This window comes from Streptomyces sp. TLI_185 (genome assembly GCF_003814765.1).
Classification (GTDB): domain Bacteria; phylum Actinomycetota; class Actinomycetes; order Streptomycetales; family Streptomycetaceae; genus Streptomyces.
In genome coordinates this window covers 3089091-3203120 of sequence record NZ_RKRB01000001.1, presented here as the reverse complement: position 1 = coordinate 3203120, position 114030 = coordinate 3089091, and the positions used below count along the sequence as shown (strand labels likewise).

The following is a 114030-nucleotide window of genomic DNA, read 5'->3' as shown; positions in this document are numbered from 1 at the left end:
GCTAGTGCTGGTTCACTCCGCCGGGGCTCTGGCAGGAGGGCGGACGTTCGGAGGCCGGTCCGGTGCACTGCCCGCTCTGTCCCGCGCCGTTCCCGCCGTTGGTCGGAGGCGACGGGGTGGCGAAGGCCTGCGCGGAGGCGCCGAGGAGACCGGCTGCTACGAGGGCCGCGGCCGCGACGACCCGTCTCACACGTTGCATCATCGCGGCTACCACCTTTCTTCTGTTATGTCCATTTCGCCCTAGCCCTTTGGGGCGTCGTCGACACCCCGGCCCGTCAGGCCCTACTGCCGCTGGGCGGCCAGGTCGGCCAGCACCTTGTGCAGGGGCTCCGTCTCCCGGCGCCGGTACTCCTGGATGGCCCAGCCGTTGCCGTCCGGGTCCTTGAAGTACATGAAGGTGGCGCCGTCCTGCGGGGCGAACTGCTGCGGCTCGGTGACCTCCAGCCCGCGCGCCGTCAGCTCGTCGTACGCCGCCTTCGCGTCCGTCACACACAGCTGCATCCCGTGGTACGTCCCCGGCTGCGGCGTGCCGGTCGGCACCTGCAGCCCGTCGACCAGCGCGATCGAACACCCCGACCCGGGCGGGGTGAGCTGCACGATCCGCACCCCCTCCATCACCTCGCCGTCGAGGTCCACATGGAAACCGACCTTGTCCCGGTAGAACTCCTTGGCCCGGTCCACGTCCGAGACCGGCAGCAGGATCACTTCGAGGCTCATCTCCATGGAGCGACTCCCTTGTCGTTGTGTCGGTCGTACGTCACTCGAATCGCCACCGCGTCTGGCTGAACGGCTCCCCCTTACCGAAGCCGAAAACGGTGCGGGGCGCCACAGAGAATACGAACGCAGGCCCGCCACCGTGGTGGAACGCCCCGTCCCGTACCTCGAAGTGCCAGAAGCTGCCGTACTTGGCCTCCCACGCGGCGGCCAGCTCGCGCAGCCGGTCCTCGTCGGCCACGCGCACCGCCTCGCCCTCCACGACCAGGTCGTACCCCTTGTTCCAGCTGTTGCTGCCGGTCGTCAGCACGACCTGCGGATTGCCCGCGAGGTTCTTCGCCTTGCGCTCCTCGGGCCCCGTGCAGAAGTGCAGCGCGCCGTCCGCCCAGACCCCGGGCAGCGGTGTCACATGCGGCCGTCCGTCCGGCCGCACGGTCGAGATCCAGAACAGCTCGGCCTCCGCGAGCAGCGCCTCGGCCTCGGACCAGGCGGTCGCGGTGGCCTGCGGGTCGCTGTACAGGGGGTCGAGACGGGTGTGCGGGTCGTTGTCCGTCATGGGCTGCCACTCCTCGTACCGGAGAATCCGTGCAGGAATCCCTGCGAAGTCCCTGCGAAGTCCTTGCGAAGAGAAGACCGCGTCAGCCGGGGGAACTCATCGGTCGTCCCGCCCCGGCGCTTGTGTCAGTGTCTGCGGTTAGGCTCGGGCCAGTACGACCTTGATCCGACAGGAGGACGGGGATGACGGTGCCCGGGCGCAGGAGCAGTACCTTCACGCGGCTGCTGCGGCACGGTTTCACCGATCCCTCCGCCGCCGAGCGGCTGCTGGACAGCGTCGAGCTCATGCCCGTGCGGGACGACCCGGTGCTGCTCGACGCGCTGGGTGCGACCGCCGACCCGGACCTGGCGCTGCTCGGTCTGGTACGGCTCCTCGAGGCCCAGCCGGGGCCCACCGCGCGCCGCGAGCTGCTCGACACGCTGATAGCGGCCAAGCCGCTGCGCGACCGGCTGCTCGGCGTGCTCGGTGCGTCCGCCGCGCTCGCCGACCATCTGGCCCGGCACCCGCGCGACTGGGAGGCGCTGGTCACCTACGAGCCGCGGGACCTGCACCCGGGGGTGGAGGAGTTCGAGCGGGGCCTCGCGGAGGCCACCGACCCCGTCTTGCTGCGTGTCGCCTACCGCCGCTGTCTGCTGTCCATCGCCGCCCGCGACGTGTGCGGCACCATCGACCTCGCCGAGACCGCCGCCGAACTCGCCGACCTCGCCACCGCCACCCTGCGCGCCGCCCTCGCCATCGCCCGCGCCGCCGCGCCCGAGGACGCCGCGCTGTGCCGGCTCGCGGTCATCGCGATGGGCAAGTGCGGCGGCCATGAGCTCAACTACGTCTCCGACGTCGATGTGATCTTCGTGGGCGAAGCCGTCGACGGGGCCGACGAGGGCAAGGCCCTGCGCTCCGCCACCAAGCTCGCCTCGCACATGATGCGGATCTGTTCCGAGACGACGGTGGAGGGGTCCATCTGGCCGGTCGACGCCAATCTGCGCCCCGAGGGCAGAAACGGCCCGCTGGTGCGCACCCTCTCCAGCCACCTCGCCTACTACCAGCGCTGGGCCAAGACCTGGGAGTTCCAGGCGCTGCTCAAGGCCCGCCCGGTGGCCGGCGACATCGAGCTCGGCGAGGAGTACGTCGCCGCCCTCGAACCCCTCGTCTGGAAGGCCGCCGAGCGGGAGAACTTCGTCGTCGACGTCCAGAAGATGCGCCGCCGGGTCGTCGAGAACATCCCCGCCGCCGAGGTCGACCGCGAACTGAAACTCGGCCCCGGAGGCCTCAGGGACGTCGAATTCGCCGTGCAGTTGCTGCAGTTGGTGCACGGGCGGGCGGACGCGGCGCTGCGCAGCGGCACCACCCTGGACGCGCTGCAGGCGCTGGCGGCCGGCGGGTACGTGGGGCGGGCCGACGCCGTGCAGCTCGACGACGCCTACCGCTTCCTGCGCTCCATGGAGCACCGCATCCAGCTCTACCGCCTGCGCCGCACCCATCTCGTCCCCGAGGACGAGGCGGACCAGCGCCGCATCGGGCGGTCCCTGGGCCTGCGCGTCGACCCGGTCGCTGAGCTCAACCGTGAATGGCGGCGGCACGCGGCCGTCGTACGGCGTCTGCACGAGAAGCTCTTCTACCGCCCCTTGCTCGACGCGGTCGCCCAACTCGCCCCCGGCGAGGCCCGGTTGAGCCCGGAGGCCGCCAGGGAGCGGCTGGTCGCGCTCGGGTACGGCGACCCGGCCGCCGCCCTGCGCCACCTGGAGGCGCTGGCCTCCGGGGTGACGAGAAAGGCCGCCATCCAGCGGACCCTGCTGCCCGTGCTGCTGGGCTGGTTCGCGGACTCCGCCGACCCGGACGCGGGCCTGCTCAACTTCCGCAAGGTCTCCGACGCGCTCGGCAAGACCCCCTGGTATCTGCGGCTGCTGCGGGACGAGGGCGCCGCGGCCGAGAACCTCGCACGCGTGCTGTCCGCCGGGCGCCTCGCCCCCGACCTGCTGATGCGCGCCCCGGAGGCGGTGGCCCTGCTCGGCGACGGCGACGGCGGGGGGCTGGAGCCGCGCGAGCGCGCCCAGCTGGAGCAGGAGATCCTCGCCGCCGTCGGCCGCGCGGAGAACGCGCAGCAGGCGGTCACCGCGGCCCGCGGCGTCCGCCGCCGCGAACTGTTCCGTACGGCCGCGGTCGACATCGTCGGCTCCTACGGCACCGAGACCCAGCCGGCCGAGGCCGACCAGGGCGCGCTGGTGGACCTGGTCGGCGGCGCGGTGTCCGACCTGACGGCGGCGACGCTCGCCGGGACGCTGCGTGCGGTGGTGCGGGAGGGCTGGGGCGACACGCTGCCGACCCGGTTCGCAGTCATCGGCATGGGCCGCTTCGGGGGGCACGAGCTGGGCTACGGCTCCGACGCCGACGTGATCTTCGTGCACGAGCCGTGGGAGGGCGTGGCCGAGCAGGAGGCCTCCGAGGCGGCGAACAAGGTCGTCTCCGAGATGCGGCGGCTGCTGCAGATCCCGAGCGCGGACCCGCCGCTGCTGATCGACGCGGACCTGCGGCCCGAGGGCAAGTCCGGGCCGCTGGTACGGACACTGAAGTCGTACGAGGCCTACTACCGCCGCTGGTCCCTGGTCTGGGAGTCGCAGGCGTTGCTGCGGGCCGAGCCGGTCGCCGGGGACGAGGAGCTGGGGCGGTCCTTCATCGAGCTGATCGATCCGCTGCGGTATCCGGCGGAGGGGCTCGGGGACGACGCCATACGGGAGATCCGCCGCCTGAAGGCCCGCATGGAGTCCGAGCGGATGCCCCGCGGCGCCGACCCCAAGCTGCACACCAAGCTCGGGCCCGGCGGCCTGTCCGACGTCGAATGGACCGTGCAGTTGCTGCAGCTGCAGCACGGCTGGGCCGAGCCGGGCCTGCGCACGACCCGTACCCGGGAGGCGCTCGCGGCGGCCGCCGCGGCCGAGCTGATCTCGGTCGAGGACGCGTCCATCCTGGACGAGGCGTGGGTCCTGGCCACGCGCGTGCGCAACGCGGTGATGCTGGTGCGCGGCCGCGCGGGGGACACCTTCCCGTCGGACGGGCGTGAACTGGCCGCCGTGGGGCGGTACCTGGGGTATGGGGACGGGCATGTGGGGGACATGCTGGACGGTTATCGCCGTACGGCCCGTCGGGCTCGGGCGGTGGTGGAGGCGCTGTTCTACGGTGCCTAATCGGCTGCGGGTTGTCTGTGGCGGGACGCGCCCCGCGGCGGAGCCGATGCGCACAACCCCGCGCCCCTGAAGACAAGGCCCGGCTAGCCGCCCGCCGCCAGTGTGCTCCTTGCATGGGCGAGGAACCCCGCCAGCCCCACCTCGAACGCCCGGTCCGTCCGCCCCTCGCCGGCCGCCGCCAGCGCCTCTGCCAGCCGTGGCGTCGGAGTCGTCTCCGTCAGCACCCACATCGTCTCGGGCGCCGCAAGGTCGAGGGCCGACCCCAGCACCAGGTTCTCCAGGGCGATGATCAGCGGCATCACGTCACCCGGCGCGAAGCCCGCGTCGAGCAGAAGTGTCACGGCCCGTTCGTACTGCTCCAGCACCCGGGGCGCTCGTACGGGTGACGTCATCAGCAGCGGGATCGCCTTCGGATGAGCGGCGAACGCCGCCCGGTAGGAGCGCGCCCACGCCTCCATTGCCGCGTCCCACGGCGTGCCATCCAGCGTGCCGGGATCGATCGCGGCCGCGACCCGCTCCCGCAGCAGTTCCACGATGCCGTCCCGGCCGTCCACATGGTGATACACGGAACCGGTCTGCGCTCCGAGCCGCTTCGCGATCTGCGGCACGCTGAAGTCGCCCTGCTCGTCGACGAGTTGCAGTGCCGTGGTGGTGATGCGCTCACGGTCGAGGAGCGGTGTGCGCGGCCGTCCCATGCGTGTGATCCCCCTGAAGGTGCGAGTGAAGGTGCGGGACAGGTCTTCCCGGATGCCCAGGAGGAGGCTACATTGCCGAAACCGAAAGCCTTTAGATTTACGGGCCCGGACACCACCGCGTGTTCCGGGAACGCCGGCCACCCCGCACGCCCGGAACCCTCCCCGTCCGCCGCGCTCGAAGGGCTTCGCCCATGTCCGTCACCACCCCCGATGCCTCCGCGGAGAGCACGCCACCCGGCACCGCGACCCTCCGCTCCGGCTCCCTCGGCACCGCCGACATCGCCTTCTTCGTGGTGTCCGCCGCCGCCCCGCTCACCGTCATGGCCGGCGTCGCGCCGCTCGCGATCCTGCTCGGCGGCATCGGCGCCCCCGCCGGCTACCTCATCGCCGGCATCACCCTCGCCGTCTTCGCCGTCGGCTTCACCACCATGAGCCGCCATGTGAAGAGCGGCGGCGCGTTCTACGCGTACATCACCCGCGGCCTCGGCCGGCCCGTCGGCATCGGCGCCGCGCTGCTCGCCCTGATCGGCTACAACGGCATGGAGATCGGCGTCTACGGCCTCCTCGCCTCCGCCACCAGGGACACCCTGCACGCCGTTCTCGGCGCCGACGTCCCCTGGCTGCCGATCTCCCTCGCCGGCCTCCTCCTCATCGGCTACGGCGGCTACCGCTCCATCGACTTCGGCGCCAAGCTCCTCGGCGTCCTGCTCGTCGCCGAGACCGGCATCCTGGCGCTCCTCGCGGGCGGTGTGCTCGTCAAGGGCGGCGCACACGGCCTGTCCGGCGCCTCCTTCGCCCCGGGCCACGTCCTGGTCTCCGGCACGGCCGTCGTCCTGGCCTTCGCCTTCGCCGCGTTCACCGGCTTCGAGTCGACCGTCATCTACCGCCGCGAAGCCCGCAACCCGGAACGCACGGTCCCGCGCGCGACCTACGTGGCCATCGGCTTCCTCGGCCTCTTCTACGCGTTCATGGTCTGGATCGTCATTCAGGCCTTCGGCAACCAGGAAGTGATCGCGGCCGCGGCCAAGGACCCCGGCGGGCTCTTCTTCTCCGCCATCACCACCTACGCCGGCGGCTGGGCGGCCGACCTGATGCACATCTTCATCGTCACCAGCGTCATCGCCTCCCTCCTCGCCTTCCACAACGCGATCAACCGCTACGCCCTCGCGCTCGCCGAGGAGGGCGTCCTGCCGAAACGGCTGGGCCGCATCCACCCCCGCCACCGCTCCCCGTACGTCGCCGGAGTCGCCCAGACCGCCCTCGGCGCGGTCGTCGTCCTCGCCTTCTGGGCAGCCGGCGCGGACCCGTACCAACAGCTGCTTCTGTGGGTCAACACCCCCGGAATGATCGGCCTGTTCACCCTCCAGCTGCTCGCCGCCATCGCCGTGCCCTGCTACTTCCGGCGCGTACGACACCAGGAGGGCACCCTGCGCACGGTCGTCGCGCCGGTCACCGCCGCCGTGCTCCTCGCCACGGCGATAGGGCTGGTCATCACCCACATCGACCTGTTCACCGGCGCCTCGCCCACCGTCAACACCATCCTGATCGTGACCGCGCCCGCCGTCTTCGTCGTAGGCCTGGGCCTTGCCTGGTGGCTGCGCCGCGAACGGCCGCAGGTGTACGCGGACTTCGCCGCCGAGCCCGCCGAATAGCCGAACCGCCTCACCCGACAAGGGAGTTCACCTCACCATGCCCACCCCCGGCCTGATCCTCACCGGCGCCAAGGTCCGTACCCTCGACCCCGCCCGGCCGTACGCCACCGCCGTCGCCGTGCGCGACGGAGTGATCGCCGCGGTCGGCGACGAGAGCGACGTCCGCGACTGGCGCGGGCCGGGCACCGAGGTCGTAGCCCTGGAGGGGGCGCACCTCGTGCCCGGGCTCGTGGACGCGCACAGCCACCCCGTGTGGGGGCTGGACATGGCGACCGGCGTCGATCTGTCGGGGGTGACGGACCTTGCTGGGCTGCGGGCGGCCCTCGCCGCCGCCGAGCGGATCGACGGCTGGGTGATCGGACACGCCCTCGACCACAACGCCTTCGAGGGCCGGCCCGTCGACCGCACCCTCATCGAGGACGTACTCGCCGGAGCGCCCGCCTTCCTGCGCCTCTACGACGGCCACTCCGCCCTTGCGACCGGCGCGGCGCTCGCCGCGGCGGGCGTGACCGGGCCGCGGTCCTTCGCCCAGCGCTCGGAGGTGGTCTGCGACGCCGAGGGGCGGCCGACGGGACACCTCGTCGAGCACGCGGCGATGGACCTGCTGGCTCCGGTCCTGCCCCGCCCGTCCTACGCCGCCCGCCGCGCCCGCCTGGTGGAGCTGCTGTCGGCGATGGCCGCGACCGGTCTGACCGGGGCGCACGTCATGGACGCCGGGGATGCGGAGCTGGTCGGCTCCGTGGCCGGCGAGACGGTGCTGCCGGTGCGGCTGCGGTTCGCGCCGTGGTGCATGCCGGGGGTCGACGAGACGGGCCTGGCGGAGCTGATCGCCCTCCAGGGGAGCGGTGGCCGGCACTGGCAGGTCGGCGGGGTGAAGTTCTTCATGGACGGCACGGTGGAGGGCGGCACGGCCTGGCTGGAGCACGCCGACTGCCACGGCCAGGGCACCGAGGCGTTCTGGCCGGACCCCGAGGCGTACGCGGCGGCCGTACGACACCTGCACACGGCCGGCGTCCGCACAGCCACTCACGCCATCGGCGACGCCGCGGTACGGCACGCCCTGGACGTGGTGGCCGCCCTCGGCCCGACCGGCAGGGACCGCCACCGCATCGAGCACATCGAGACGGCCCCGGACGACCTCCTGCCGCGCTTCGCCGAGCTGGGCGTGGCGGCATCGATGCAGCCTCCGCACACCGCATACACCCGCGCCGACGGCACCGACCAGTGGTCCCGCCGCCTGGGCACCACCCGCGCCGCCCACGCCTGGCGCCTGCGCGATCTGCGCGACGCCGGCGCCATCGTCGCCCTGGGCTCGGACTGGCCGATCGCCCACTACGACGCCCGCGCCGTCCTGGCGACGGCGCGGGCGCCGAGGGGCGCGGCTTCGGCGCGGGGAGCGGGTCTGACGGGCCTGGAGGCCCTGGAGGGCTGCACGAGCCATGCGGCACGGGCAGCGGGAGAGGCAGAGGTGGCCGGCCGTATCGCCGTCGGTTACCGGGCCGACCTCACGGCCCTGGCCCTGGACCCGGTGGAGGCCCCCGCGGACGAGCTGCTGGAGACACCGGTGAGCCTGACGGTGACAGGGGGCCACGTGGTACACCGCGGTGACTGAGAGCGCCCCTTCAGGGGCGCGGGGAACTGCGCGACCAGCTACGACGGCGCCGCAGCAGACCAACGACCTAATCAGGCACTTCCCATCGCGGCTCTTCCAACGGAGCGCTTCGCGGAGCCCGCGGCAGCGCATAGGGCAGGGTCCCGTACCAGACCCGCGCCACGGCGAAGCCGAACGCCAGGCAGAGCAATCCGCCCACCGCATCGAGCCAGAAGTGGTTGGCGGTAGCAACAATCACCGTCAGCGTCACCACCGGATAGGCGAGCCCCAGCACCCGCACCCACGGCACCCTGGCCAGCGCAAAGATCGTCAGCCCGCACCACACGGACCACCCGATGTGCATGGACGGCATCGCCGCGTACTGGTTCGACATGTGCTTCAGGTCGCCGGAGGCCATCGACCCCCAGGTCTGATGGACCATGACCGTGTCGATGAAGGTGCTGCCGTTCATGAGCCGCGGCGGCGCCAGCGGATACAGGTAGTAACCGACCAGTGCCACGCCCGTCGTCGCGAACAGCACCAGACGTGTCGCCGCATAGCGCCCCGGATGACTACGGTAGAGCCACACCAGCACACCCAGTGTGACCACGAAGTGCAGCGTCGCGTAGTAGTAGTTCATCCCGACGATCAGCCAAGTCACCGAGTTCGCGGCGTGGTTGACCGACTCCTCGACGGCGATGCCGAGATGGTGCTCCATCCGCCACAGCCAGTCGGCATTGCGCAGCGCCTGGCCGCGCTGTTCCGGAACCGCGTTGCGGATCAGTGAGTACGTCCAGTAACTCACCGCGATCAGAACGATCTCGAACCAGAGGCGGGGGCGGCGCGGGGTGCGCAGCCGGCGCAGGAAGCCCGGGCTGTTCGCGGCCGTGAGGGAGTCGGGAACGGCCGTTTGCTCACGGTCGTCCAGACTGGTCACGGTCGAGTCACCCATGGGCACAAAGTCTGCCAGAAACGCCTTCTGCGACCGATCATCCCGCGGTCGGGTTCGGGCCGCATGTTCTACAACAGACGGACGTGCGCGCCTACTCCCGACGCACTGCAGGAATTCGAGGATTCTCCGCCTTAGGGACGATTCCGGTCCCCAGGCGCCGAAGCAGTCGAACCACGCACCACCAGCTCCGGCATGAACACGAACTCACTGTGGGGCGCAGGCGTCCCGCCGATCTCCTCCAGCAACGTACGCACCGCCGCCTGACCCATCGCGGGGACGGGCTTGCGGACCGTGGTCAGCGGCGGGTCCGTGAAGGCGATCAAGGGGGAGTCGTCGAAGCCCACCACCGAGACGTCCCGCGGGACTTCGAGTCCGAGCTGCCGCGCCGCGCGTATCGCGCCGAGCGCCATCATGTCGCTCGCGCACACCACCGCCGTGCAGTCACGGCCGATCAGCGCGGTGGCGGCGGCCTGGCCGCCCTCCAGTGTGTACAGCGAGTGCTGGACGAGCTCCGTCTCGATCGTCTGCGCGCTCAGACCGGTCTGGTCCTGCATCGACCGCACAAAGCCCTCGATCTTGCGCTGCACCGGCACAAACCGCTTGGGGCCGAGGGCGAGACCGATCCGCACATGTCCCAGCGACACCAGGTGCGTGACCGCCAGCGTCATCGCCGCGCGGTCGTCGGGGGAGATGAACGGCGCCTGCACCTTCGGCGAGAAGCCGTCCACCAGCACGTACGGCACGCCCTGCGCGCGCAGCCGCTCGTAGCGCTCCATGTCGGCGGTGGTGTCGGCGTGCAGTCCGGAGACGTAGATGATGCCGGCGACCCCGCGGTCGACGAGCATCTCCGTCAGCTCGTCCTCGGTGGATCCGCCCGGGGTCTGGGTGGCGAGCACCGGGGTGTAGCCCTGCCGGGTCAGGGCCTGGCCGATCACCTGGGCCAGCGCCGGGAAGATCGGGTTCTCCAGCTCCGGGGTTATCAGGCCCACCAGGCCCTCGCTGCGCTGCCGCAGCCGCACCGGGCGCTCGTACCCCAGGACGTCGAGGGCGGCGAGCACGGACTGGCGGGTGGTGGCGGCGACGCCCGGCTTGCCGTTGAGGACGCGGCTGACGGTCGCTTCGCTCACCCCCGCCTGAGCAGCGATGTCGGCAAGCCGTGTGGTCACAGGGGTGGACTGTACCGGCCGACCGTCACTTTGCACACCAATCGGGCGCCGGGCACGAGCGGTTGCACGGCCCCGAGCGGGTTGCTGCGTCATCGCGGTCCCTCGTGTTCTGGTGGGCGCCTGGTTCGGCAAGAGCTTGCAGAGTCTTGCACAAGACTCCCATGCCCCGCTCAGCGGCTTCAATACTCGGTTGCGCGGGGGTCGAGGAGAGGTCACGGGCACGTAACTCTCGCGCCGCCTTGCAATTTTTTGCTGCAAGACCTTTCGCGCAGCTTTCAACGCTGTTACGTTCACGTCGCCCGGCGGCCGCAACGGCGCAGTCGGCAAGACAGCGGGAGCGGCAGACGGGGTCGCCCCTGCATCACACGGGCTTTCACCCTCAAGGAGAACTCATGCGGCGTGGCATAGCGGCCACCGCGCTGGTGGCGTCCTTCGCCCTCGCGGCGACGGCCTGCGGCGGAAGTGACAGCGGCAGCAAGTCCGACGGTCCGGTCACCATCACCTGGTGGGACACCTCCAACGCCACCAATGAGGCGCCGACGTACAAGGCCCTGGTCAAGGAGTTCGAGGCCGCCAACAAGGGCATCAAGGTCAAGTACGTCAACGTCCCCTTCGACCAGGCGCAGAACAAGTTCGACACCGCCGCCGGCTCCAAGGGTGCCCCGGACGTGCTGCGTTCCGAGGTCGGCTGGACCCCCGCCTTCGCCAAGAAGGGCTACTTCCTGCCGCTGGACGGCACCGAGGCCCTGAAGGACCAGAGCAAGTTCCGCTCGAACCTGATCGAGCAGGCCAAGTACGACGGCAAGGCCTACGGCGTCCCGCTGGTCACCGACACCCTCGCCCTCGTCTACAACAAGGCGCTCTTCAAGAAGGCCGGCATCACCGAGGCCCCCAAGACCTGGGACGAGCTGAAGGCCGACGCCGCCAAGATCGACTCCAAGGCCAAGGTATACGGCTACTGGGGCTCCACCCAGTCCTACTACGCGCAGACCTTCCTCTACGGCGAGGGCACCGACACCGTCGACGCCACCGCCAAGAAGATCACCGTGAACTCGGCGCCCGCGAAGAAGGCCTACGGCACCTGGCTGAGCCTCTTCAAGGGACAGGGCCTGCACAAGGCCGACACCACCGCCGACGCCTACGCCCACATCCAGGACGCCTTCGTCAACGGCAAGGTCGCCTCGATCATCCAGGGCCCCTGGGAGATCACGAACTTCTACAAGGGCTCGGCCTTCAAGGACAAGTCCAACCTCGGCATCGCCACCGTCCCGGCCGGCTCCACCGGCAAGGCGGGCGCCCCGACCGGCGGCCACAACCTGTCCGTCTACGCCGGCTCGGACTCCGCCCACCAGAAGGCGGCCCTCAAGTTCGTCAACTTCATGACCTCCGCGAAGTCCCAGACGGAGATCGCCCTGAAGAACTCCACGCTGCCGACCCGCGACGACGCCTACACCGCCGAGGTCAAGGCCGACCCGGGCATCGCCGGATTCCAGACGGTGCTGCCCGCCGCCCAGCCGCGCCCTGCGCTGCCCGAGTACAGCTCCCTGTGGACCCCGCTGGACACCGAGCTGACCTCCATCGCCGGCGGCAAGGAGTCCCTCGACAAGGGCCTGAGCAACGCCGAGCTCGCCATGGCCAAGCTGGTGCCGGACTTCAGCAAGTGATCCCCGAGTGACCGTCGGGTCCGCCATTACATGGGGGGACGGACCCGGCGGTCACCGGCCTGTGCCCAGCCCGCCCAGCAAATTCGCACTGCCGTAGAACTTCCCAGGCCGTAGAACTCCCCAGAAGGTGTCGAACATGACAGTCGCCATCGACCGCGCCACCGGCAAACGCCACGGTGACCGCGCGCCACGGCCCGGGTTGGGCGGGCGCCTCAAGCGCAGCTACCAGAAGTACTGGTATGCGTACGCCATGATCGCCCCGGTGATCGTCGTGCTCGGCGCCCTCGTGCTGTACCCGTTGGTGTACGGCCTGTACCTGACGCTCACGGACGCCAACAGCCTCAACACCGCGCGCACGATCGGCGTCAACCACATCGACGCCACCTACAAGTTCATCGGGCTCGACAACTACAAGGACATCCTGTTCGGCCCGACGGCCTACGACCGCTTCTGGTCGCACTTCATCTGGACGATCGTCTGGACGGCCCTCTGCGTCGCCCTGCACTACACGATCGGACTCGGCCTCGCGCTGCTGCTCAACCAGAAGCTGCGCGGCCGCACCTTCTACCGGCTGATCCTCATCCTGCCGTGGGCCGTGCCGACCTTCGTCACCGTCTTCGGCTGGCGGTTCATGCTCGCCGACGGTGGCATCGTCAACCTGGCGCTCGACGCACTGCACCTGCCGACACCGGACTGGCTCGAGGACACCTTCTGGCAGCGGTTCGCCGCGATCATGGTCAACACCTGGTGCGGTGTGCCGTTCATGATGGTCTCCCTGCTCGGCGGACTGCAGTCCATCGACGCCTCCCTGTACGAGGCCGCCGAGATGGACGGCGCCACCGCCTGGCAGCGGTTCCGCTACGTCACCCTTCCGGGCCTCAGGTCCGTCAGCTCCACCGTCGTCCTGCTCGGCATCATCTGGACCTTCAACCAGTTCGCCGTGATCTTCCTGCTGTTCGGCAACACCGCCCCGGACGCCCAGATCCTCGTCACCTGGGCCTACTACCTCGGCTTCGGACAGCAACCGCGTGACTTCGCACAGTCCGCCGCCTACGGCATCCTGCTGCTGGCCATCCTGATCGTCTTCACCTCCTTCTACCGCCGCTGGCTGAACCGCAATGAGCAGCAGCTCGCGATCTGAGGCAGGAGTCCCCATGAGCACCACCACCGCCCCGACCTCCACCGCGGCGACCGGACAGAGCGCCGCGGAAGCCGGACCGCGCAAGGTGCGCGGCCGCAGCCAGCGCGGCCGTGCAGCGTCTCTGGCCTCGCACGGCATCCTCACCGTCGCGAGCCTGATCGCCTTCTTCCCGGTCGCCTGGCTGGTCTATCTGTCCCTCGGCCCGGACAAGGACGACTACCTCCACCCGGGTGGCATCTGGTCGAAGATGACGTTCTCGAACTACTCCTTCGTGCTGCAGCACACGGAGTTCTTCGACTGGCTGAAGAGCTCGCTGATCGTCTCGCTGGGCACCACGGTCATCGGCGTGCTGATCGCCGCCACCACCGGCTATGCCGTCTCCCGCATGCGCTTCCCCGGCTACAAGAAGTTCATGTGGGTGCTCCTGGTCACCCAGATGTTCCCGGTGGCCGTCCTCATGGTGCCGATGTACCAGATCCTGTCGGACCTCCAGCTCATCGACAGCTACCTTGGACTGATCCTCGTCTACTGCTCGACCGCGGTGCCGTACTGTGCGTGGTTGCTGAAGGGCTACTTCGACACGATCCCGTTCGAGATCGACGAGGCCGGACGCGTCGACGGGCTGACCCCCTTCGGCACGTTCGCGCGACTGATCCTGCCGCTCGCCAAGCCGGGCCTGGCCGTCGCCGCCTTCTACAGCTTCCTCACCGCCTTCGGCGAGGTCGCGTTCGCGTCGACGTTCATGCTGTCCGACACGAAGTACACCTTCGCCGTCGGCCTGCAGACCTTCGTCAGCGAGCACGACGCCCAGCGCAACCTCATGGCCGCCACCGCGGTGCTGATCGCGATACCGGTGTCCGCGTTCTTCTATCTCGTGCAGAAGAACCTGGTGACCGGGCTTACGGCCGGCGGTACGAAGGGCTAGAACGCCGGGTTCGGCAGCGCCCCGAAAGGGGCGCGGGGCTGTATCGATTTGCGGCTCCGCCGCCTGGGCGCGACCAGCCACGACGGCGCCGCACCCAATACTCGAGGCGGTCGCGGTGTCCATCCGACCCCGCTGTCACCGCGACCGTCTCGTCATCACCGCTGTATGCACACCTGACCCCATGACCCCGTTACGTACCAAGGACGCCATGAGCCAGCAGCACTCCGCCATCGCCCCGGCCCCACTTTCCGCCGAAGCCAAGCGCAGCGACTGGTGGCGGGACGCGGTGATCTACCAGGTCTATCCGCGCAGCTTCGCCGACAGCAACGGCGACGGAATGGGCGATCTGGAAGGCGTACGCTCCCGACTCCCGTATCTGCGCGACCTCGGCGTGGACGCCGTGTGGCTCAGCCCCTTCTACGCCTCCCCGCAGGCCGACGCCGGCTACGACGTCGCCGACTACCGGGCCGTGGACGCCATGTTCGGCAACCTCCTCGACGCCGACGCGCTGATCCGCGACGCCCATGAGCTGAGCCTGAGGATCATCGTCGACCTCGTCCCCAACCACTCCTCCGACCAGCACGAGTGGTTCAAGCGAGCGCTGCGGGAGGGCCCCGGATCCCCGCTGAGGGACCGCTACCACTTCCGCCCCGGCAAGGGGGAGAACGGCGAACTCCCGCCCAACGACTGGGAGTCCATCTTCGGCGGCCCCGCCTGGACGCGCGTCGCCGAGCCGGACGGCACGCCGGGGGAGTGGTACCTCCACCTGTTCGCGCCCGAGCAGCCCGACTTCAACTGGGAGCACCCGGCGGTCGGCGACGAGTTCCGCTCGATCCTGCGCTTCTGGCTCGACATGGGCGTCGACGGCTTCCGCATCGACGTGGCGCACGGCCTGGTCAAGGCGGAGGGCCTGCCCGACCTCGGCTCCCACGAACAGCTGAAGCTGCTGGGCAACGATGTCATGCCGTTCTTCGACCAGGACGGCGTGCACGAGATCTACCGCCAGTGGCGCACCATCCTGGACGAGTACTCCGGCGAGCGCATCTTCGTGGCGGAGGCCTGGACGCCGACCGTCGAGCGCACCGCCAACTACGTTCGCCCGGACGAGCTCCACCAGGCCTTCAACTTCCAGTACCTGTCGACCGATTGGGACGCGGACGAACTCCGCAAGGTCGTCGACCGCACCCTGGAAGCCATGCGCCCGGTGGGCGCCCCCGCCACCTGGGTCCTGTCCAACCACGACGTCACCCGCCACGCCACCCGCTTCGCCAACCCGCCCGGCCTCGGCACCCAGATCCGCCTGGCCGGCGACCGCGCGCTGGGGCTCAGGCGCGCCAGGGCCGCCACCCTGCTGATGCTCGCGCTGCCCGGATCGGCGTACGTCTACCAGGGCGAGGAGCTCGGCCTCCCGGACGTCGTCGACCTCCCGGACGAGGTGCGCCAGGACCCGGCGTACTTCCGCGGCGCCGGCCAGGACGGCTTCCGCGACGGCTGCCGGGTGCCGATCCCGTGGACGCGCACGGGATCCTCGTACGGCTTCGGCGACGGCGGCAGCTGGCTCCCGCAGCCCGAGGGCTGGGGCGAGCTGAGCATCGAGGCGCAGACCGGCGTGCCCGGCTCGACCCTGGAGCTGTACCGCTCCGCCCTCGCCGTCCGCCGCGAGCAGCCCGACCTGGGCGCGGGCGACGCGGTGGAGTGGCTGCGCGCCCCCGAGGGCGTACTCGCCTTCCGGCGCGGGGAGTTCGTGTGCGTCGCCAACACCAGCGGCGAGTCGGTGACGACTCCGGCGTACGGCCGGGTCCTGCTCACCAGCGGCGAGGTCACCGAGGCGGACGGCGAGACGAAGGTGCCGGCGGACACGACGGTGTGGTTCACGACGGCCTGACCCGAACGCCCAGGCCCCCGGCTGCCGGGACCTGACGGCCCCTCTGAAAGTTCTTGCATCAACTTCACACGGCCCGCTGCCTTTTCAGGCAGCGGGCCTTTAACATCTCCGTCACCGCAAGTTTGCGGGAAAGTTTCTGCAAGAGCCTTCAACGGTGAAGGAGACCCCCACATGGCACGCGGAACCCTCGCGGCGACCGTCGCCCTCACGGCGGCCGCCATTGTCATGACCCCGACTTCCGCGGACGCAACCCCGCCCGGCACCAAGGACGTCACCGCCGTCCTCTTCGAGTGGAACTTCGCCTCCGTCGCCAAGGAGTGCACCAACACCCTCGGCCCCGCCGGCTACGGCTACGTCCAGGTCAGCCCACCCGCCGAGCACATACAGGGCTCGCAGTGGTGGACCTCGTACCAGCCGGTGAGCTACAAGATCGCGGGTCGGCTCGGAGACGCGACGGCCTTCAAGAACATGATCGACACCTGTCACGCGGCAGGAGTGAAGGTCGTCGTCGACACCGTCATCAACCACATGGCGGCGGGCAGCGGCACCGGCACCGGCGGCTCTTCGTACACGAAGTACAACTACCCCGGCCTGTACTCCTCCGCCGACATGGACGACTGCACCTCCACGATCAGCGACTACACCAACCGCGCCAACGTCCAGAACTGCGAACTCGTCGGCCTCGCCGACCTGGACACGGGTGAGGAGTACGTCCGCGCCACCATCGCCGGCTACATGAACAGCCTCCTCGGCTACGGCGCCGACGGCTTCCGCATCGACGCGGCCAAGCACATCCCGGCGACCGACCTCGCGAACATCAAGTCCCGGCTGAGCAACCCCTCGGTGTACTGGAAGCAGGAGGTCATCTACGGCGCCGGAGAGGCCGTCCAGCCCACCGAGTACACCGGAAACGGCGACGTCCAGGAGTTCCGCTACGCCTACGACCTCAAGCGGGTCTTCAACAACGAGAAGCTCGCCTACCTCACCAACTACGGCGAGGGCTGGGGCTACATGAACAGTGCCGCGGCGGGCGTCTTCGTGGACAACCACGACACCGAGCGCAACGGCTCGACCCTGAACTACAAGGACGGCGCCAACTACACGCTGGCCAACGTCTTCATGCTGGCCTACCCGTACGGCGCCCCCGACATCAACTCCGGCTACGAATGGTCCGACAAGGACGCCGGCCCGCCCAGCAACGGCCAGGTCAGCGCCTGCTGGCAGGACGGCTGGAAGTGCCAGCACGCCTGGCCCGAGATCATCCGCATGGTCGCCTTCCGCAACGCCACCCGCGGCCAGTCGGTGACCAACTGGTGGGACAACGGCAACAACGCCATCGCCTTCGGCCGCGGCAGCAAGGGCTTCGTCGCCATCAACCACGAGTCGAGCAGCCTGACCCGCACCTACCAGACGTCGCTGCCTGCGGGGGCGTACTGCAACGTGCAGAACAACACCAGCGTGACGGTCGGCTCCAACGGCCAGTTCAGCGCCACTCTCGGCTCCAACACCGCCCTCGCGATCTACGCGGGCAAGACGAGCTGCTGAGCGACACAGGACAGCGGACCCGCAACAGCCGAAGGGGAACGTGGGATTGACGCTCATCGAGTGTCGTCCTACGTTCCCTGATGTCTGTGGGAGCGCTCCCAGGTGGCGTTCCCGTGAAGGGAGCATCATGCAGCGCAGGCTCAGAAACTGGGCGTTGACCTCCTTTGCGGCTCTGCTGACGGCCGCCGCCACCACCGCGGCCGCCCTGCCGGAGCCGGCCGCCGCCACCTCGGCGACCATCAACGGCTCGACCACCTACCAGCCGATCGACGGCTTCGGCTTCTCCGAACACTTCGGACGGGCCGCCATCATGAACGGCTCGCAGGGGTTACCCGCGGCCAGGCAGCGCGAGATCCTCGACCTCCTCCTCAACCGCACGACCGGCGCCGGCCTCAGCATCCTGCGTCTCGGTATCGACTCCGGCATCCAGCCCACCGACCCGGGCGGCCCGAACGCGACCCCCACCTACACCTGGGACGGCATCGACAAGGGCCAGGTGTGGCTGGCCAAGCAGGCCAAGGCGTACGGCGTGAACCGCTTCTACGCCGACGCCTGGACCGCCCCCGGCTATATGAAGACCAACGGCACGGACGCCAACGGCGGCACGCTGTGCGGCCTGTCCGGCGCGACGTGCCCGAGCGGCGACTGGCGGAAGGCGTATGCGAACTTCCTGGTCCAGTACGCCAGGTTCTACGGCCAGGAGGGCATCGGCGTCACCGACCTCGGGTTCACCAACGAGCCCGACTGGACGGCGACGTACGACTCCATGCGCCTGACCCCCGCCCAGGCCGTGGAGTTCACGAAGGTCTTCGGCCCGATCGCACGCCGGGCCGGATACAAGGTCACGTGCTGCGACTCCTTCGGCTGGGACCAGGAGAAGGCCTACAGCAGCGCGATCGAGGCGGACGCGACAGCGCGGGGCCTGGTCACCACCCACACCGGCCACACCTACGCCAGCAAGGTCGACGGCCCCCTGCCGACGAAGAAGCGGACCTGGATGTCGGAGTGGTCCCCCGACGGCACCACCTGGAACGAGAACTGGGACGACGGCAGCGGCTACGACGGCTTCACCGTCGCCTCCGCCATCCACGACGCCCTCACCAAGGGCAACACCAGCGGCTACGTGTACTGGTACGGCGCTTCCGTCGGCGCCACCCGAGGCCTGATCCAGATGGACGGCGACAGCTACCACGTCTCCAAGCGCCTGTGGGCGATGGCCAACTACAGCCGCTTCATCCGTCCGGGGGCCACCCGCATCGGCGCCACGACCTCCGACTCCGACCTCAACCTGTCGGCGTTCCGCAACACCGACGGGACGGTGACCGTCGTAGCGCTGAACGCCTCGACCAGCGCCACTCCGGTCACCTTCGGCCTGAAGAACACGGGAATCGGCAAAGGCACGGCGACCCCGTACCTGACCGACGCCACGCACAGCACGGCACAACAGCAGACCGTGGCGGTCAGCGGGAGTGCACTGACCGCCACGGTTCCGGCCCGGTCTCTGGTCACCTACACCATCAGGCGATAGAGCCCGCTCACTTCCATGTGTCACTCGTGGTGTATCCGGACGAACTGCCCGTCGTGTACAAGCGGTTCGTTCCGGACTCCCAGGTCACGTTTCCGGATCTGTCCTTCTTGGGGAACGTCCCGGAAGCTACGAACCGAGGCGCCCGGGAGCGGTCACCGGCGCCAGGTGTCTTCCGGCGACGATTCGCCGCGGCCGTGGGCGTCCTGGCCATCGCGGGCTCCGTAGCGCTCCCCGCCGCCGCAGCTCCCGCGCACACCACCGCAAAGGGTGAGGCGATCGCCAACCTGTGGGATTGGTGAGAGTGGGGCCGTTGGGAGGTGCGTCAAGGTTGCTCGTGAAAGTTCTTGCTATGAGTTTCAAGTCTATTGCTGTAAACCTTGCGTTAGCGATACGGTCGCGCGGGGTCGGACCCAGAGAGCCGTAATCGCTAGGAGTTCACGCCTGTGATACCGAGATGGCCGGCGCCCCGGACGCGCCGTACCGCCCATGCCAGACGGGTCGCGGCCGTCACCGTCGCCGCGCTCGCCGCAGCTCTGATCCAGCCACTCGCGGCGCACGCGGACTCCCCGCCCCCGCCGCCCTCCGACGCGAAGCTCGCCGCCGCGCCCGCCCGGCACGACGACACCCGCGAGCAGTTCTACTTCGTCATGCCGGACCGTTTCGCCAACGGCGACACCTCCAACGACAGGGGCGGCCTCACGGGGTCACGCCTGTCCACCGGCTACGACCCCACCGACAAGGGCTTCTACCAGGGCGGCGACCTCAAGGGCCTGACCAGGAAGCTCGACTACATCAAGGGCCTCGGCACCACCGCCATCTGGATGGCCCCGATCTTCAAGAACCGTCCCGTCCAGGGAACGGGGAGCAACGCCTCCGCCGGCTATCACGGCTACTGGATCACCGACTTCACCCAGGTCGATCCGCACTTCGGGACCAACAAGGACCTGGAGACCCTCATCGCCAAGGCGCACGCCAAGGGCATGAAGGTCTTCTTCGACGTCATCACCAACCACACCGCCGACGTCGTCGACTACAAGGAGAAGTCCTACGACTACCTCTCCAAGGGCGCCTTCCCGTACCTGACCAAGGACGGCCGGCCCTTCGACGACGCCGACTACGCGGACGGCAGCAGGAAGTTCCCCGCCGTCGACACCGATTCCTTCCCGCGCACGCCGACCGTCGCCGCCGCGGACAAGAACGCCAAGGTCCCCGCCTGGCTCAACGACCCGACGATGTACCACAACCGCGGTGACTCCACCTTCGCCGGTGAGAGCGCCACGTACGGGGACTTCGGCGGCCTCGACGACCTGTGGACCGAGCGTCCCGAGGTCGTGCAGGGGATGGAGAAGATCTACGAGCGCTGGGTGCGCGACTTCGGCATCGACGGCTTCCGGATCGACACGGTCAAGCACGTCGACATGGACTTCTGGACCCAGTGGGCGACCGCCCTCGACGCCTATGCGGCCAAGCAGGGGCGCAAGAACTTCTTCATGTTCGGCGAGGTCTACTCCGCCGACACCTCGATCACTTCGCCGTACGTCACCCAGGGCCGCCTCGACGCCACCCTCGACTTCCCCTTCCAGGACGCGGCCCGCAGCTACGCCTCCCAGGGCGGCAGCGCCCAGAAGCTCGCCTCCCTCTTTGGCGACGACTACAAGTACACGACCGACAAGGCCAACGCGTACGAGCAGGTCACCTTCCTCGGCAACCACGACATGGGACGCATCGGGTACTTCCTGAACCAGGACAACCCCAAGGCCACGGACGCCGAACTGCTGGCCAAGGACAAGCTCGCCAACGAGCTCATGTTCCTCAGCCGCGGCAACCCCGTCGTCTACTACGGCGACGAGCAGGGCTTCACCGGCTCCGGCGGCGACAAGGACGCCCGCCAGACGATGTTCGCCTCCAAGGTCGCCGACTACCTCGACGACAAGGAGATCGGCACCGACCGCACCCACGCGAGCGACTCGTACGACCCGAGGGCGCCCCTCTACAAGCAGATCGCCGCGCTCAGCAGGCTCCGCAAGGACAACCCCGCCCTCACCGACGGCGTGCAGACGCAGCGGTACGCGGCCGACGGCTCCGGTGTCTACGCCTTCTCCCGTACGGACGCCAGGACCGGCCAGGAGTACGTCGTCGCCCTCAACAACGCGGGCGAGGCGAAGACGGCCACCTTCGCGACCGGCTCGGCGAACATGAAGTTCCCTGGGATCTACGGGACTTCGGACCGGGTGACCTCCGACGGGGACAAGAAGATCACTGTCACCGTTCCGGCCGGTACGGCGATCGTCCTCAAGGCGGCGGGCAGGCTCGCCGAGCCCACGGTCGAGCCGGCCCTCACCCTCAAGGCCCCCGCCACCGGCGCCACCGGCACCGTGGAACTCTCGGCCGACGTCGACGGCGGACAGCTCAACCGCGTCGTCTTCGCCGCCCAGGTCGGCAACGGCAAGTGGCGCACGCTCGGCTCCGCCGACCACTCCCCGTACAAGGTCACGCAGGCCATCGGCAAGGACGTACCGGCCGGAACCACCCTGCGCTACAAGGCAGTTGTCATCGACTCCGCCGGACACACGGCGAGCGCCACCGCCGCCTCCACCACCGGCACCCCGCCCGCCGAGGAGACCCCCACCGCCTCCTCCCGCGACTACGCGGTCGTCCACTACAAGCGCACCGACGGCGACTACGACAAGTGGGGTCTGTACGCCTGGGGCGACCTCGCCGACGGCGAGTCGACCACCTGGCCGACCGGGCACCCGTTCGTCGGGCGTGACGCGTACGGCGCCTTCGCCTACGTCAAGCTGAAGCCGGGCGCATCGAGTGTCGGGTTCCTGGTGGTCGACAAGGACGGCAACAAGGACGTCTCCATCGACCGCACGATCGACGTCACCAAGACCGGCGAGGTCTGGATCGAGCAGGGCAAGGAGGCCGTACAGACCACACGGCCGGACTACCCGGCGCAGGACAGGACCAAGGCGGTCGTCCACTACCACCGCGCCGACGGGAACTACGACGGCTGGGGTCTGCACGTCTGGACCGGTGCCGCGAACCCCACGGACTGGTCGAGCCCGCTGAAGCCGGTGAAGACCGACGCCTACGGAGCGGTCTTCGAGGTGCCGCTCAGCGACGGTGCCACCAGCCTCAGCTACATCATCCACAAGGGCGACGAGAAGGACCTCCCGGCCGACCAGTCGCTCGATCTCAAGACCAACGGCCACGAGGTGTGGCTGTTGAACGGCCAGGAGAAGTACCTGCTGCCGCAGCCCGCGGGGTCGGCCGCCGCGCTCGACCTGAGCACCTCCAAGGCGATCTGGCTCGACCGGAACACGGTCGCCTGGAACGGCTCCGACGCCGCCGCCTCCACCCAGCTGCTCTACTCCCACGACGGCTCGATCGCCGTGAAGGACTCCGCGCTGACCAGCGACGACGAGCGCTGGCTGCGCCTTGCGAAGACCACCCTCACCGACGCCCAGAAGGCCAAGTTCCCGCACCTGAAGGACTACACGGCCTGGTCCGTCGACCCGCGTGACCGGGACCGGGTGCGCGAGGCCCTCGACGGCCAGGTCGTCGCCTCCCAGCGGGCCGCCAACGGTGCCGTGCTCGCGGCGACGGGAGTCCAGATCGCCGGCGTGCTGGACGACGTGTACGCGGGCGCGACCAAGGTCGAGCTGGGGCCGACGTTCCACAAGGGTCGCCCCACGCTTGCCGTGTGGGCGCCGACCGCACAGAGCGTGGCACTGGAGCTCGACGGCACGGTCAAGAAGATGAAGCGCGACGACTCCACCGGCGTCTGGTCCGTCACCGGCCCGGCCTCCTGGAAGAACAAGCCCTACCGGTACGTCGTGAAGGTGTGGGCGCCGAGCGTCCGCAAGGTCGTCGCCAACAAGGTCACCGACCCCTACTCGGTCGCCCTCACTGCCGACTCCGGGCGCAGTCTCGTCGTCGACCTGGACGACAAGTCCCTTGCCCCCAGCGGCTGGTCGAGCCTCGCCAAGCCCAGGGCCGTACCGCTGAAGGACGCCCAGATCCAGGAGCTGCACATCCGGGACTTCTCCGTCGCGGACAAGACCGTGCCGGCCAAGGACCAGGGCACCTACCTCGCCTTCACCGACAGGAACAGCGACGGCTCGAAGCACCTGAGGCAGCTGGCGAAGTCGGGCACGTCGTACGTCCATCTGCTGCCCGCCTTCGATTTCGCGACCGTGCCGGAGAAGAAGGCGGATCAGGCGACGACGGACTGCGATCTCGCCTCCTACGCCGCCGACTCCGACAAACAGCAGGCGTGCGTCGCGAAGATCGCCGCGAAGGACGCCTACAACTGGGGCTACGACCCGTTCCACTACACGGTCCCCGAGGGCTCGTACGCGGCCGACCCGGACGGGACCGGCCGTACCGTCGAGTTCCGCAGGATGGTGAAGGGGCTCAACCAGGACGGGCTTCGGGTCGTCATGGACGTCGTCTACAACCACACGGCGGCCGCCGGTCAGGCCGACACCAGCGTCCTCGACAAGGTGGTGCCCGGCTACTACCAGCGGCTCCTCGCGGACGGCTCGGTCGCCAACAGCACCTGCTGCGCGAACACCGCCACCGAGAACTCCATGATGGGCAAGCTGGTCGTCGACTCGGTCGTCACCTGGGCCAAGGAGTACAAGGTCGACGGCTTCCGCTTCGACCTGATGGGACACCAGCCGAAGGCCAACATCCTCGCGGTCAGGAAGGCGCTCGACGCGCTGACCCCCGCGAAGGACGGCGTCGACGGCAAGAAGATCATCATGTACGGCGAGGGCTGGAACTTCGGAGAGGTCGCCGACGACGCCCGCTTCGTGCAGGCCACGCAGAAGAACATGGCGGGGACGGGGATCGCCACCTTCTCCGACCGCGCCCGTGACGCCGTGCGCGGCGGCAGCCCCTTCGACTCCGACCCCGGAATCCAGGGCTTCGCCTCCGGCCTGTACACCGACCCCAACTCGTCCACGGCGAACGGCCCTTCGGCCGAGCAGAAGGCCCGCCTCCTGCACTACCAGGACCTGATCAAGGTCGGTCTGTCCGGAAACCTCGCCGAGTACCGCTTCACCGCCACCGACGGCAAGGAGGTCACCGGCACCGAGGTGGACTACAACGGTCAGCCGGCCGGTTACGCGGACGCGCCCGGTGACGCCGTCGCCTACGCCGACGCGCACGACAACGAGTCCCTCTTCGACGCCCTCACCTACAAGCTGCCTGCCTCGACGAGTGCGGCCGACCGGGCCCGGATGCAGGTCCTCGCGATGGCGACGGCCACCCTCTCGCAGGGGCCGTCCCTCTCGCAGGCGGGCTCCGACCTGCTGCGTTCCAAGTCCCTGGACCGCAACTCGTTCGACAGCGGTGACTGGTTCAACGCCGTCCACTGGAACTGCACGGACGGCAACGGCTTCGGGCGGGGGCTGCCGATGGCGGCCGACAACGAGTCCAAGTGGCCGTACGCGAAGCCGCTGCTGAGCTCGGTGCGGGTCGGCTGCCCGCAGATCGAGGGGGCCTCGGCCGCGTACCAGGATCTCTTGAAGATCCGTTCGACGGACGGCGTCTTCTCGCTCGACACGTCCGCGCAGGTGCAGTCGAAGCTGTCCTTCCCGCTGTCCGGGAAGGACGAGACGCCCGGCGTGATCACCATGAAGCTGGGTGATCTGGTCGTCGTCTTCAACGCGACTCCGAGCACGCAGGAGCAGCGGGTGGAGTCCCTGACCGGTACCGGCTACCGCCTGCACCCGGTGCAGGCGGCCGGCGCCGACCCTATCGTCAAGTCCTCTTCCTATGAGCGGGAATCGGGCACGTTCGCCGTTCCGGGGCGCAGTGTCGCAATATTCTCCCGGATCTCCTGAAAGGGGCATTACTTTGGTGGGGCAGGCCGACCGCGGTCTGCCCCATCGGCGTTGTCCCAGGGCTGGAAGATGGACCTCAACGGCAAGCTGACAGACACGACCGTGCTGGTCGTGGACGACGTCGCGGCCAGCCGGTACGCGATGGGCACCGTGCTGCGCCGGGCCGGACACCAGGTCGTACCGGTCGCCACCGGCCAGCAGGCGCTCGTCGAACTCGACGTACGGCTGCGCAAGGGCATCCTGCCCGACGTGGCCCTCGTCGACATCGACCTGCCGGACATGAGTGGCTTCGAACTGTGCCGGCGGCTCAAGGAACGGCCGCACATGGCGGGCCTGCCCGTGGTGCACTTCTCGGCCGCCGCCGTGGCACCGGTCGAGCGCTGCCAGGGGCTGGACGCGGGCGCCGAGACCTATCTGACGGTGCCCGCCGAGCCCGAGGAGATCGAGGCGGTGGTCCGGTCCGCGGTGCGCACCGCCCGGCTTCGGGCCGACGACCAGGCGCTGGTACGGCGGCTGACGCTGCTGTCCCAGGCGATCGTCACCATCCAGTCCGCGCGCTCCCTGCAGGAACTGGCCGACGCCGCCGCCGACGGCACCGCGCGGCTCATCGGCGGTCCCGCCGCCGTCTTCGTCCTCGGTCCGGACGACGAGCTGTACCGCGGCATCTCCCGGGACCGTACCTCCCTCGCCCTGCCGGACGCGGGCGCCCACCGGACCGTGGCCGGTCTGCTGCGGCGGCTGACCCGCGGACAGGCCGGGGTGCAGATCACCACGGTGCCCGCGCCGCTGTGGCCCGCCGGGTTCTTCCGGCCCGGCATGCAGCACGACGCCCGGCTCGCGCTGGTCCTCACCCAGGACGGCCAGGCCCCCGTGTGCCTGGCCACGCCCACCCGCGGGGTGCGCAGGGTGAACCCCGAGGAGGAGGCCCTGGTCGCCCAGCTGGCGCAGGCCGCCGCGCTCGCCGCCGAGCCGCTGCTCATGTACCAGGTCGAGCGGCATGTCGCCCTCACCCTCCAGCACAGCTTCCTGCCCCAGCCGCACCGGCTGCCCGAACTGCCCGGCATCGACGTCGAGGTCCGCTACGTACCCGCGTCCCGGGAGACCGAGATCGGCGGCGACTTCTACGCGGCCCTGCGCACCGACGAGGGTGTGCTCACCGCGGTCGGCGACGTCGTCGGCCACTCGCTGGAGGCGGCCACCGTCATGGTCGAGATCCGGCATGCGCTGCGCGCCTACTGCGTCGAGGAGAGCGACCCGGCCGTGCTCGCCGAGCGGCTCGACCGGATGCTGCAGCACTACCACCCGGACGTCACCGCCACCGTCTGCCTGGCGCTGATCGACCCCGAGACCGGACGCACCCGGATCGCCAACGCGGGGCACATCCCACCGCTGATCCTGCGAACCACCGGCGACGCCGAGTACGCCAAGGCCGACGGCCCGCTGCTCGGTCTGGGGCTGCCCCACCCGCCGCCCACCGAGCTGTTCCTGGAGCCCGCGGACCGGCTCCTCATGGTCACCGACGGTCTGATCGAGACCCGGGGCACGGACCTGAGCCTCTCGATGGAGCAGCTCCGCTCGGCGGCCGTCGGCGCCCTGCCCGGACTGGACGCCCTGTGCGACACCCTCCTGGCCTGCTTCGGTCACGACCGCGAGGACGACATCGCGATGCTGGCACTGCAGCTGAGGAGCGCGGACAACTAGGGTGAGCCTGTCGCTGTCGTAGAACAGGAGTGCCCATGCCGCAGATCACCGTCGACCACTCGAAGACGATCAGCTTCGACCGGGAAGGCTTCGCGCGGGACCTCCACGAGGCGGTCGTCGAGATCGCGGCCGCCAAGCCGGAGGCCTGCAAGACGCAGTTCCGCCCCTCCGAGGTCACCGCGTTCGGATTCGAGGACCCCGAGGAGCAGGGCCACGCGATCGTCCACGTCACCCTCGGGCTGCTCGCAGGCCGCACCGAGGAGACGAAGGCGCGGCTCACCGAGGCGGTGCTGGAGCTGTTGAAGAAGCACATCGAGGACGACGGCCACATCACGCTGCACGCCTCCGCCGAGGTCCGCGACCTCGACCCGTCGTACCGCAAGTTCGAGCGCTAGGAATCCCCCTACGAGGCGAGGGTGATCAACCGGGTCACCAGGTCCGCGAAAGGACCGTCCGGTGGCTCGTCCTTGATCATCTTGCGCAGCAGTGCGCCCATCTCGTCGTCGTATGCGGCGCTCACCGCCGCCAGGGCGGCGAAGTCGTGCACGAGCTGGGCCTCCAGCTCCGCGCGGGGGATGCGGCGGCCGTCCAGCCAGATCAGGGCGGTCGACTCCGCGAGGGAGATCCAGGAGCGTACGACCAGTTCCAGTCGGGCGGGCGGGTCCTGGACGTCCAGGTGCGACAGGATCTGTTCGTACGCGGCCTGGCGTACGGAGTCGATGAGTGCGTTGGTTGCCGATGAACCAACCGCCGGGCCGCCGCGCATCAGTGCCGAGAAACCGGGGCCGTGGTCGTCCACGAAGTCGAAGAAGCGGCGCATCGCCCGCAGCAGCCGGGCGCCCAGCGGTCCCTCCTGCGGCTCCTTGAACCGGCCCGCAAGGTCCTCCGCCGCACGCCTCAACGCGGCCTCGTACAGGCTGAGTTTGCCGGGGAAGTAGTGGTACACCAGCGGGCGCGAGATGCCCGCAGCGGCGGCTATCTCGTCGATGGAGACGTCGTCGGGAGAGCGTTGGCTGAACAGTTCGAGGGCGACGCCGATCAACTGCTGCCGCCGCTCCTCGACTCCCATCCTGCGGCGTACCCCGGTAGTCATGCGAACACCTTACCGATCGGATCCGGCCCGGAACGGTCCGGTCCGGCCAACGGTGTTCACATATCCAGCACGAGACGCTCACTTCGTGCCCGCGAAACGCAGATCAACATCGAGTCGGCGCGCTCGGCGTCCGTCAGCAGTTCGTCCCGGTGCTCCACCTCGCCCTCCAGGACCCGCTGTTGACAGGTTCCGCAGAAGCCCTGCTCACAGGAGTAGGCGGTGTCCGGCAGTACGGCGCGCACGGCGGCCAGCACGGTCGAGTCGGCGGGCACGGTCAACGTCCGTCCACTGCACCGGAGTTCGACCTCGAAGGCGCCGTTGCCGTCGGCCGACGTACGGGGCGTGAACCGTTCGAGGCGGACCCGCGGGAAGCGCTCCTCCGCCGCGGCGATGAGCCCCTCCGGGCCGCAGCAGTACACGGCGGCATCCCCGTCCGTGGCCGCCAACAGGCCGTCGAGATCGGGCAGTCCGTCCTCGTCCTCGGCGACCACGGTCACCCGGTCGCCGCCCAGCTTCTCGAGCTCCTCCAGGAACGGCATCGACGCCCGCGTCCGCCCGCCGTACACCAGCCGCCACTCCGTGTCCTGGCCGAGGGCCCGCAGCATCGGCAGCACGGGAGTGATCCCGATGCCGCCGACGACGAAGACGTACGAAGGGGCCTCGATGAGCGGGAAGCGGTTCCGCGGACCGCGCACCTCCAGTTCCATCCCCTCGGTGACCTGCTCGTGCACCTCGCGCGAGCCGCCCCGCCCGTCCTCGATCAGCCGGGCGGCGACGGTGTACGACGAGGTGTCCTCCGGGTCGCCGCACAGCGAGTACTGCCGCACCAGCCCCGAAGGCAGGACGAGGTCGAGATGCGCGCCGGGCTCCCAGCGCGGCAAGTCCCTTCCTTCCAGGCGCAGTTGTACGACGCCGTCGGCCACCGTCTGGTGCGAGGCGACCAGCAGTCTGAGCGCCCGTGACCGCGGCCGCCCGGAGGTCGGGTTCTCCAGGGCGGGCATCGGCCACAGCGGCGAGATCCGGATGCGGCGCCGCATCGCCCGCCTGGCCAGCATCGCGGCACCCCCGACGAGCACGACCGCGCGCAGCTTCGGCATCACAGGGCTCCCTTCTCCGCCGCGAGGGCCGCGACCGCCGCGGGGGAGGAGGCGAGATAGGCGACGGCCTGCTCGGTGGAGCCCTCCTGGGAGGGGTGGTAGGCGCGGCTGAGATACCGCGGGATGGACCTGATCATGTCGCCGGTCGCGGGCAGGGTGCCGCGTCGGCCGCGCACGTAGAAGTCCTTGAAGCTCGCGTGGCCGTCGATCAGCGTCGGGTCGTTCTCCATGAAGAAGCGCGCCCCGCGCTGCCACAGGAACACGATCGCCGCGAACGCGGTGGCCCAGGTGCGCACGCGCCGCCGGTAGCCGCCGTCGACGTGCATGAACAGGTCGAAGGCGACGGACCGGTGCTCGACCTCCTCCGCGCCGTGCCAGCGCAGCAGATCCAGCATGGTCGGGTCGGCGCCCCGCCGGTCCAGCTCCTTGGCGTTGAGGACCCAGTTGCCGAGGAACGCGGTGTAGTGCTCGATCGCCGCGATGATCGCGACCCGCTCCATCAGCCACCACTTGCGGGCCCTGCCCGGCGGCAGCGTCCGGTCGCCGAGCAGCTTCTCGAAGAACCAGTCGACCTGCGCGGTGTACGGCGTCGGATCGAGCCCGAGCTCCTTCAGGTGCGGCAGGACCTCGTCATGGGCCTGCGAGTGCATCGCCTCCTGCCCGATGAACCCGATGACGTCCTCGCGCAGCCGCTCGTCCCGGATGTACGGCAGCACCTGCTTGTAGACGTGCACGAACCACCGCTCACCGGCGGGCAGCAGCAGATGCAGCACGTTGATGGTGTGCGTGGTGAACGGGTCCCCAGGCACCCAGTGCAGCGGGGTCTCCTCCCATGAGAAGGACACCTTCCGCGCCTTGAGGGCGACCCGCTCCGAGGCCTGCGTGTTAGACATGGCGTCAATGTACTGACGGGTAGGTCCGAGGGGAACCCTCCCGCCGGGACTTGTTGACGCTGGCGTCAGCAAGAGGGTGGGGGCGGAGATCCAGGCGCTAGTGCAGCCCGCTGATCGGCCGGCCGTCCTCCAGGGTCCCCTCCAGCTCGGCCCGCACCCCCTGCTTGGCCCGTACGACCAGCAGGCTGCCAGGGGCGGAGGCACTGACCCCTCCCGTCGTACGGATCGACGAGGTCCCCTGGCTGCCGGCCGCGAGGAGGTACCAGTTCTTCGCCTCCGACTTCCACAGCACCCCGGCGAGGACATGCGGGTCCTTCGCCCCGCACGCCGGTACGTTCTCCGCCTTCGCCGCGACCGCCCCGTACGCCCCGCCCGGCGTGTGGAACTGCGCCAGCACCCGCGTCCCGCCGCCCCGCCAGGTGTCGGCCCGTGTGCACACCCAGTCCGCCGCGCCGCTCGCGTCGGGCAGCGGCTGCCGGCCGTACGCCCAGGCGTTGACCGTGCGCACGCCCGCCGAGCGCATGGAGGCCAGCGAGCAGGCGTACGGCGCCCAGGTGTGCAGGGCCTGGGCGCCGGTGACCTCGTGGGCGGCGCCGGGCCGTCCGGCGGTGAGGTGGGCGGGGAGGAGCTCGCCGAGGTCGCTGCTCAGGCGGGTGCCGGTGGCGTCGGTGAGCTGGAGCACCTTCCACGACGTGCAGTCGCCGTTCTCGGCGGCGGGGCTGGCCAGCGGTGCCGTGACGCCGTCGGTCAGGGCGAGGGCCGTCGTGCCGGCGCCGGGCTTGAGCAGGTCCCGCTCGGCGGCCTGCTTCACCCAGGGGGCCGTCAGATAGCGGACATTGCCGTCAGCCCGGTCCAGGACCAGCGCGTTCGCCTCGGAGCGGTCGGCGCCGTCGACCCGTGCGAAGTCGAGGGCAGCGCCCTTCGTGCCGCTCTTCGGCTCGGCGTACCGGGTGATGCGCAGACCGTCGTAGAGCATCACCACGCGTGCGCTGTCGACGGTCCCGGCGTACAGGAGCTGGGGCGGGCCTGACGGGCCGCCGGACGGGGTGCCGGGGGTCGCGGAGACCTGGACGCTCTCGCCGGGGCGGGCCCAGACGGCGAGGGCGCGGCGCAGCAGGGCCTTGTCGCCGGTGAGGTCGCCTCGGGCCGGCCAGACGGAGAAGTCGGTGCGCGCGGAGGTCGTCCAGGCGGTGGGGGCGACCCGCAGCAGCTTGCCCGGGTCCAGGGCGGCTTCGGCGGCCGGGTTCTGCGCGTACACGGGGGCGGCGGCACCGTCGGGGGCCCAGCCGTCCCCGGGCAGACCGAGCAGCGCGCCGCACACGGCGACGGCCGCGGCGGCGGCGAGCGCGGCCTTGGTGTGCTGTCTGCGGCGCATCAGATCGGTGGGCCGGGCGTGCAGTGAGCAGGGGTCGAACTCGGGGGAGTCGAGCAGGGCGTACTGCTCCGGGACGTCGTCGGCCTCCCGGAGCGCGTCCTGCGGCGCCTCGCAGCCGGCGGCGGTCAGCACCTCGACCACGTCACCGTCGGGGAGCTTCTCCAGGCCGCGCAGGACGTAGGCGGCGCGGGCGGGTCCGGACAGGGCGGACAGACGCTGGTCCAGCGCGAGTTCGTCGGCACCGCCCGAGCGCGGGAAGAGACGCAGGCCCCACACCTGCGGAAGCAGCGGCGGCAGCTGGGACCGCTTGGGGAGCGCCGTGCGCTTCAGCGGCAGGCCCGCCTCCAGTGCCGTACGCAGCACCTGGAGGCGGACGAAGGCGTACCCGGGGTCGCCGTTGCGGCCGGTCGAGCGGGCCGGGATCGCGGGCGCCTGCGCCCGGCCCCGGGGCAGGGCACGCTGAGTGAGGGCGTGTGCGGTCACCACGCGCCGATTGCGGCCGAGGCTCGGCGGCAGCACCAGGTAGGCGAGCCGGACCAGCCGCGGGTAGTGCTCGACGAGCGCGGCCTCGGCCTGTTCGACGTCGACGGCCAGGTCGGAAGGGGACGGTGCGGGGCGCGGGGCGACATCCTGTGACTGCACGTTCAGCAAAACGAGCGAATCGTGGGATAGTCACCGCCGCCTGGGTTGCTTACGCCTCGGGCTCGACGAGCGCCCGCGCGTAGTTCGCCATGGACCGCTGGTAGCGGGGGAGATGGGGCGCCAGGGCCCCGAGCACCAGGGAGAGCCCCTCGCGGTCCCGGCCGAGACTGGACAGGCACAGCGCCAGACACGCCCGTACCGCGTCGTCCAACTCGTCGGAGGGTGCGTCCAGTTCGGGCGTCAGCAGCTTGACGCCCTCCTCGGGCTGCCCGGTGTTCCTGAGCGAACTGGACAACTGGATCTTGGCCCTGCGGCCCTTGTACGGGCTGACCTCGCTCAGCCCGCGCTCCAGCGCCTCCCGGTACAGCGGTACGGCCTTGTCCGAATGCCCGGTCGAGTCCCAGGCGGAGGCCTGCTCGAAGAGACCGAGGGGGCTGCCGTCCGGCAGTTCGGCGGCGAGGGCGTCGATGACGGCCCGGAAAACGGCCGCCTTCTCCTCGGGATAGTCGTCGAGGGTGGCCCAGGCGGCGGTCACGCGATCTTCCCAGTCTTGGTTCACCGGAGCACCTTCGCACACATGTGCACGGCAGACAGTCGTATTTTGAGTGCGTCAGCTGTCACGTCCGTATCGAAGGGGACGGGCCCAAGGGCCAGCAAAAGCGACCCGGAGGAACAGATGAGGTTGACCCGACCGATGCTCGCCGTGGCCGGAGCCGCGGCAGTCCTGGCGCTGGCGGGCTGTGGAACCGGAAACAGCGACGCGGCCGCCAAGGTGCCGACCGCCGCCACCGGCAGTCTGGAGAGCCTGGCCGCCAAGGTGAAGTGCAAGCCGGACATGCAGATCGACTCCGACGAGGTCCGCCAGGCCATCTGCAAGACCTCCGACGGCAAGTTCGTCTTCGCCACCTTCGCCACCGACCGCGGCCAGCGCGAGTGGATCAACGACGCCAAGGACTACGGCGGTTTCTACCTCGTAGGCCGCAAGTGGGTCGCCGTAGGCGAGGACAAGGTGGTCAAGGCGCTGCAGCACACGCTCGGCGGCGACGAGGAGATCGGCACCAACCACAGCGCGCACTCCGGCCACCACGGCTGAGCTTCGCGGGCCAAACGAAAAGCGGGCGGTGGGAGATTCCCACCGCCCGCTTACCTAGGTGTTCGTCACTGGCACTTCTGCCCGCTGTTGATGCAGTTGGCGATCTTGTTCGCCAGGTTGTTCTTGAAGACCGCGATGAAGTCGTCGTGGTCGGTGGCCGACTTGTGCAGCTGCTCAGGGAAGCCGTCCACCGCGTAGGCGTTCTTCACCTGGCCGTTCTGCAGGACCGGCGGGTTGATCTTGTACACCAGGCGCATCGTCAGCTGCGGGATCGCCTTGAAGCCGTTCTGGCAGTTGCCCTGGGCGTCGGCGAAGGCGACGTGCGTGCGGTGGTTGGCGCTGTCGATGTTCTTGCCGTCCCAGCAGGACTGGAAGGCGAACGTGCGCACCACGTTGCTGCCCTGCGGGCAGATCGGGTACTGCGTCGTCAGCTGGACCTTGTTCTCGAAGCCGGTGCAGCTCCAGTGCGCGTTGGCGTTCGCCAGACCGTTGGTGGTGGTCTTGGCGTCACCGGTGATGATGCGCAGGAAGTTCGGCATCGCGGTGACCTTGCTGGTGGGCGAGCCGACGTACTTGATCTGCGCCTGGACCGGCGTCAGGATCTTGCCGACGTTGCCCTCCTTGCCGCCGCCGTCCCGGTTCTGGTCGAAGTCCTGCGAGCCGTCCTGGATACGCACCACCGGCCAGTAGTAGGCCGACAGGTCGCTCTGGTTCTGGCAGCTGGACTGGCCCGCGATCAGAGAGTTGTTGTTCGCGAACGCGTCGACCTTCTGGTTGCCGACGTAGTCGTGCAGGTGGTGCGCGCCGTTGGTCACGCCGGGAGCCACGATCACGTTGTCCGTGTTGTGGTTCTTGTTGGCGTTCACACCGCACTTGGTGATGAAGACGCCCTTCGAGGCGTTGCCGTTGGCCTGCGGCTTCGCGGCGACGTTCGGCTGGACCTTGGTGATGTCCACGAAGTCGGCCGCGACCGGGCCGTTGCCGGCCTGACCGCCGATGTTCTGACCGGCCCCGGCCTGCCCGTTGCCCTGCTGCTGACCGCCGTTCTGCTGCTGGCCGCCATTTTGCTGCTGGCCACCGTTCTGCTGCTGGCCACCGTTCTGCTGCTGACCGCCGTTCTGCTGCTGACCGCCGGCGGTGGTCTGGTTGGCGGTCTGCGTCGTGCAGGCGGCGAGCGCGCTCAGCCCGGCCGCGTCGACCTGGCCGCCCACTCGCTGGATGTCGATCCGGATCCGGTCGAGGGTCGCGGACCGCTTCTCCTTGAGGGGGCCGACGATCGCGTTCTGCACGAAGCCGGCGTCCTGCGTCTGCGCCTGGCGCGTGGAGGCGAGCCGGGCGTAGGCCTCGGTGATCTGCTTGTCGAGGTTCGCCAGCTCCGTGGCCACGCCCTGCTGGGCCTTGGCCGGCACGTTCGTCAGCTTCTGCTGGACGTCGGGGCAGGCGATCGTGGCGACCTGACCGGCGGCGGCCTTGGTCTGGTTCTGCCCGGAGTTGTTCGACTCGTGCGCCGAGGCGTAGAAGTTCGCCCAGATCAGCCCGCCCCCACCGAGCGCTAGTGCCGCCGATGCGGCTATGGCCTTGGTGGCCAGCGGCGTACGGCGTTTCCGATTGTTGCGTCCCATGGAACTCCTCTGACTTCCTTGCGGGCTTGGCGGGGCATCGAGGCGCCCGACAGGAGTGAAGCGGCTCCCACTCATACGGGTGCGGTCCCAGAGGTGTTCAGCAGCCCCACAAACAAATCAGAGGTTTGCCCGGCCTTTGCATCCCAACAGCAGCTTGAGCAGCGGAAGTTACGGAGAATCAGCAACCGCTTACCGCCCCTGGTCCAGATAGGCGAGAACCGCCAGGACGCGGCGATTGTCGTCGTCCGAGACCTCAAGGTCCAGTTTGGTGAAGATGTTGGAGGTGTGCTTGGCAATGGCCCGTTCTGTGACCACCAGCTGTCCGGCGATCGCCGCGTTGGAACGGCCCTGCGCCATCAGCTCCAGCACCTCCCGCTCACGAGGCGTCAGCCGTCCGAGCGGCCGGTCGTCGGCGGCCCGCCGGGACAGCAGCTGCTGGATCACCTGCGGATCCATGGCCGTACCGCCGGCCGCGACCCGCCGTACGGCGTCCACGAACTGCTCCGCGTCGAACACCCGGTCCTTGAGCAGATACCCGACCCCGCCGCTGCCGTCGGCGAGCAGCTCACGCGCGTACAGCTGCTCCACGTGCTGCGACAGCACCAGCACCGGAAGCCCGGGCCTGTCCCGGCGGGCCTGCAGCGCGCACTGCAGCCCCTCGTCGGTGTGCGTCGGCGGCAGCCGTACGTCGACCACGGCGACGTCCGGCTCCATCTCGGCCAGTGCCTGGGCGAGCTCGGGGCCGGACTCGACGGCCGCGGCGATCTCGAAGTCGTAGGCCTCCAGAAGCCGGACCAGACCGTCGCGCAGCAGGAAGAGGTCTTCGGCTAGGACAACGCGCAAGGGATCTCCATGGTGACCATGGTGGGACCGCCCGCGGGACTGCTGACGGCCAGGACTCCGTCGAATGTACCCAGGCGCCGCTCGACTCCGGCCAGGCCCGAACCGGCCGCGATCACCGCACCGCCCTTGCCGTTGTCCGTGACGGTGATCCGCAGCACGCCCGCCCCCTCCCGCACGTGATGCAGATCGATCCAGATGCGGTCCGCGCCGGAGTGCTTGACCGCGTTGGTGAGCACCTCGCTGACCGCGAAGTACGCGGCCGACTCGACCGGCGCGTCCGCACGGCCCTCCAGCTCGACGTTCACCTCGGTGGGCAGCGGCAGCCGCAGCGCCAACGCCCTGACGGCGTCGCCGAGTCCGCGTTCGGCCAGCACCGGCGGGTGGATGCCGCGCACCAGGTCGCGCAGCTCGGCGAGCGCGTCCACGGAGGACTGCCGGGTCTGGGCGAGGAGCTGCTTGGCCTTCGCCGGGTCCTTGTCGAGGAGCATCTCGATGGTGCCCAGGTCCATGCCCATGGCGACCAGCCGGGCCTGTGCCCCGTCGTGCAGGTCCCGCTCGATACGGCGCAGTTCGGCGGCGGAGGTGTCGACGGCGTCCCGCCGGGTCTCGGTCAACACCTGCACCCGCTCCGCCAGTTCGGCCTGACTCGCGCCGAGCACGGACCGGGTGAGCCGGAAGTGGGCGGTCAGCAGGTCCGGTGCGTAGCGGTAGGCGAGGGGGAGGAGTACGAGGGCCAGGGCGCCGGCGCCGAGCGCGGAGGCCTGGTCGGTGACGTGTACGAAGCCGTACCAGTACCCGCCGCTCTCGGAGAGCGGCCGCCACAGCCCGACCGCCACCGCGAGGCCCTCCAGGGGGTAGAAGACGAGCAGCGCAGGCAACAGCGCGGTGACGAACCCCGCCGTCATGTCCACCTGCAGCCAGCGCACGTCCCGCCAGACCGCCGGGTCGCGCAGCAGGGCGTACGTGCGCGCCCAGGGGTTGGCCCGCTCGGGGACCGGCCGGTAAGCCGACGGTATCCGCACCCCGCACCACTCCGCCGCGAGCTCCCGCCGCTTCTCCGCGAGGGTCCGCACCGCGGTCAGGATGGGCGGGGTCGTGAAGACACCGACGCCGATCGGTATGAGCGCGACGGAGACGAGGGTCAGGACGAACAACAGCACCGAGAAGGGCAGCACGGCCACGGCCAGTGCAAGTCCCCGTACGGCAGCCAGCAGTACCTCTCGGGCCCGCGCCCGGGCACGGTTCGTGTCGGTGTTCATGGCAGAAGTCTGGCCGAGCGGGGTCGGGGGGTCACGGGGTCAAGCCCCCCGGCGGGGGTGGCGCCAAGTACACCCGGGGAGGGGCAGCCGCCCGGCTTTCAGGGGCACGGGGCTGTATCGATATGCGGCTCCGCCGCGCGGGCGCGATCAACCCCCACCGGCCCGCGGGCCGATCACTACTTCCCCAACACCTTCGCCTCGATCTCCGGATCAAGCCCCTTCACAGTCCGATCCGCCCGCATCGGCGCCGTGCCCCCGATCTCCTGCAACCAGTCCCAGGTATCGGCCACGGTCTCCTCGACAGGACGGCACGTCAAACCCGTGGCCACGGCCCGTGAGACGTCCGAGGAGTGCAGGAAGTCATGCATGTCGCTACCCGCCGGCACCCACACCGGCAGCTGAGTCCACGGCTCGATCCCGGCATCGAGGATCACCTTCGGGTCCGTCCAGCTGAGCCGGCCCGCAGCCCCAGTGACCCGCACACACGCGTCCAGCAACGAACCCATTGTGGCGTGCCCCTGGGGGCTGGTCATGTTGTACGGCCCGCTCAACTCCTGCTCCACCGCACCGAGAATCCACTCGGCCATGTCCCGCACGTCGATGTACTGGAGCGGCAGCTCCCGCGGCCCCGGGGCGAGCACCGGCCCGCCACGCGCCATCCGGCCCAGCCACCACGGCAGCCGCCCCACGTTCTCGTACGGACCGAGGATCAGCCCGGCCCGCACCAGAACGGAGTCATCCGCCCCGAACGCCTCGACCGCAGCGATCTCCGCACCGCGCTTGTCGCGCGCGTAGTCCGTCATCGCAGCGTCGGGCTCGGCACCTTCGACCACCGGCGCACTCTCGTCGTACCCGGCCGGAGCGGGCCACGCGTACACCGAGCGGCTCGACACGTAGACGTACCGAGCGGCGCGCCCCCGTAGCAGCCGCGCCGCCTCGTACACGGCCCGGGGTGCCGCGGACCAGGTGTCGACGACGGCGTCCCACTCGCCCTCCGCGAGCGCGGCGAGCCCGTCGGGCGCGGTGCGGTCGCCCCGCAACGCCCTTACACCGTCCGGCAGTTGGTGCCGCCCACGGTTGAGGACGGTGACCTCCCAGCCGCGCCCCAGGGCCGCCTCCACGACGGCCCGTCCCACGAACTCCGTACCACCCAGCACCAGAAGTCTCATGCAGGTGAGCCTGCCCGGTCGGCCCGCGGGACGGAACGGCAATCTGCCGTCAGCAGAGGATCAGCCGTCGGTGCACGGTCAACGGCCGGTCGGGGGCGTGTACTTGTACCCGACCCGCCGCACCGTCTGGATCGTCCCGCGGTGCTCGGCGCCCAGCTTGCGGCGCAGCCGGGCGATGTGGACGTCGACGGTGCGGCCGTCGCCCACATGGCCGTATCCCCACACCGTGGTGACCAGCTGGTCGCGGGTGTGCACCCGGTGCGGATGCGCGACGAGATGCGCGAGCAGCTCGAACTCCAGGTAGGTGAGGTCGAGTTCGCGCCCGTCCACCTCGGCGGTGCGCTGTACGGAGTCGATCCGGACGAGTGCGTCGTCGGTGGCGGCATGAACGCCGGTCTCGGCGATGTGGGGTCGGTCGGCCGGGATGAGGACGAGGTACCCGACCATCGGCGGCTGCCCTGGCAGCGTGGGCAGGGTGTGCTGGGGTGCGGGCAACCAGGTGGCGCCCGGCGGCAGGAACTCCGCGACGTCGATCACCTCGTCGGGGTCGACGGCCCGCAGCCGGTGCCGGGCAGGGGAGGTGACGGGGACAGAGGACAGAGAACGAGTGGTCGCCATGAGAGGTCAGCTCTTTCGCGCGAGAGATTCGTCTGGGGACGTACGTCGTGCGCGCTGGCCGAAGGCCGGGTGTACGGCTTTAGAGGGCCGGCGCGTTCATCGCGCGGCAACACACCCGGTCGAAGTCGTGATGCTGACGGGAAGGCCAGAAGGGCTCCAGGTCATGGCGACCCGTAGCGAGGGACTTCCGGAAGCTGGCCATGGACCCATTGAAGCAGATGAGCCGCCTGTGCAGGAGCCTGCTCTCACTCCTCGGACGACGGTGAACGCACAAGGGGCGCCCGCCAAGACGGCGGACGCCCCTCATGGAAGCCACTGGTCGGATCAGACCTGGCCGGCCTTCTCCAGCGCGGAGCAGCACGTGTCGACGAGCAGCCGCGTCACGACGTACGGGTCGACGTTGGCGTTGGGACGGCGGTCCTCGATGTAGCCCTTGCCGTCCTTCTCGACCTGCCACGGGATACGGACCGAGGCGCCGCGGTTGGAGACGCCGTAGGAGTACTCGTTCCACGGGGCGGTCTCGTGCAGACCGGTCAGGCGGTCGTCGATGCCGGCGCCGTAGTTCTTGACGTGGTCGAGCGGCTTGGAGCCCTCGCCCAGCGACTCGGCGGCGGTGATGATCGCGTCGTAGCTCTCGCGCATCGCCTTGGTGGAGAAGTTGGTGTGCGCGCCGGCGCCGTTCCAGTCGCCCTTCACCGGCTTCGGGTCCAGCGTCGCGGCGACGCCGAAGTCCTCGGCGGTGCGGTAGAGCAGCCAGCGGGCGACCCACAGGTGGTCGGAGACCTCCAGCGGGGAGACCGGGCCGACCTGGAACTCCCACTGGCCGGGCATGACCTCGGCGTTGATGCCGGAGATGGCGAGACCGGCCGCGAGGCAGTTCTCCAGGTGGGCCTCGACGATGTCACGGCCGAAGATCTCGTCGGCGCCGACACCGCAGTAGTAGCCGCCCTGCGGGGCCGGGAAGCCGCCCTTGGGGAAGCCGAGCGGGTAGCCGTCCTGGAAGAAGGTGTACTCCTGCTCGATGCCGAAGATCGGCTCCTGAGCGGCGAACTTCTCGGCGACCTCGGTCAGCGCGGCACGGGTGTTGGACTCGTGCGGCGTCATGTCGATGTTGAGGACCTCGCACAGGACGAGGACGTCGTCGCCGCCGCGGATCGGGTCCGGGCAGGTGAAGACCGGCTTGAGGACACGGTCCGAGGAGTGGCCCTCGGCCTGGTTCGTGGAGGACCCGTCGAAGCCCCAGATCGGCAGCGCGTCCAGACCGGCGGGCTCACCCGTCATGATCTTCGTCTTGGAACGGAGCTTGGCGGTCGGCTGGGTGCCGTCGATCCAGATGTACTCAGCCTTGAAGGTCACGGGCCACTTCCTTCGGGGATGTGTCTACGCACTTGCGGGTGCTGCGGCGCTGCGGCACTGGGGCGCCGCGGTGGATGCCCGCGAGCCTGTCAACAGGCGATTTCCCGGCCATTGCTCGAGTGTGAACCCCGTGTTACCTGGCGGTGGTGTGGCGCGATTCACGGTGTGAGGGCGGGCGGGGCACAGCAAGTCGACAGGTCGACGCGGTCCGCGCGCGTGGACGGCCCGTCCTACGGCGGCTCGTATGCGATGGGGTTTGCGCAGGAGGCCGGACGGTCAGCCTTCGGCCGCGGCCGCGTCCCGTACTCCGGCCAGGAACCCCTTGATCGCGGCCACCTCCCGCTCGTCGTACCCCTGCAGCAGCTCCACCGTCTGCTCGATCAGCGGCCCGAAGAAGGACCACCCGAGCTCCACGGCCCGTTCGGCCACCTCGATCACGACCTTGCGCCGGTCCCGTGGGTCGCGGACCCGCCGCGCATGCCCGGCCCGCTCCAGCCGGTCGACCAGAGCGGTGGTCCCCGCCGAGTTCAGTCCGAGCGCGGTCCCGAGCCGCCCGGCCGTCATCTCCTCACCCGCGCGGGAGGCGTCCATGAGGGCGATCAGGGCGCGTACGTCCGTGGGGTGCATGCCGTTGCGGGACGCGAACCGGGCGCTGTGCAGGGCGAGTTCGACGGTCGCCGCACGCAGCAGGTGGACGACCTCCATCCCGGGGCCCTGGGGGTTCGGCACGGGCTGCCTCCGACTAGTATCTCGTTCACCGAGTATCTCGCTGAACGAGATAATAAGGGAGGTTCGGGTGCCTGCTCGCAGCGCCTACGACATGGACGGCTTCCTCGCCGCGTACGACAAGGTCATGGCCAAGTGGCCCGCCGAGCGCGAGGCGGTGACCGTCCCCACGCCCTTCGGGACGACGTACGTCAACATGTGCGGCCCAGTGCACGCGCCCGCGGTCGTCCTGCTCCCGGGCGGCGGGGGAGCCACCTCCGCCGGCTGGTACGCCCAGGCCGCCGATCTGGCCCGTACCCACCGCGTGTTCGCCGTCGACCTCCCCGGCTGCGCGGGCCGCGGCACCGAGGCCGGCGACCGTCACCCCCGTACGGTCGCCGACCTGGTGGTCTGGCTGGACGCGGTCCTGGGCGACCTCGGCCTGGAGGAGACGGACCTGGGCGGGCATTCGTACGGCGGCTGGATCGCCCTGCACTACGCGCTGCACGCACGCGCACGCATACGCCGCCTCTTCCTCATGGACCCCACCCAGTGCTTCGCCGGATACCGGCCCGCGTACCTCCTGCACGCCCTGCCGCTGCTGCTGCGGCCCACGCCCGGCCGGGTCCGTGCCTTGCTGGAGTGGGAGACCGGGGGAGCACCCCTCGACCCTGACTGGCTCCGCCTCCAGGAGGCGGCCACCGGCTTCCCCTCCGTCGCGAAGCCGGTGGCCGGTCCGCGCCCGGCGCCGCAAGCGCTGCGCGGGCTGGACATGCCGGTCCTGCTGCTCCTGGCCGGGAACAGCAGGACACATGACACGTACGAGGTGGCGGCGAAGGCGAGTGGGCTACTGCCGCGCGCGGAGACAGTCGTGGTCCCCGACGTCTCCCACCACGCGCTGCCGCAGTCCGCACCCGCCGGACTCGGCCGCCGCCTCACCGAGTTCTTGAGCCCCTGAGCCTCACCCCACCTTCTCGATCAGTGCACGGCGGATCAGGAACTTGCCGGGCTCCCGTACCTGTTCGAAGGCCGCGTTGTTGAGCAGGGCGCAACTGCCGGAGACCGAGGTGACCTTCACCGTCGTGGACTTGTTGTTGTCCAGGTTGGTGACCTTCAGCGTCGTCCCCACCGGGAACTGGTTGCTGGAGGCGGCAGGCGCGCCGCCCTCGCCGGAGAGGGTGACGGTGGAGCCGTTGCACACCTGCTGACCCGAGGCGGCAGCGCCACCACCCGCGTTCCCGTTCGCGTTTCCCGCGGGTGCCGAGGCCGCCTGCGAGGGCTGCGCGCCCCCCGCCTGCCGGCCGCCCGCCTGCTGTCCCGCACCGTTCTGCGCCGGCTGCGTCGCCTGGGAGTCCTGAGCCGACTCCCCAACGGTGCAACCTGACGCCTTCTGCTGGACCTTGATCTGTGCGATGACCGCCTCGCGGTTGGCGATCCGGGCCGCGGACTGGGCGTCGGGAGCGGCCTTCTGCCCGTCGATGAACTTCTGGTTGTTGCCGAGGGCGGTGGCGAGCCCCTGGCACACGTTCGAGTCCGCGGCCGACAGGGTCTTGGCCTGGGGACTCTGCGCGGCGTTCGAGGTGCTCGCCATGACGAAGGCCCCGCCTCCCGCCACCGCCGCCGCGCTCACCAGCAGCGCGATCTTCTTCTTCGTACCGAGACTTCTCCTACGCGACATGCGCGCCTCCTGCGAGGTAGGGGAGCGTACGCCGCTATGTACGAGATACCGAACGAAGTTACTCAGCGGTTACAGGAGTCACTGAAGTAACGTACGTCACAGGGAAGTTGAAGCCGGCTCACAGCGCCAACCCCGCTCCCTCCTGCCGGGCCTAGCGCGACAGGGCGTCCCGCACGGCCTCGTCGGTGCGGCCGACCACCGCGGTGCCGTCGTCGGCGGTGATGATCGGGCGCTGGATCAGCTTGGGGTGCTCGGCGAGCGCCTTGATCCAGCGTGCGCGCGAGGAGTCGTCCCGCGGCCACTCCTTCAGCCCGAGCTCCTTGGCGTCGGCCTCCTGAGTGCGGGTGATGTCCCACGGTTCGAGGCCGAGACGGTCGAGTGCGTCCCTGATCTCGTCCTCGGTCGGTACGTCCTCCAGGTAGCGACGGACGGTGTAGTCGGCGCCCTCGGCGTCGAGCAGGCTGATGGCGCTGCGGCACTTCGAACATGCGGGGTTGATCCAGATCTCCATGGGGTCAAAGGTACCCCTGAGGTCCCCTCAAAGCGCCTGTGGCCAGGGCCTTTTGTCAGTGCCGGGCGGTACACTAGAAGAAGTGTTCGAGGGTGTTGGGGGGTGCCGAAACCCCCGTTCATTCCCACACCCTCACCGCGACAGGAGGATGCCTGTGCCCGCTGCCGCACTGAAGCCGAAGCCGACCCAGTCCACCGCCAAGCACCCCGTCCTGCTCGACCTGCCCTACGCCCCCGTGGAGAAGCGCCCGCTGCCGCCGGGCCGTCCGCGCGAGTGGTACGTCACGCACAACCGCCGCCTGAAGGCGATGCGGCTCGCCATCGCCCTGCTCGACAGGGGGGTGTACGTACCGAACCAGGCCCGCAACGAGACGATTCGGAGCACGGCCGAACTGATCGGCGTCCACCCGCCGTCGGACACGACGTGCCACATGGTGCGGGCGCTGATGCGGTATTCGCGGTGAGTGTGGTGCCGGGCGCCCCTGCTTGCGGGGGTGCCCGGCACGTGTGTTGCCCGCTGCTGGGGGGCGCCGCCCCCAGACCCCCGCTTCGGCCCTGAAGGGGCCTCGTCCTCAAACTCCGGACGGGCTGGGGGGTGCCGCCAACTCCTTCTCCAGCGGCGTCCGGAACCGGGGCGTCACCTTCGTGGCGACCACCCACCCCTGCAGCCGCGCCGCCTCGGCCGCGATCGCCGCCTCGGCCTCGCGGCCCACACCGTCCGTGTCGAGCAGCCGCCAGACGATCTCACCGTCGGGATGCTGAGCCCATCCGCCCACCACCCGACCGTTCCACCACACCGTCGGCCCCACATTGCCGCTGTAGTCGAACAGTGACGGCCGCAGCTCCGGCGCCAGGTACCAGTCCCGCTCCCGCCACCCCATCGCCGTCGGATCCAGCGCGGGCAGCAGCGCCGCCCACGGCCGGTCCGGGCCCGCCACCGGCTCGACGTCGCCGTCGACGACGTAGCCCGTGCCCTCGTCCAGCGACACCGCCTGTGCGCCGATCGCCGTCAGCGCGCGCCGGACGTCCGTGACCTTCCAGCCCGTCCACCACTTCAGATCCGCCTCCGTGGCGGGCCCGCATGCCGCGAGCCAGCGGCCGAGCAGCACCGACTGCGCCTCGGCCACGTCGAGTTCGGGGTGCGGCGGGGCCACGGCCCAGCGGAACTGGCTGGACGTCCACGAGCCGAGCGGCCGCCCCCGTACGACCTTCCCCTCCACGCCCAGCACCCTCAGCAGCCGGGTCGAAACGGTGTGCACGCCCTCGTAGCTCTTCCCGGCCGCGTACACGAACTGCTCTCTCAAACGCGGTTCGTCCTCGGCGAGTTCGGCCGCGGTCGCCTGTCCGCGCCGCGCCAGGGCCGCCAACGCCGACTCCTCGACGTCCTTCAGCCAGGCCGCATCCGGCGCCCCGGCCTTCGCCATGTCCTTGAGCAGCGAGGCCCGCTCCCGCCCGGCGACCGTGAGCCCGGTCGAGGCGTGCACGACGGCGGTGAGGTCCGCCGGGAACACGAACACCGTGTGCCGCATGCCGTGCATCCGCACCAGTGACCGGTCCGTGTACAGCGCCCGCTCGGTCTCCGGCACCGTCCGCGCCGCGTCCGTGAGCCGCGCGCCCACGGCCAGATGCACCGTCGCCGGGTCCGACCCGTGCAGCGCCACCAGCGTGGCGGCGACCTCCTCCGGACTGTCCGCCCACGCCTCCGGAGCCAGCCGCTGCCGCAACGCAAGCCGCGCCCGCCGCTCCGCCGCCCCGATGTACCGCCCACCGCCACCCATCCCGGCCTCCCCGTCACACCATCCGTGCCCTCATCCTGCAACAGAGCACTGACAACCGACGGCTCCCCACCCCCGGGGCACCCCCCTCGCAACAACCCGCCCCCAACCCCTGACCCACGACCCGGCCCAGGTCTTCGCTCCCTTCCCCGCACCGCCCACGGGCCTGCTCTCCCACCGGCCGGGGCTTGCTCTTCCAGCCCGTCCGGCGTTTGAGGACGAGGCCGTTCAGGCCGATAGCTGGGGTCTGGGGGCGCAGCCCCCAGGGTCGGGACGGGAAGGGGCGGCGGGGGCGAGAAAGCCTGTAGCGCGTGCGTCCGATCCCGTGGCTGTGCCGAGCGCCGCCGGCCCCGCGGCCGAGCCGGGAGCCCCGGCGACGAGCTCGCGCCGCCGGTCTCGAAGCTGTGCCGCGGGTCCTGCGCGTGACCCGCGGGGCGCCTGCTCCGCACCCCCCCGTCACCCGATCGCCTCCCCCCGCATGCGCACGCCCCCGCCCCCGCCTTCACTGCGATCAGGAGGCGATGGAAGGCGACCGCACCGGAGGCGTGATGGGCAGGCGCGGCGTGGGGCGAGGGATGTCACGCGGCATACGGCGGTGGCAGCAATGAGCACGCCAGTCGCCCGCGCCGAACGGGGGAAGGCTGCCCGTCGGCGGGTGGCGCGTTCCGCGCATGCCGGGTGGGTTCCGCCCGTCGACCGGGCCGACCCCGTTGCCGTACTGGAGCGGCAGGGACGTGACCGGCTGCCGGAGCTGCTGCCGATCCGGTACGGCAGGATGGCCGCGTCGCCGTTCGCGTTTCTGCGGGGGTCGGCCGCCGTGATGGCCGCCGACCTCGCGTCCCGGCCGCACACCGGGCTGACCGTGCAACTGTGCGGCGACGCCCACCTGCTGAACTTCGGTCTGTACGCCTCCCCGGAGCGGGCACTTCTCTTCGATCTGAATGACTTCGACGAGACGTTCCCCGGGCCCTTCGAGTGGGATGTCGAGCGGCTGGCCGCCTCCGTCGCCGTGGCCGGGCGGGCGAACGGGCACGCCGAGGCCAAGGTGCGGCGCGCGGCGCTGGAGGCGGTGGCCGCGTATCGGACTGCCATGCGGCGGCTGGCCCGGCGGGGCGAGCTCGCCGTCTGGTACGAGCGCATCGACGCCGACAGCCTGCTGCCCCTCGTCCGCTCCGCGAGCCGCCGCAGACATGTCGCCTCCAGCCTCACCCGGGCCCGCCGCCGCACCAGCCTGCAGGCCCTCGGCAGGCTCACCGAGGTGGTCGACGGGCGCCGCCGGATCATCCACGACCCGCCGCTCCTCGAACCCGCCGGCGCCTCCGACATGGCCTCCCTGCGCAAGATCTTCAGCGACTACCGTTCCACCCTCCCCGAGGAGCGCCGCCTGCTCCTGGACCGCTACCGCTTCGTGGACGCCGCCCGCAAGGTCGTCGGCGTGGGCAGCGTCGGCCTGCGCTGCTTCGTCGTACTGCTGACGGGACGGGATCAGAGCGATTCCCTGTTCCTGCAGATCAAGGAGGCCCGGAAGTCCATTTGGGAGGAACATCTGCCGCACGGCCCGTACGTCCATCCAGGGCATCGCGTCGTCGCAGGTCAGCGGCTGCTGCAGGAGGCGAGCGACATCTTCCTGGGGTGGATGAGCGGGCCGCAGGGCCGCGCCTTCTACTGGCGGCAGCTGCGCGACATGAAGGGCTCCGCGGACGTGGCCGGCATGAGGCCGGCGGATCTGCTCGGATACGCCCGCCTCTGCGGCACCGCCCTGGCCCGCGCGCACGCCCGCTCCGGCGACCGCATCGCCATCGCCGCCTACCTCGGCGGCGCCGACACCTTCGAGCAGGCCGTCGCCGACTTCGCCCTCGCCTACGCCGACCAGACCGCCGCGGACCACGCAGCCCTGGGCGCGGCGGTCGCCGCAGGCGTGGTCGCAGCGGCCCCCGAGGCGTGACCACACCCCGGCATCAACGGCGGTCCTGGTCGCCGGTCGAACTGCGCTCGCTGATCGAACAGGCCACCCACGAGCGGCGCGCCCTGCGGGTCGACGGCCCCCTTCACCGACGTCACGGTCGCCACGCAGCTCAAGGCCGAGAACTCCCGTCCCCCAACGAGGAGTTGGAGGCCACCAATGAGGAGCGAGAAGCTGCGCGACACCGTCCAGCACTGCGTCGGAACCGGCAGGCGGGGAGCGCCGCTGCCCGTGCCGGCCGCCAACCGCCCGGCCGGCAGCGTACGCTTCCGGTATGGCCACCGGAGGTGCGGCTGCGGACCTCATGGCTTCCGCCGAGCGGAAGGCCGTCGTGGCGCGCGCCCGCCACGAGTCCGAGTCCGATGCCGCCGAGCAGCATGAACTGCTCGCCGGTCAGGCTCCCACCGAGTACCGGGCTGGGTACCGGCGGATGGCCGAGGTCCACCGGTCGACTGCGGCCCGCCACTTGACCGCGGCCCGGCTGCAGGACGACTACGTGGCACGGCTCAGCAGCTGGTCGCGTGAGCGGGGTGCTCCGGAGCCGCTGTTCAGGTCGGGAGTCGCGGCGGCCTGCGGTACCACCAGCGCCGCCGTCACCCTGGTCGGAGCGACCCTCGACCAGCTCGCTCTGGCCGCCTCCGACGAACCGGCCCGCGCCGCCCAGGAGCTGGAATTCCTGCTAGGAGAGGGCCCGGCCCGGGATGCCGCCTGCCTGGTCCGCCCGGTGACGGCGGCCGGCTCGGCGCTGCTCGACCGCCGGCCCGGGTACGGGCCCGCGGTGGCCGGCCTGGGCATCGGCACGGTGGCCGCCGTACCGCTCAGCCTGTCCGGCACCTGCGTCGGCGCCCTCGCGGTCTTCGATCCCGTACGGGGCGTCACCGACCCGGACACCTTCGCCGAGGTTGCCGAGGCACTGACCCGCTCGATGATCCTCGGCGTGGACGGCGATCCCGGTATGTACGGCACCACCGACCTGCGCGCCAAGGTGCACCAGGCCTCGCGCATGGTCTGCGTGCACCTCGGCTGCCCGGTGACCGACGCACTGGAACTGGTCAAGGCCCACGCGTTTGCCGAGGGCGTCTCCGCGCACTCCGTGGCGGAGCGCATCCTCCGCGGCGAGCTGCGTCTCTGCTGAGGCGGGGAAGACGCCGGGGGCGGACAGGGAAGACTGCGGACACGGTTCGCGACCGGTGATCCTGGAAGCGAATCGATGCGAGGCGAAGGGAAAGGCGAGCTGATGAGCACGGTGTCCCCGTCGCAGCAGCGGCTGGCAGAGGCGTTCGTAGACCTGGCGGCCTGCCCGGTCACGGAGGCCTCCGATCCGACCGGGCTCCTCGCGGCCCTCGCCGCGCATGGAACCGAACTGCTCGGCGGCTGCGCCGCGGTCGTGCTGTACGCCCCCGACGACCCTGCCCGTGCCGAGGTGGCCGGCACCGGAGAGGAGCGGCTGCGCCTGGTGCGCGACGCCGTCACCTGGGGCGAGGGGCCGGGGCCGGAAGCCCGCCGCACCGGCCGCCCGGTGCCGGAGACCGCCCTCGACGGCGACCGGGCCCGCCGGGACTGGCCGCGATACGCACGCCGGGCCCGGGCGCTGGGCTACGGCAGGGTCGCCGCGCTGCCCCTGCGCGCCGGCGAGGACACCATGGGCGCCCTGGTGTTGCTGGGCCCCGGCAGCACCCCGCTGCCTCACGAGCTCCTGGCGCTGGGCCAGGCCCTCGCCGACGCCGCCGGCTGGAGCCTGGAGCGGGAGCGCCGGCTGCGCGAGACCCGGGCCCTGGCCGACCAGCTGGGCCAGGCGCTGACCAGCCGTATCGTCATCGAACAGGCGAAGGGCACCCTCGCGGCCCGGCACTCCATCACGGTCGACGAGGCCTTCCGCGTCCTGCGCTCCCACGCCCGCTCCCACCGCCGCCGTCTGACGGAGGTGGCCCGCGAGGTGGTGGAACGGAAGCTGGACCTGTCGGCGGACTGAGAGCCGGTGCAGCCGGAAAACAGGATGCACGCCCGGTGACCGTCTCCCTACGCTGGACATGCGTTGCGGAGCTGCCCACCACCGCTTTCCGCAGGACAGGCATCACCCTGCGGACTCGGGGCTACTCTCTACGCACCGACGGACGGACGCCCATCCCCCAGCGCCCCGTCGGGACGACAAACGATCACCGCTCACTCATCCACGCCCACACGGAGGCCCGTCATGGGCACCATCGTCATAGCCGGGACCGCCGTCCTGGTGCTCTTAGGATTCGGAAACCACGTCTGGTGGCTGGCCGCGGTCGCCGTGCTCTTCCTGTACACGCAGTACGGGCGGAGCGGCACCAAGGGCGGCTCCGCCTCGCAGTCCTCGCAGTCGTCGGGGGGATCCTCGTCGGGGTCGATGCCCGCCACGTACCAGGCCTACCGCAAGCGCCGTGACATGCAGGCCAAGTGGGAGCGCCGCTACGCTCGCGAGCGTCCCCTGGAGTCGCGCCGCCAGGAGCGCCAGAAGAGCAAGTGAGGCGACGTGAACCGCTGGTAGGCGCCGGTCACAGTCCCGGCGCGCCCCACACCGGGAACCAGCGGCTCAGGTCCTGCTCCATCCGCAGGTCGTCGGCGAGCGCCGCCTTCACCTGCAGTTCCAGCGCGTTGTCGCGCCGCTGCCCACCGCCGGGCAGCGGCGCGAACGGGTAGAACGTGCCGCGCTTGTAGAGATAGACCAGCGCGATCCGCCGGCCGCCCTCGCCCTGGAAACCGGCCAGGGAGCACAGCAGTTGCGGCCCGAAGCCGTTGACCTCCATCGAGCTGTTCACCGCGTGCAGATCGTTGACCAGCTCGGACAGCCCGCCGGGGGAGCGGCGGGAGACCAGCCAGGAGTAGCCGTACTCGTCCTGGCTGAGCTCCACCGGCGGACCGTCCCGGTCGGCGTCCGCGTCCAGCAGGGCCTGGACCTCCCGGTGCGTCTGCTCGAAGGCCCCGCCCTCGACCGTCGCGAAGCACACCGCACCCGTGCCGGTCGGTGTGAAACCGGCCGCGGCCTCGAGGGTCACGGCCGCAGATGGCAGCGCGAAGAGCTGGTCGAGATCGGGCAGGACCGGTTTCGTCCGGCCGAGCAGGATGTCCAGGAGCCCCATGTCACCCCTTTCCGGGTGTTGCCGCCTCACCCAACTCGGCGGAGATCCGCCCCAGTTGGTCGAGCCGCTGCTCCAGGCTCGGGTGGGTGGAGAAGAACCGCTCGATGCCGGGCTCCTTGCCGGTGGCGGGGGTGAAGTAGAAGGCGTTGAAGGCCTGCGCAGTACGCAGATCCTTGGTCGGGATCCGCGCGATGTCGCCGGAGACCTTGGTCAGCGCGGAGGCCAGCGCCGAGGGCCGCCCGGTGAGCAGCGCCGCCGCCCGGTCCGCGGCCAGCTCCCGGTACCTCGACAGTGCCCTGATCAGCAGGAAGCTGATCGCGTACACGGCCGCCGACACGCCCATCACGGCGGCGAAGACGGCAGCGGTGTTCTGGTCCCGGCGCCCGCCGCCGAACAGCTGCGAGTAGAAGGCGAACCGTACGATCAGGCCCGCGATCACGCCGAGGAACGACGCGATGGTGATCACGGCGACATCCTTGTGCGCCACGTGCGACAGCTCGTGTGCGAGCACGCCCTCCAGCTCCGCGGGCTCCAGCCGCCGCAGCAGCCCGGTCGTCACACACACCACCGCATGGTCGGGATTGCGCCCGGTCGCGAACGCGTTCGGCATGTCCATCTCGGAGACGGCCACCACCGGCTTGGGCATGTCGGCGATGGCGCACAGCCGGTCGACCACCGCGTGCAGCTCGGGATACTCCTCGCGCTCCACGACCCGCCCGCGCATGGCGAACATCGCGATCCGGTCGGAGAACCAGAACTGGGCGACGAACATCGCCCCCACCAGCACCACGACCAGCAGCCACGACTTCAGCAACACGATCAACGCGGCCACGAAGGCCACGTACAGCAACCCGAGCAGGAACATCGTGACCGTCATCCGCACGGTCAACCGCCGGTCGCTCCGGAAGCGGCTCTGCATCTGCCTCACCCCGCAGTCAGGCACTCGTCCCGCTGTCCAGTGTGCACCCGGCCAGACCCATGAAGTGGTTCCGATCGGCCCTAGGAGCTGCAAAAGGTCCCTGTGTGTCCCTGTGAGGAGCCGCAGCTCAGCCTGTCCGTCCTAGTACGGCGCCCGGAACTGCGCGTACCCCAGCAGCAGGATGATCGCGGCGACGCTGCCCAGCACGATGGCCGTCGACACCCACGAGGACCGGCGCGGCGCCACCGGCTCGGGATCCGCACGGAACGGCTGCGGCTCCGGAGGGTTCTCCTTCCACCGCGCGGCCAGCATCCGAGCCCGCGCCGAGGGCTCCTTGTGCTCCGCGTCGTCCGCCCACCTCAGGTCGAACTCGCGCTCCTGGTCGCCGTGTTCGCGCTCCGGCATCCTGCCCACCCCCGTGTCGTGTCACCGGCAGAATAGAACATACGCCCGCGCCCCCGCTGTCGGTACGACAACGGGGGCGCGGGCGCTGTGCCTGGGACAGGCGTCGATCACACGTCGAAGTACAGCTCGAACTCGTGCGGGTGCGGACGCAGCTGCAGCGGAGCGATCTCGTTCGCGCGCTTGTAGTCGATCCACGTCTCGATCAGGTCGGACGTGAAGACGTCACCGGCGAGCAGGAATTCGTGGTCGCTCTCGAGGCGGTCGAGGACGGCGGGGAGCGAGGTCGGGACCTGCGCGACGCCCGCGTGCTCCTCGGGAGCCAGCTCGTAGAGGTCCTTGTCGATCGGCTCGGCCGGCTCGATCTTGTTCTTGATGCCGTCCAGGCCCGCGAGCAGCAGCGCGGAGAACGCCAGGTACGGGTTGCCGGAGGAGTCGGGCGCACGGAACTCGACGCGCTTGGCCTTCGGGTTGGAGCCCGTGATCGGGATACGCATGGCCGCGGAGCGGTTGCGCTGCGAGTACACCAGGTTGACCGGGGCCTCGAAGCCCGGCACCAGACGGTGGTAGGAGTTCACCGTCGGGTTGGTGAAGGCCAGCAGCGACGGGGCGTGCTTGAGGATGCCGCCGATGTAGTAGCGGGCGGTGTCCGACAGGCCCGCGTAGCCGGCCTCGTCGTAGAACAGCGGGGCGCCGCCCGACCACAGCGACTGGTGGACGTGCATGCCCGAGCCGTTGTCACCGAAGATCGGCTTCGGCATGAAGGTCGCGGTCTTGCCGTTGCGCCAGGCGACGTTCTTCACGATGTACTTGAAGAGCTGGAGGTCGTCGGCCGCGGCGAGCAGCGTGTTGAACTTGTAGTTGATCTCGGCCTGGCCGGCGGTGCCCACCTCGTGGTGCTGGCGCTCGACCTGGATGCCGGAGTTGGCCAGCTCCAGGGAGATCTCGGCACGCAGGTCGGCGAAGTGGTCGACCGGCGGGGTCGGGAAGTAGCCGCCCTTGTAGCGGACCTTGTAACCACGGTTGTCCTCGAGGGCACCGGTGTTCCAGGCGCCGGCCTCGGAGTCGATGTGGTAGAAGGCCTCGTTCGCGGAGGTCTGGAAGCGCACGCTGTCGAACACGTAGAACTCGGCCTCGGGGCCGAAGTACGCGGTGTCGGCGATACCGGTGGACGCCAGGTAGGCCTCCGCCTTCTTCGCCACGTTGCGCGGGTCACGGGAGTACTGCTCGCCCGTGATCGGGTCGTGGATGAAGAAGTTGATGTTGACCGTCTTGTCGCGGCGGAAGGGGTCGACGCGCGCGGTGGACAGGTCGGCGCGGAGCGCCATGTCGGACTCGTGGATGGCCTGGAAGCCGCGGATCGAGGAGCCGTCGAAGGCCAGCTCCTCGGCCGGGTCGAAGGCCTCCGCCGGAATCGTGAAGTGCTGCATCACACCCGGCAGGTCGCAGAAGCGGACGTCGACGAACTTGACGTCCTCGTCCGCGATGAACTTCTTGGCCTCGTCGGCGTTCTGGAACATCCAGCTCCTCCTACTCCCGACCGTCCTGCCGGGGTGGTAGTTCGTTCGTGCGGCCAGTGCGGTGGCACACGCTGTCCCCGACCCTAGGGACGGGTGATTTCTCGGGCGTGACCCATTTGTTTCGCACAAGTTAACCGGACCCAGTCCGGTGTACCCCACCTGTCCGTATCGCGAAACGGGCGCAGTACGGTGGACGCGTGGACAACAGGGATGCAATCGGCTCTTGGCTCTCGGGCCCCCGCGCGGCCGCAGAGAAAGCCGGTGTCGACTTCGGATACCGCGGCGAGCAGCTCGGTCTGCCGGAGGAGGGGCCCGGCTCGATCGCCCGCCCGGGCCGCCGGTTCGCGGCCCTCTTCGTCGACTGGGGCCTGTGCCTCTTGATCGCATACGGTCTGATCACGCACGGCTACGACCAGGCGACCGGCAACTGGGCCCTGCTCGTCTTCTTCCTGCTCGGCGTCCTGACCGTCGGCACGATCGGTGTCACCCCCGGTAAGCGCCTCTTCGGCCTCCGCGTGGTCGCCCTGGACACCGGCCGCCCCAGCCCCCTGCGCGCCACCCTCCGCACGGCCCTGCTGTGCATCGCCATCCCGGCCCTGATCTGGGACCGCGACGGCAGGGGGCTGCACGACCGGCTGGCGCGCACGGTCGAGGTGCGCAGCTAGGCGCTCCGTGGGGTGCGCCGTTCATCGTCTGCGGCATCGTCGTGGCTGGTCGCGCCCACGCGGCGGAGCCGCACATCGATACAGCCCCGCGCCCCTTCAAAACCCGATGGGGGCGCCCGATCAGGTCGGGCGCCCCCATCGTCGTACCAGCGAAATCAGCGGGCCTTCGGCCCGCCCTTGGGCAGCTTCATGCCCTTGGGCATCGGGCCCTTCGGCAGGGGCATGTTGCTCATCAGGTCGCCCATGGCGCGCAGTCGGTCGTTGGTGGCCGTCACCTGCGGGCCGGTGAGGACGCGCGGCAGCTTGAGCATCGTGGTCCGCACCTTCTTCAGCGGGACCTGGCCGTCGCCCGTGCCGACGATGACGTCGTGCACCGGTACGTCCGCGACGATGCGGTTCATCTTCTTCTTCTCGGCGGCCAGCAGGCTCTTCACCCGGTTCGGGTTGCCCTCGGCGACCAGGACGATGCCGGCCTTGCCGACGGCCCGGTGCACCACGTCCTGGCTGCGGTTCATGGCCACTGCGGGCGTCGTCGTCCAGCCTCGGCCGATGTTGTCGAGCACCGCCGCGGCTGCGCCCGGCTGGCCCTCCATCTGCCCGAAGGCCGCCCGCTCGGCCCGGCGCCCGAACACGATCGCCGTTCCGAGGAAGGCGAGCAGCAGGCCCAGGATGCCGAGATAGATGGGGTGACCGATCAAGAAACCGATCGCGAGGAAAACACCGAAGATGCCGATGCCGACAGCCGCGAGTACAAGACCGATCTTCTTGTCGGCCTTGCGGGTCATCTTGTAGGTCAGAGCGATCTGCTTCAGTCGCCCGGGGTTCGCAGCGTCCGCTGCAGGTTCCTTCCTCGCCATGCCACGAAGTCTACGTGGCCCCGGGAGCGCCGTATGACGGCAGTGTCCGGAGGGTGGGATTCAGGGGCGGACGACGAGGGTCTGCTCCATGACGCGCTGGGCTTCGACCCGGTCCTTGGCGCGGCGGCGGTCCTCCAGGACGGAGGTCCAGGCGTTGCGGCGGGCCGTGCGCTGACCGCTGCTCATGAGCAGCGACTCGACTGCACGCAGTGCAGTGGTGAACGACGGGATTGCGGTGGCGCGAACCGGCGCGGCCTGCATGGTGGAGGTCCCCCCTCGGGATACGGGCACTCGGTGTGGGTGTACGTGGTGTGAGTCCAGCGTTACTGATTGGTGTTACCAGGGCGTGACCGACCGGTCAAACACCAATGAAGCCTTGATGTGACGGGCCAAAACGCTGACGCGGCCCTGACGGCGCCCTCATCTGCGAGGACGGTCAGGACCGCGTCGAATGGGCCGTTACCGGCGGGTAGCTTCTTGTGCGCAGTTTCACACGAAGTGGTGGCACTCCGTGCCATCAGGCGGTGGTTCGTGCGACCGTCAGACGGCCTGCGAAGCGACGTAGGAACCCCGCTTCTCGATGGCCATCTGGTACAGCCGGCCGGCCCGGTAGGACGACCGGACCAGCGGGCCGGACATCACGCCGGAGAAGCCGATCTGCTCGGCCTCCTCCTTCAGTTCCACGAACTCGTGCGGCTTGACCCAGCGCTCGACGGGGTGGTGGCGCACGGACGGGCGCAGGTACTGCGTGATGGTGACCAGCTCGCAGCCGGCCTCGTGCAGCTGCCGCAGCGCGTCGCTGACCTCCTCGCGGGTCTCGCCCATGCCGAGGATGAGGTTCGACTTGGTGACGAGCCCGTAGTCGCGGGCGGCCGTGATGACCTTCAGCGAGCGCTCGTAGCGGAAGCCGGGGCGGATGCGCTTGAAGATCCGGGGCACGGTCTCGACGTTGTGCGCGAAGACCTCGGGGCGGGAGGAGAAGACCTCCTCGAGCTGCTCCGGCACGGCGTTGAAGTCCGGGGCGAGCAGCTCCACCTTCGTCCGCCCGGCCTCGCGCTCGGCGGTCTGCTGGTGGATCTGGCGGACCGTCTCGGCGTACAGCCAGGCGCCGCCGTCCTCCAGGTCGTCGCGGGCGACGCCGGTGATGGTGGCGTAGTTCAGGTCCATCGTGACCACGGACTCGCCGACCCTGCGCGGCTCGTCACGGTCGAGCGCCTCGGGCTTGCCCGTGTCGATCTGGCAGAAGTCGCAGCGCCGGGTGCACTGGTCGCCGCCGATGAGGAAGGTCGCCTCGCGGTCCTCCCAGCACTCGTAGATGTTCGGGCAGCCGGCTTCCTGGCAGACCGTGTGCAGGCCCTCGCTCTTCACGAGGTTCTGCATCTTGGTGTACTCGGGGCCCATTTTCGCCCGGGTCTTGATCCACTCGGGCTTGCGCTCGATGGGGGTCTGGCTGTTGCGGACCTCCAGGCGCAGCATCTTGCGTCCGTCGGGTGCGACTGCGGACACGACCGGCTCCCTAGCGATTGATTCTTCGGCGACCTCAAGGGTACGCCCGTTGATTTGAATGCCCGGCGTCAGTCCTGGCCCCTGGGGCTGCCGCCCCGGACCCCGCTTCGGCCTGAAGGGCCTCGTCCTCAGACGGCGGACGGGCTGACTTGTGCCGGCGACTTCTCGACGAGCCGTGGCTTCAGGTCCGCGTTCTCCAGTACGTCCGTCAAGTGCCGCTCCACGACCGGCAGGACTTCCGCGATCGTCACGTCGCGGCCCAGCTCGGCGGCCAGGGAGGCGACGCCCGCGTCGCGGATGCCGCACGGGATGATGCGGTCGAACCACCGGTTGTCCGGGTTCACGTTGAGCGCGAAACCGTGCATCGTGACGCCCTTGGCCACACGGATGCCGATCGCCGCGATCTTGCGGTCCTCGCGGCGCTGTCCGGCGTTGGACGGGGCGTACTCCGGGCCGTTCATCCGCGGGTCGAACTCCTCGTCGTGCAGACGGGGGTCGAAGTCGAGGGACAGCCCGCCGAGCGAGGGACGCTCCTCGACCGGGTCGCCGAGGACCCACACCCCGCTGCGGCCTTCGACCCGCGTGGTCTCCACCCCGAACTCCGTGCAGGTGCGGATCAGGGCCTCCTCCAGGCGCCGTACATGGGCCACCACGTCCACCGGGCGCGGCAGCTTCTGGATGGGGTAGCCCACCAGCTGGCCCGGACCGTGCCAGGTGATCTTGCCGCCGCGGTCCACGTCGACGACGGGGGTGCCGTCCAGGGGGCGTTCGCTGTCCGCCGTGCGCCGGCCCGCCGTGTAGACCGGCGGGTGTTCCAGCAGCAGCACGGTGTCGGGGATCTCGTCCGCGAACCGCGCCGCGTGCACCCGGCGCTGCTCGTCCCACGCCGTCTGGTACTCGACGGCCTCGGCACCGAATCCCATGCGGACGAACCGCAGCTCACTCACGGCAAGCGCCTCCCTAGAAGGCTTAGAAGGTCGTAAGGCACGAAACATGCCTACGCCACTGTACGACCGACCGTCTTACGTCAGCCCCGCGGCCAATCCTCACACGATCGGATGAACGAGTAGCGAAGTGTGCAACCGCCTGCTCACTCTCCGCTACATTCGCGCCGTTCACAGAGGCCATAAGGGCTGCTCACAGGCAATCCGGGCACAGAGGACCGGCAGCGGTCCCTGGAGGCCCGAAAGGCAGGAGACCGCACCGCAGATGACGGAACGACCCGCGCAGCGCACTCCCAACCGCCAGCTCGCCGCGCTCATCGCAGAAGCCGGGTTCTCCAACGCGGGTCTCGCCCGCCGAGTCGACCAGCTCGGCCTCGAACACGGGCTTGATCTCAGATACGACAAGACGTCGGTGACCCGCTGGCTGCGCGGGCAGCAGCCCCGTGGCACCACTCCCGCGCTGATCGCCGAGGTCTTCACCCGCCGCCTCGGCCGCCGCCTCACCGCCCAGGACCTCGGCCTCGACGCCTGTGCGCCGGTGTACGCCGGCCTCGAGTTCGCCGCGGCCCCCGAGGAGGCCGTCGACATCGTCGGCGGCCTGTGGCGCAAGGACTCCGGTTCGCACGCCGAGCTCCGCAAGATCGCCTTCACGCCGGCCGGTCTGGTCGTGCCCAGCCGGGACTGGCTGATCGGCCGCGCCGACGACAAGGTCGCCCGCGGTGAACAGTCCGCGCGGGTCCCCGCCCAGGGCCGCCCGGTGGTGCCCCGCCAGCGCGGCCAGGCCGAACGCGGTCCCGGTCAGAAGGTCACCTCCGGCGACATCGCCGCCCTCCGCTCGGTCGGCGAGCTGTTCCGCACCCTCGACGACAAGTACGGCGGCGGCCACGCCCGCCAGGCCCTCGTGCGCTACCTGGAGCACGAGTGCGAGCCGATGCTGCGCGGCACCTACGGCGAGCAGACGGGCCGCCGGCTGTTCGGCGCGGCCGCCGACCTGACCCGGCTCGCCGGCTGGACTTCGTACGACATCGCCGCGCACGGGCTCGCGCAGCGGTACTTCGTGCAGGCGCTGCGGCTCTCCCAGGCCGCGGGGGACCGGGCGTACGGCTCGTACGTGCTCGTCACCATGAGCCGGCAGGCCGTCTACCTCGGCCACGGGCGGGAGGCCGTGCAGCTGGCGCGAGTCGCCCAGCAGGGCGTCGGGACCAACGCCCCGCCGGTGGTGCAGGCGCTGCTGCACTCGGCCGAGGCACGCGGGCACGGGGTGCTCGGGGAGGTGCGCAACTGCACGGCCTCGCTGGTGCGGGCGGAACGGGCCCTGGAGGCCGCACGATCCGGTGACGAAGTGCCCTACTGGGCGCGGTTCTTCGACGAGGCGCAGCTTGCGGACGAGTTCGGGCACGCGCATCGGGACCTGCAGCAGTTCCGTGCGGCGGCGCAGCATGCGGAGCGGTCGCTGCAGTTGCGTGCGCCTGCGTATGCCCGTAGTCGGCTGTTCTGCCGGGTTGTTCTTGCCTCCGCCCGCCTGGGCCTGGGAGAGCTTGATCAGGCGTGTGCGTTGGGGGCGGAGGCGGCGGGGGCTGCGGCTGAGATGCGGTCGGTGCGGGCGGTTGAGTATGTGCGGGAGTTTGAGCGGCGGTTGGAGCCCTATAAGGATGCTGCGCCTGTGCGGGGGTATCGCGACAAGGTCGCGGCACTGGGGTAACTATTCGCCGTAACTCCGCATGTTGCGTGTTGTGGTGCGGGCTCGCCGTGGTTGATCGCGCCCACGCGGCGGAGCCGCAAATCGACACAGCCCCGCGCCCCTTTGGGGGCGCGGTTGCTCACGCCGCCTGTTTGACCGTGCTGCTGGGCGGGTCTGCCCTGTGCATCGAGCCCGCTGCTCCCAGGTCCGTAAGGATGGCTGTCGAGGCCCTGTGGGCGGAGTGCAGGGCGCCCTGGACCGTGCTCGTGTCGCGGTGGTCGCCGCATACGTAAAGGCCCGCCAACAGCCTTACCGGGCGCCGCAGGTCGTGCGGTGGGCGCATCGCCGGGACCGCCTCGGGGGTGTGGTGGACGGTGAGGGTTTCCCAGCGGGTGGTTGAGGTGCCGTAGAGGCGGGAGAGGTGCATGCGTACGGCGGTGTCCAGTTCCGGTGGGGGTGGGCCGAGGACCGTGGAGGAGATGAGGGCGCGGCCTGCGGGGGCCCGGCTGGGGTCCACTGCGCTGACGACCGCCGTGTGGGCGACCGGGCCGCCGCGGTCGGCGTCCAGGAGGAGGGAGGCACCCGTGGTCGGGGGCTCGTCCGTGGTGTGGTGAAGGACCGTCAGGGGGTGGAAGTCCGGTACGCGTAGGCCGGGGAGCAGGTCGGCTGCGGCGCGTGCGTCGGTCGCGAGGAGTACGGCGCGGCAGCGAATCTCGCCGTGTTCGGCGGTCGTGACCGCGCTGGTCGAGACCGAGGTGACGCGGACGCCCGTGTGGACCGTGCCCGGCGGCAGCGCTCGTGCGAGCAGCTCCGGGAGCATCTCGGCGCCACCCTCCGGCAGGCACAGGCGTCCGCAGGCGAAGGCGCGCAGGGCGAGGTCGGCGCACCGGCTGGACGTGGTCAGTTCCGGGTCGCAGAGCAGGGCGGCCAGCAGCGGGCGCAGGAAGCTGTCGATCGTGCGGGCGGGGACACCGCGGGCCCTGAGGGCCTCAGCGGCAGGCAACTCTGGGCGGGACAGCAGGCGTTCGATGGGGATCGTGGCGAGCCGGGCCAGGGCGGTGCCGAGGCGGGCCTGGTCCACGGCGGTGCCGAGCGGGGCGGTGGTCCTGGGGACGCTCTTGGTGGGGGCGCTCGCCAGGGCGCGTACTGCATGGAGTGCGCCCCATGCGCCCCCCGCGGCCGCCGGGGCGCCCGCGCGATGGTGGCGTCCGTCGCTGTGCAACAGGACGCCGGGCGCGAACGGGCGCAGCGCGAGCGCGTCCAGCCCGGGGGTCAGCCGCAGCTCGGGATACGCCGTGGACAGCAGCTGGCCGATCCGGTCTAGCCGGAACCCGTCGACCTTCTCCGTCGACATGCGGCCCCCCACGCAAGGGGCGGCCTCCAGGACCGCGGTCGTCACTCCTGCGCTGGTCAGCCGATGCGCCGCGGAGAGTCCGGCAACCCCGGCTCCCACGATCACGACGTCCGCCTGGTAAGCGGGCTCAAGCACGTGCCCCTCCTCGAGGTTGCGCGGCCGGTGGAGACGTCATGCCCCCAACTGGCTCCAGGGATACCCGAGTTCGGGTCGAGGTTAGGGCCGTGATCGGTCAAGAACAGTCGCGCATGAACAGAGCACGGTCGCACGGCGGTCGCATACGGTCGCGCCTTCGTTGTTGCGCCTCCGGAGCGCCTCAGCCCTGCGCCTGGGCAAGCGCGGCCTTCAACGCCCCTTCGATGTCCGGGAACGCGAACGTGAAGCCGGACTTCAGCAGCCGCCGGGGCAGCACCCGCGCGCTGCCCAGCACATCCCCGGCCATCTCGCCGAGCACGGTCCGCAGGACGGGCGCGGGAACGGCGAACAGCGTCGGCCGGTGCAGCACGCGCCCCATCGCCGCGGTGATCTCACGGTTCGTCAGCGGGGTCGGGGCGGTGAGGTTGAACGGCCCGGACAGGCCGTCGGTGTCGATGAGATGGCGGATCGCGGCCACCTCGTCGTGCAGCGCAATGTACGACCAGTACTGACGGCCGTCGCCCATGCGGCCCCCGAGGCCCGCCCTGAACAGCGGGAACAGCCGCCCCCAGGCGCCACCGCCGCGGGCCACCACCAGCCCCGTCCGGGTGAACACGGTCCGTACGCCCGCCTCCTGTGCGGGGGCCGCGGCGCCCTCCCACTCCACGCACAGCTCCGGCAGGAACCCGGTCCCGGGCGGAGCGCTCTCGTCGACCGCCCGGTCGCCGGTCTCGCCGTAGTAGCCCATCGCGCTGCCGTTCACGAACACCCGCGGCTTCTCGTCCAGTGCGGCGATCGCCCCGGCCAGCGCCGCGGTGCCGAGCACCCGGCTGCGCCGGATCTGCGTCTTGTACGCGTCCGTCCAGCGGCGGTCGCCCACGCCGGCGCCCGCGAAGTTGACCACGACGTCGCACCCGGCGAGAACGGCCGCATCCACCCGCCCGCCCTCCGGGTCCCAGCGGACCTCGTCCTTCGCCCGGGGCGCCCGGCGCACCAGCCGCACCACCTCGTGCCCGTCGGCGGTCAGGGACCGCACCAGGGCGCCACCGATGAGCCCGGAGGCACCGGCCACCGCGATTCGGGAACGTTCCATGGGCCCATTCTGCTCGGGGGACTCATAAGGTGGCCGTCATGCCGGTTCCGTTCATACGCCACGCAACCCTCGACGACGAGGAGACGCTGGGGCGCCTCGACCGTGTCACCTGGTCCCCCCTGCACTCCGTGCAGCCGCGCCCCCAACCGCCGTACGAGCCCTTCTACAACGAGCGGTTCGGGCCCCGGGACCATCTGGTCGCAGAGTCCGACGGGGAGGTCGTCGGTTACATCCGGCTGGCCCATCCGACCCCGCTCGTCTGCAACGCCCACGTCCGGCAGATCCAGGGGCTCGTCGTCGCCGAGCACGCGCGGGGCGCCGGCGTCGGGCGGGCACTGCTGCGGGCGGTGCGCCAGGAGGCCCGCCGTCAGGGCGCGCGCCGGCTCACGCTGCGCGTCCTCGGCCACAACACCCCGGCCCGCAAGCTCTACGAGGCCGAGGGGTTCGTCGTCGAGGGGATCCTGCCCGGAGAGTTCCTGCTGGAGGGCGAGTACGTCGACGACGTGCTCATGGGGTGCAGTCTGTGACCCGGGTCAGGACGTGACCAGGTCGCCCGTGTCCACCGACGCCGTCGCGTTCGCCGCGCGCTCGGCGTCGGAGGCCACCTCCGCCGCCGTCAGGACATATCCCGTCTCGTTGTCGGACGTCGAGCGGGCGAAGACCACGCCGTAGACGCGGCCGTCGGTCGTCAGCAGCGGCCCGCCGGAGTTGCCGGGGCGGACGGTCGAGCGGATCGAGTAGATCTCGCGGGTCACCGTGGCGTCGCTGTAGATGTTCTGGCCGGTTGCCCGCACCCGGTTGGCGACCGTCGCCGCCTGGAGGTCGAGGTCGCCGTCCTGCGGATAGCCGGCCACGACGGCGGAGTCGCCGCGCGCGGCGCCGTCGTCGAACTTCAGGACCGGCGCGCCCAGCCCGGGCACATACAGAACCGCCACGTCCTTGTCGGGGTCGAAGAGCACCACCCGTGCCTCGTACGACCGCCCCACCCCGCCGATCCGCACGCTCGGGTCGTCGATGCCTGCCACCACGTGCGCGTTGGTCATCACATGGTCGCGCGCGTACACGAACCCGCTGCCCTCGCGCCCCTGGGTGCCGGAGACGCCCTCGATCTTCACCGTGCTGCGCTTGGCCGCGTCGGTGGCGCTCGCCGTGACGCTGTCGCCGGTGGGCTTGGCGACCTCGGCCGTCGACTCGTTCTCGAACGGGTTGAACACCTGCGGGAAGCCCGCCTGAGTGAGCGCCGAGGTGGCCCGGGAGAACCAGGTGGGGGTGGTGTCCGGCATGGCGTCCTGCACGGCACCGAGCAGCGCCGAGTCCCGGATCGCGGTCGTGAGCAGCGGCGACGAGGAAGCGCCCAGGACGCTCGCGGCGACCCAGGCCACGATCAGCACGGCGACCGAGTTGGCCGCGGCCCCGCCCACCCCGTCGGCCACCCTGAGCGGCCCCCGGTCCAGCTCCCGGCGCAGCCTGAGCGCGAGCCGCCCCGCCAGCTCGTGCCCCACCACGGCCGGGAGCAGCACGGTCAGCACCGCGGTCACGGTCGCCCGGGTCGTGCCCGCTGTCACCAGGTCCATCATCCACGGCAGGATCCACACGCCGAGCACCGCGCCGCCGACGAACCCGGCGAGCGAGACACAGCCGGCCACCAGTCCGCGCCGGTAGCCCGATGCCGCGTAGGCCACGACCACCAGCAACAGCAGGATGTCGAGCAGGTCCACAGAGCCGCCTTTCTCTCAGACCTCTTAGTACGCGCGGGACGGGCCCAGTGATCAGACACGCGCGCGTGGAGCCCCGATCCGGCCACGCGTGCGTGCATGAGGAAAAACGCCCCGGACCAGGACGATGGTTCCACCGGGTGGCACAGCACACATCGCGGACGGAGCGGATCCGGCCGAGAGTGGGCACATGCGCGTCCGAAGATCGCGAGGACCACGGCACGCACGCGCCGCGCCCGCGCGGCGGAGCCGTACATCGACACAGCGCCGTGCCCCGGGCGTGCTGCTCGCCTGTCTGCCCGGACTGGCCGCAGCCCTCGGACTGGTCCTGTGCGCCGACGGCATCGCACACCACCCGGGCGCGAAGCCCCGGCCGCCCGTCGCGGCCCGCCCCGCCGCGCCGCACACCGCGGCCAGACCGCACATCGTGCCCCGGTCGGCCTGGCTGGACCCCCTTGCACGGCACGCCCAGCCGCCCCCGCGCTACGACGACAAGGTCGTCGCGGTCTTCGTCCACCACACCGACTCGCCGAACGGCTACGACTGCGCCGACGCACCCCGCATCATCCGCTACCTCTACGCGGGCCAGACCGGCACCCGCCAGTGGGACGACATCGGCTACAACTTCCTCGTCGACCGCTGCGGCACCATCTACGAGGGCCGCGCGGGCGGCGTCGACCGCCCCGTCACCGGCGCCCACACCCAGGGCTTCAACCACCGCACGACCGGCATCGCCGCCCTCGGCACCTTCACCGCGGGCGTCACCGTGCCGCAGGCCATGACGGATGCGATAGCCACGCTCGCCGCCTGGAAACTGGGGCCCGCCGACATCGACCCGCGCGCCGAGGTGCGCCTGGTCTCGAGCAACAGCCTCAGCCGCTACCGGTCCGGCACCACCGCCGCCCTCCCCGCCCTCGCCGCCCACAAGGACGCCTACATGACAAGCTGCCCCGGCCTGGCCCTCATCGCCCACCTCCCCGAAATCAGACAACTGGCGGCACGGCTGCAGGGCCGGACCCGCTCCTGACGACAAGGGCCGCCTGAAGCGGCTTTTTAGGGGCGCGAGGCTGTGACATATGCGGCTCCGCCGCGCGGGCGCGACCAGCCACGACGGAGCCGCAGACGAACGACGACCCATCGCCGCACTTCTAGCGGAGCGCCCTGCGCCCGAGATACGCCCCCAGCGCCCGCTGCAGCACCTTGCCCTGGTTGCCCACCGGCAGTTTCCACTCCCCGAGGTACTCCACCGCCCGGCCGCCCGCGCCCGTCTTGAAACGGAGCCGGTTCAGCATCCGGTCCTCGCTCAGGACAGGGGTGACGGAGCGCAGGTCGTACGTCTCGGCCCCCGCCGCCCGCGCGTCGCACAGCATCCGCCACAACAGCGCGCTGCTGGGCCGCAGTTCACGCCCCCGGCGGCCGGACGCGGCGTAGGAGTGCCAGGCGCGCGAGCCGACGTTGATCATGAGCGCCGCGGAGAGCACCTCGCCGTCGTACTCGGCGAGATACAGCCGCAGCCGGTCGTCGTCCTCGGCGTTCAGTGCCTTCCACATGCGCCGGAAGTAGTCGAGCGGGCGGGCCTTGAAGCCGTCGCGGGCGGCGGTCGCCGTGTACAGACGGTGGAACTCGGGCAGATCGGCGGCCCCAGCCCAGCCGACGCGTACGCCCGCCAACTCGGACGTTCGCAGGCCCCGTTCCCAGTGCGGTGCCAGCGCCACGCGCAGCTCGTCCACCGAGCGTCCCGCGAGCGGTATGTGGCAGCCGTAGCGCGGCTGACCCAGCCCGAAGCCGCTGCCCTCGTCCTCCTCGCACCGCCGCCACCCGAGCCGCCCCAGCCGCTCCGCCACATCCAGCGCGTACCCGTCGAGGCCGTCCGCCGGCAGATCGTGCAGATGGCGTACGTCGGGGTCCGCGATGCCCGCCGCGACACCGGCCGCCTCCCAGTGGCGTACGACAAGGGGCGGTCCGATCCGGAGCGAGAACGCCCCCCGCTCCTCGACATGGGCGACGAGCGGGTCCAGCAGGCGTTCCAGACGCGGGTTGTGCCAGTCGATCGCGGGCCCGTCGGGGAGATAGGCGAGGCAGCGCCGGGTGCCGGGCAGCGGCCGGTACAGCACGAGGGCCGCGGCGGCCATCGTCCTGCCCTCGAACCAAGCGACGCTCTCCGCCTGCCAGTCGGGCTTCACATCGCCCCACTCGGGGATCTGGAGGTGGCTCGCGTCGGGGTTCTGCCGCAGATGGGCAAGGTGTTCCTCGCGCGTGATCTCCCTTACGTACGGGCTGGTCATGGCCTCACAGGTTTCTCTCAGCCGCCTCACGGATCCTCCCGAGGCGCTCTCCCTATCGTCATGCACACGCACTGACTGGAGGTGGGGAAGAAGTGAACAGTCACAACAACACCACGCACAAGACCGAGGGCCGAGCCCGGACCACCCACGGCCCCTGGGCGGCGCTCTGCGCGGCCGTGGCCGTCGTCCTGGGCCCGGCCGCCGTCACCGCGTCGGCGCTCGACCAGGCCAACGCCGCCCCGCTGCACCACGCGGTGAGGGCCGACCGGACGCAGGCGTACATCCCCTCGGACCAGACCCGGCGCCGGACGGCCTGACCCTCAGCCCGGGTCGCCGCCCACCAGCCCCAGGAACTGCTCCCCGGACGGGTCGACATCCACTCCGAGCCCGTTCATGAGGCCCGCCAGCATGACGTAGTAGCCGGTCGTGGTGACGATCTCGACCACCTGCCGGTTCGTGAAGCAGGCGCGGAGAGCCTCCAGCGTGGTCTCGGACAGGGTGTGCCGGGACACCAACTCGAAGGCCGCAGTCACCGCCGCCGACTCCGGCCCGTCGAACTCCCGCCCGTCGGCCCGCCGTTCGGCGATCGCTGTCAGCTGCTCGGGCGTCACCCCCGCGTTCAGCGCGATCGGGTGGTGCTGGGCGGACTCGTACGCGCACTGCGTGGCGGTCGCGACCGTCATCACGACCAGCTCGCGCAACCGGACCGAAAGCGTCGACTCGCGCAGCACGGCCAGGCCCAGTTCGATCGTCGGGCCCGTCAGCGGCGGGGAGTGCGCGAGCATGCGGAAGGCGTTGAGCGGCACGGGCAGCCGGGCGACGGCGTCGGACGGCCGCTCCGGGTACGGGATTCGAGCCATGGTCCCCCTCATCGAACCGGTGGTTCTGCCGAACCGGTGAAACGTCACTCCCGGAATCGCTCCCACAGCTTGGGGTAGCGCTCCGCCAGCACCCGCTCGTTCTCGAAGTCCAGCGGTGTGCCCTCCGGCTCGGAGGGCGCGGCCGGGATGCCCAGGTCGGGGGCGACGGTCCCGGTGAGCTGCTCGTAGGCCTCGTCCGCCGTGTAACCCAGCTCCTCCCCGTCCCCGTCGATCTCCTCGTCGAAGTCGTCCAGGAGGTCGGCGAGCGAGTCGGGGTTGTGCACGGCCCCCTCGTACACCTCGCGCCCCTGCCCGATCAGCCAGCACCGGAAGAAGTCGAACGCATCGTCGCTCGCCCCGTCGAGCAGCACCCAGGCGGCACCCCACAGATCCCAGCTGTAGGCCCGGTTGTAGCGGGACTCGAAGTGACGGGCGAAGTCCAGGACCGTCTCCGGATCGAGCTCCAGAAGCCGCTCCACCAGCAGGTCCGCCTGCTCCTCGGGGTCGCCCTCGGCGGCCTCGCGGGCGGCGTCCACCAGCTCCCAGAACTCCGACTCTTCCATCACGGGTCCAGCATCGGCCCTGGGCGGGTGGGGCGCACGTGGAGTGCGGCGGATTACTGCATTATTCCGGGGACCGCCCCCGGACCCCCAGCAGAAAAGCAGGTCAGTTGAGGCGGACGACGCGGACATCGAGTGGCGAACCTGAGCATTACGCCCCGTACAGCCGGCCCAGCCGTACCGCATCGTCGGCGAAGCGGGCCCGCAGGCTGTCCGGCGCGAGTACCTCCACCTCCGGACCGAGCCCCGCGAGCTGCCCATGGGCGACCTCCTCGGACTCCACGGGGAGCGTCACCGTCAGCCAACCGCCCTCGTCCGGGGGGTCCGCGGCCGCCAGCGCCTCCCGGGCGGAGGCGGGATCGACGGCGTACGGCAGTCTCCGCGCCCCGGCCGCCGACAGCCGCACGACGACCTCGGCCCGCAGGATCGACCGCGCGAACTGCTCGGCCTGTTCCTCCCAGAAGCCGGGAAGGTCGAACTCCTCGTCGCGTACGAAACGCTCCTCGGAGGCAGCCACCGCCGTGAACCGGTCGATCCGGTAGACGCGGAACGGCCCGTGGCCCTCCGCCACCCGCGCACACACGTACCAGACGCCCGCCTTGAGCACGAGGCCGTACGGCTCCAGCTCCCGCTCCACCTCGGCCTCCCGGCTCCGGTAGCGCGCGGTGATCCGGCGGTCGTCCCACACCGCGTCGGCCACGGCGGGCAGCAGCTCGGGTGCCTTCGACTCCGTGAACCAGTTCGGTGCGTCCAGGTGGAAGCGCTGCGCGGCGGTCCTGGAGGCGTCGCGAAGGGAGGGGAGCAGGGCCGCCGACACCTTCAGCCGGGCCGCCGAGGCCGCGTCCTCCAGCCCCATCTCCCGCAGCGCCCCCGGCACACCGGACAGGAACAGCGCCTCGGCCTCACTGCGCGCGAGCCCGGTCAGCCGGGTGCGATAGCCGCCGATGAGCCGGTACCCGCCGGCCCGGCCCCGGTCCGCGTACACCGGAACCCCGGCCTCCGACAGCGCCTGCGCATCCCGGGTGACGGTCCGCTCGGACACCTCGAGCTCCCGCGCCAGCTCGGCGGCGGTCATGGAGGGCCGGGACTGCAGGAGCAGCACCATTTTGATGAGGCGGGCGGCACGCATGCCCACCATGATGCGTTGCGCTCCGCGGGTCGGTACGTGTTTGTCTGCGGGTGAGTGGGGGCTTGTCGCGCCCACGCGGCGGAGCCGCCTATCGATACGACCCCGCGCCCCTAAAAGACAGGGCGCGGGGAACTGCGCGACAAGCCACATCGGGCCCGCGGCCGAATTACAACCCGTACTGCTCCCGGGCCTCCTTCACGGCCGTCGCCTTGACCTCGCCGCGGCGGGCCAGCTGGGCCAGGGCCGCCACGACGATCGACTGGGCGTCGACGCCGAAGTGGCGGCGGGCCGCCTCGCGGGTGTCCGAGAGGCCGAAGCCGTCGGCGCCGAGCGAGGAGTAGTCCTGGTCCACCCACTGTGCGATCTGGTCCGGGACCTGCCGCATGTAGTCGGAGACGGCCAGCACCGGGCCCTCGGCGCCGTGCAGCGCCTGGCGGACGTACGGGACGCGCTCCTCGCCGCGCAGGAGGGCCGCGTCGGCCTCCAGCGCGTCGCGGCGCAGCTCCGTCCAGGAGGTCGCCGACCAGACGTCGGCCGCGATGCCCCACTCCTCCGCGAGCAGCTTCTGCGCCTCGAGCACCCAGTGGATCGCCGTACCGGAACCCAGCAGCTGGATGCGCGGCGCGTTGGCCACCGGCGAAAGCCCCGCCGACTCCGCCGTGTTGAAGCGGTACAGGCCCTTGACGATGCCCTCGTCGATGCCGAGCCCGGCCGGCTTCGCGGGCTGCGGCAGCGGCTCGTTGTAGACGGTGAGGTAGTAGAAGACGTTCGGGTCCTCGCCCGGCGCCGCCTCGCCGTACATCCGGCGCAGACCGTCCTTGACGATCGTCGCCACCTCGTACGCGAATGCCGGGTCGTACGTCAGCGCAGCCGGGTTGGTCGCGGCGATCACCGGGGAGTGGCCGTCCGCGTGCTGCAGGCCCTCGCCCGTCAGCGTCGTACGGCCCGCCGTCGCGCCGACCAGGAAGCCGCGGCCGAGCTGGTCGCCGAGCTGCCACATCTGGTCGGCCGTGCGCTGCCAGCCGAACATCGAGTAGAAGATGTAGAACGGGATCATCGCTTCGCCGTGCGTGGAGTACGCGGTGGACGCGGCGATGAAGTCGGCCATCGAACCGGCCTCGGTGATCCCCTCGTTGAGGATCTGGCCGTTCTTGGCCTCCTTGTAGTACATCAGCTGGTCGCGGTCGACCGGCTCGTACGTCTGGCCCTTGGGGGAGTAGATCCCGAGGGACGGGAAGAGCGACTCCATGCCGAAGGTGCGCGCCTCGTCGGGGACGATCGGCACCCAGCGCTTGCCGGTCTCCTTGTCGCGGACCAGGTCCTTGATCAGGCGGACGAAGGCCATGGTGGTGGCCACGTTCTGCGTGCCGGAGCCCTTGTCGAAGGAGGCGAAGGCCTTCTCGGCGGGGGAGGGGAGGGGTGCGAGCGCGTGCGCACGGCGGGCCGGGGCCGGGCCGCCGAGGGCGGCGCGGCGCTCCTGGAGGTAACGGACCTCGGGGGAGTCGGCGCCCGGGTGGCCGTAGGGCACCTGGCCGTCGACGAACTGGCTGTCCGAGATGGGGAGTTCGAGAAGATCACGCATCTTCTTGAACTCGTCCACCGTCAGCTTCTTCATCTGGTGGTTGGCGTTCTTCGACGCGAAGCCCTCACCGAGCGTGAAGCCCTTGACGGTCTGGGCCAGGATGACGGTCGGGGCGCCCTTGTGGTCGAGCGCGGCCTTGTAGGCGGCGTAGACCTTGCGGGCCTCGTGGCCACCGCGCGAGAGGTGGAAGCACTCGAGGATCTTGTCGTCGCTCAGCAGCTTCGCCATCTCGACGAGCTCCGGGTCCTTGCCGAAGAAGTCCTCGCGGATGTAGGCCGCGTCGCGCGTCTGGTACGTCTGCACCTGGGCGTCCGGTACCTCGCGGAGCCGGCGTACGAGCGCGCCGGTCGTGTCGAGCGCGAACAGCTCGTCCCACGCCGTACCCCAGAGGGTCTTCACGACGTTCCAGCCCGCACCGCGGAACTGGGCCTCCAGCTCCTGCACGATCTTGAAGTTCGCGCGGACCGGGCCGTCGAGGCGCTGCAGGTTGCAGTTGATGACGAAGGTGAGGTTGTCCAGGCCCTCGCGGCTGGCGAGTGCGAGTGCAGCCGTCGACTCGGGCTCGTCCATCTCGCCGTCGCCGAGGAACGCCCACACGTGGGACGAGGAGACGTCCTTGATGCCGCGTGCCGTCAGATAGCGGTTGAAGCGGGCCTGGTAGATCGCCGACAGCGGGCCGAGGCCCATGGAGACGGTCGGGAACTCCCAGAGCCAGGGCAGGCGCCGCGGGTGCGGGTACGACGGCAGGCCGTTGCCACCGGCCTCCTGGCGGAAGTTGTCGAGGTGTGCCTCGGTCAGACGGCCGTCGAGGAAGGCGCGGGCGTAGATGCCGGGGGAGGCGTGGCCCTGGATGTAGAGCTGGTCGCCCGAGCCGTCGGCCTCCTTGCCCTTGAAGAAGTGGTTGAAGCCGGTCTCGTACAGCCAGGCCGCGGAGGCGAAGGTGGCGATGTGGCCGCCGACGCCGTGTTTGCTGCCCCGGGACACCATCGCGGCCGCGTTCCAGCGGTTCCACGCGGTGATCCGGGACTCCATCTCCTCGTCACCGGGCACACCCGGCTCGGCGGCGGTGGGGATGGTGTTGACGTAGTCGGTCTCGAGGAGCTTGGGCAGCGCGATGCCGTTGCCCTCCGCGCGCTCCAGCGTGCGGCGCATCAGATACGCGGCACGGTGCGGGCCCGCCGCCTTGGCGACCGCGTCCAGAGAGGCCTGCCATTCGGCGGTCTCCTCGGGGTCCCGGTCGGGGAGCTGGTCGAGCTCGCTCGGCTGGATGGCGTTGGGGTCGGTCATGTCGCCGCCTTCCTCAGTCGAAGGGGGTTCCCTCATCGGTTAAGGGTTCGGGGGTGCCCTTGGTCTTTGGCAGGACAGGGCGAGGGCCCTGGTGCTGTGACACTTTGCGGCTACCGCCGCGGGCCCGCCGGTGACTCTAACTCCCTGATCGATGATCGATCAAAGGGTTGCAGGCAAAACTTCTCGATTACGAGAAAGTAGGCACGGGGTGCCTTTCGGACGGGCACCCGGTGCCGCGAATTTCGGGGATTTCTGCAGGTGAGCGCAGTGATGCTCGGCTGTGTCACGCCCGCGGCGCGCACCCCAGCACATGCGCCTTCACCAGTTCCGCGATCCTCGGGTCACGCCTCCGGAAGGCCTGGACGAGCTCCTCGTGCTCCTCCGCGTACGACTGCTGCACCGTCCCCAGCCAGCGGATCGACAGTGCCGTGAACACCTCGATGCCCAGGCCCTCCCAGGTGTGCAGCAGCACGGAGTTGCCCGCGGCGCGCACCAGTTCACGGTGGAAGGCGACCGTGTGCCGCACCTGGCCCGTGCCGTCGGCGTTGCGGTCCGCGTCGTAGAGGGCGACGACGTGCGGTTCCAGGGCCGAGCAGTCCTGTGCCAGCTTCTCCGCGGCCAGCTCCGCCGCGATCGCCTCCAGGCCGGCCCGCACCGGGTAGCTCTCCTCCAGGTCGGCCGCCGTCAGGTTCCGTACCCGTACGCCCTTGTTCGGCGCCGACTCGATCAGCCGCAGCGACTCCAGCTCGCGCAGCGCCTCCCGCACCGGCGTCTGGCTGACCTCCAGCTCGGTCGCGATACGGCGCTCCACGATCCGCTCGCCCGGCTTCCAGCGCCCGCTGACGATCCCCTCCACGATGTGCTCGCGGATCTGCTCGCGCAGCGAGTGGACGACGGGCGCGGTCATGAGGGCTCCTTAGGGAGGGGCCGCCCATCGGCCCCTGGGGCGTTTGACGTTTAGACAATAAGGCCGCGGGCGCCTTCGAGAGGGGCGCACGGGGGCGCTTTCGTGCAGGTGAGACGAGACTTACACGCCGTACAGAGCGTCGCTGCTGTAAAGACCCGTACCGGGCCGGACCCGGAGTCGTCACCACCGTGTCACCGGCAGAACCCCCGGGCCGCCGATGCCGTGGCGGTGGGCAAGGGGCATCCGAGCGGGGCGCCCCCGCACCATCAGGGGGACGGCATGAACACAGGGGAACGGCGCAGCAGGCTCGGATGGATCGTCGCGGCGGCGGCCGCGGCCGCGGTCATCGGCGTGACGGGGTGCCGGCAGATGCCCACGGCGGCATCGGACGCGCCCACCAGGGCGCCGGCCGGCGAGCCGTCCGGGAGCAGCGGCACGGAGCTCCAGGGCATGGCGGGTTCGCTCGCGTCCGCGAAGCAACCCGCCGGACCCGGCGGGGCCTGCGTCTTCGTCAAGCCCGACGGGGCACAGAAGTTCGGGCACGTCGGCTGGGGCTTCCGGGCCACGGGCACCGACCAGTGGGTCTACGGCGCCGTGGAGAACCCCACCAACAAGCTCTACACCCCGCCCGGCGGCTACATCGGCGCCTGGCACGCGAAGGGGACGTACGCCCGCATGCTCAGCGAGATGTCCCGGGACGCCCACTACCCCGGCAAGTCCAGCCATCCGTACAGCCGTTACCGCTGCGTCTCCTCCTCGACCAGTGACGTGAACAGCGCCTGGGCGATGATCCGGACCGTCGAGAGCCGCGGCTTCCTCGTCGGCTTCGACCGCAGGACCGGTGAACTCACCTCCCGGGACTGCCTCGACGCCACCTACGACGTCCTGCACGCCTACCGGACGCGGCATCTGACGTACGCACCGCATCTGGACGTCCCCAACGTGTGGGTCGAGACCCTGTGGGACTGGAGCGATCACACGCTGACGCCCCGGTAGAACGGCGACGCCCCCGTCCGGAGAGTCCGGACGGGGGCGCGCCTTACGAGCCTTACAGGCCGAGCTCGACCTCGAACTCGCCCGCCTCCAGGATCGCCTTGACCGCGGTCAGGTAACGGGCCGCGTCGGCGCCGTCCACCAGACGGTGGTCGTAGGAGAGGGTCAGGTAGGTCATGTCGCGGACGCCGATGACCGTGCCCTCCTCGGTCTCGATGACGGCCGGACGCTTGACCGTGGCACCGATGCCGAGGATCGCGACCTGGCCCGGCGGCACGATGATCGTGTCGAAGAGCGCACCGCGCGAACCGGTGTTGGAGATGGTGAAGGTCGCGCCGGACAGCTCGTCGGGCGTGATCTTGTTCGCGCGGACCTTGCCGGCCAGGTCGGCCGTGGCCTTGGCGATACCGGCGATGTTGAGGTCACCGGCGTGCTTGATGACCGGGGTCATCAGGCCCTTCTCGGAGTCCACCGCGATACCGATGTTCTCGGTGTCGAAGTAGGTGATCGTGCCCTCGGCCTCGTTGATCTTGGCGTTGATGGGCGCGTGCGCCTTCAGCGCCTGGGCCGCGGCCTTGACGAAGAACGGCATCGGGGAGAGCTTGACGCCCTCGCGGGCCGCGAACGCGTCCTTGGCCCGGGCGCGCAGCTTCATCAGACGCGTGACGTCGACCTCGACGACCGAGGACAGCTGGGCCTGCTCGTGCAGCGCCTTGACCATGTTGTCGCCGATGACCTTGCGGATGCGCGGCATCTTGACGGTCTGGCCACGCAGCGGCGAGGCCTCCAGGCTCGGGGCCTTCTTGGCGGCCGGAGCGGCGGCGGCAGCGGGGGCCGGAGCAGCGGCGGCGGCCTTCGCGGCCTCGGCGGCGGCGATGACGTCCTGCTTGCGGATACGGCCGCCGACGCCGGTGCCCTTGACGCCGGCCAGGTCGACGCCGTTCTCGGCGGCGAGCTTGCGCACCAGCGGGGTGACGTAGGCACCCTCGTCGGTGGCAGCCGCGGCGGGCGCGGGCGCAGCCGGGGTCACCGGAGCCGGAGCGGCCGGCGCGGGCGCCGGAGCGGCCGGGGCCGGAGCAGCGGCGACCGGGGCGGGCGCGGGAGCCGGAGCGGCAGGGGCCGGGGCGGGGGCCGGCGGAGCCACCGGGGCGGCCGGGGCCGGAGCCGGGGCAGCGGCGGCGGGCGCCGGAGCCGGAGCCGGAGCGGCCGGAGCCGGGGCAGCCGCCGGAGCGGCACCCGGGGCGCCGATGACGGCGAGCTTGGCGCCGACCTCGGCGGTCTCGTCCTCGCCGACCGTGATCTCGAGCAGCACACCGGAGGTGGGCGCCGGGATCTCGGTGTCGACCTTGTCCGTGGAGACCTCGAGCAGCGGCTCGTCGGCCTCGACGGAGTCGCCGACCGACTTCAGCCAGCGGGTGACGGTGCCCTCGGTGACGGACTCGCCGAGCGCGGGCAGGACGACGTCCGTGCCCTCGGCGGAGCCGGCGCCGGCGGCGGCCTCGGGGGTGGGAGCAGGGGCGGGTGCGGCCTGCTCGGTGGAGGGCTGGGCGGCCGGCGCCGGGGCGGGGGCCTCGGCAGCGGCGGGGGCCGGGGCGGCAGCGGGTGCGCCCGTGCCGTCGTCGATGACGGCCAGCTCGGCGCCGACCTCAACGGTCTCGTCCTCGGCGACCTTGATGGACGCCAGGACACCGGCAGCAGGGGAGGGGATCTCGGTGTCGACCTTGTCGGTCGAGACCTCGAGCAGTGGCTCGTCGGCCTCGACGCGCTCGCCCTCGGCCTTCAGCCAGCGAGTGACAGTGCCCTCGGTGACGCTCTCGCCGAGCGCCGGAAGGGTTACGGAAACCGCCATGGTTTCGGTTGCTCCTTACGGAAAGTGCGGAAGTCTGTGTCGTCGCTTCGTCGACCGAGGGATCAGTCGTGCGAGTGAAGGGGCTTGCCGGCCAGAGCCAGGTGGGCCTCGCCCATCGCCTCGTTCTGGGTCGGGTGGGCGTGGATGAGCTGGGCGACCTCGGCGGGCAGCGCTTCCCAGTTGTAGATCAGCTGGGCCTCGCCGACCTGCTCGCCCATGCGGTCGCCGACCATGTGGACGCCGACCACGGCACCGTCCTTCACCTGGACGAGCTTGATCTCGCCCGAGGTGTTCAGGATCTTGCTCTTGCCGTTGCCCGCGAGGTTGTACTTCAGAGCGACGACCTTGTCCGCACCGTAGATCTCCTTGGCCTTGGCCTCGGTGATGCCCACGGAGGCGACCTCGGGGTGGCAGTACGTCACCCGCGGCACACCGTCGTAGTCGATCGGGACGGTCTTGAGACCGGCCAGACGCTCCGCCACCAGGATGCCCTCGGCGAAGCCGACGTGCGCGAGCTGGAGCGTCGGGACCAGGTCACCGACGGCGGAGATGGTCGGGACGTTCGTCCGCATGTACTCGTCGACCAGGACGTAGCCGCGGTCCATCGCGACGCCCTGCTCCTCGTAACCGAGACCGGCGGAGACCGGGCCGCGGCCCACCGCGACCAGCAGGATCTCGGCCTCGAACTCCTTGCCGTCGGCCAGGGTGACCTTGACGCCGTCGGCGGTGTACTCGGCCTTCGAGAAGAAGGTGCCCAGGTTGAACTTGATGCCGCGCTTGCGGAACGCGCGCTCAAGAAGCTTGGAGGAGTTCTCGTCCTCGACCGGGACGAGGTGCTTGAGGCCCTCGATGACGGTGATGTCGGAGCCGAAGGACTTCCAGGCGGAGGCGAACTCGACACCGATGACGCCGCCGCCGAGCACGATCGCCGACTTCGGCACGCGGTCCAGGACGAGGGCGTGGTCCGAGGAGATGATGCGGTTGCCGTCGATCTCCAGGCCCGGCAGCGACTTCGGCACGGAGCCGGTCGCGAGAAGCACGTGGCGGCCCTGGACGCGCCGGCCGTTCACGTCGACGGAGGTGGGGGAGGAGAGCCGGCCCTCACCCTCGATGTACGTCACCTTGCGGGACGCGATGAGACCCTGCAGACCCTTGTACAGGCCGGAGATCACGCCGTCCTTGTACTTGTGGACAGCCGCTACGTCGATGCCCTCGAAGGTGGCCTTGACGCCGAACTGCTCGCTCTCGCGGGCCTGGTCGGCGATCTCGCCCGCGTGCAGCAGGGCCTTGGTGGGGATGCACCCCCGGTGCAGGCAGGTACCGCCGACCTTGTCCTTCTCGATCAGGGCGACGTCCAGGCCCAGCTGCGCCCCGCGCAGCGCCGCGGCGTAACCACCGCTACCACCGCCGAGGATCACTAGGTCGAAAACGGTGCTGGCGTCGTTCGCCACGTCACGTCCTCCATGCATGTGCGCCACGCCGGTCGTCCGTGACCGGTCGGCGGCTGGTGTCCGGCCGCTCTTTCTTCGGCCCTGTGATGGGGGCCCTGTCCTGCCGTGCCCCATCTTCGCACTTGTCGGGGGGCAACGAGACGCCGGGCCGGTGTGTGAGACGTCCCACGTTCAGTTGAGCGCAGGGATGAGGCGCATGAACAAGGGGGCTCCGCCCTACCCGCGCGCGGAGCCCCTCTTGTTCACTCAGGTTCGCCTGGCGATCTCCGCGTCGGCCACCCCTGCTGACCTGCTTTTCTGCCGGGGGTCCGGGGGTTGTCCCACGGAATGATGCAGCGGAGCAACCTCACCCGAGGTCGCCGGCCGCGGTGAGCTCGGCCAGCCGCACCAGCGTCCGCACCGCCGTACCCGTACCGCCCTTCGGTGTGTAACCGAACGGTCCGCCCTCGTTGAAGGCCGGCCCGGCGATGTCGAGGTGCGCCCAGGTGATCCCCTCGCCCACGAACTCGCGCAGGAAGAGACCGGCGACCAGGCCGCCGCCCATCCGCTCGCCCATGTTCGCGATGTCGGCGGTGGGGGAGTCCATGCCCTTGCGCAGGTGCTCCGGCAGCGGCATCGGCCAGGCCGGCTCGCCGACCTCCTCGGCCGCCTCGTGCACCGCGGAGCGGAACGCGTCGTCGTTCGCCATGACCCCGAAGGTCCGGCTGCCCAGCGCCAGCACCATCGCGCCGGTCAGGGTCGCGACGTCCACGATCGCGTCCGGCTTCTCCTCGGAGGCGGCCCACAGCGCGTCCGCGAGGACCAGCCGGCCCTCGGCGTCGGTGTTGAGGACCTCGACCGTCTTGCCGCTGTACATGCGCAGCACGTCGCCGGGACGGGTCGCGGAACCCGACGGCATGTTCTCCGCCAGCGCCAGCCAGCCGGTGACATTGACCTCGAGACCCAGGCGTGCGACGGCGACCACGGCGGCGAAGACGGCCGCCGCACCGCTCATGTCGCACTTCATCGTCTCGTTGTGGCCGGCCGGCTTCAGCGAGATGCCGCCCGAGTCGTAGGTGATGCCCTTGCCGACGAGCGCAAGGTGCTTCTTCGCCTTCGCGGAGGTGTACGACAGCTTCACCAGCCGCGGGCCCGCCGCCGAGCCGACGCCGACACCGAGGATGCCGCCGTAGCCGCCCTTCTCCAGGGCCTTCACGTCGAGCACCTGCACCTTGATGCCGTGCTCCTTGGCCGCGGTCTGCGCGACGGCGGCGAACGCCTCCGGGTTGAGGTCGTTCGGCGGGGTGTTGATCAGGTCGCGGGCGCGGTTGAGCTCCTCGGCGACGGCGGTGGCGCGCTCGACGGCCGCCTTGTGCTCCTTGTCGCGGGGCTTGGCGCCCAGCAGGGAGGCCTCGGCGAGCGGCGCCTTGCCGTTCTTGTCCTTGGTGTCCTTGCCGCCCGCGTTGTTCTTGTAGGCGTCGAAGGAGTACGCGCCGAGCAGCACGCCCTCGCTGATCGCGCCGACGTCGGCGGCGTCCTCGACGGGCAGGGCGAAGGCGGCCTTCTTGGCGCCGGTGAGGGTGCGGGCCGCGGCACCGGCGGCCTTGCGCAGCGCCTCGCCGTCATAGCCGGAGTCCTTCTCGGGCTCCGCGCCCAGGCCCACCGCCACCACGAGCGGGGCCTTGAAACCGGACGGCGCCGGCAGCTTCGTCACCTCGCCCTCGGCGCCGGAGGCACCGAGGGTTTCCAGGACGCCGGCCAGCCTGCCGTCGTAGGCCTTGTCCACGGCCTCGGCGCCCGGTGCGACGACCGGGCCCTTCGCGCCCTTGGCCACACCGATCACGATCGCGTCGGCCCGAAGACCGGGCGCCGCGGCGGTGCTGAGAGTGAGAGCAGTCACGGTGGTGAATTCTCGCTTCCAATGTGAAGTTTCTGTGGTCGATCTGTGTGGGTCGACCGGGCCCGACAGCCGACCCTAGAACCGGCCTCAGGGTGCGGTCTCAGCGGGGCCTTCCCCGGTACGGCGAACACTCGGGATGAGCCTACGCGTGTGTGCGCGTTCACTCATTCCCCTGAGCGTGTGCACAGTGCCCGGCATCGGAGATCATCCGTGAGGAACACTTTCCCGCACTCTGGAGCCCGTTCGTTGAAACGTCCGATACGCCTGCTTGCCCTGCTCGCCCTGTTCGTGCTGACGGCAGGCTGCGCCGGCCCGCCCGACTCCGGGACGTCCGGCGGGCGTTGGCAGCCGCGCCCCGGCGTGGCCTGGCAGTGGCAGCTCAGCGGCCGCGTCGACACCTCCGTCGACGTGCCGGTCTACGACATCGACGGCTTCGACCAGCCGGAGGCGACGGTCTCCGCGCTGCACGGCAAGGGCCGCAAGGTCATCTGCTACCTCTCGACGGGCGCCTGGGAGGACTGGCGCCCCGACGCGAAGAAGTTCCCCAGGTCGGTGCTCGGCAAGGGCAACGGCTGGAAGGGCGAGCGCTGGCTCGACATACGTCGCACCGACGTACTGGAGCCGCTGATGGCGGCCCGCTTCGACATGTGCCGCAAGAAGGGCTTCGACGCGGTGGAGCCCGACAACATGGACGGCTACAAGAACACCACCGGCTTCCCGCTCAAGGCCGCCGACCAGCTCCGCTACAACCGCCTGATCGCGAAGCTGGCCCACGACCGCGGCATGGCGGTCGGCCTGAAGAACGACCTCGATCAAATCCCGCAGCTGGTGGGGGACTTCGACTTCGCGGTCAACGAACAGTGCGCCCAGTACGGCGAGTGCGCCGCCATGAAGCCCTTCATCAAGGCGGGCAAGGCCGTCTTCCACGTCGAGTACGAGCTGCCGACCAGCCGCTTCTGTGCACAGTCCCGCCGGCTGAAGCTCAGCTCGATGCTCAAAAAGTACGAACTGGGGGTGTGGCGCCGGGCGTGCTGACCCCGAGCCCGGTGACCGCCGTGCCCGCCAGCCGGTCGGCGAGGGAGCGGCGGGTGGGGGAGAAGACCGGCAGCGCGTTGAGCAGGAAGACGACGACGGCCAGCGCCCACACCAGCACCGACAGCACGAACTGCCCCTCGACCAGCAGGATGCAGGCGACGGCGTAGACGGCGATGTCGGCGGCCGTGGTGACGGCGGCGCGCACCGCGGCCCGGGTGGGGGCACTCGGGGTGACCCGCAGCCCGACCAGCCCCTTGCCGAGGGTCCGTCCGGCGAAGGCGAGGCAGCCCCACTGGTAGAGGAACGCCGCCACGATCAGCATCCCGAAGGCCTCCTCCACGTCGAGCACCGCCTTGTGCCACAGCGACAGTCCGAGGGTCTCCGAGGCGCCGACGACGTCGCCCTGCGAGGTCAGCAGGTCGAAGCCGCCATGGGTCGCGAGCTCGGGCACGTCGGTGACCAGCGCGGATATCCGGTGGAAGGTCAGGACGGCGAGCAGATACGCCAGTGTGAGCACCAGCGCGAAGTCGATGAACCAGGCCACGGCACGACGAAGCTTCGGCACGAACATCCCCCGATCACGATCACTTGTCCGTGTACGGCGGAAGAGACTACTGCCCCAGCGAGAGCACCAGGAGCGAAACCGTCGCAGCCGTCTCGGCAAGCCCCCCGAACACATCGCCGGTGACCCCTCCGAAGCGGCGCGTGCAGTGGCGGAGCAGGACTTCGGCCACGGCGAGGGCGACGACGACCGCGGCCGCCGCACGGATCAGGTCGTACGTCCCGACGAGCGCACCCCCGGCGGCGGCAGCCCCGGTGACTGCGACAGCCGCGACCACCGCCGCCCGTACCGGCACCACACCCGCGACCGCCGCCCCCAGCCCCTCGGGCCGGGCGGCCGGCACCCCCGTCCGTGCGGCCAGGGTGAGCGCCAGCCGGGCGGCCGTCGCCGAGACGACGGCTGCAAGCGCACCCCGGGCCCACGAGTCGCCGTACGCCTGAGCCAGCGCCGCCACCTGCGCCAGCAGCACGAGGACGAGCGTGATCACCCCGAACGGCCCGATGTCCGACTGCTTCATGATCCGCAGCGCGTCCTCGGCGGGTTTCCCGCTGCCGAGCCCGTCCGCGGTGTCCGCGAGTCCGTCGAGATGCAGCCCGCGGGTGAGCACGGCGGGCACGGCGGCGGAGGCGACGGCGGCGAGCAGCGCCCCCGCGCCCAGCGCCAGCAGCACCACGCCGGCCAGGGCCGCGCACCCGCCGACCACCAGCCCGGCGACCGGTGCGCAGAGCATGCCGCCGCGCGCGGCGTCCCGGTCCCAGCGGGTCACCTTCACCGGGAGCACGGTGAGGGTGCCGAAGGCGAAACGGAGGCCGTCCGGCCACGGGGTCTTGGAGGGTTCGGGCACCGGCGCAGGTTACTCGGCGGTCGGGAGGGCGGGAACAGGGGCCATCGCTAAAGTGCGCATATGGGACATTGGCTGCAGCGCAACATCATCGAGCCCGGCAAGCTGCCGCTGCTGCTCGCCCTCACCGCGTTTGTGCTGACGTTCCTGATCACCCGGGTCGTCACCCGCCTCATCCGGGCCGGCAAGGGACCCTTCGGCAACGTCAAGGCGGGCGGGCTGCACATCCATCACGTGGTGCCCGGCATCGTGCTGACGATCGTCGGCGGCTTCGGGGCGGTGGCCAGCAGCCGGCACGGCTTCGGCTCGGCCCTCTGTGCCGTCCTGTTCGGCATGGGGGCGGGACTCGTCCTCGACGAGTTCGCGCTGATCCTCCACCTCGACGACGTGTACTGGACCGAGGAGGGCCGCAAGAGCGTCGAGGTCGTCGTCCTCACGGCGGCCCTGGTGGGGCTGGTCCTCTCGGGGTTCTCGCCGTTCGGCGTCAACGACATGAGCCAGGAGGAGCTGCACGACCGGGGCAGCGTGATCTCGACCGTCGTGATCAACTTCCTGTTCTCGCTGGCCGTCCTCAGCAAGGGCAAGGCGCGGATGGCGATCTTCAGCGTGATCGTCCCGTTCATCGGACTGATCGGCCTGGTCCGCCTGGCCCGCCCCGGCTCGCCCTGGGCCAGACGCTTCTACCGCCGCCGCCCGCGCGCCCGGGCCAAGTCCACGCTGCGGGCCTATCGCCACGACCGCCGGTGGGCCGGGCCCCGCCGTAAACTCCAGGACCTCCTGGGCGGCAAGCCCGACCCCGTGCCGGATCGCTCCCTGGGCCGGTGAGGCATCCGCGCCCCAAAGGGGCGCGGGGCTGTGTCGACATGCGGCTCCGCCGCGCGGGCGCGACCAGCCACGACGGCGCCGCAGTCAGGATCTCGCCCGGGGAAAGCCCGACCGTGACCCGATCCGTGCCAGCGGCCGGTGACGATGCCGCAGCGCCGAGATGAAGCACAGCACCCCCACCGCCGCGATCGCCGCCATGTGTTCCTTGCCGGCGAGATTCCCCTTCAGCAGTACCTCGACCGCCATCGCCGCCGTCACCGCGCACGCCGTGACATACGCGCCGTAGCGCCAGCCGAGGAACACGGCAAGGCCCACCACCGCCGCCGACGGGCCGGTGTCCACGACCGCGGCGTCCGAGGAGGGCAGCCCGAAGGCGTTGTCGAAGCCCAGCCAGATGCCCAGGCGTGCATACAGCGTGCCGGCGAGCGTGGCGGCGTAGGCGATGACGAGGGTGCGCCAGCGGCCGAGGCAGATCTCCGCGACGCCGAAGACGAACAGGATCTGCGCCAGTGCACCCCACACGGGGAGGTCGAGGGCCGGGACGAACAGCGACAGGGGAGTGCGCAGCAGCGACAGCCACAGCGGGTCCTCGGCGCGCACGCCCCCGGTGTTCTGCACGAACTGAAAGCCCCACGCCTGGTTCTGCACGATCTGTATGACCGTCGTCAGCACCACTGCCCCGAGAGTCATCGGGATCGCCCGCCAGCGCCGCTTCACCAGCGGCTCACGCACCGTGACGTACAGGAACCCCCATTCGGCACGGGCCCAGCGGGCGAGCCTGTTCATCCGGCGGTCCTCATCTGTGCGTCTCCAGGTGCTTGCGGTGCAGCCACTTCGGCAGCCCCGGCGCCTCCAGGAACCCTTCCGCGCGCGCCGAGGCGATGCCGATGCGCGGCAGGTCCGCGCTCTTCTCGAAGAGCAGGAACCGCGGCTCCCAGATGGGCCGGTACTTGGCGTTGGCGCGGTACAGCGACTCGATCTGCCACCAGCGCGAGAAGAAGCTGAGCAGCGAGCGCCACAGCCTCAGAACCGGCCCGGCACCGAGGCGTGCACCACGTTCGAAGACCGAACGGAACATGGCGAAGTTCAGTGAGACCTGCGTGATCTCGATCTCTCGGGCGCGCCGCAGCAGCTCGATGACCATGAACTCCATCAGGCCGTTGTCACAGGCGCGGTCCCGTCGCATCAGGTCGAGGGAGAGGCCGCGCGGCCCCCACGGCACGAAGGAGAGAAGCGCCCTCAGTTCACCTTCGCCGTCGGTGCATTCGAGCATTACGCACTGCCCGTCCTCGGGGTCCCCGAGCCGCCCCAGCGCCATGCTGAACCCGCGCTCGGTGGCCCCGTCGCGCCAGTCGTCCGCCCGCTTCAGCAGATACGCCATCTCGTCCGCCGGAATGTCCTCGTGCCGCCGGATGCGCACCGTGTACCCGGCCCGCTTCACCCGGTTGTAGGCCTGCCGCACGGTGCGCATGGCCCGTCCGTCGAGGGTGAAGTCGGCGACCTCCACCAGGGCCTCGTCGCCGAGCTCCAGGGCGTCCAGGCCGTGCCGCGCGTACACGGTGCCGGCCTCCTCGCTCGCCCCCATCACGGCCGGGATCCAGCCGTGGGCCCGTGCCTCGGCGAGCCAGGGCTCGATGGCGCCCGGCCAGGCCTCGGGGTCGCCGATCGGATCACCGGACGCCAGCGAGACGCCCCCGACGACCCGGTACGCGACGGCCGCCTTGCCGGTGGGCGACCACACCACGCTCTTCTCCCGCCGCAGCGCGAAGTACCCGAGCGAGTCCCGCTCGCCCTGCCGCTCCAGCAGCTCCCGCAGCCGCTTCTCGTCGTCCTCGGTGAGCGGGTCGACGGCCCGCCGGGAGCGGAAGGCGGCGTAGAAGACGGCGAGGACGAGGATCGTGCTGAGCACGTTGATGGCGACGTTGACCCAGTTCGGCGCGTCGATGCCGGGGAAGCGGGACTCGTCGACGGCGACGGAGACCAGACGGAAGGTGCCGTAGCGCCAGCGCTCCAGGAACGTCGAAACCGCCCTGTCCGGCGCCGTGTTGGTGACCGTCACCAGCAGCGCGGCGAGCAGCGAGGCGACCAGCGTGCCGCCCACCGCGACGGCGGCGGCGAGCTTCGGGTTCGAGCGGTCGCCCTTGGCATAGAACTCCCGCCGCCCGGCCAGCAGGGCGACCACGAAGAGGGCGGTGAGGCCCAGCGAGATCCAGTTCTGGGCGTACTGCCGGATCTCCGGGAAAGCCATTGCGAAGGCGAACAGTGCGAGGAACGAACCGGCCAGGGCGAGGTTGAGGATCCATGCGGCGCGCTTGCGGCGCCGCATGGTGATGGCGAGGAACGCCGTGAACACTCCGGAGGCGAAGCCGGCGGTCAACAGATACGGGGTGAAGAAGTTCTCCTGGTTGTGCCGCCGCACGTCCTGCCCCAGAGAGACCCAGGCGGCACTGAGGAAATTGACGAACGCGACGACCCGCAAATACCAGACGGCGAATGCGGCAGCTCGCCGCGAGGCAATTCGGGCATCTCTCATGAGTGTGGATCATATGGGCGATGCCTCGGTGAACCCATCCATCTTTTGTCTGCGGTTCTGTCGACTTTCGGCCCTCCTGCGGCCTACTCGGTCTCCTCCTTCGCGTCGACGTCAGCCGCGGATTCATCCTTGGGTTCATCCTTCTCAGGTACCCCGGAGACCTGCGGCTTCTCCGGCAGCTCGGCGGCCAGCGCCGCCGCGGCCTGCACCAGCGGCAGCGCCAGCAGCGCCCCCGCGCCCTCGCCCACGGTCACCCCGTGCGAGAGCAGCGGCTCCAGTGCCATCCGGTCCAGCGCCTTCGCCTGTCCCGGCTCCCCGCTGTCGTGCGCGGCCAGCCACCAGTCCGGCGCCCGGAACGCGATCCGCTGCGCCACCAGGGCGCAGGCAGCCGTCACGACCCCGTCCAGGATCACCGGCATCTTGCGCACCGCGCTCTGCAGCAGGAAGCCCGTGATCGCGGCGAGGTCGGCCCCGCCCACGGTGGCCAGCAGTTGCAGCTGGTCGCCCAGCACCGGCCGGGCCCGGCGCAGCGCGTCCCGGATCGCCGCGCACTTGCGCATCCATGCCAGGTCGTCGATGGCGAGCCCGCCCCGCCCGGTGACGACGGAGGCGTCGGTCCCGCACAGTGCGGCGATCAGCACCCCGGCCGCGGTCGTCCCGCCCACGCTCACATCGCCGAGCACCACCAGATCCGTACCGGAGTCGGCCTCCTCGTCGGCCACCGCGACGCCGGCACGGAAGGCGGCCTCCGCCTCCTCGGCCGTCAGCGCGTCCTCGCGGTCGATACGTCCGCTGCCGCGCCGCACCCGGTGCCGTACGACCTCGTCGGGCAGCGTGTCGGGGTCGCAGTCCAGCGCCATGTCGACGATCCGCACCGGCACGCCGAGCCGCCGGGCGAGCACCGACACCGGACGGCCGCCCTCCAGGACCTCACGCACCAACTCGTGGGCGCCGCCCGCGGGTCCGGCCGAGACACCCAGTTCGGCGACTCCGTGGTCACCGGCGAAGAGAACCACCCGGGGCCGTTCGATCGGCCGCACCGGCACGGCGGACTGCGCCGCCGACAGCCACTCACCCAGGTCGTCGAGGCGGCCCAGAGACCCGGGCGGCACGACCTGACGCTCCCTGCGCGCCTCGGCGTCGCGCCGCACCCCGCCGTCGGGGCGCTCGATCAGATCGGTGAAGTCGTCGAGATTAAGCGAGCTCATTCGCCGAACAGTACCGGCACCGGTCGAACGGGACAGCGCCACATGGTCACCACGCTCGCGTGACGTCTTTGCCCCTGGGACATGGATCCCATACGTTCCGTTTTGCAGCGGATTGTCCTATGCCTCCGGGAGCCGCCATGACCCGCCCGAGCACCCACGTCAGTGCCCGTGACCGGCGCCGCCACCGCGCGAGGGCCCGCGCAATCCTGCGGCTCCTGCCCGAACCGGAGAGCTGGCTGGACGTGGGCACGGGCGACGCCCACTTCCCCGGGACGGCACGCGAACTCTTCCCCTACACCTCCTTCGACGGCCTCGACCCCACCCCGCGCGTGTCGTACGCCTGCCACGCCGAGCGCGTCGAGGAGGCCTTCGTGGGGCAGGTGACGGACCCTCACATCACCACGATCCTGCGCTCCCGCTACGACGTCGTCACGCTCCTCCAGCACCGCTCACCCGTCCCGGACCTGCGCGCCGAACTCCGCGCGGCTCTCACGCTCGTCCGCCGCGGCGGCCTCCTCCTCCTGGAGACTCCGCCGGCGCAGTCGCCCGCCCTGCGCACCCAACTCGACTTCCACGGCTGCACGATCGTCGCGACGAGCCGCCACGTCCTCGGCCAGTTCCCCTACACACACCGGATCATCGCGCGCCGCAGACCCTCAGCCCCGTAGCACCATCGCCTGCCCCGCCACCACCAGCACCACCTGCTCGCACTCCCCGGCGAACGCCGCGTTCAGCCGCCCGAGTTCGTCGCGGTACCGGCGCCCCGAGGCGGTGGCCGGCACGATCCCCGAGCCGACCTCATTGGATACGGCGACCACGGTCCGCCGGGTCGCCCGCACCGCGTCCGTCAGCTCCCGCACCCGCTCGCGCAGGGCCCGCTCCCCGCCGTCGGCCCACTCCGCGTCGTCCCACGCCCCGACGGAGTCCATCGCGTCCGTCAGCCACAGCGACAGACAGTCGATGAGCAGCGGCGGGCCGTCGGCCGCCAGCAGCGGCACCAGATCGCAGGTCTCGGCGGTCCGCCAGGACCCCGGCCGGCGCTCCTGGTGGACGGCGACCCGGGACGCCCATTCCGTGTCCCCGTTGCGCGAGCCGCCCGTCGCCACGTACAGCACCTCCGGAAAGGCCTCCAGGCGCCGCTCGGCCTCCACCGACTTCCCGGACCGCGCCCCGCCCAGCACCAGCGTCCGCCGCGGCACATCGGGCACGTCCTCGTACACCCCCACCGTCAGCGTCGCCCCGTCCGGCACGGCCCGCGCCCCCGCGGCGGCGAGCCGCCGCCGCAACTCGGGCCCCGGCGGCACGTCGTGGTCGAGATGGACGGCGACGACATCCGTGGTCGGACCGACGGCGCCGACCGCCCGCAGCTTGGCCAGCGCGTCCGGCCGCCCCACGACATCGGCCAGTACCATGTCACACACCACAGCCCCGTTGTGCTCAAGACCGGCCGGCGCACCCCCCGGCGGCAGATACAGCAGCCGCTGCCCGTTCGGCCCGGTCACCGCGTACCCCGTGCCCGGCCCGTCCATCGCCACCGCCCGCACCCGATGCCCCGTCAGCAGCGCCAACTCCCGCCCGTCCGGCACCCGCGCGGGCTGCGGCAGCCCCGCCGGAACCTCGACCACGGGCCCGGCGTGCGGATGCGACAACAGCACCTGCCGTACACCGCCGAGCGAATGCCCGGCCCGCGCCGCCGCGAACGCCGCGCCCGGCGTCAGATCGAGTAGCAGGGTCCCGTCCACGAGCACCGCGGTCGCCGCACGGGCATCCGCGCCGAGCGCGGTCGCACAGGCGGCACAGGGACAGTCGGGGCGGGGCAGGCCCGCGGGGGCACCGGTGCCGAGCAGAGTCACTTCCACGGAAGTGATTTTCGCGTGTCTGCGCAGGTGCTGCCCATCCGACTAGGCTTCTGGCAGAAGGCGGACCAAGATCCGCCTTCTGCTCTGCAGGTGCTCAGACACGGGAGGCGTAGATGGCGTCATGGACGTGGCGGTTCGAGAAGGCCGACGGGGCGGAGGTCCAGCCCGCGGTCCAGCCCGAGGAGTTCACCACGCAGGGGGACGCCGAGTCCTGGATCGGGGAGCACTGGAAGGCCCTGCAGGACGGCGGCGCCGACCAGGTGCGGCTGTTCGAGGACTCGGCGGAGATCTACGGGCCGATGAGCCTGCACGCCGAAGAGGCGTAGGAGGTACGGAGGGGGAGGGAGCGGCCGCAGTCCGGCCGCTCCCTCCCCCTTCTCGTCTCACTGCTCGCCCAGCGTCACATCGACCTTCTTCTGACTCCCGTTCCGGGTGAAGGTCACCGTCGTCCTGTCACCCGGCTTCTGCGCCGCCAGCGCCTCCGACAGGGACGTGATGGTGGTGATGTCCGTGTCGCCCAGCCTCATGATGACGTCCCCGGCCTCGATGCCCGCCTTGTCGGCCGCCCCGCCGCTCTTCACGGCGACCACGGCGACCCCGGCGGCCTGGTAGCTGCTGTCGACGACCGTACGGCCGGTGATGCCGAGGGCGGCCCGCCCCGAGTCGGTGACCTTGCCGCTCTTGATGATCTGGTCGGCGATCGTCTTCACTATCGACGAGGGGATCGCGAACCCGATGCCGGGCGCCGCACTGTTGCCGAGGCCGGGGTCGGTGGCGGCCAGCGTCGGAATCCCGATGACCTGCCCGTCGAGGTTGACGAGGGCGCCGCCGCTGTTGCCCGGGTTGATGGCCGCGGACGTCTGCACCATGTTGGCGATGGTCGCGCCCGTGCCCCCGGCGGTACGGCCCTCGCTCACGGTCCGCCCGGTCGCCGACACGATCCCCTGCGTCACGCTGGACGACAGCCCGAGCGGCGAGCCCATCGCCAGCACGATCTGCCCGACCGCCACCTTCGAGGAGTCCGCGAAGGCGGCCCCCTTCAGCCCGCTCGGCACCTTGTCCAGCTTGACGACCGCGAGGTCCTGGTCCGGGTACGAGTAGACGAGCCTGGCGGTCAGCGCGTCCTCGCTGTTGGCGGTCGTCACCCTGAAGGTCTTCGAGTCTCCGACGACATGCGCGTTGGTGACGATGCGCCCCTTGGAGTCGTACACGATCCCCGACCCGAGATCACTCCCGGCCTGGATCTGCACGACCGACGGCAGCACGTTCTTGATCACCGTCTGGTAGGCGCTCTGCAGATCACTGCCCGCCATGGGCGCGACGGCCTGTGCGGCCTGCGCTGTCGTCTTTTCCTGCTCGCCGGAGGAATCAGAGCTGGAGCAGCCGGAGACGAGTGCGAGTGCACAGGAAAGCACGGCGACGGGAACGAGCAGCCGGAAGGCACGGATACGGGCAACGTCCATGCCCCGAGTCTCTCTTCGGGACGAATGCCCAGCTTGCGCTATGCACCCGAACGGGATCGGAGCTGCCCTAAAGGGGCGCGGGGATCTGCGCGACCAGCCACGATGGCGCTGCAGACGATCGACGGCACATCGCCGCCCCGCGGCGGAGCCGCACAATCAGTGCAGCCCCGGGGGGCTCAGCCCCGCACCCCACAAAGATGCAGCAACGCCGCCACCCCCCGGTACGGATCCGTCCGCCCGGCCCGCTCCTCGACCGCGAGCAGGGTCTCCACGTCGCCCGGGATCTCCGCCCCGTCCTCCGCGGTGTCCGTGAACACCCGCACCCCGTACCAGGCGTGCAGCGGCGCTGCGATCCCAGCGAGCGTCGCGGTCAGCGCCTCCAGCCGGTCGGCCCGCACGTCGAGGCCCAGACGGTTCGTGTACGACAAGGTGTCGAAGGCGCCCAGCGCACCGGCCCAGTCCCCGGACAGCCCCGGCCGCATCGCCAGCGCGTCGCCGTTGCGCACGAGCAGCGACAACAGCCCGCCGTGGGCGAGCATCCGGGCCAGCCCGGCCAGCAGCGGATCCGGCTCCTCGACGTACATCAGCACCCCGTGGCACAGCACCACGTCGAAGCTGCCCGGCAGGAAGTGCACCCCGGTGTCCCGGCCGTCGCCCTCGATGATCCGCACCCGCTCCCGGATGCCCTCGGGCTCACCGGAAAGGGCCTCCCGCGCGGCCGCGACCATCGTGGCGTCCTGCTCGAGCCCGGTCACCTGATGCCCGGCCCGCGCCAGCCGCAGCGCCTGCGTGCCCTGGCCCATACCCACATCGAGCACCCGAAGCCGCTGCCCTACCGGGAACCGCCCCGCTATCTGCTCGTCGAGCTGCCGGGCCACCAGCTCCTGTCGTACGACATCACGCAGCCCACCCAGTCTGCCCAGCCAGGCATCCGCCGCGCCCCCGGAGAACGACGTAGTGCTCAGGGCCGCTCTCCGCGCTTGACCTGCGGCTTCGGCAGCCGGAGCCGACGCATCTGGAGGGAGCGCATCAGGGCGTACCGGGTGGCGCCCTTCGTGTTCTGGTCCGGGAAGCGCTCGGCGAGCTGCTTCTTCAGCCGGAATGCGCTGACGATCGCGTCCAGCACGATCAGCACGATCACGACGAGCCACAGCAGCAGCGCGATGCTCTGCAGCGCACCCACCCGCACCATGCTCAGCACCAGGATGACCACGGCCATGGGCAGGAAGAACTCCGCCACGTTGAACCGCGAGTCGATCCAGTCGCGGGCGAACTTGCGCACCGGGCCCTTGTCGCGGGCGGGGAGGTACCGCTCGTCACCGCCGGCCAGCGCCTGGCGCTGCCGCTCCAGCGCGGCACGGCGCTCCTCGCGCTGACGCTTGGAGGCGTCCTTGCGCGTCATCGAGGTGTTGGCGACGCTGCGGCGCTGGGACTGGGCCTCACTGCGCTTGGGCGTGGGCCGACCCTTCTTGGCCTGCGGGTCACGGGGCTGCTTGGAGTCGGTCAGCGACGCCTTGTCGGCGACGGCTGCCTTCTCTTCCTTGGCACGGCTACGGAACACAAAACCCAAGGGTACGGGGTGGCCGGGGTTGGACCCCAGCCCGGCGGGGAACGATCCGGCAACACCAGTCGTCATGTAAGGGACAGAGGGGACGGTTTCCCTGGGGGGACACCTACTCCCTACGCCGGAGCGGGAACAGTTGCAGTCGTCCTTGGGGATGAGCGCATCCGTCCCCGAACAGTGCGTCAATGGATGCAGGGCCCGTACTGTGGGTTCTGTCGCAGAGCTGGAGCTGGAAGTCCGTCAGAAGGGGGCGCGCGAAGCCCATGAGCGGTGTCATGAAGCGTATGGGGATGATCTTCCGCGCGAAGGCGAACAAGGCCCTTGACCGGGCCGAGGACCCGCGCGAAACCCTCGATTACTCGTACCAGAAGCAGCTTGAGCTGCTTCAGAAGGTGCGCCGAGGCGTCGCCGACGTCGCGACGTCCCGCAAGCGCCTGGAACTCCAGCTGAACCAGCTGCAGGGCCAGTCCACCAAGTTGGAGGACCAGGGCCGCAAGGCGCTCGCGCTGGGCCGTGAGGACCTGGCCCGCGAGGCGCTGTCCCGCCGTGCCGCGCTCCAGCAGCAGGTCACCGACCTCGAGACGCAGCACGCCACCCTCCAGGGCGAGGAGGAGAAGCTCACCCTGGCGGCCCAGCGGCTCCAGGCCAAGGTCGACGCCTTCCGTACGAAGAAGGAGACGATCAAGGCGACATACACGGCCGCCCAGGCACAGACCCGCATCGCCGAGTCCTTCTCCGGCATCTCGGAGGAAATGGGCGACGTGGGCCTGGCGATCCAGCGCGCCGAGGACAAGACCGCACAGCTCCAGGCGCGTGCCGGCGCCATCGACGAGCTCCTCGCCTCGGGCGCCCTGGACGACCAGTCCGGCATGCACAAGGACGAGATCCAGGCCGAGCTGGACCGGATCTCCGGTGGCTCGGACGTGGAGCTGGAACTGCAGCGCATGAAGGCGGAGCTGGCCGGCGGCTCGTCCCAGCAGGCGATCGAGGGCGGCACAGGGCAGGCTCAGTCCCAGCAGCAGCCGAAGGACACCCCGCGCTTCGACAAGCAGTAGGGCCCACGCCTAGGAGGCCGACATGGGCGACATGATCGTAAGGATCATGGGGGAGGGGCAGGTGAGGCTGGCCGACAGCCACCTCACCGAACTCAACAAGCTCGACGACGTACTCCTGCAGGAAATCGAGAAAGGCGACGGCCCCGGCTTCCGCCGCACCCTCGAGGCCCTCCTCGCCAAGGTCCGCGAACTGGGCGAACCGCTGCCCGACGACTCCCTGGAACCGTCGGAACTGATCCTGCCGTCCCCGGACGCGACCTTGGAGGAGGTCCGGGATCTGCTGAGGGACGACGGCTTGATTCCGGGATGACGCCGGTTGCGGATTTCAGCCCGTCCGGCGTTTGAGGACGAGGCCCCTTCGGGGCCGAAGCGGGCGTCTGGGGGCGGCAGCCCCCAGTGCGGGCACGTGTCAACCCCGGGTGCAGGACAAAGGAAGCCTCAGCCGGCCCCCGTTCCTAGCCCCGCAGGGACGCCGTACTGTTCAAACGTGAGCGGCACCCTGGAGAGAACGAGATGTCGCCTGACGGCGCACCCCCTCGCGCTGGACGCGACCCTGGCGGCCGGTGTGCTCGTCTGCATGGTGGCCGGTTCCTTCGTCGATCCGCACGGCAAGAACGGCGTCACCTGGGGCGTCCGCACCCCCGACGCCCTCGCCCTCGTCCTCATGGTCCTCGGCGCCCTCGCCCTGGTCTTCCGCCGCCGCGCCCCCAGAACGGTCCTCGCCCTCACCGGCACTGTCTCCCTCGTGGAGTGCGTCGTCGGCGACCCCAGGGCCCCCGTCGCGATGTCCGCGGTCATCGCCCTCTTCACTGTCGCCGCCGCAACCGACCGGGCCACCACCCTGCGCCTCGGTCTGCTCACGATGACGGTCCTCACCGGCGCCTCCATGCTCTTCGGCCCGTTGCCCTGGTACGCCCAGGAGAACCTCGCGATCTTCGCCTGGACCGGCATCGGCGCGACCGCCGGCGACGCCGTACGGAGCCGTAAAGCAGTCGTCCAGGCCATTCGCGACCGCGCCGAGCGAGCCGAACGCACCAGGGAGGAGGAGGCCCGCCGCCGGGTCGCAGAGGAACGCCTGAGGATCGCCCGCGATCTGCACGACGTCGTCGCCCACCACATCGCCCTGGTCAACGTCCAGGCGGGCGTCGCCGCGCACGTCATGGACAAGCGCCCCGACCAGGCCAAGGAAGCCCTCGCCCACGTCCGCGAGGCCAGCCGCTCCGCGCTGAACGAACTCCGCGCCACCGTCGGCCTGTTGCGCCAGTCCGGCGACCCCGAGGCCCCCACCGAACCCGCCCCCGGCCTGGACCGCCTCGACGAACTCGTCGGAACCTTCCGCAGCGCCGGCCTGCATGTCGAGGTCGCCCGCGCCGACAACGGCACCACTCTCCCCGCCGCCGTCGGCCTGGCCGCGTACCGCGTCATCCAGGAAGCCCTCACCAATGTCCAGAAGCACGCCGGTACGCAGGCGAAGGCCGAGGTCAGTGTCGTACGCGTGGGCCCGAACGTGGAGATCACCGTCCTCGACAACGGCTCCGGCGAGGACGACGCCCCCGAGAGCGGCGGCGGTCACGGTCTGCTCGGCATGCGCGAGCGCGTCACCGCCCTGCGCGGCACGCTGACCACCGGCCCCCGCTACGGCGGCGGCTTCCGCGTCCATGCGATCCTGCCGGTCAAGACCCGTACGGCCACCCCGGGGGGAACCGCATGACCATCCGCGTCCTGCTCGCCGACGACCAGGCGCTGCTGCGCAGCGCCTTCCGCGTACTCGTCGACTCCGAGCCCGACATGGAGGTCGTCGGCGAGGCCTCCGACGGCGCGGAGGCGGTACGGCTGGCCAAGGAGGAGCGGGCCGACGTCGTGCTGATGGACATCCGGATGCCCGGCACCGACGGCCTCGCCGCCACCCGCATGATCAGCACCGACCCCACCCTCGCCCACGTCCGCATCGTCATCCTCACCACCTTCGAGGTCGACGACTACGTCGTGCAGTCCCTGCGAGCCGGCGCCTCCGGCTTCCTCGGCAAGGGCAGCGAGCCGGAGGAGTTGCTGAACGCGATCCGGATCGCGGCCGGCGGCGAGGCCCTGCTCTCCCCGGTCGCCACCAAGGGCCTGATCGCCCGCTTCCTCGCCCAGGGCGACGCGGACGACGGCCGCGACCCCGCCCGCACCGAGCGTCTGGAGGCGCTCACCGTCCGCGAGCGCGAGGTCCTTGTCCAGGTCGCCGGCGGCCACTCCAACGACGAGATAGCCGAACGCCTCGAGGTCAGCCCGCTCACCGTGAAGACCCACGTCAACCGTGCCATGGCCAAGCTGGGCGCCCGCGACCGGGCCCAGCTGGTCGTGATCGCGTACGAGTCCGGGCTGGTACGTCCAAGGGTGGAGTGAGCTCGACCCGGCCGTATTGCCGTGTTTGATCGGCTGCGCTGTGTTCAACCGGGCTGGTTCCAACCCGGCTGGTGTTGATCGCGTCAGACTCGGCCGCCGCTGACCGGTTGAGCAGCGAGAGCCAGGAATCCCCGGTCCCGGCTGGGGAGGGTTCAAAGAAGAGAGAGCCCTGATCTCGCCTCGCATGGCGAGCTTGGGCCGGAGTAGGTACCGGGGATCGCGATCGCCTGTCGTGTGATCGCGACGCCCCCTCTTCAAGCAGCAACTCCTGCCCATCATGAACTGCCGATGGTGTCCGTCCTCGCGCCGTACCAGGGCGCGTCCCCGGACGTCGTCGAGAAGCAGGTCGTGGAGCCCTCCAGCGCTTCTACGTCCCCGTCCTGCGCTTCGCGACCCGCCGCCGCCTGACGAGCGTGCTGCTGGCGGTGGTGATCCCGGTGGACACCTTCGGCATGGCGCCGCTGTTGAAGACGAACTTCTTCGACCAGGGCGAGCAGGAAGTCCTCACCGTCAAGCAGGAGTTGAAGCCGGGCAGGACTACCAGGTGACGGTCGGCTCGTCCGGCTTAGGCGGTGCAGGCCGCGCTGAACAGCGTGATCGAGGCGTCGTCGCGGTCCGCGAGCAGGTAGAAGGGGATGCCGCCGCGGGCGTAGCAGCGGCGTTTGGCTTCTGGGTCGGCCCTGGGCCTGGTGGACGTCACCTCCAGCACCATGGCGACACCGTCGCACGGCATCCAAGGGTCGGCGCCGCGGTACAGCCGAAGTTTCCTGGGGGCGAACGTGCCGTCCGGGATCACGTGATCCTTCGGGCAGCCGCTCCCACTCTGCGGCTTCAGCCCCTTGTTCCCTGAGAACTGCATGTCGGTTCGGGACCGCATGTACACCTGGTTCATGATCAGTTCGATGTAGTCCTCGTGGTCCCCGTCCGGCGGGGGCGTCACTACGATCTCCCCCTCGATCAACTCGGCCCGGAAACCCTCCGGTGTGTCCAGAGCGAGGAAGCCCTCCAGCAGGACCTCCTCCTGCGTGAGTTCGGTCGCTCGCCAGAATGGGACATCGGAAGATCACCTGTGCACGAGATCGGGAACCGTTCTTTCGAACGTGGCACAAGACGGCGGCCGGATCTCGTACGCGACCCGACCGCCGTCCATCTCCACCTCTGTCCGTTCACCCCCACCTCCGGATCCGCCAGGCCACCCGCCATCTCCGTTACGTATCCTGTGGCCTCGAACTGCCGTTCAGGGAAGGGATTCGGGCGTGCCGCTGCACAAGGACGACCCGAAATCGGTCGGCGGGTACAAACTGGTCGACCGGCTCGGGTCCGGCGGCATGGGGGTCGTCTACTGGGGAAGATCACGCTCGGGCCGTGACGTCGCCGTCAAGGTGGTGCACGCCCAGTACGCCGAGGACCGGGTCTTCCGCGCCCGCTTCCGCCAGGAGATCGAGGCCGTCCGCAAGGTCAGCGGCGCCTTCACCGCACCGGTCGTGGACGCCGACCCGGAGGCGGTACGGCCCTGGATGGCGACCCAGTACGTCCCGGGCAGCTCCCTCGCCGAACGGATTCGCGACCACGGTGCCCTGAGAGGCACCGAACTGCGGCGGCTGGCCCTGGGGTTGTTGGAGGCGCTGCAGGACATCCACCGGGCCGGAGTGGTGCACCGGGACCTCAAGCCCGCCAATGTCCTGATGTCCGAGGACGGCCCCCGCGTCATCGACTTCGGCATCTCCCGAGCCGCCGAGAACCACCAGACCCTGACCGAGACCGGCCAGATGATCGGCACCCCGCCTTTCATGTCACCGGAACAGTTCACCGACGCCCGCACCGTCGGACCCGCCTCGGACGTCTTCTCGCTCGCCGCGCTCCTGGTCTTCGCGGCCACCGGACGCAGCCCGTTCGACGCCGACAGCCCGTACCTGACCGCCTTCCGGGTCGTCCACGAGCAGCCAGGACTGGACGGCGTACCGGGGCCGTTGCGCGCGGTCCTGGAGCGCTGCCTGGTCAAGGACCCCGCTGACCGGCCCCAACTGGACGTACTGGCCAAGGAGTTCGCCGAGGCCCTGCCCGAGCCGGACCCCATGGACCCGGACACCACGACCCTCCGCCTGGCCGACCTGAGGACCTTCGAGGAGACGTACGCCGGGACCGGCGGCGCGGGGCCCGGAAAGGTCACCCGGTCCGGGCGCACGCGACGCCGCAGGGTCCGCCCCTTGCTGGTGGCGGCCTGCACGGTGGGTGCGCTGGTCCTGGGGACGGGGTGGTACATACGGTTTGGGCCGGGCTTCCCGGACGGCGCCCCGGCGGCCGGTTCCGCCTCGTCCGCGGACTCCCGCTGGGCGGCGGTCCCCACCGGGTGGCAGCCCTGGCAGACGACGATGTCCGAGACGGCACAGCGGGGCGAGGTCAACGCGCTCGCGAAGGACAGCGGATACGCGGGCGACGCCACCTGCCAGACGTACGAGAACGCGGTCTACTGCGCGGGCAACAACATCCTCCCGGTCCGTCTGGACGGCCGTACCGGCGCCACCGTCTGGCGCTCCGCGCTCGCGACCTCCGCCGAGGGCGCGGACCGGGCGCGGGACAACTTCGAACTCCTCGGGGTGCGGGACGACGCGATGCTTCTCCAGCACTACGTCTACGGGGCCGACGGGGGCACGAAGGCGAGCATCGTCGCCCTCGACACCGAGAGCGGCGAGCAGCTGTGGTCCCGCCGGCGCAACAACGTCACCGTCGACCAGATCGTGTCCGGCGACCTCGTGCTGACCCCCGACCTCACCGGCCGGCTGGTGACGGCCCGCTCCCCGCGCACCGGAACCGACCGCTGGACCCTGCAGCTGCCCTCCGACGACTACTGCCAGTTCACGACGGCCGGCTCCCGCCTGTATGCGCAGTGCTTCCCGGACGACGCGACCAAGGACGCCGTACTCCTGGAGCTGAACAAGGCCGACGGATCGGTGCTCCGGCGGCTGAAGACCCCGTACGCGAGCAGCCTGCTCGGCACCGTCGGGGGCCGGCTGGCCTTCGTGGTCGGCGGCGACACCGCCCCGGCGCGCCCCGAGGACCTGAAATTCGACGAGATCTGGCTGCTCGACCCGGACACCGGCGCCGCCACCACGACGAAGCTGACGAAGATCTACGACGGCTCGGTGCGGCTGGCCGCCGACACTCTGTGGATCACCCAGGCCAACGGCCAGGTGACCGCCGTGTCCCCGCTGACCGGCAGACAGCGGTGGCAGACCAGGACCGACGTGGAGGGTTCGGGACAGCCCACGTACGACGCCCGCACCCGCACCCTCTACCTGGCCAGCACCAGCGGCCGTGTCGCCGCCCTCGACACCCGCAGGGGCACGCTGCTGTGGGAGACGGGCGCCCGCGCCGACCAGCTCGCGAGCGGCGACGTGACCAAGTCCAAGGTGCTGCTGTACGGCGGCGCACTGGTCGCGACCACCCCGGACGGCACCGTCTTCAGCCTGGACCCCGCGCACCCCGAGCGGAAACCCGTCTCGGGGTGACGGCGGGGCACAGGGCTACGGCAGCGCCAGCATCCGCTCCAGGGCCAGCTTCGCGAACGCCTCGGTCTCCTTGTCGACCTCGATCCGGTTGACCAGGTTGCCCTCGGCCAGGGACTCCAGCGCCCAGACCAGGTGGGGCAGGTCGATGCGGTTCATGGTCGAGCAGAAGCAGACCGTCTTGTCGAGGAAGACGATCTCCTTGCCCTCGGGCGCGAAACGGTTCGCGAGGCGGCGGACCAGGTTCAGCTCCGTGCCGATCGCCCACTTGGACCCGGCGGGCGCGGCCTCCAGGGCCTTGATGATGTACTCCGTCGAGCCGACGTAGTCCGCCGCGGCCACGACCTCGTGCTTGCACTCCGGGTGGACGAGGACGTTCACGCCCGGGATGCGTTCGCGCACGTCGTTCACCGAGTCCAGCGAGAACCGGCCGTGCACCGAGCAGTGGCCGCGCCACAGGATCATCTTCGCGGCGCGCAGCTCGTCCGCCGTCAGCCCGCCGTTCGGCTTGTGCGGGTTGTAGAGGACACAGTCCTCCAGGGACATGCCCATGTCGCGGACGGCGGTGTTGCGCCCGAGGTGCTGGTCGGGAAGGAACAGCACCTTCTCACCCTGCTGGAAGGCCCACTCCAGGGCCTTCTTGGCGTTGGACGAGGTGCAGATCGTGCCGCCGTGCTTGCCCGTGAACGCCTTGATGTCCGCGGACGAGTTCATGTACGAGACGGGCACGACCTGCTCGGCTATGCCGGCCTCGGTCAGCACGTCCCAGCACTCGGCGACCTGCTCGGCCGTGGCCATGTCCGCCATCGAGCACCCGGCCGCGAGGTCCGGCAGGACGACCTTCTGGTCGTCGGAGGTGAGGATGTCCGCGGACTCCGCCATGAAGTGCACACCGCAGAACACGATGTACTCGGCCTCCGGACGCGCCGCCGCGTCCCGGGCCAGCTTGAACGAGTCACCCGTGACGTCGGCGAACTGGATGACCTCGTCGCGCTGGTAGTGGTGGCCGAGCACGAAGACCTTGTCGCCCAGCTTCTCCTTGGCCGCGCGGGCACGGGCCACCAGGTCCGGGTCGGACGGGGACGGCAGGTCGCCGGGGCACTCGACGCCCCGCTCGCTCTTCGGGTCGGCCTCGCGGCCGAGCAGCAGCAGGGCGAGAGGAGTCGGCTGTACGTCGAGCTCCGGGGTCTGGGCGGTGGTCACGACACGCACCCTTTCTGTTCTGCGGGAGGTTCTGCTGGAGGTTCTGCGGATGGAATCTACGGACGTGCTTCTCGTCGAACTGACGCTATCTATCATAACCCGCTTCACGTCAGTTTGACGATGGTCATAACGTCGATGTGACATGAATCCCGATGAGCCGTTTTCCGCTCGCCATCGCATGTGCGAGCATGAAGGAGGCACCGAAAACAGGCGCCCGGCCCGGAATGAATCCGCGGCCTTGCCGGTTGCACCAGTCGGCAAGCAGTCTCCGTACAACCCGGGAGAGATGTAGATGTCCGTATCGGACGAGACCAGCACCGTCACCGACGGCATCATCCTGTCCGACGCCGCCGCGGCGAAGGTCAAGGCCCTGCTCGACCAGGAAGGCCGTGACGACCTGGCCCTGCGCGTCGCCGTTCAGCCCGGTGGCTGCTCCGGCCTGCGCTACCAGCTCTTCTTCGACGAGCGTTCGCTCGACGGTGACGTGGTGAAGGACTTCGGCGGCGTCAAGGTCGTCACCGACCGTATGAGCGCCCCGTACCTGGGTGGCGCGTCCATCGACTTCGTCGACACCATCGAGAAGCAGGGCTTCACGATCGACAACCCGAACGCGACGGGCTCCTGCGCCTGCGGCGACTCCTTCAGCTGAGCCTTGCTGAGCTGCTGAACAACTGAACAAGCCGAAGGCGGCGGCCCCCTCCGACAGGGCCGCCGCCTTCGTGTATCCGGCGGGCTACTGCACCCCGGCCGTCTTGCCCGGCAGCCGCTGCCCCGGGTTCGGCAGCAGGATCTCCTTGCCGTCGGTACCCACGACCTTCCGGTCGCCCAGCGGCTGGTCCAGTTGCACCGTCTTGTCGATCGCCTTGGCGATCATGATGCAGATCTTGCCCTTCCAGGGCGTCTCGGTCACTTTCACGGTCACCTTGTCGGAGCTCTCACTCGCCGTCGCCTTGTAGTCGGCGCACACACCGCCGGTGAAGCCCAGGCTCAGCTCCTTGCCGTCGGTGGTGTAGTAGTCCACCTCGACGTCACGGGTGGCCGGCGCCGAGGTGGGCCCGCCACTCGACGCGGTCGCCGGCGGAGTGGGCTCCCCGGACGGCGTCGTCGAGTTCGAGGCCAGGTACTTCGGGTCGACGGCCGGATACGTCACCGTGAAGCCGTTCTGCGCGCCGGCGCCCTTCACCTGGAACAGCCAGGACGGCACCAGAGCCTGCCGCCCGTTCACCGCATGCACGGCCAGCCCGAAGACCGCACCGCCGACGGTGACGGTCTGCTTCGCCGGCGTCGCGCCCGCCCCGGACGTCGACTGCCCGCACGGCGCCTCCAGCCGGTCCTTCAGCGGTACGGGGCTGGCGCAGCCGCCGATGCCCATGCGGTGGTCGGGCGTGGGTGCCGAGTTCATCAGGTCCAGCGTCTTCCGCGCACCCAGCACGGGGTACGTGTCGCCCTTCACCGGCGCCTTCAACTGCCCGCTGCCGCCGACCACTTCACCCCGGGCGCTGACGGTCAGCCCGGTCGTCCAGCCGTACGTGGGCAGCCCGCCGACCAAGGGGTTCGCGTTCACCACCCGCTGGGCGCCCATGACCTGGCTCGCGTCCACCTTCGCGTCGTCCTGGCCGGCCGCCTTCAGCACCGGCGCCGCGGCCTTCTTCGCCGCGGCTTCGCTCACCGTGGCGCCGGCCGGGTTCGCGGGATCCTTCGTGCACGCGATGACCTTCTGACAGGCGTCGGTGCCGGCCGCGTACCGGTGGAACGTCCATGTCCCCGGCGCCTGCTTGTCCACCACGAGGCTCGGCCCGGATCCGTCCTTGTCCGGCCCGACCTGCCAGGCCTGTCCCTGCGCCACCGGTGTCCCGTCCAGCCCGAGGGCCTCGGCCAGCCGCGCCACCTCGTCCTTGGTGACCTCGCCGGCCGCCCGGTACACGGGCGCCGAGTCCGGCCCGTCGGGCAGGGCACCGGCGGCTTTGTACTGCACGCCGTACGGGTTGGGCTCCCCGGGCGCGATCCCGTTCGTACCCCCCTCGGAGTAACCGTCGAGCGCGAGCGGCGGGGGAGTGGTGCCGTCGCCGGAGGCCCCGGAGCCCGTACGACCGCCGGACCCGCCGGAGGCCGATGCGGCGAGGTACGCCCCGCCGCCTCCCACCAGGAGCACGGCAGCGGCGACGGAGGCGATGAGCACGGGGGAGCGGCGGCGGGACGGGTGGAGCTCCTCCGCGTCCGGATCGGGGGTGGCGTCGGGAATCTCGGAGTCGCCCTCGTCGAACGTCGGAGCCTTGGCAACCTCGGTCTCTCCGACGGCCTCGGGCGCCCCGACCACGGCGGTCTCCTCGCCCGCGCCGGTCGCCTCGACCTCGGCGTCCTCCCCCTCGGCCCCGGTCTCCTCCGCGCCGGCTTCCTCTCCAGGAGCGTCCGCATCGCCCTCCGTGGCGCCCGGAGCCTCGGCGCCCACGGCGCCCTGCTCCTCCACGGCACCCTGCTCCTCGGGGGAGCCGACGGCGCCGTTCTCGTCCGGGGCGTCGTTGTCGGGTCGCTCGGTGTTCACCGCATCGCTCCTTCGCCTGCACAGCTGTCCTGTGACCCTGACCCGGCCCTGTCAAAACGGCCTGCTGGAGGGTCGTATCGCACATCCCCTTCGCGGGGGACGGCGATGGGACGCAACGGAGGAGCGCGCGGTTCCCTTCACATGCGCCGGCCCGGCTACCGGGCCGTAGTGGACTACAGACCCGTACTCAGTCTCCGTAGTCCGACATCGAGTCCAGCAGCCGGGCCGACTTCGGCGGCACGATCACGCCGTGGATGAGTGACGGGGAGACCGGGCGGGAAGTGATGCGGTCGGGGGCGGCCCAGTGGGGGACCATCCGGGCGCAGTCGCCGCGCAGCGACGCGAGGTCGCCTTCCAGGTCGACCGGGACCGGGGCATGGACCTTCAGGTTCGTCATAGCGGAACCGTATGCACGCCGAAGCCTGCGAAGAAAGATCTACTATCGGGTAGTTTTGGCCACTTCAGAGCCCGGCTACGACCCGGTAGCGTGAAGTGTCAACCCGTCTCCCACAGGAGAGTCCCCGCCGTGCGCATCGCAGTCACCGGCTCCATCGCCACCGACCACCTCATGACCTTCCCCGGCCGCTTCGCCGACCAGCTCGTCGCGGACCAGTTGCACACGGTCTCGCTTTCCTTCCTGGTCGACAACCTCGACGTACGCCGGGGCGGCGTCGGCGCGAACATCGCCTTCGGCATGGGTCAGCTCGGCACGACCCCGGTCCTGGTCGGCGCCGCCGGCTTCGACTTCGACGAGTACCGCGCCTGGCTGGACCGGCACGGCGTCGACACCGAGTCGGTCCGCATCTCCGAGACCCTGCACACCGCCCGCTTCGTGTGCACGACGGACGCCGACCACAACCAGATCGGCTCCTTCTACACGGGCGCGATGAGCGAGGCCCGGCAGATCGAGCTGAAGACCGTCGCCGACCGCGTGGGCGGCCTCGACCTGGTCCTGATCGGCGCCGACGACCCCGAGGCGATGCTCCGCCACACCGAGGAGTGCCGCTCCCGCCAGATCCCCTTCGCCGCCGACTTCTCCCAGCAGATCGCCCGGATGAACGGCGACGAGATCCGGATACTGCTGGAGGGCGCCACATACCTCTTCTCGAACGAGTACGAGAAGGGCCTGATCGAGTCCAAGACCGGCTGGACGGACGCCGAGATCCTCGCCAAGGTCGGCCACCGCGTCACCACCCTCGGCTCGCGCGGCGTCCGCGTCGAGCGGGTCGGCGAGGACCCGATCGAGGTCGGCTGCGCGGAGGAGGAGCGCAAGGCCGACCCCACGGGCGTCGGCGACGCCTTCCGCGCCGGCTTCCTCTCCGGCCTCGCCTGGGGCGTCTCCCTGGAGCGTGCCGCCCAGGTCGGCTGCATGCTCGCCACGCTCGTCATCGAGACGGTCGGCACCCAGGAGTACCAGCTGCGCCGCGGCCACTTCATGGACCGGTTCGCCAAGGCCTACGGCGACGAGGCCGCCGCGGAGGTCCAGAAGCACCTGGCCTGAGCTACGACACCCGGCGGACCACGTACGCAGCACCGTGGTCCGCCGGCTCCTCACCCACGTACTCCTGGCCCCGCATCTCGCACCATGCCGGGATGTCCAGCCGGGCCGCCTCGTCGTCGGACAGGACACGCACCGTGCCGCCCACCGGCACATCCCCGATGACCTTGGCGAGCTCGATGACGGGTATGGGGCAGCGCTTGCCGAGCGCGTCGACGACCAGGGCGTCGTCCTGCTGCACGGTGGCCGCCGGAACCGGCGCCCCCAGCTTCTCCCGCACCCCCGTCACCGCGGCCGGCAGCACCGCCAGGAACCGCTCGACGTCCTCCTCGGGCGTCCCCATCGGCAGCGAAACCCGCACATTCCCCTCACTCAGCACCCCCATCGCCTTCAGCACATGGCTGGGCGTCAGCGTGCTGCTGGTGCAGGACGACCCGGAGGAAACGGAGAAACCCTCCCGGTCCAGCTCGTGCAGCAATGTCTCCCCGTCGACATAGAGACAGGAGAAGGTGACGATCCCCGGCAGCCGCCGCTCCGGATCTCCGACCACCTCCACGTCCGGCACCGACCGCGGCACCCGCACGCGGATCCGCTCCGTCAGCTCCCGCAGCCGTACCGCCTCTTGTTCGGCCTCCGCCCGCACCGCCCGCAACGAGGCGGCTGCGGCCACGATCCCCGGCAGATTCTCGAACCCGGCGGCCCGCCCCGACTCCCGCTCGTCCGCAGGCCCTTGGGACACGAACCGCACACCTTTTCGTACGACGAGCAGCCCGACCCCCGAGGGCCCGCCCCACTTGTGCGCACTGGCCGTAAGCAGGGACCAGTCACCCCCGACCGGCCCCCACCCCAGCGACTGCGCCGCATCCACCAGCAACGGCACGCCGGACTTCCGGCACACGGCAGCCACTTCGGCCACCGGCTGCTCGGTCCCCACCTCGTGGTTGGCCGACTGGAGACAGGCCAGCGCGGTGTCCGGGCGGAGGGCGTCCGCGTACGACGCCGGCGTCACCCTGCCCTGCCGGTCCACCTCGATCTGCGTGACGCTCCCACCGCCGGCCTCGTGCGCGTCAGCCGCATGGAGCACCGAGGAGTGTTCGACCGCCGACACGATCAGGTGACGCCCAACCCGGTGACGCCCGCCCAACGCCCCAGCAATTCCCGCATGCACGGCCCGGGTCCCGGAAGAGGTGAAAACCAGCTCGTCGGCACGGCACCCCACAGCCTCGGCGGCGGCCTCCCGAGCGGCGTCCAGCAACATCCGCGCGCGCCGCCCTTCCCGATAGAGGCGTGCAGGATCGGCCCATCCCTCATCGAGCGAGGCCAGCAGAGCTTGCCGGGCAACAGGATGAAGAGGAGCACTGGAAGCAGCGTCGAAGTAGCCCACACAGCAACGCTAAACCGCCGTTCACTGCAACGCCCTAAAGGGGCGCGGGGCAATGACATCAGCGGCTCCGCCGCGGGGCGCGACCAGCCCCCACAAACCCGCAGCCGCCAATCCAGCTAACCCGCGGAGTGACTAGGCACCCCTCCCCGCGAACCCGCGGAGGGCGTCGGCTAGGGTTTGGTCCGCATAAACATCCAAACCCCTGCCCGACGCAGGGCGGCGACCGACCACCGAAGAAGGCAGGCCGCAGCCAACCGCGCGGGCGAGACTCTCGGGAAGGCGCTACGTGAGTCCCAACGGCTCCGACCGCTCGCCGCGGCGCCCGATGCGGCGGAAGCTGCTGCAGGCAATGACCGCGGGCCTGGTCCTGGCGACCGCCACCGGTTGCACATACAAGGACTTCCCCCGCCTTGGTATGCCCACCCCGACCACGGAAGAGGCTCCGCGGATCCTCTCCCTGTGGCAGGGGTCCTGGGCTGCCGCGCTCGCCACCGGCGTGCTGGTGTGGGGCCTGATCCTGTGGAGTGCTTTCTTCCACCGGCGCAGCCGCACGAAGGTCGAAGTTCCTCCGCAGACCCGGTACAACATGCCGATCGAGGCGCTGTACACGGTGGTTCCGCTCGTCATCGTCTCGGTGCTGTTCTACTTCACGGCCCGCGACGAGTCGAAGCTGCTCAGCCTCTCCGACAAGCCCGACGTCACCGTGAACGTCGTCGGCTTCCAGTGGAGCTGGGGCTTCAACTACATCGAGCCCGTCGCCGGTTCCACCGGTGACGCGAAGACCGACGAGAACCTGGCCGCCATTCCGGACCGGTTCAAGAAGGAGTTCCCGGCGAACGCCGGCGGTGTCTACGACGTCGGTACGCCGGCCTCGAAGGACCCGAAGACCCACAACCCGGGCCCGACCCTGTGGCTGCCCAAGGGCAAGACGGTCCGCTTCGTCCTGACCTCGCGTGACGTCATCCACTCCTTCTGGGTGGTGCCGTTCCTGATGAAGATGGACGTCATCCCGGGCCACACCAACGCCTTCCAGGTGACCCCCAACAAGGAGGGCACCTTCCTCGGCAAGTGCGCCGAGCTCTGCGGCGTCGACCACTCCCGGATGCTGTTCAACGTGAAGGTCGTCTCCCCGGACCTCTACGAGAAGCACCTCCAGGAACTCGCCAAGAAGGGGCAGACCGGTTACGTTCCCGCCGGCATCGCGCAGACGAGCCACGAGAAGAACCGGGAGACGAACAACCTGTGAGCATCGTCAACGAACCCCAGGGCGCCGCGGCGGAGTCCCACTACGCGGACGAGCTGCCGGTCCGGCGCAAGCAGCCCGGCAACGTCGTGATCAAGTGGCTGACGACCACTGACCACAAGACGATCGGAACGCTGTACCTCGTCACGTCGTTCGCGTTCTTCCTCATCGGCGGCGTCATGGCGCTGCTCATGCGCGCCGAGCTGGCCCGTCCGGGCCTGCAGATCATGTCGAACGAGCAGTTCAACCAGGCGTTCACGATGCACGGCACGATCATGCTGCTGATGTTCGCGACGCCGCTGTTCGCCGGTTTCACGAACTGGATCATGCCGCTGCAGATCGGCGCGCCCGACGTGGCGTTCCCGCGGCTGAACATGTTCGCCTACTGGCTCTACCTGTTCGGCTCGACGATCGCGGTGGGCGGCTTCCTCACCCCGCAGGGCGCGGCCGACTTCGGCTGGTTCGCCTACTCCCCGCTGTCGGACGCCGTCCGCAGCCCGGGCATCGGCGCCGACCTGTGGATCATGGGTCTGGCCTTCTCCGGCTTCGGCACGATCCTCGGTGCGGTCAACTTCATCACCACCATCATCTGCATGCGCGCGCCCGGCATGACCATGTTCCGCATGCCGATCTTCGTGTGGAACGTGCTGCTGACCGCGGTGCTGGTCCTGCTCGCCTTCCCCGTCCTCGCCGCCGCGCTGTTCGCGCTGGAGGCGGATCGGAAATTCGGGGCACATGTCTTCGACGCGGCCAATGGCGGCGCCCTGCTGTGGCAACACCTCTTCTGGTTCTTCGGCCATCCAGAGGTGTACATCATCGCGCTGCCGTTCTTCGGCATCATCTCCGAGGTCATCCCGGTCTTCTCCCGCAAGCCGATGTTCGGCTACATGGGCCTGATCGGCGCGACCATCGCCATCGCGGGTCTGTCCGTGACCGTGTGGGCCCACCACATGTACGTCACCGGCGGTGTACTGCTCCCGTTCTTCTCCTTCATGACGTTCCTCATCGCCGTCCCGACCGGCGTGAAGTTCTTCAACTGGATCGGAACGATGTGGAAGGGGTCCCTGTCCTTCGAGACCCCGATGCTCTGGGCGACGGGCTTCCTGGTCACCTTCACCTTCGGTGGTCTGACCGGTGTCATCCTGGCCTCGCCGCCGATGGACTTCCACGTCTCGGACTCGTACTTCGTGGTGGCCCACTTCCACTACGTCGTCTTCGGCACCGTCGTGTTCGCGATGTTCTCCGGCTTCCACTTCTGGTGGCCGAAGATGACCGGCAAGATGCTCGACGAGCGCCTCGGCAAGATCACTTTCTGGACGCTGTTCATCGGCTTCCACGGCACCTTCCTGGTCCAGCACTGGCTGGGTGCCGAGGGCATGCCGCGCCGTTACGCGGACTACCTCGCGGCCGACGGCTTCACCGCCCTGAACACGATCTCGACGATCAGCTCGTTCCTGCTCGGCATGTCGATCCTGCCGTTCCTCTACAACGTGTGGAAGACGGCCAAGTACGGCAAGAAGGTCGAGGTCGACGACCCGTGGGGCTACGGCCGCTCGCTCGAGTGGGCGACGTCCTGCCCGCCACCGCGGCACAACTTCCTCACCCTGCCGCGGATCCGCAGCGAATCCCCGGCGTTCGACCTGCACCACCCTGAGATCGCCGCTCTCGACCAGCTCGAGAACGCGCCTCACGGTGAGAAGGCTCTGGCTGGTGGCAAGGAGGCCGGCAAGTGAAGGTTCAGGGCAAGATGTTCATGTGGCTGAGCGTCTTCGTCCTCGCCATGGCGGTGGTCTATGGCGTGTGGTCGAAGGAGCCGGTCGGTACCACGGCGCTCTTCCTGTCCTTCGGTCTGTGCATCATGATCGGCTTCTACCTGGGCTTCACGGCCCGGCGGGTCGACGTGGGTGCCATGGACAACAAGGAGGCGGACGTCGCGGACGACGCCGGCGAGGTCGGGTTCTTCAGCCCGCACAGCTGGCAGCCGCTCGCCCTCGGCGTCGGTGGCGCGCTGGCCTTCCTGTCGATCGCGATCGGTTGGTGGCTGCTGTACTTCTCGGCGCCGATCATCATGATCGGCCTGTACGGCTGGGTCTTCGAGTACTACCGCGGTGAGAACCGCACCCAGTAGCACGCGCTGAGCGCATCAGGAGCCCGGACACTCCGTAAGGAGCGTCCGGGCTCCCACTTTTGCCCCAATACCGTTACCTCGTACGGATTACACCGCGCGCCGTCCTTGACGAACGTCCATAGCGTGAGGGACATGAACCACTCTCCGCGCACCCGCACCGTCGTCAGCTGCACTCTGCTGGTGATCGCCCTCGGCGCGGGCGGCACCGCTTGCAGCAGCGGGGGCAACCCGCTGGCCGACAAGCCGTACGACGCGACGGACCAGCTCTCCTTCAACGGCCTCAAAGGCGGCGCGAAGAAAGCCGACCCGGACAAGGCCCTCGAGGTCACCGCAGAGGACGACGGCCGCATCACGGACGTCACCGCCACGGACGCCGCAGGCCGCTTCGTGGCGGGCGAACTCTCCGCCGACGGCACCCGCTGGCACAGCACCTCCCCGCTCGCCGCCAACGCCCACTACACGGTGCGGGTGAGCACGGAGGACGGGGACGGGGCGCCGGGCCGCAAGGTCCTCACCTTCGACACCAGCACCCCCACCACCAAGAAGCGCCTGGACGTGAAGTTCGGGCCCGACTCCGGCGACTACGGCGTCGGCCAGCCCGTCACCGCCCAACTGAACCGGCCCGTCAAGGACAGGACACAGCGCGCCATCGTCGAACGGGCGCTACGAGTGGACTCCGTGCCCGCCGTGCAGGGCGCCTGGCACTGGGTGGACGACAAGGAACTCCACTACCGCCCCAAGGACTACTGGCCCGCCCACGCCACCGTCCAGGTGCACAGCAACCTGGACGGCATCAAGGTCGGCGACCGCCTGTGGGGAGCCAAGAGCAAGCCGCTGAAGCTCACCATCGGCGACAGCATCGTTGCCGTCACCGACGCCTCGGCGCACTCCATGACGGTGTACAAGAACGGCGACGACATCAGGGAACTCCCCGTCACCACCGGCAAGCCGGGCTTCGAGACCCGCAACGGCGTCAAGGTCGTGCTGGGCAAGCAGTCCTTCGTACGCATGCGCAGCGCCACCGTGGGCATCGCCGAAGGCAGCGCCGAATCCTACGACCTGCCCGTCTACTGGGCCACCCGCCTCACCTGGAGCGGCGAGTACGTGCACGCCGCCCCCTGGTCCGTGGGCTCCCAGGGCTACGCCAACGTCAGCCACGGCTGCACCGGCATGAGCACCGCCAACGCCGAATGGTTCTTCAACACCATCCACGAGGGCGACGTGGTGAAGGTCGTCAACTCCAACGGCGACACCATGGAACCCTTCGGCAACGGCTTCGGCGACTGGAACCTGGCCTGGAAGCAGTGGCGCCGGGGCAGCGCCCTCGTAGGCGGCACCCCCGACGGCCCCAGCCCACAGGACGCAGCACGTCTCAGGCCGACGGCGGTGTAGCGCCCCAAAGGGGCGCGGGGCTGTGTCGATATGCGGCTCCGCCACGTGGGCGCGACAAGCCACAACGGGCCCGCAGCCGCGAGAATCCCGCACCCCCGAGCTACTAGGCGCTCTGCTGAAGCGCCTTCTGCCGCAACAGAGAAGCCAACGCGGCCGCGAACTCCACCGGCTCCACCGGCAAGGTGACCGCCGCATCAGCCCGACTCCACGTGGCCAGCCACGCATCTTGAGGCCGCCCGATGAGCAGAAGCACCGGCGGGCAGTTGAACACCTCGTCCTTGATCTGCCGGCACACCCCCATGCCCCCCATGGGCACCGCCTCGCCGTCCAGGACGCAGACGTCGATCCCGCCCCGGTCCAGCTCCTTGATGACGGCGGCCGGCGTCGCACACTCCAGGAACTCGACGACGGGAACGTCGGGAGCGGGCCTGCGCCCGGTCGCGAGCCGCACCTGTTCGCGGGTGTTGGAGTCGTCGCTGTAGACCAGCACCGTGGCGGTCGGCTGCATAGTTCCTCCGAGACGTCAGCGTCGTACGGAAAGGCCCGATGGGGCGGATGTTACTCCGTTCAACACCACGTCAACACCGGTATGGACGGGAGCAACACTCCGAACGGCACCCCCCGGAGTGAGGGCGGGATAAGCGACCGACATAATGTCGGTCGTGGCGACAGCAACGACAGTAGAAACCGGGCACGCGCACCCGTCGGTCAACCGGCCGAACCTCACCAGCGTCGGAACCATCATCTGGCTGAGTTCCGAGCTGATGTTCTTCGCGGCCCTCTTCGCGATGTACTTCACCCTGCGATCGGTGACCGGTCCGGATCACTGGAAGGAGATGGCGAGCCATCTCAACCTTCCGTTCTCCGCGACCAACACCACGATCCTGGTGCTCTCCTCCCTCACCTGCCAGCTCGGCGTGTTCGCCGCCGAGCGCGGGGACGTGAAGAAGCTCCGGGGCTGGTTCATCATCACGTTCGTGATGGGTGCGATCTTCATCGGCGGTCAGATCTTCGAGTACACGGAGCTGGTGAAGGAGGACGGGCTCTCCCTGTCCTCCGACCCGTACGGCTCGGTGTTCTACCTGACCACCGGGTTCCACGGCATGCACGTGACGGGCGGCCTCATCGCCTTCCTGTTCGTTCTCGGCCGCACCTACGCGGCCAAGAGGTTCACCCACGAGCAGGCGACCGCGGCCATCGTCGTGTCCTACTACTGGCACTTCGTCGATGTCGTGTGGATCGGCCTCTTCGCCACGATCTACCTGATCAAGTAGCCGGGCCCGTTCCCGCGTGCGCCCGTGAGGCGCACAACCCACAAGCATCGACGCAGAAGATCCTGACACCGGGGTAATCCGTGAAAAAGCTCTCCGCACGACGACGCCATCCCATGGCGGCTCTCGTCGTCCTACTCCTCGCGCTGGCATGCACCGGGGGGCTGTACGCCGCGTTCGCACCCGCGAGCAGGGCGCAGGCCGATGACACCGCCCAGTCTCTCGCCATCGACGAGGGCAAGAAGCTCTACTCCGTGGGCTGCGCCAGCTGCCACGGCACCGGCGGTCAGGGCACCACCGACGGTCCGAGCCTCGTCGGCGTGGGCGCCGCGGCCGTCGACTTCCAGGTCGGCACCGGCCGTATGCCGGCCCAGCAGCCGGGCGCTCAGGTCCCGAAGAAGAAGGTCATCTACACGCAGGCCGAGATCGACCAGCTCGCCGCGTACATCTCCTCCCTCGGCGCCGGCCCCTCCATCCCGACGAAGGCGCAGTACGGCCCGGACGGTGCCGACATCGCCAAGGGTGGCGAGCTGTTCCGCACCAACTGCGCGCAGTGCCACAACTTCACCGGCAAGGGCGGTGCGCTGACGCACGGCAAGTTCGCGCCCAGCCTCGAGGGCGTCGACCCGAAGCACATCTACGAGGCCATGCAGACCGGCCCCCAGAACATGCCGTCGTTCCCCGACACCACGATGTCGGAGCAGAACAAGAAGGACATCATCGCGTACCTGAACGCGGTCAACGGTGACGACACCGAGAGCCCCGGCGGCCTTGAGCTGGGCGGACTCGGCCCGGTCTCCGAGGGCCTGTTCGCCTGGATCTTCGGACTCGGCGCGCTGATCGCGGTCGCCGTCTGGGTCGCCGCTCGGACCGCAAAGGCCAAGAAGTCATGAGTAGCCAAGACATTCCAGAAGAGAACCTGCCTGCCGAGCACTCCGCAGGACACAACGAGCACGGCGAGCACGGTGCGGTGACCGTCGCGGACGAGAAGAACCCGTTCGCGGACCCCGGTCTGCCGCCCCACGAGCACCGGGTGCAGGACATCGACGAGCGGGCCGCCAAGCGGTCCGAGCGTGTGGTGGCCATGCTGTTCACGGTCTCGATGCTGGCCACGGTCGGGTTCATCGCCTCGTACGTGGCGATCCCGCACGACAAGTCGATCTTCGTGTTCCCGATCGGCCACATCAACGCGCTGAACTTCGCGCTCGGCCTGACCCTGGGCCTGGCGCTGTTCGCCATCGGCGCGGGCGCGGTCCACTGGGCCCGCACCCTGATGTCCGATGTGGAGATCGCCGATGAGCGGCACCCGATCGAGGCGTCCCCCGAGGTCAAGGCCAAGGTCATGGCCGACTTCAAGGAGGGCGCCAAGGAGTCCGCGCTCGGCCGCCGCAAGCTCATCCGCAACACGATGTTCGGTGCGCTGGCCCTGTTCCCGCTCTCCGGCGTCATGCTGCTGCGCGACCTCGGACCGCTGCCGGGGACCAAGCTCCGCCACACGCTGTGGTCCAAGGGCAAGCTGCTCGTCAACATGAACACCAACGAGCCGCTGCGTGCCTCCGACGTCGCGGTCGGCTCGCTCACCTTCGCCAAGCCCGAGGGCCTGGAGGAGCACGACGAGAACTTCCAGACCGAGATCGCCAAGGCGGCCCTGATGATCGTCCGGATCCAGCCGGACAACATCAAGGACAAGCGCGAGCTCGAGTGGTCGCACGAGGGCATCGTGGCGTACTCGAAGATCTGCACCCACGTCGGTTGCCCGATCTCCCTGTACGAGCAGCAGACGCACCACGTGCTGTGCCCCTGCCACCAGTCCACCTTCGACCTGTCCGACGGTGCCCGGGTGATCTTCGGCCCCGCCGGTCACGCCCTGCCGCAGCTGCGCATCGGCGTGAACGACCAGGGCTACCTCGAGGCGCTCGGCGACTTCGAAGAGCCCGTCGGTCCTGCATTCTGGGAGCGCGGATGAGCACCAACGAGAACACCGAGTCCCGGCGCGGCAAAGCGCCGGCCGGCGAGCGCGTCGCCGACTGGGCCGACGGCCGGCTGGGGATCTACTCCCTGGCCAAGACCAACATGCGCAAGATCTTCCCCGACCACTGGTCGTTCATGTTGGGCGAAGTGTGCATGTACAGCTTCATCATCCTCATCCTCACGGGTGTGTATCTGACGCTGTTCTTCCACCCGTCGATGAACGAGGTGGAGTACCACGGCAGCTACATCCCGCTGCAGGGCCAGATGATGTCCGAGGCGTTCAACTCGACCCTGCACATCTCCTTCGATGTGCGCGGTGGTCTGCTGATCCGGCAGATCCACCACTGGGCCGCGCTGATCTTCCTCGCGGGCATGTTCGTGCACATGATGCGCGTGTTCTTCACCGGCGCGTTCCGCAAGCCGCGTGAGGTCAACTGGCTGTTCGGCTTCCTGCTGCTCGTCCTGGGCATGTTCACCGGCTTCACCGGTTACTCGCTCCCGGACGACCTGCTCTCCGGCACCGGTGTCCGCTTCATGGAGGGCGCGATCCTGTCCGTGCCGGTCGTCGGCACGTACCTGTCGATGTTCCTCTTCGGCGGCGAGTTCCCCGGCGGCGACTTCGTGGCCCGGTTCTACTCGGTCCACATCCTGCTGCTGCCGGGCATCATGCTCGGCCTGATGGTGGGCCACCTGATCCTGGTCTTCTACCACAAGCACACGCAGTTCGCGGGCCCCGGAAAGACGAACAACAACGTCGTCGGCATGCCGCTGCTGCCGGTGTACATGGCGAAGGCCGGAGGCTTCTTCTTCCTGGTCTTCGGCGTCATCACGGCCATCGCGGCCATCGCCTCGATCAACCCGATCTGGGCCATGGGCCCCTACCGTCCGGACCAGGTGTCCACCGGCGCCCAGCCCGACTGGTACATGGGCTTCTCCGAGGGTCTGATCCGTACGATGCCGGGCTGGGAGATCAACCTCTGGGGCCACACGCTCGTCCTGGGCGTGTTCATCCCGCTGGTGATCTTCCCGCTGGTCCTGGTCGCGATCGCGGTCTACCCGTTCATCGAGTCCTGGGTCACCGGCGACAAGCGCGAGCACCACATCCTGGACCGTCCGCGCAACGCCCCGACGCGTACGGCGTTCGGTGCCGCGTGGATCTCCTGGTACTTCGTGCTGATGGTCGGTGGCGGCAACGACCTGTGGGCCACGCACTTCCACCTGTCGATCAACGCGATCACCTGGTTCGTGCGCGTCGGCTTCTTCGTCGTGCCGGTGCTCACGTTCGTCGCCACCAAGCGGATCTGCCTCGGCCTGCAGCGCCGGGACAAGGACAAGGTGCTGCACGGCCGCGAGTCGGGCATCATCAAGCGCCTGCCGCACGGTGAGTTCATCGAGGTGCACGAGCCCCTCAGCCAGGACGCCCTGCACACCCTCACGGCGCACGAGCAGTACAAGCCGGCCGAGATCGGCCCGACGGTCGACGAGAACGGCGTCGAGCGCAAGGTCAAGGGCTCCGAGCGGCTGCGCGCCAAGCTCAGCGAGGCGTACTACGGCGAGGAGTCCCAGATTCCGAAGCCGACCGTCGAGGAGTACAGGGAGATCACGAGCGGCCACGGCCACCACTGATCGCTGCGGCTCGCCACGCCACGGCAGAAGGGCCCCCGTCCGGTCTTCGGACGGGGGCCCTTTTCCATGCCGTGAGCTGGATAGGGTGGCCTCACACTCGTTTCTTCTTCTACGACGACCAGGAGCGGCCTTATGAGCGCTGTGACCCCCGCTGGAGGCGACACCGCGGCGGGCCGTTCCTGGCCCCTGTTGCTGAACGGCCTGCTGGGCGGCCAGGACCTCACGGCGGACGACACGGCCTGGGCGATGGACCTGATCATGCGCGGCGAGGCGACCGACGCGCAGATCGCCGGGTTCGCGGTGGCGCTGCGCGCCAAGGGCGAGACGGTCGAGGAGATCACCGGACTGGTCCGGACGATGTACGAGCACGCGAACGTGATCGAGGTGCCGGGCCGGACCGTCGACATCGTCGGCACGGGCGGTGACGGCGCGAAGACGGTGAACATCTCCACGATGTCGGCGATCGTCATCGCCGGCACGGGCGCCAAGGTCGTCAAGCACGGCAACCGGGCCGCCTCCTCCGCGTCCGGCGCCTCGGACGTCCTGGAGAAGCTGGGCGTCAATCTGGAACTGACGCCGAAGCGGGTTGCGGAGGTCGCCGAGGAAGCCGGCATCACGTTCTGCTTCGCCATCAAGTTCCACCCGGCACTGCGTCATGTGGCCGCCGCACGCGGCCAGTTGGGCATCCGTACGACCTTCAACGCCCTGGGTCCGCTGACCAACCCGGCGAAGGTGAAGGCTCAGGCGGTGGGCGTCGCCGACCCGCGCCTGGCGCCCCTCATCGCGGGCGTCCTGGCCGAGCGCGGCAACTCCTCCCTCGTCTTCCGCGGCGACGACGGCTTCGACGAACTGACCACGACAGCAACCTCGCGGGTCTGGATCGTCCGCGACGGCAAGGTCACCGAGGAGACCTTCGACCCGCGGGACGTCGGCATCGAGCTGGTCCCCGTGGAGGCCCTGCGGGGCGCCGACCCGTCGTACAACGCGGAGGTCGCCCGCAGGCTCCTCGACGGCGAGACGGGTCCCGTACGGGACGCCGTACTGCTGAACTCGGCGGCCGCGCTCGTGGCCCTCGACCCGGGCCCCGGGACCCTCGCCGAGCAGATCCGGGCCGGCATGGACAAGGCGGCGCAGTCGATCGACTCCGGCGCGGCCAAGCGGGTCCTGGAGCGCTGGGTGGCGGCCAGCAACGCATAGCAGGGGAGTGCGGTCCCGTAATTCGGACACGAGTTGCGGGACCGCGATCACTTCACGTACGTTCCTGTTCAGGTCATGAGTGACAGTCATGAGGCCCCGGCCGACTGTCCGGCAACCCTCCGTCCGTGGCGGGGTGCCCCGGGTGAAGACCAGGCCGTAGGCAGCGAGGTCTACGGCAAGCGCGGGCCCCTCTCGACACCAGGGGTCCTGGTCGTTCGAGGGAGTCTTCTGTGAGCAAGCGAATGCGATAGGGCGTAGAGCCCCGCCTCCGCATACCCCTTTCACCTTCTCCCGTGCCGTCGACGCAATCGTCCGGTACGGCGATTCCGCTCACCCCTCACAGGAGTTCGCCATGTCTGTCTCCACCGCTGCCACCGCCCAGACCGTTTGTGCGCCCCTGCCCGTTCTCGGCCGGGATGTCACCGTCCCGCTCGTCACGGGCGGCGAAGTCACCTACGCCGCGCTCGACTACGCGGCCAGCGCCCCCGCCCTCCAGCGCGTCTGGGACGACGTGGCCGCCTACGCGCCCTACTACGGCAGCGTCCACCGCGGCGCCGGCTACCTCTCCCAGCTGTCGACCGACCTCTTCGAGAACGCCCGCCGGACCGTTGCCGAG

101 protein-coding genes, 2 pseudogenes and 1 riboswitch (1 of these 104 cut by a window edge) are annotated in these 114030 nt (G+C 70.2%); of the genes and pseudogenes, 47 read left to right on the top strand and 56 right to left on the bottom strand.

Translation table 11 applies throughout. The features are described 5' to 3' along the window. Position 1: 1 nt before the first annotated feature. The 3 genes from EDD92_RS14545 to EDD92_RS14535 form a co-directional block, all read right to left on the bottom strand. A complete protein-coding gene (locus tag EDD92_RS14545; protein ID WP_123964705.1) occupies positions 2-190 on the bottom strand; it encodes a hypothetical protein in 189 nt (62 codons plus the stop codon). A 92-nt stretch (positions 191-282) separates the two neighbouring features. After that, complete coding sequence (locus EDD92_RS14540) at positions 283-723, bottom strand: VOC family protein (protein WP_123964704.1); 441 nt, start codon at positions 721-723, stop codon at positions 283-285. Between the two features lie 34 nt (positions 724-757). After that, positions 758-1270, bottom strand: coding sequence for a pyridoxamine 5'-phosphate oxidase family protein (locus EDD92_RS14535; RefSeq protein WP_123964703.1), 513 nt, complete (start codon positions 1268-1270; stop codon positions 758-760). A 182-nt stretch (positions 1271-1452) separates the two neighbouring features. Here EDD92_RS14535 and EDD92_RS14530 point away from each other — a divergent pair, with 182 nt between their 5' ends. Then, positions 1453-4449, top strand: a complete 2997-nt coding sequence (locus EDD92_RS14530; protein ID WP_123964702.1) for a bifunctional [glutamine synthetase] adenylyltransferase/[glutamine synthetase]-adenylyl-L-tyrosine phosphorylase — start codon at positions 1453-1455, stop codon at positions 4447-4449. 83 nt (positions 4450-4532) lie between these two features. Here the strand turns inward: EDD92_RS14530 and EDD92_RS14525 are convergent, their stop codons facing one another. Beyond that, a complete protein-coding gene (locus EDD92_RS14525) occupies positions 4533-5144 on the bottom strand; it encodes a TetR/AcrR family transcriptional regulator (RefSeq protein WP_123964701.1) in 612 nt (203 codons plus the stop codon). A gap of 191 nt (positions 5145-5335) precedes the next feature. Between EDD92_RS14525 and EDD92_RS14520 the strand changes: the two genes are divergently transcribed. Continuing rightward, on the top strand, positions 5336-6796 hold the full coding sequence (locus tag EDD92_RS14520; RefSeq protein ID WP_123964700.1) for an APC family permease: 1461 nt from the start codon (positions 5336-5338) through the stop codon (positions 6794-6796). A 37-nt stretch (positions 6797-6833) separates the two neighbouring features. Further along, positions 6834-8408 (top strand): amidohydrolase, encoded by a 1575-nt coding sequence (locus EDD92_RS14515; protein WP_123964699.1) that lies wholly within the window; start codon positions 6834-6836, stop codon positions 8406-8408. A 67-nt stretch (positions 8409-8475) separates the two neighbouring features. Here the strand turns inward: EDD92_RS14515 and EDD92_RS14510 are convergent, their stop codons facing one another. Further along, positions 8476-9339 (bottom strand): phosphatase PAP2 family protein, encoded by an 864-nt coding sequence (locus EDD92_RS14510; protein WP_123964698.1) that lies wholly within the window; start codon positions 9337-9339, stop codon positions 8476-8478. 131 nt (positions 9340-9470) lie between these two features. Further along, positions 9471-10505 carry a LacI family DNA-binding transcriptional regulator gene (locus tag EDD92_RS14505; protein WP_030932374.1) on the bottom strand — a complete coding sequence of 345 codons (1035 nt, stop codon included), beginning with the start codon at positions 10503-10505 and terminating at the stop codon, positions 9471-9473. A gap of 392 nt (positions 10506-10897) precedes the next feature. Here EDD92_RS14505 and EDD92_RS14500 point away from each other — a divergent pair, with 392 nt between their 5' ends. From EDD92_RS14500 to EDD92_RS14455, 9 genes are all read left to right on the top strand, one after another. Then, entirely contained in the window at positions 10898-12169 is a 1272-nt protein-coding gene (locus EDD92_RS14500) for an extracellular solute-binding protein (protein WP_123964697.1), read from the top strand. A 136-nt stretch (positions 12170-12305) separates the two neighbouring features. Further along, positions 12306-13310, top strand: coding sequence for a carbohydrate ABC transporter permease (locus tag EDD92_RS14495; protein ID WP_123964696.1), 1005 nt, complete (start codon positions 12306-12308; stop codon positions 13308-13310). Positions 13311-13323: 13 nt separating this feature from the next. Continuing rightward, complete coding sequence (locus EDD92_RS14490; protein ID WP_123964695.1) at positions 13324-14235, top strand: sugar ABC transporter permease; 912 nt, start codon at positions 13324-13326, stop codon at positions 14233-14235. 208 nt (positions 14236-14443) lie between these two features. Beyond that, the gene (locus EDD92_RS14485) at positions 14444-16120 is read left to right on the top strand and encodes a glycoside hydrolase family 13 protein (protein WP_123970392.1); all 1677 of its coding nucleotides are present in this window, start codon (positions 14444-14446) and stop codon (positions 16118-16120) included. 171 nt (positions 16121-16291) lie between these two features. Then, positions 16292-17665, top strand: a complete 1374-nt coding sequence (locus tag EDD92_RS14480) for an alpha-amylase family protein (RefSeq protein ID WP_123964694.1) — start codon at positions 16292-16294, stop codon at positions 17663-17665. Positions 17666-17792: 127 nt separating this feature from the next. Continuing rightward, positions 17793-19193, top strand: a complete 1401-nt coding sequence (locus tag EDD92_RS14475) for a glycoside hydrolase family 30 beta sandwich domain-containing protein (protein WP_123964693.1) — start codon at positions 17793-17795, stop codon at positions 19191-19193. 443 nt (positions 19194-19636) lie between these two features. Beyond that, complete coding sequence (gene pulA, locus EDD92_RS14465) at positions 19637-25048, top strand: pullulanase-type alpha-1,6-glucosidase (protein WP_123964691.1); 5412 nt, start codon at positions 19637-19639, stop codon at positions 25046-25048. A 69-nt stretch (positions 25049-25117) separates the two neighbouring features. Then, positions 25118-26749 carry a fused response regulator/phosphatase gene (locus EDD92_RS14460; RefSeq protein WP_123964690.1) on the top strand — a complete coding sequence of 544 codons (1632 nt, stop codon included), beginning with the start codon at positions 25118-25120 and terminating at the stop codon, positions 26747-26749. Positions 26750-26784: 35 nt separating this feature from the next. Then, positions 26785-27144, top strand: a complete 360-nt coding sequence (locus EDD92_RS14455) for a 5-carboxymethyl-2-hydroxymuconate Delta-isomerase (protein WP_123964689.1) — start codon at positions 26785-26787, stop codon at positions 27142-27144. Between the two features lie 8 nt (positions 27145-27152). Here EDD92_RS14455 and EDD92_RS14450 read toward each other — a convergent pair whose 3' ends face one another. From EDD92_RS14450 to EDD92_RS14430, 5 genes are all read right to left on the bottom strand, one after another. Next, positions 27153-27842, bottom strand: a complete 690-nt coding sequence (locus EDD92_RS14450) for a TetR/AcrR family transcriptional regulator (RefSeq protein WP_123964688.1) — start codon at positions 27840-27842, stop codon at positions 27153-27155. Positions 27843-27898: 56 nt separating this feature from the next. Then, a complete protein-coding gene (locus EDD92_RS14445; RefSeq protein ID WP_123964687.1) occupies positions 27899-28939 on the bottom strand; it encodes a PDR/VanB family oxidoreductase in 1041 nt (346 codons plus the stop codon). Beyond that, entirely contained in the window at positions 28939-29832 is an 894-nt protein-coding gene (locus EDD92_RS14440) for a metal-dependent hydrolase (RefSeq protein ID WP_123964686.1), read from the bottom strand. Before EDD92_RS14440 ends, EDD92_RS14445 begins: the two co-directional genes overlap by 1 nt. Before the next feature lie 97 nt (positions 29833-29929). Next, positions 29930-31849: a hypothetical protein gene (locus EDD92_RS14435; RefSeq protein ID WP_123964685.1), complete on the bottom strand. Its 1920-nt coding sequence runs from the start codon at positions 31847-31849 to the stop codon at positions 29930-29932. A 49-nt stretch (positions 31850-31898) separates the two neighbouring features. Further along, entirely contained in the window at positions 31899-32426 is a 528-nt protein-coding gene (locus EDD92_RS14430; protein WP_123964684.1) for a tetratricopeptide repeat protein, read from the bottom strand. Between the two features lie 99 nt (positions 32427-32525). Between EDD92_RS14430 and EDD92_RS14425 the strand changes: the two genes are divergently transcribed. Beyond that, entirely contained in the window at positions 32526-32942 is a 417-nt protein-coding gene (locus EDD92_RS14425) for a hypothetical protein (protein WP_123964683.1), read from the top strand. Positions 32943-33007: 65 nt separating this feature from the next. Here the strand turns inward: EDD92_RS14425 and EDD92_RS14420 are convergent, their stop codons facing one another. From EDD92_RS14420 to EDD92_RS14390, 7 genes are all read right to left on the bottom strand, one after another. Continuing rightward, a complete protein-coding gene (locus EDD92_RS14420) occupies positions 33008-34564 on the bottom strand; it encodes a DUF1996 domain-containing protein (RefSeq protein WP_123964682.1) in 1557 nt (518 codons plus the stop codon). A gap of 189 nt (positions 34565-34753) precedes the next feature. Next, positions 34754-35407 (bottom strand): response regulator transcription factor, encoded by a 654-nt coding sequence (locus tag EDD92_RS14415; RefSeq protein WP_123964681.1) that lies wholly within the window; start codon positions 35405-35407, stop codon positions 34754-34756. Beyond that, on the bottom strand, positions 35392-36666 hold the full coding sequence (locus tag EDD92_RS14410; protein WP_123964680.1) for a sensor histidine kinase: 1275 nt from the start codon (positions 36664-36666) through the stop codon (positions 35392-35394). The genes EDD92_RS14415 and EDD92_RS14410 overlap by 16 nt, the downstream gene beginning before the upstream one ends. Before the next feature lie 176 nt (positions 36667-36842). Then, positions 36843-37835 (bottom strand): SDR family oxidoreductase, encoded by a 993-nt coding sequence (locus tag EDD92_RS14405; RefSeq protein ID WP_123964679.1) that lies wholly within the window; start codon positions 37833-37835, stop codon positions 36843-36845. A 78-nt stretch (positions 37836-37913) separates the two neighbouring features. Beyond that, positions 37914-38453, bottom strand: a complete 540-nt coding sequence (locus EDD92_RS14400) for a winged helix-turn-helix domain-containing protein (protein WP_123964678.1) — start codon at positions 38451-38453, stop codon at positions 37914-37916. 324 nt (positions 38454-38777) lie between these two features. Beyond that, positions 38778-39809, bottom strand: coding sequence for a glutamine synthetase (glnII, locus tag EDD92_RS14395; protein ID WP_123964677.1), 1032 nt, complete (start codon positions 39807-39809; stop codon positions 38778-38780). A gap of 276 nt (positions 39810-40085) precedes the next feature. Further along, positions 40086-40514 carry a MarR family transcriptional regulator gene (locus EDD92_RS14390; protein WP_123970391.1) on the bottom strand — a complete coding sequence of 143 codons (429 nt, stop codon included), beginning with the start codon at positions 40512-40514 and terminating at the stop codon, positions 40086-40088. A 91-nt stretch (positions 40515-40605) separates the two neighbouring features. Here EDD92_RS14390 and EDD92_RS14385 point away from each other — a divergent pair, with 91 nt between their 5' ends. After that, a complete protein-coding gene (locus EDD92_RS14385) occupies positions 40606-41472 on the top strand; it encodes an alpha/beta fold hydrolase (protein ID WP_399182868.1) in 867 nt (288 codons plus the stop codon). 3 nt (positions 41473-41475) lie between these two features. Here EDD92_RS14385 and EDD92_RS14380 read toward each other — a convergent pair whose 3' ends face one another. After that, positions 41476-42192 (bottom strand): hypothetical protein, encoded by a 717-nt coding sequence (locus EDD92_RS14380; protein WP_123964676.1) that lies wholly within the window; start codon positions 42190-42192, stop codon positions 41476-41478. 151 nt (positions 42193-42343) lie between these two features. Next, positions 42344-42703, bottom strand: a complete 360-nt coding sequence (locus tag EDD92_RS14375) for an arsenate reductase family protein (RefSeq protein WP_123964675.1) — start codon at positions 42701-42703, stop codon at positions 42344-42346. Positions 42704-42857: 154 nt separating this feature from the next. Here EDD92_RS14375 and EDD92_RS14370 point away from each other — a divergent pair, with 154 nt between their 5' ends. Next, positions 42858-43166: a hypothetical protein gene (locus EDD92_RS14370; RefSeq protein ID WP_099928355.1), complete on the top strand. Its 309-nt coding sequence runs from the start codon at positions 42858-42860 to the stop codon at positions 43164-43166. 108 nt (positions 43167-43274) lie between these two features. Here the strand turns inward: EDD92_RS14370 and EDD92_RS14365 are convergent, their stop codons facing one another. Further along, complete coding sequence (locus tag EDD92_RS14365; protein ID WP_123964674.1) at positions 43275-44480, bottom strand: winged helix DNA-binding domain-containing protein; 1206 nt, start codon at positions 44478-44480, stop codon at positions 43275-43277. A gap of 601 nt (positions 44481-45081) precedes the next feature. Here EDD92_RS14365 and EDD92_RS14360 point away from each other — a divergent pair. The 4 genes from EDD92_RS14360 to EDD92_RS14345 all read left to right on the top strand — a co-directional run bounded on the left by EDD92_RS14360 (position 45082) and on the right by EDD92_RS14345 (position 48934). Next, positions 45082-46422: a DUF2252 domain-containing protein gene (locus tag EDD92_RS14360; RefSeq protein WP_123964673.1), complete on the top strand. Its 1341-nt coding sequence runs from the start codon at positions 45082-45084 to the stop codon at positions 46420-46422. Positions 46423-46714: 292 nt separating this feature from the next. Next, positions 46715-47575 carry a GAF domain-containing protein gene (locus tag EDD92_RS14355; protein ID WP_123964672.1) on the top strand — a complete coding sequence of 287 codons (861 nt, stop codon included), beginning with the start codon at positions 46715-46717 and terminating at the stop codon, positions 47573-47575. 102 nt (positions 47576-47677) lie between these two features. Further along, on the top strand, positions 47678-48412 hold the full coding sequence (locus EDD92_RS14350; protein ID WP_123964671.1) for a GAF and ANTAR domain-containing protein: 735 nt from the start codon (positions 47678-47680) through the stop codon (positions 48410-48412). A 222-nt stretch (positions 48413-48634) separates the two neighbouring features. Then, positions 48635-48934 carry a hypothetical protein gene (locus EDD92_RS14345; protein WP_123964670.1) on the top strand — a complete coding sequence of 100 codons (300 nt, stop codon included), beginning with the start codon at positions 48635-48637 and terminating at the stop codon, positions 48932-48934. 28 nt (positions 48935-48962) lie between these two features. Here the strand turns inward: EDD92_RS14345 and EDD92_RS14340 are convergent, their stop codons facing one another. The 4 genes from EDD92_RS14340 to glnA all read right to left on the bottom strand — a co-directional run bounded on the left by EDD92_RS14340 (position 48963) and on the right by glnA (position 52388). Then, positions 48963-49547 carry a PspA-associated protein PspAB gene (locus tag EDD92_RS14340; RefSeq protein ID WP_123964669.1) on the bottom strand — a complete coding sequence of 195 codons (585 nt, stop codon included), beginning with the start codon at positions 49545-49547 and terminating at the stop codon, positions 48963-48965. A 1-nt stretch (position 49548) separates the two neighbouring features. Then, the gene (gene htpX / locus EDD92_RS14335) at positions 49549-50466 is read right to left on the bottom strand and encodes a zinc metalloprotease HtpX (protein ID WP_123964668.1); all 918 of its coding nucleotides are present in this window, start codon (positions 50464-50466) and stop codon (positions 49549-49551) included. A 141-nt stretch (positions 50467-50607) separates the two neighbouring features. Further along, on the bottom strand, positions 50608-50871 hold the full coding sequence (locus EDD92_RS14330; RefSeq protein ID WP_123964667.1) for a hypothetical protein: 264 nt from the start codon (positions 50869-50871) through the stop codon (positions 50608-50610). Positions 50872-50978: 107 nt separating this feature from the next. Next, a complete protein-coding gene (glnA, locus tag EDD92_RS14325; RefSeq protein ID WP_123964666.1) occupies positions 50979-52388 on the bottom strand; it encodes a type I glutamate--ammonia ligase in 1410 nt (469 codons plus the stop codon). 197 nt (positions 52389-52585) lie between these two features. On the opposite strand from glnA, the gene EDD92_RS14320 reads away from it, so the two are divergent. Continuing rightward, a complete protein-coding gene (locus tag EDD92_RS14320) occupies positions 52586-53053 on the top strand; it encodes an RDD family protein (RefSeq protein WP_123964665.1) in 468 nt (155 codons plus the stop codon). Positions 53054-53208: 155 nt separating this feature from the next. Here EDD92_RS14320 and EDD92_RS14315 read toward each other — a convergent pair whose 3' ends face one another. From EDD92_RS14315 to lipB, 4 genes are all read right to left on the bottom strand, one after another. Beyond that, positions 53209-53910 (bottom strand): DUF4191 domain-containing protein, encoded by a 702-nt coding sequence (locus EDD92_RS14315; protein ID WP_123964664.1) that lies wholly within the window; start codon positions 53908-53910, stop codon positions 53209-53211. A gap of 60 nt (positions 53911-53970) precedes the next feature. Further along, entirely contained in the window at positions 53971-54171 is a 201-nt protein-coding gene (locus EDD92_RS14310) for a hypothetical protein (RefSeq protein WP_123964663.1), read from the bottom strand. A 279-nt stretch (positions 54172-54450) separates the two neighbouring features. Next, positions 54451-55416 carry a lipoyl synthase gene (gene lipA, locus EDD92_RS14305; protein ID WP_123964662.1) on the bottom strand — a complete coding sequence of 322 codons (966 nt, stop codon included), beginning with the start codon at positions 55414-55416 and terminating at the stop codon, positions 54451-54453. Positions 55417-55544: 128 nt separating this feature from the next. After that, positions 55545-56363: a lipoyl(octanoyl) transferase LipB gene (gene lipB, locus EDD92_RS14300; protein ID WP_123964661.1), complete on the bottom strand. Its 819-nt coding sequence runs from the start codon at positions 56361-56363 to the stop codon at positions 55545-55547. A gap of 262 nt (positions 56364-56625) precedes the next feature. Here lipB and EDD92_RS14295 point away from each other — a divergent pair, with 262 nt between their 5' ends. Continuing rightward, the gene (locus tag EDD92_RS14295) at positions 56626-58062 is read left to right on the top strand and encodes a hypothetical protein (protein ID WP_030932506.1); all 1437 of its coding nucleotides are present in this window, start codon (positions 56626-56628) and stop codon (positions 58060-58062) included. A 118-nt stretch (positions 58063-58180) separates the two neighbouring features. Here EDD92_RS14295 and EDD92_RS14290 read toward each other — a convergent pair whose 3' ends face one another. Both EDD92_RS14290 and EDD92_RS14285 read right to left on the bottom strand, forming a co-directional pair. Then, positions 58181-59530, bottom strand: a complete 1350-nt coding sequence (locus EDD92_RS14290; protein ID WP_123964660.1) for an NAD(P)/FAD-dependent oxidoreductase — start codon at positions 59528-59530, stop codon at positions 58181-58183. A 181-nt stretch (positions 59531-59711) separates the two neighbouring features. After that, complete coding sequence (locus EDD92_RS14285) at positions 59712-60623, bottom strand: TIGR01777 family oxidoreductase (protein WP_123964659.1); 912 nt, start codon at positions 60621-60623, stop codon at positions 59712-59714. 38 nt (positions 60624-60661) lie between these two features. Here EDD92_RS14285 and EDD92_RS14280 point away from each other — a divergent pair, with 38 nt between their 5' ends. Next, complete coding sequence (locus EDD92_RS14280) at positions 60662-61150, top strand: GNAT family N-acetyltransferase (RefSeq protein WP_185124014.1); 489 nt, start codon at positions 60662-60664, stop codon at positions 61148-61150. 6 nt (positions 61151-61156) lie between these two features. On the opposite strand, the gene EDD92_RS14275 is transcribed toward EDD92_RS14280, so the two are convergent. Continuing rightward, positions 61157-62341 carry a MarP family serine protease gene (locus EDD92_RS14275; RefSeq protein WP_123964657.1) on the bottom strand — a complete coding sequence of 395 codons (1185 nt, stop codon included), beginning with the start codon at positions 62339-62341 and terminating at the stop codon, positions 61157-61159. Between the two features lie 187 nt (positions 62342-62528). Between EDD92_RS14275 and EDD92_RS14270 the strand changes: the two genes are divergently transcribed. Next, the gene (locus EDD92_RS14270; RefSeq protein WP_123964656.1) at positions 62529-63365 is read left to right on the top strand and encodes a peptidoglycan recognition protein; all 837 of its coding nucleotides are present in this window, start codon (positions 62529-62531) and stop codon (positions 63363-63365) included. A 121-nt stretch (positions 63366-63486) separates the two neighbouring features. Here the strand turns inward: EDD92_RS14270 and EDD92_RS14265 are convergent, their stop codons facing one another. Next, entirely contained in the window at positions 63487-64623 is a 1137-nt protein-coding gene (locus tag EDD92_RS14265) for a peptidoglycan bridge formation glycyltransferase FemA/FemB family protein (RefSeq protein WP_123964655.1), read from the bottom strand. 92 nt (positions 64624-64715) lie between these two features. Between EDD92_RS14265 and EDD92_RS14260 the strand changes: the two genes are divergently transcribed. Then, complete coding sequence (locus tag EDD92_RS14260; RefSeq protein WP_123964654.1) at positions 64716-64940, top strand: hypothetical protein; 225 nt, start codon at positions 64716-64718, stop codon at positions 64938-64940. Positions 64941-64943: 3 nt separating this feature from the next. Here the strand turns inward: EDD92_RS14260 and EDD92_RS14255 are convergent, their stop codons facing one another. The 5 genes from EDD92_RS14255 to EDD92_RS14235 form a co-directional block, all read right to left on the bottom strand. Continuing rightward, a complete protein-coding gene (locus tag EDD92_RS14255) occupies positions 64944-65483 on the bottom strand; it encodes a carboxymuconolactone decarboxylase family protein (protein WP_123964653.1) in 540 nt (179 codons plus the stop codon). 44 nt (positions 65484-65527) lie between these two features. Then, on the bottom strand, positions 65528-66046 hold the full coding sequence (locus tag EDD92_RS14250) for a DUF4240 domain-containing protein (RefSeq protein ID WP_185124411.1): 519 nt from the start codon (positions 66044-66046) through the stop codon (positions 65528-65530). A gap of 148 nt (positions 66047-66194) precedes the next feature. After that, positions 66195-67172, bottom strand: a complete 978-nt coding sequence (locus EDD92_RS14245; RefSeq protein ID WP_123964651.1) for a YafY family protein — start codon at positions 67170-67172, stop codon at positions 66195-66197. A gap of 166 nt (positions 67173-67338) precedes the next feature. Further along, positions 67339-70041 carry a pyruvate dehydrogenase (acetyl-transferring), homodimeric type gene (gene aceE, locus EDD92_RS14240; protein ID WP_123964650.1) on the bottom strand — a complete coding sequence of 901 codons (2703 nt, stop codon included), beginning with the start codon at positions 70039-70041 and terminating at the stop codon, positions 67339-67341. 283 nt (positions 70042-70324) lie between these two features. Continuing rightward, complete coding sequence (locus EDD92_RS14235; protein WP_123964649.1) at positions 70325-70948, bottom strand: GntR family transcriptional regulator; 624 nt, start codon at positions 70946-70948, stop codon at positions 70325-70327. A gap of 279 nt (positions 70949-71227) precedes the next feature. On the opposite strand from EDD92_RS14235, the gene EDD92_RS14230 reads away from it, so the two are divergent. Continuing rightward, positions 71228-71944, top strand: coding sequence for a hypothetical protein (locus EDD92_RS14230; RefSeq protein ID WP_260326530.1), 717 nt, complete (start codon positions 71228-71230; stop codon positions 71942-71944). Between the two features lie 52 nt (positions 71945-71996). Here the strand turns inward: EDD92_RS14230 and sucB are convergent, their stop codons facing one another. The 3 genes from sucB to EDD92_RS14215 form a co-directional block, all read right to left on the bottom strand. Continuing rightward, entirely contained in the window at positions 71997-73790 is a 1794-nt protein-coding gene (sucB, locus tag EDD92_RS14225) for a 2-oxoglutarate dehydrogenase, E2 component, dihydrolipoamide succinyltransferase (protein ID WP_123964648.1), read from the bottom strand. 62 nt (positions 73791-73852) lie between these two features. After that, on the bottom strand, positions 73853-75241 hold the full coding sequence (gene lpdA, locus EDD92_RS14220; protein WP_123964647.1) for a dihydrolipoyl dehydrogenase: 1389 nt from the start codon (positions 75239-75241) through the stop codon (positions 73853-73855). 346 nt (positions 75242-75587) lie between these two features. Beyond that, positions 75588-77120, bottom strand: coding sequence for a leucyl aminopeptidase (locus EDD92_RS14215; RefSeq protein WP_123964646.1), 1533 nt, complete (start codon positions 77118-77120; stop codon positions 75588-75590). Between the two features lie 246 nt (positions 77121-77366). Between EDD92_RS14215 and EDD92_RS14210 the strand changes: the two genes are divergently transcribed. Beyond that, entirely contained in the window at positions 77367-78155 is a 789-nt protein-coding gene (locus EDD92_RS14210; RefSeq protein ID WP_123964645.1) for an endo alpha-1,4 polygalactosaminidase, read from the top strand. On the opposite strand, the gene EDD92_RS14205 is transcribed toward EDD92_RS14210, so the two are convergent. Together EDD92_RS14205 and EDD92_RS14200 are read right to left on the bottom strand one after the other, a co-directional pair. Beyond that, positions 78115-78720 carry an RDD family protein gene (locus EDD92_RS14205; RefSeq protein WP_260326529.1) on the bottom strand — a complete coding sequence of 202 codons (606 nt, stop codon included), beginning with the start codon at positions 78718-78720 and terminating at the stop codon, positions 78115-78117. The two genes, EDD92_RS14210 and EDD92_RS14205, sit on opposite strands and share 41 nt — an antisense overlap. A 46-nt stretch (positions 78721-78766) precedes the next feature. Next, the gene (locus EDD92_RS14200) at positions 78767-79561 is read right to left on the bottom strand and encodes an adenosylcobinamide-GDP ribazoletransferase (protein WP_123964644.1); all 795 of its coding nucleotides are present in this window, start codon (positions 79559-79561) and stop codon (positions 78767-78769) included. A gap of 60 nt (positions 79562-79621) precedes the next feature. Here EDD92_RS14200 and EDD92_RS14195 point away from each other — a divergent pair, with 60 nt between their 5' ends. After that, entirely contained in the window at positions 79622-80383 is a 762-nt protein-coding gene (locus EDD92_RS14195) for a hypothetical protein (RefSeq protein WP_123964643.1), read from the top strand. Between the two features lie 84 nt (positions 80384-80467). On the opposite strand, the gene EDD92_RS49825 is transcribed toward EDD92_RS14195, so the two are convergent. The 3 genes from EDD92_RS49825 to cobT all read right to left on the bottom strand — a co-directional run bounded on the left by EDD92_RS49825 (position 80468) and on the right by cobT (position 84124). Next, positions 80468-81169: a hypothetical protein gene (locus EDD92_RS49825; RefSeq protein ID WP_185124011.1), complete on the bottom strand. Its 702-nt coding sequence runs from the start codon at positions 81167-81169 to the stop codon at positions 80468-80470. A 10-nt stretch (positions 81170-81179) separates the two neighbouring features. Next, complete coding sequence (locus EDD92_RS14185; RefSeq protein WP_123964642.1) at positions 81180-82916, bottom strand: phosphatidylglycerol lysyltransferase domain-containing protein; 1737 nt, start codon at positions 82914-82916, stop codon at positions 81180-81182. Between the two features lie 83 nt (positions 82917-82999). Further along, a complete protein-coding gene (gene cobT / locus EDD92_RS14180) occupies positions 83000-84124 on the bottom strand; it encodes a nicotinate-nucleotide--dimethylbenzimidazole phosphoribosyltransferase (RefSeq protein WP_123964641.1) in 1125 nt (374 codons plus the stop codon). A 137-nt stretch (positions 84125-84261) separates the two neighbouring features. On the opposite strand from cobT, the gene EDD92_RS14175 reads away from it, so the two are divergent. Then, on the top strand, positions 84262-84792 hold the full coding sequence (locus tag EDD92_RS14175; RefSeq protein ID WP_123964640.1) for a methyltransferase domain-containing protein: 531 nt from the start codon (positions 84262-84264) through the stop codon (positions 84790-84792). Here EDD92_RS14175 and EDD92_RS14170 read toward each other — a convergent pair. Beyond that, positions 84781-85983: a bifunctional adenosylcobinamide kinase/adenosylcobinamide-phosphate guanylyltransferase gene (locus EDD92_RS14170; protein ID WP_123964639.1), complete on the bottom strand. Its 1203-nt coding sequence runs from the start codon at positions 85981-85983 to the stop codon at positions 84781-84783. The genes EDD92_RS14175 and EDD92_RS14170 overlap by 12 nt on opposite strands. A gap of 113 nt (positions 85984-86096) precedes the next feature. Here EDD92_RS14170 and EDD92_RS14165 point away from each other — a divergent pair, with 113 nt between their 5' ends. Next, positions 86097-86309, top strand: coding sequence for a hypothetical protein (locus EDD92_RS14165; RefSeq protein ID WP_030932574.1), 213 nt, complete (start codon positions 86097-86099; stop codon positions 86307-86309). Positions 86310-86366: 57 nt separating this feature from the next. On the opposite strand, the gene EDD92_RS14160 is transcribed toward EDD92_RS14165, so the two are convergent. The 3 genes from EDD92_RS14160 to EDD92_RS14150 form a co-directional block, all read right to left on the bottom strand. Then, the gene (locus EDD92_RS14160) at positions 86367-87446 is read right to left on the bottom strand and encodes a S1C family serine protease (protein ID WP_123964638.1); all 1080 of its coding nucleotides are present in this window, start codon (positions 87444-87446) and stop codon (positions 86367-86369) included. Between the two features lie 176 nt (positions 87447-87622). Beyond that, the gene (locus tag EDD92_RS14155; RefSeq protein ID WP_123964637.1) at positions 87623-88324 is read right to left on the bottom strand and encodes a bifunctional 2-polyprenyl-6-hydroxyphenol methylase/3-demethylubiquinol 3-O-methyltransferase UbiG; all 702 of its coding nucleotides are present in this window, start codon (positions 88322-88324) and stop codon (positions 87623-87625) included. Positions 88325-88407: 83 nt separating this feature from the next. Beyond that, positions 88408-89082 carry a DUF3043 domain-containing protein gene (locus EDD92_RS14150; protein WP_123964636.1) on the bottom strand — a complete coding sequence of 225 codons (675 nt, stop codon included), beginning with the start codon at positions 89080-89082 and terminating at the stop codon, positions 88408-88410. Positions 89083-89300: 218 nt separating this feature from the next. Here EDD92_RS14150 and EDD92_RS14145 point away from each other — a divergent pair, with 218 nt between their 5' ends. The 5 genes and pseudogenes from EDD92_RS14145 to EDD92_RS51075 form a co-directional block, all read left to right on the top strand. Further along, on the top strand, positions 89301-90065 hold the full coding sequence (locus EDD92_RS14145) for a PspA/IM30 family protein (RefSeq protein WP_030932579.1): 765 nt from the start codon (positions 89301-89303) through the stop codon (positions 90063-90065). 31 nt (positions 90066-90096) lie between these two features. Further along, entirely contained in the window at positions 90097-90375 is a 279-nt protein-coding gene (locus tag EDD92_RS14140) for a PspA-associated protein PspAA (protein WP_123970387.1), read from the top strand. 177 nt (positions 90376-90552) lie between these two features. Continuing rightward, positions 90553-91776 (top strand): sensor histidine kinase, encoded by a 1224-nt coding sequence (locus EDD92_RS14135; RefSeq protein ID WP_123964635.1) that lies wholly within the window; start codon positions 90553-90555, stop codon positions 91774-91776. Then, entirely contained in the window at positions 91773-92453 is a 681-nt protein-coding gene (locus tag EDD92_RS14130) for a response regulator transcription factor (protein ID WP_030932585.1), read from the top strand. The genes EDD92_RS14135 and EDD92_RS14130 overlap by 4 nt, the downstream gene beginning before the upstream one ends. A gap of 353 nt (positions 92454-92806) precedes the next feature. Continuing rightward, positions 92807-92986: pseudogene (locus EDD92_RS51075) on the top strand (hypothetical protein); the annotation flags it as partial. A gap of 50 nt (positions 92987-93036) precedes the next feature. Here EDD92_RS51075 and EDD92_RS14125 read toward each other — a convergent pair. After that, positions 93037-93465 (bottom strand): annotated as a pseudogene (locus EDD92_RS14125) (Uma2 family endonuclease); the annotation flags it as partial. Between the two features lie 244 nt (positions 93466-93709). On the opposite strand from EDD92_RS14125, the gene EDD92_RS14120 reads away from it, so the two are divergent. After that, the gene (locus EDD92_RS14120) at positions 93710-95962 is read left to right on the top strand and encodes a protein kinase domain-containing protein (protein WP_123964633.1); all 2253 of its coding nucleotides are present in this window, start codon (positions 93710-93712) and stop codon (positions 95960-95962) included. A gap of 15 nt (positions 95963-95977) precedes the next feature. On the opposite strand, the gene nadA is transcribed toward EDD92_RS14120, so the two are convergent. Continuing rightward, positions 95978-97162 carry a quinolinate synthase NadA gene (gene nadA / locus EDD92_RS14115; RefSeq protein ID WP_123964632.1) on the bottom strand — a complete coding sequence of 395 codons (1185 nt, stop codon included), beginning with the start codon at positions 97160-97162 and terminating at the stop codon, positions 95978-95980. Positions 97163-97454: 292 nt separating this feature from the next. Here nadA and EDD92_RS14110 point away from each other — a divergent pair, with 292 nt between their 5' ends. Further along, entirely contained in the window at positions 97455-97811 is a 357-nt protein-coding gene (locus EDD92_RS14110) for an iron-sulfur cluster assembly accessory protein (protein WP_030582488.1), read from the top strand. A gap of 84 nt (positions 97812-97895) precedes the next feature. On the opposite strand, the gene EDD92_RS14105 is transcribed toward EDD92_RS14110, so the two are convergent. Both EDD92_RS14105 and EDD92_RS14100 read right to left on the bottom strand, forming a co-directional pair. Next, entirely contained in the window at positions 97896-99704 is a 1809-nt protein-coding gene (locus EDD92_RS14105; protein ID WP_123964631.1) for a hypothetical protein, read from the bottom strand. A gap of 187 nt (positions 99705-99891) precedes the next feature. Further along, positions 99892-100101 carry a hypothetical protein gene (locus tag EDD92_RS14100; protein WP_030932599.1) on the bottom strand — a complete coding sequence of 70 codons (210 nt, stop codon included), beginning with the start codon at positions 100099-100101 and terminating at the stop codon, positions 99892-99894. Positions 100102-100230: 129 nt separating this feature from the next. Here EDD92_RS14100 and EDD92_RS14095 point away from each other — a divergent pair, with 129 nt between their 5' ends. After that, on the top strand, positions 100231-101205 hold the full coding sequence (locus tag EDD92_RS14095) for a carbohydrate kinase family protein (protein WP_123964630.1): 975 nt from the start codon (positions 100231-100233) through the stop codon (positions 101203-101205). Between the two features lies 1 nt (position 101206). On the opposite strand, the gene EDD92_RS14090 is transcribed toward EDD92_RS14095, so the two are convergent. After that, positions 101207-102586 (bottom strand): cysteine desulfurase/sulfurtransferase TusA family protein, encoded by a 1380-nt coding sequence (locus tag EDD92_RS14090; RefSeq protein ID WP_123964629.1) that lies wholly within the window; start codon positions 102584-102586, stop codon positions 101207-101209. Positions 102587-102872: 286 nt separating this feature from the next. Here EDD92_RS14090 and coxB point away from each other — a divergent pair, with 286 nt between their 5' ends. From coxB to EDD92_RS14070, 4 genes are all read left to right on the top strand, one after another. Further along, the gene (coxB, locus tag EDD92_RS14085; RefSeq protein ID WP_123964628.1) at positions 102873-103832 is read left to right on the top strand and encodes a cytochrome c oxidase subunit II; all 960 of its coding nucleotides are present in this window, start codon (positions 102873-102875) and stop codon (positions 103830-103832) included. Next, the gene (ctaD, locus tag EDD92_RS14080; RefSeq protein ID WP_123964627.1) at positions 103829-105562 is read left to right on the top strand and encodes a cytochrome c oxidase subunit I; all 1734 of its coding nucleotides are present in this window, start codon (positions 103829-103831) and stop codon (positions 105560-105562) included. The genes coxB and ctaD overlap by 4 nt, the downstream gene beginning before the upstream one ends. Next, complete coding sequence (locus EDD92_RS14075) at positions 105559-105957, top strand: cytochrome c oxidase subunit 4 (RefSeq protein ID WP_123964626.1); 399 nt, start codon at positions 105559-105561, stop codon at positions 105955-105957. The genes ctaD and EDD92_RS14075 overlap by 4 nt, the downstream gene beginning before the upstream one ends. Positions 105958-106089: 132 nt before the next feature. Further along, complete coding sequence (locus EDD92_RS14070) at positions 106090-107349, top strand: Ig-like domain-containing protein (protein ID WP_123964625.1); 1260 nt, start codon at positions 106090-106092, stop codon at positions 107347-107349. A 103-nt stretch (positions 107350-107452) separates the two neighbouring features. Here EDD92_RS14070 and EDD92_RS14065 read toward each other — a convergent pair whose 3' ends face one another. Beyond that, a complete protein-coding gene (locus tag EDD92_RS14065) occupies positions 107453-107857 on the bottom strand; it encodes a response regulator transcription factor (RefSeq protein ID WP_099928237.1) in 405 nt (134 codons plus the stop codon). Positions 107858-108002: 145 nt separating this feature from the next. On the opposite strand from EDD92_RS14065, the gene EDD92_RS14060 reads away from it, so the two are divergent. The 6 genes from EDD92_RS14060 to EDD92_RS14035 form a co-directional block, all read left to right on the top strand. After that, positions 108003-108623 (top strand): heme-copper oxidase subunit III, encoded by a 621-nt coding sequence (locus EDD92_RS14060; RefSeq protein WP_099928236.1) that lies wholly within the window; start codon positions 108003-108005, stop codon positions 108621-108623. 80 nt (positions 108624-108703) lie between these two features. After that, complete coding sequence (locus tag EDD92_RS14055) at positions 108704-109513, top strand: c-type cytochrome (protein WP_123964624.1); 810 nt, start codon at positions 108704-108706, stop codon at positions 109511-109513. Continuing rightward, a complete protein-coding gene (locus EDD92_RS14050; RefSeq protein WP_123964623.1) occupies positions 109510-110586 on the top strand; it encodes a ubiquinol-cytochrome c reductase iron-sulfur subunit in 1077 nt (358 codons plus the stop codon). Before EDD92_RS14055 ends, EDD92_RS14050 begins: the two co-directional genes overlap by 4 nt. After that, positions 110583-112217, top strand: a complete 1635-nt coding sequence (locus tag EDD92_RS14045; protein ID WP_123964622.1) for a cytochrome bc complex cytochrome b subunit — start codon at positions 110583-110585, stop codon at positions 112215-112217. The genes EDD92_RS14050 and EDD92_RS14045 overlap by 4 nt, the downstream gene beginning before the upstream one ends. 132 nt (positions 112218-112349) lie before the next feature. Next, positions 112350-113414 (top strand): anthranilate phosphoribosyltransferase, encoded by a 1065-nt coding sequence (gene trpD, locus EDD92_RS14040; protein WP_123964621.1) that lies wholly within the window; start codon positions 112350-112352, stop codon positions 113412-113414. Positions 113415-113485: 71 nt separating this feature from the next. Further along, positions 113486-113602, top strand: a riboswitch (SAM riboswitch). Positions 113603-113766: 164 nt separating this feature from the next. Then, positions 113767-114030 carry the beginning of an aminotransferase class V-fold PLP-dependent enzyme gene (locus EDD92_RS14035; RefSeq protein ID WP_123964620.1) on the top strand. 1098 nt of this gene lie beyond the right edge of the window, so 264 of the gene's 1362 nt are visible here — the first part of the coding sequence; its start codon is at positions 113767-113769; its stop codon lies beyond the right edge, outside the window.

Coding starts and splice junctions, on each gene's coding strand:
- EDD92_RS14540 (WP_123964704.1), bottom strand. CDS start 723: ATGGAGATGAGCCTCGAAGTGATCCTGCTGCCGGTCTCGGACGTGGAC.
- EDD92_RS14535 (WP_123964703.1), bottom strand. CDS start 1,270: ATGACGGACAACGACCCGCACACCCGTCTCGACCCCCTGTACAGCGAC.
- EDD92_RS14530 (WP_123964702.1), top strand. CDS start 1,453: ATGACGGTGCCCGGGCGCAGGAGCAGTACCTTCACGCGGCTGCTGCGG.
- EDD92_RS14525 (WP_123964701.1), bottom strand. CDS start 5,144: ATGGGACGGCCGCGCACACCGCTCCTCGACCGTGAGCGCATCACCACC.
- EDD92_RS14520 (WP_123964700.1), top strand. CDS start 5,336: ATGTCCGTCACCACCCCCGATGCCTCCGCGGAGAGCACGCCACCCGGC.
- EDD92_RS14515 (WP_123964699.1), top strand. CDS start 6,834: ATGCCCACCCCCGGCCTGATCCTCACCGGCGCCAAGGTCCGTACCCTC.
- EDD92_RS14510 (WP_123964698.1), bottom strand. CDS start 9,339: ATGGGTGACTCGACCGTGACCAGTCTGGACGACCGTGAGCAAACGGCC.
- EDD92_RS14500 (WP_123964697.1), top strand. CDS start 10,898: ATGCGGCGTGGCATAGCGGCCACCGCGCTGGTGGCGTCCTTCGCCCTC.
- EDD92_RS14495 (WP_123964696.1), top strand. CDS start 12,306: ATGACAGTCGCCATCGACCGCGCCACCGGCAAACGCCACGGTGACCGC.
- EDD92_RS14490 (WP_123964695.1), top strand. CDS start 13,324: ATGAGCACCACCACCGCCCCGACCTCCACCGCGGCGACCGGACAGAGC.
- EDD92_RS14485 (WP_123970392.1), top strand. CDS start 14,444: ATGAGCCAGCAGCACTCCGCCATCGCCCCGGCCCCACTTTCCGCCGAA.
- EDD92_RS14480 (WP_123964694.1), top strand. CDS start 16,292: ATGGCACGCGGAACCCTCGCGGCGACCGTCGCCCTCACGGCGGCCGCC.
- EDD92_RS14475 (WP_123964693.1), top strand. CDS start 17,793: ATGCAGCGCAGGCTCAGAAACTGGGCGTTGACCTCCTTTGCGGCTCTG.
- EDD92_RS14460 (WP_123964690.1), top strand. CDS start 25,118: ATGGACCTCAACGGCAAGCTGACAGACACGACCGTGCTGGTCGTGGAC.
- EDD92_RS14455 (WP_123964689.1), top strand. CDS start 26,785: ATGCCGCAGATCACCGTCGACCACTCGAAGACGATCAGCTTCGACCGG.
- EDD92_RS14450 (WP_123964688.1), bottom strand. CDS start 27,842: ATGACTACCGGGGTACGCCGCAGGATGGGAGTCGAGGAGCGGCGGCAG.
- EDD92_RS14445 (WP_123964687.1), bottom strand. CDS start 28,939: ATGCCGAAGCTGCGCGCGGTCGTGCTCGTCGGGGGTGCCGCGATGCTG.
- EDD92_RS14440 (WP_123964686.1), bottom strand. CDS start 29,832: ATGTCTAACACGCAGGCCTCGGAGCGGGTCGCCCTCAAGGCGCGGAAG.
- EDD92_RS14425 (WP_123964683.1), top strand. CDS start 32,526: ATGAGGTTGACCCGACCGATGCTCGCCGTGGCCGGAGCCGCGGCAGTC.
- EDD92_RS14420 (WP_123964682.1), bottom strand. CDS start 34,564: ATGGGACGCAACAATCGGAAACGCCGTACGCCGCTGGCCACCAAGGCC.
- EDD92_RS14410 (WP_123964680.1), bottom strand. CDS start 36,666: ATGAACACCGACACGAACCGTGCCCGGGCGCGGGCCCGAGAGGTACTG.
- EDD92_RS14405 (WP_123964679.1), bottom strand. CDS start 37,835: ATGAGACTTCTGGTGCTGGGTGGTACGGAGTTCGTGGGACGGGCCGTC.
- EDD92_RS14400 (WP_123964678.1), bottom strand. CDS start 38,453: ATGGCGACCACTCGTTCTCTGTCCTCTGTCCCCGTCACCTCCCCTGCC.
- EDD92_RS14390 (WP_123970391.1), bottom strand. CDS start 40,514: ATGGAGGTCGTCCACCTGCTGCGTGCGGCGACCGTCGAACTCGCCCTG.
- EDD92_RS14380 (WP_123964676.1), bottom strand. CDS start 42,192: ATGTCGCGTAGGAGAAGTCTCGGTACGAAGAAGAAGATCGCGCTGCTG.
- EDD92_RS14375 (WP_123964675.1), bottom strand. CDS start 42,703: ATGGAGATCTGGATCAACCCCGCATGTTCGAAGTGCCGCAGCGCCATC.
- EDD92_RS14365 (WP_123964674.1), bottom strand. CDS start 44,480: ATGGGTGGCGGTGGGCGGTACATCGGGGCGGCGGAGCGGCGGGCGCGG.
- EDD92_RS14360 (WP_123964673.1), top strand. CDS start 45,082: ATGAGCACGCCAGTCGCCCGCGCCGAACGGGGGAAGGCTGCCCGTCGG.
- EDD92_RS14355 (WP_123964672.1), top strand. CDS start 46,715: ATGGCCACCGGAGGTGCGGCTGCGGACCTCATGGCTTCCGCCGAGCGG.
- EDD92_RS14350 (WP_123964671.1), top strand. CDS start 47,678: ATGAGCACGGTGTCCCCGTCGCAGCAGCGGCTGGCAGAGGCGTTCGTA.
- EDD92_RS14345 (WP_123964670.1), top strand. CDS start 48,635: ATGGGCACCATCGTCATAGCCGGGACCGCCGTCCTGGTGCTCTTAGGA.
- EDD92_RS14340 (WP_123964669.1), bottom strand. CDS start 49,547: ATGGGGCTCCTGGACATCCTGCTCGGCCGGACGAAACCGGTCCTGCCC.
- htpX (WP_123964668.1), bottom strand. CDS start 50,466: ATGCAGAGCCGCTTCCGGAGCGACCGGCGGTTGACCGTGCGGATGACG.
- EDD92_RS14330 (WP_123964667.1), bottom strand. CDS start 50,871: ATGCCGGAGCGCGAACACGGCGACCAGGAGCGCGAGTTCGACCTGAGG.
- glnA (WP_123964666.1), bottom strand. CDS start 52,388: ATGTTCCAGAACGCCGACGAGGCCAAGAAGTTCATCGCGGACGAGGAC.
- EDD92_RS14315 (WP_123964664.1), bottom strand. CDS start 53,910: ATGGCGAGGAAGGAACCTGCAGCGGACGCTGCGAACCCCGGGCGACTG.
- EDD92_RS14310 (WP_123964663.1), bottom strand. CDS start 54,171: ATGCAGGCCGCGCCGGTTCGCGCCACCGCAATCCCGTCGTTCACCACT.
- EDD92_RS14295 (WP_030932506.1), top strand. CDS start 56,626: ATGACGGAACGACCCGCGCAGCGCACTCCCAACCGCCAGCTCGCCGCG.
- EDD92_RS14285 (WP_123964659.1), bottom strand. CDS start 60,623: ATGGAACGTTCCCGAATCGCGGTGGCCGGTGCCTCCGGGCTCATCGGT.
- EDD92_RS14280 (WP_185124014.1), top strand. CDS start 60,662: ATGCCGGTTCCGTTCATACGCCACGCAACCCTCGACGACGAGGAGACG.
- EDD92_RS14270 (WP_123964656.1), top strand. CDS start 62,529: ATGCGCGTCCGAAGATCGCGAGGACCACGGCACGCACGCGCCGCGCCC.
- EDD92_RS14265 (WP_123964655.1), bottom strand. CDS start 64,623: ATGACCAGCCCGTACGTAAGGGAGATCACGCGCGAGGAACACCTTGCC.
- EDD92_RS14255 (WP_123964653.1), bottom strand. CDS start 65,483: ATGGCTCGAATCCCGTACCCGGAGCGGCCGTCCGACGCCGTCGCCCGG.
- EDD92_RS14250 (WP_185124411.1), bottom strand. CDS start 66,046: ATGGAAGAGTCGGAGTTCTGGGAGCTGGTGGACGCCGCCCGCGAGGCC.
- EDD92_RS14245 (WP_123964651.1), bottom strand. CDS start 67,172: ATGCGTGCCGCCCGCCTCATCAAAATGGTGCTGCTCCTGCAGTCCCGG.
- aceE (WP_123964650.1), bottom strand. CDS start 70,041: ATGACCGACCCCAACGCCATCCAGCCGAGCGAGCTCGACCAGCTCCCC.
- EDD92_RS14235 (WP_123964649.1), bottom strand. CDS start 70,948: ATGACCGCGCCCGTCGTCCACTCGCTGCGCGAGCAGATCCGCGAGCAC.
- EDD92_RS14230 (WP_260326530.1), top strand. CDS start 71,228: ATGAACACAGGGGAACGGCGCAGCAGGCTCGGATGGATCGTCGCGGCG.
- sucB (WP_123964648.1), bottom strand. CDS start 73,790: ATGGCGGTTTCCGTAACCCTTCCGGCGCTCGGCGAGAGCGTCACCGAG.
- EDD92_RS14195 (WP_123964643.1), top strand. CDS start 79,622: ATGGGACATTGGCTGCAGCGCAACATCATCGAGCCCGGCAAGCTGCCG.
- EDD92_RS49825 (WP_185124011.1), bottom strand. CDS start 81,169: ATGAACAGGCTCGCCCGCTGGGCCCGTGCCGAATGGGGGTTCCTGTAC.
- EDD92_RS14185 (WP_123964642.1), bottom strand. CDS start 82,916: ATGAGAGATGCCCGAATTGCCTCGCGGCGAGCTGCCGCATTCGCCGTC.
- cobT (WP_123964641.1), bottom strand. CDS start 84,124: ATGAGCTCGCTTAATCTCGACGACTTCACCGATCTGATCGAGCGCCCC.
- EDD92_RS14175 (WP_123964640.1), top strand. CDS start 84,262: ATGACCCGCCCGAGCACCCACGTCAGTGCCCGTGACCGGCGCCGCCAC.
- EDD92_RS14165 (WP_030932574.1), top strand. CDS start 86,097: ATGGCGTCATGGACGTGGCGGTTCGAGAAGGCCGACGGGGCGGAGGTC.
- EDD92_RS14160 (WP_123964638.1), bottom strand. CDS start 87,446: ATGGACGTTGCCCGTATCCGTGCCTTCCGGCTGCTCGTTCCCGTCGCC.
- EDD92_RS14150 (WP_123964636.1), bottom strand. CDS start 89,082: ATGACGACTGGTGTTGCCGGATCGTTCCCCGCCGGGCTGGGGTCCAAC.
- EDD92_RS14145 (WP_030932579.1), top strand. CDS start 89,301: ATGATCTTCCGCGCGAAGGCGAACAAGGCCCTTGACCGGGCCGAGGAC.
- EDD92_RS14140 (WP_123970387.1), top strand. CDS start 90,097: ATGATCGTAAGGATCATGGGGGAGGGGCAGGTGAGGCTGGCCGACAGC.
- EDD92_RS14130 (WP_030932585.1), top strand. CDS start 91,773: ATGACCATCCGCGTCCTGCTCGCCGACGACCAGGCGCTGCTGCGCAGC.
- EDD92_RS14110 (WP_030582488.1), top strand. CDS start 97,455: ATGTCCGTATCGGACGAGACCAGCACCGTCACCGACGGCATCATCCTG.
- EDD92_RS14100 (WP_030932599.1), bottom strand. CDS start 100,101: ATGACGAACCTGAAGGTCCATGCCCCGGTCCCGGTCGACCTGGAAGGC.
- EDD92_RS14070 (WP_123964625.1), top strand. CDS start 106,090: ATGAACCACTCTCCGCGCACCCGCACCGTCGTCAGCTGCACTCTGCTG.
- EDD92_RS14065 (WP_099928237.1), bottom strand. CDS start 107,857: ATGCAGCCGACCGCCACGGTGCTGGTCTACAGCGACGACTCCAACACC.
- EDD92_RS14060 (WP_099928236.1), top strand. CDS start 108,003: ATGTCGGTCGTGGCGACAGCAACGACAGTAGAAACCGGGCACGCGCAC.
- EDD92_RS14050 (WP_123964623.1), top strand. CDS start 109,510: ATGAGTAGCCAAGACATTCCAGAAGAGAACCTGCCTGCCGAGCACTCC.
- EDD92_RS14045 (WP_123964622.1), top strand. CDS start 110,583: ATGAGCACCAACGAGAACACCGAGTCCCGGCGCGGCAAAGCGCCGGCC.
- trpD (WP_123964621.1), top strand. CDS start 112,350: ATGAGCGCTGTGACCCCCGCTGGAGGCGACACCGCGGCGGGCCGTTCC.